At 66.5% G+C, this 91,143-nt stretch carries 79 protein-coding genes; 47 read left to right on the plus strand and 32 right to left on the minus strand.

Annotated features, from left to right (window positions below; genetic code table 11):
• Positions 1-3: 3 nt before the first annotated feature.
• The 3 genes from A9J21_RS22165 to A9J21_RS22175 form a co-directional block, all read right to left on the minus strand.
• Complete coding sequence (locus A9J21_RS22165) at positions 4-2,256, minus strand: xanthine dehydrogenase family protein molybdopterin-binding subunit (protein ID WP_066739322.1); 2,253 nt, start codon at positions 2,254-2,256, stop codon at positions 4-6.
• A gap of 9 nt (positions 2,257-2,265) precedes the next feature.
• Positions 2,266-2,733 (minus strand): (2Fe-2S)-binding protein, encoded by a 468-nt coding sequence (locus A9J21_RS22170; RefSeq protein ID WP_066739323.1) that lies wholly within the window; start codon positions 2,731-2,733, stop codon positions 2,266-2,268.
• Positions 2,734-2,899: 166 nt separating this feature from the next.
• Entirely contained in the window at positions 2,900-3,778 is an 879-nt protein-coding gene (locus A9J21_RS22175) for a c-type cytochrome (RefSeq protein WP_066739324.1), read from the minus strand.
• A 364-nt stretch (positions 3,779-4,142) separates the two neighbouring features.
• Here A9J21_RS22175 and A9J21_RS22180 point away from each other — a divergent pair, with 364 nt between their 5' ends.
• The 5 genes from A9J21_RS22180 to A9J21_RS22200 all read left to right on the plus strand — a co-directional run bounded on the left by A9J21_RS22180 (position 4,143) and on the right by A9J21_RS22200 (position 13,704).
• Positions 4,143-7,472, plus strand: a complete 3,330-nt coding sequence (locus tag A9J21_RS22180; protein ID WP_404851406.1) for a diguanylate cyclase — start codon at positions 4,143-4,145, stop codon at positions 7,470-7,472.
• A 304-nt stretch (positions 7,473-7,776) separates the two neighbouring features.
• Entirely contained in the window at positions 7,777-9,081 is a 1,305-nt protein-coding gene (locus A9J21_RS22185) for a dicarboxylate/amino acid:cation symporter (RefSeq protein WP_066739326.1), read from the plus strand.
• A 261-nt stretch (positions 9,082-9,342) separates the two neighbouring features.
• Complete coding sequence (locus A9J21_RS22190; RefSeq protein WP_066739327.1) at positions 9,343-11,235, plus strand: ATP-binding protein; 1,893 nt, start codon at positions 9,343-9,345, stop codon at positions 11,233-11,235.
• The gene (locus A9J21_RS22195; protein ID WP_066739328.1) at positions 11,225-12,601 is read left to right on the plus strand and encodes a sigma-54 dependent transcriptional regulator; all 1,377 of its coding nucleotides are present in this window, start codon (positions 11,225-11,227) and stop codon (positions 12,599-12,601) included. Before A9J21_RS22190 ends, A9J21_RS22195 begins: the two co-directional genes overlap by 11 nt.
• Before the next feature lie 503 nt (positions 12,602-13,104).
• Positions 13,105-13,704 carry a helix-turn-helix domain-containing protein gene (locus tag A9J21_RS22200; protein ID WP_066739394.1) on the plus strand — a complete coding sequence of 200 codons (600 nt, stop codon included), beginning with the start codon at positions 13,105-13,107 and terminating at the stop codon, positions 13,702-13,704.
• 71 nt (positions 13,705-13,775) lie between these two features.
• On the opposite strand, the gene A9J21_RS22205 is transcribed toward A9J21_RS22200, so the two are convergent.
• Both A9J21_RS22205 and A9J21_RS22210 read right to left on the minus strand, forming a co-directional pair.
• Positions 13,776-14,885, minus strand: coding sequence for an ornithine cyclodeaminase (locus tag A9J21_RS22205; protein ID WP_066739329.1), 1,110 nt, complete (start codon positions 14,883-14,885; stop codon positions 13,776-13,778).
• Positions 14,886-14,898: 13 nt separating this feature from the next.
• Complete coding sequence (locus tag A9J21_RS22210) at positions 14,899-15,813, minus strand: dimethylarginine dimethylaminohydrolase family protein (RefSeq protein WP_231907009.1); 915 nt, start codon at positions 15,811-15,813, stop codon at positions 14,899-14,901.
• 156 nt (positions 15,814-15,969) lie between these two features.
• Between A9J21_RS22210 and A9J21_RS22215 the strand changes: the two genes are divergently transcribed.
• The gene (locus A9J21_RS22215; protein WP_066739330.1) at positions 15,970-16,392 is read left to right on the plus strand and encodes an Lrp/AsnC family transcriptional regulator; all 423 of its coding nucleotides are present in this window, start codon (positions 15,970-15,972) and stop codon (positions 16,390-16,392) included.
• A 7-nt stretch (positions 16,393-16,399) separates the two neighbouring features.
• Here A9J21_RS22215 and A9J21_RS22220 read toward each other — a convergent pair whose 3' ends face one another.
• The gene (locus tag A9J21_RS22220; protein ID WP_066739331.1) at positions 16,400-18,220 is read right to left on the minus strand and encodes a chloride channel protein; all 1,821 of its coding nucleotides are present in this window, start codon (positions 18,218-18,220) and stop codon (positions 16,400-16,402) included.
• A 155-nt stretch (positions 18,221-18,375) separates the two neighbouring features.
• Between A9J21_RS22220 and A9J21_RS22225 the strand changes: the two genes are divergently transcribed.
• The 6 genes from A9J21_RS22225 (at position 18,376) to A9J21_RS22250 (ending at position 24,472) form a co-directional block, all read left to right on the plus strand.
• Positions 18,376-19,536, plus strand: a complete 1,161-nt coding sequence (locus tag A9J21_RS22225) for an HPP family protein (RefSeq protein ID WP_066739332.1) — start codon at positions 18,376-18,378, stop codon at positions 19,534-19,536.
• Positions 19,537-19,659: 123 nt separating this feature from the next.
• On the plus strand, positions 19,660-20,763 hold the full coding sequence (locus A9J21_RS22230; RefSeq protein WP_066739333.1) for an AI-2E family transporter: 1,104 nt from the start codon (positions 19,660-19,662) through the stop codon (positions 20,761-20,763).
• The gene (locus tag A9J21_RS22235; RefSeq protein ID WP_066739334.1) at positions 20,760-21,437 is read left to right on the plus strand and encodes a paraquat-inducible protein A; all 678 of its coding nucleotides are present in this window, start codon (positions 20,760-20,762) and stop codon (positions 21,435-21,437) included. Before A9J21_RS22230 ends, A9J21_RS22235 begins: the two co-directional genes overlap by 4 nt.
• On the plus strand, positions 21,434-22,204 hold the full coding sequence (locus tag A9J21_RS22240; protein WP_066739335.1) for a paraquat-inducible protein A: 771 nt from the start codon (positions 21,434-21,436) through the stop codon (positions 22,202-22,204). Before A9J21_RS22235 ends, A9J21_RS22240 begins: the two co-directional genes overlap by 4 nt.
• Positions 22,191-23,822 carry an intermembrane transport protein PqiB gene (locus tag A9J21_RS22245; protein ID WP_066739336.1) on the plus strand — a complete coding sequence of 544 codons (1,632 nt, stop codon included), beginning with the start codon at positions 22,191-22,193 and terminating at the stop codon, positions 23,820-23,822. The genes A9J21_RS22240 and A9J21_RS22245 overlap by 14 nt, the downstream gene beginning before the upstream one ends.
• Positions 23,819-24,472 (plus strand): membrane integrity-associated transporter subunit PqiC, encoded by a 654-nt coding sequence (locus A9J21_RS22250; protein ID WP_066739337.1) that lies wholly within the window; start codon positions 23,819-23,821, stop codon positions 24,470-24,472. Before A9J21_RS22245 ends, A9J21_RS22250 begins: the two co-directional genes overlap by 4 nt.
• Before the next feature lie 11 nt (positions 24,473-24,483).
• On the opposite strand, the gene A9J21_RS22255 is transcribed toward A9J21_RS22250, so the two are convergent.
• Complete coding sequence (locus A9J21_RS22255; RefSeq protein ID WP_066739338.1) at positions 24,484-25,035, minus strand: nucleoside 2-deoxyribosyltransferase; 552 nt, start codon at positions 25,033-25,035, stop codon at positions 24,484-24,486.
• A 475-nt stretch (positions 25,036-25,510) separates the two neighbouring features.
• Between A9J21_RS22255 and A9J21_RS22260 the strand changes: the two genes are divergently transcribed.
• The 4 genes from A9J21_RS22260 to A9J21_RS22275 all read left to right on the plus strand — a co-directional run bounded on the left by A9J21_RS22260 (position 25,511) and on the right by A9J21_RS22275 (position 30,629).
• Positions 25,511-26,089 (plus strand): fimbrial protein, encoded by a 579-nt coding sequence (locus tag A9J21_RS22260; protein WP_231907010.1) that lies wholly within the window; start codon positions 25,511-25,513, stop codon positions 26,087-26,089.
• Between the two features lie 93 nt (positions 26,090-26,182).
• Positions 26,183-26,953, plus strand: a complete 771-nt coding sequence (locus A9J21_RS22265) for a molecular chaperone (protein WP_066739340.1) — start codon at positions 26,183-26,185, stop codon at positions 26,951-26,953.
• A complete protein-coding gene (locus A9J21_RS22270; protein WP_066739341.1) occupies positions 26,950-29,517 on the plus strand; it encodes a fimbria/pilus outer membrane usher protein in 2,568 nt (855 codons plus the stop codon). Before A9J21_RS22265 ends, A9J21_RS22270 begins: the two co-directional genes overlap by 4 nt.
• Positions 29,514-30,629, plus strand: coding sequence for a fimbrial protein (locus A9J21_RS22275; protein ID WP_066739342.1), 1,116 nt, complete (start codon positions 29,514-29,516; stop codon positions 30,627-30,629). The genes A9J21_RS22270 and A9J21_RS22275 overlap by 4 nt, the downstream gene beginning before the upstream one ends.
• A 16-nt stretch (positions 30,630-30,645) precedes the next feature.
• Here the strand turns inward: A9J21_RS22275 and A9J21_RS22280 are convergent, their stop codons facing one another.
• Together A9J21_RS22280 and A9J21_RS22285 are read right to left on the minus strand one after the other, a co-directional pair.
• Entirely contained in the window at positions 30,646-31,476 is an 831-nt protein-coding gene (locus A9J21_RS22280; protein WP_066739343.1) for a tetratricopeptide repeat protein, read from the minus strand.
• Between the two features lie 10 nt (positions 31,477-31,486).
• On the minus strand, positions 31,487-33,562 hold the full coding sequence (locus A9J21_RS22285; protein ID WP_066739344.1) for a bifunctional 2',3'-cyclic-nucleotide 2'-phosphodiesterase/3'-nucleotidase: 2,076 nt from the start codon (positions 33,560-33,562) through the stop codon (positions 31,487-31,489).
• A 275-nt stretch (positions 33,563-33,837) separates the two neighbouring features.
• On the opposite strand from A9J21_RS22285, the gene modA reads away from it, so the two are divergent.
• The 3 genes from modA to A9J21_RS22300 all read left to right on the plus strand — a co-directional run bounded on the left by modA (position 33,838) and on the right by A9J21_RS22300 (position 36,120).
• Positions 33,838-34,608: a molybdate ABC transporter substrate-binding protein gene (gene modA / locus A9J21_RS22290; RefSeq protein WP_066739345.1), complete on the plus strand. Its 771-nt coding sequence runs from the start codon at positions 33,838-33,840 to the stop codon at positions 34,606-34,608.
• Positions 34,609-34,673: 65 nt separating this feature from the next.
• A complete protein-coding gene (modB, locus tag A9J21_RS22295) occupies positions 34,674-35,390 on the plus strand; it encodes a molybdate ABC transporter permease subunit (RefSeq protein ID WP_066739346.1) in 717 nt (238 codons plus the stop codon).
• A gap of 7 nt (positions 35,391-35,397) precedes the next feature.
• The gene (locus A9J21_RS22300) at positions 35,398-36,120 is read left to right on the plus strand and encodes a sulfate/molybdate ABC transporter ATP-binding protein (RefSeq protein ID WP_066739347.1); all 723 of its coding nucleotides are present in this window, start codon (positions 35,398-35,400) and stop codon (positions 36,118-36,120) included.
• A gap of 3 nt (positions 36,121-36,123) precedes the next feature.
• Here A9J21_RS22300 and A9J21_RS22305 read toward each other — a convergent pair whose 3' ends face one another.
• The 5 genes from A9J21_RS22305 to A9J21_RS22325 all read right to left on the minus strand — a co-directional run bounded on the left by A9J21_RS22305 (position 36,124) and on the right by A9J21_RS22325 (position 41,051).
• Positions 36,124-36,642, minus strand: a complete 519-nt coding sequence (locus tag A9J21_RS22305) for a class IV adenylate cyclase (RefSeq protein WP_066739348.1) — start codon at positions 36,640-36,642, stop codon at positions 36,124-36,126.
• Between the two features lie 3 nt (positions 36,643-36,645).
• On the minus strand, positions 36,646-37,449 hold the full coding sequence (locus tag A9J21_RS22310) for a TOBE domain-containing protein (RefSeq protein ID WP_066739349.1): 804 nt from the start codon (positions 37,447-37,449) through the stop codon (positions 36,646-36,648).
• Positions 37,450-37,529: 80 nt separating this feature from the next.
• Complete coding sequence (locus tag A9J21_RS22315; RefSeq protein ID WP_066739350.1) at positions 37,530-37,772, minus strand: RNA-binding protein; 243 nt, start codon at positions 37,770-37,772, stop codon at positions 37,530-37,532.
• Positions 37,773-37,863: 91 nt separating this feature from the next.
• Positions 37,864-38,643 carry an enoyl-ACP reductase FabI gene (gene fabI, locus A9J21_RS22320; protein WP_066739351.1) on the minus strand — a complete coding sequence of 260 codons (780 nt, stop codon included), beginning with the start codon at positions 38,641-38,643 and terminating at the stop codon, positions 37,864-37,866.
• A gap of 86 nt (positions 38,644-38,729) precedes the next feature.
• Positions 38,730-41,051: a DUF3141 domain-containing protein gene (locus tag A9J21_RS22325; protein WP_082926564.1), complete on the minus strand. Its 2,322-nt coding sequence runs from the start codon at positions 41,049-41,051 to the stop codon at positions 38,730-38,732.
• Between the two features lie 270 nt (positions 41,052-41,321).
• Between A9J21_RS22325 and A9J21_RS22330 the strand changes: the two genes are divergently transcribed.
• A complete protein-coding gene (locus tag A9J21_RS22330; RefSeq protein ID WP_066739352.1) occupies positions 41,322-42,269 on the plus strand; it encodes a bifunctional enoyl-CoA hydratase/phosphate acetyltransferase in 948 nt (315 codons plus the stop codon).
• A gap of 12 nt (positions 42,270-42,281) precedes the next feature.
• On the plus strand, positions 42,282-43,505 hold the full coding sequence (locus A9J21_RS22335) for an acetate/propionate family kinase (RefSeq protein WP_066739353.1): 1,224 nt from the start codon (positions 42,282-42,284) through the stop codon (positions 43,503-43,505).
• A gap of 4 nt (positions 43,506-43,509) precedes the next feature.
• Here A9J21_RS22335 and A9J21_RS22340 read toward each other — a convergent pair whose 3' ends face one another.
• Complete coding sequence (locus tag A9J21_RS22340) at positions 43,510-44,286, minus strand: tyrosine-protein phosphatase (RefSeq protein WP_197497552.1); 777 nt, start codon at positions 44,284-44,286, stop codon at positions 43,510-43,512.
• Between the two features lie 326 nt (positions 44,287-44,612).
• Between A9J21_RS22340 and A9J21_RS22345 the strand changes: the two genes are divergently transcribed.
• From A9J21_RS22345 to A9J21_RS22360, 4 genes are all read left to right on the plus strand, one after another.
• Positions 44,613-46,127, plus strand: a complete 1,515-nt coding sequence (locus A9J21_RS22345) for a DASS family sodium-coupled anion symporter (RefSeq protein WP_066739354.1) — start codon at positions 44,613-44,615, stop codon at positions 46,125-46,127.
• A 47-nt stretch (positions 46,128-46,174) separates the two neighbouring features.
• Positions 46,175-47,224 (plus strand): Ldh family oxidoreductase, encoded by a 1,050-nt coding sequence (locus A9J21_RS22350; protein ID WP_066739355.1) that lies wholly within the window; start codon positions 46,175-46,177, stop codon positions 47,222-47,224.
• Between the two features lie 85 nt (positions 47,225-47,309).
• On the plus strand, positions 47,310-48,005 hold the full coding sequence (locus A9J21_RS22355) for a transglycosylase domain-containing protein (RefSeq protein WP_066739397.1): 696 nt from the start codon (positions 47,310-47,312) through the stop codon (positions 48,003-48,005).
• Between the two features lie 87 nt (positions 48,006-48,092).
• The gene (locus tag A9J21_RS22360; protein ID WP_066739356.1) at positions 48,093-48,563 is read left to right on the plus strand and encodes an MgtC/SapB family protein; all 471 of its coding nucleotides are present in this window, start codon (positions 48,093-48,095) and stop codon (positions 48,561-48,563) included.
• A gap of 30 nt (positions 48,564-48,593) precedes the next feature.
• Here the strand turns inward: A9J21_RS22360 and A9J21_RS22365 are convergent, their stop codons facing one another.
• From A9J21_RS22365 to A9J21_RS22385, 5 genes are all read right to left on the minus strand, one after another.
• Positions 48,594-48,836, minus strand: a complete 243-nt coding sequence (locus tag A9J21_RS22365) for a formate dehydrogenase subunit delta (protein WP_066739357.1) — start codon at positions 48,834-48,836, stop codon at positions 48,594-48,596.
• Between the two features lie 9 nt (positions 48,837-48,845).
• Positions 48,846-49,694, minus strand: a complete 849-nt coding sequence (fdhD, locus tag A9J21_RS22370; protein WP_066739358.1) for a formate dehydrogenase accessory sulfurtransferase FdhD — start codon at positions 49,692-49,694, stop codon at positions 48,846-48,848.
• Between the two features lie 13 nt (positions 49,695-49,707).
• Positions 49,708-52,527, minus strand: a complete 2,820-nt coding sequence (gene fdhF, locus A9J21_RS22375) for a formate dehydrogenase subunit alpha (RefSeq protein ID WP_404851407.1) — start codon at positions 52,525-52,527, stop codon at positions 49,708-49,710.
• A gap of 125 nt (positions 52,528-52,652) precedes the next feature.
• Entirely contained in the window at positions 52,653-54,209 is a 1,557-nt protein-coding gene (locus tag A9J21_RS22380) for an NADH-quinone oxidoreductase subunit NuoF (protein ID WP_066739360.1), read from the minus strand.
• Complete coding sequence (locus A9J21_RS22385) at positions 54,206-54,724, minus strand: formate dehydrogenase subunit gamma (RefSeq protein WP_066739361.1); 519 nt, start codon at positions 54,722-54,724, stop codon at positions 54,206-54,208. Before A9J21_RS22385 ends, A9J21_RS22380 begins: the two co-directional genes overlap by 4 nt.
• Before the next feature lie 136 nt (positions 54,725-54,860).
• On the opposite strand from A9J21_RS22385, the gene A9J21_RS22390 reads away from it, so the two are divergent.
• Positions 54,861-55,952: a substrate-binding domain-containing protein gene (locus tag A9J21_RS22390; RefSeq protein ID WP_066739362.1), complete on the plus strand. Its 1,092-nt coding sequence runs from the start codon at positions 54,861-54,863 to the stop codon at positions 55,950-55,952.
• An 85-nt stretch (positions 55,953-56,037) separates the two neighbouring features.
• Here A9J21_RS22390 and A9J21_RS22395 read toward each other — a convergent pair whose 3' ends face one another.
• The 3 genes from A9J21_RS22395 to A9J21_RS22405 all read right to left on the minus strand — a co-directional run bounded on the left by A9J21_RS22395 (position 56,038) and on the right by A9J21_RS22405 (position 60,052).
• Complete coding sequence (locus A9J21_RS22395) at positions 56,038-57,753, minus strand: M30 family zinc metallopeptidase (RefSeq protein ID WP_066739363.1); 1,716 nt, start codon at positions 57,751-57,753, stop codon at positions 56,038-56,040.
• A 192-nt stretch (positions 57,754-57,945) separates the two neighbouring features.
• Complete coding sequence (gene ppk2, locus A9J21_RS22400; protein ID WP_066739364.1) at positions 57,946-58,896, minus strand: polyphosphate kinase 2; 951 nt, start codon at positions 58,894-58,896, stop codon at positions 57,946-57,948.
• Between the two features lie 100 nt (positions 58,897-58,996).
• Positions 58,997-60,052, minus strand: a complete 1,056-nt coding sequence (locus A9J21_RS22405) for a transporter (protein WP_066739365.1) — start codon at positions 60,050-60,052, stop codon at positions 58,997-58,999.
• Between the two features lie 262 nt (positions 60,053-60,314).
• Here A9J21_RS22405 and adh point away from each other — a divergent pair, with 262 nt between their 5' ends.
• Complete coding sequence (adh, locus tag A9J21_RS22415) at positions 60,315-61,835, plus strand: aldehyde dehydrogenase (RefSeq protein WP_066739367.1); 1,521 nt, start codon at positions 60,315-60,317, stop codon at positions 61,833-61,835.
• A 24-nt stretch (positions 61,836-61,859) separates the two neighbouring features.
• On the opposite strand, the gene A9J21_RS22420 is transcribed toward adh, so the two are convergent.
• Together A9J21_RS22420 and A9J21_RS22425 are read right to left on the minus strand one after the other, a co-directional pair.
• A complete protein-coding gene (locus tag A9J21_RS22420; RefSeq protein WP_082926566.1) occupies positions 61,860-63,749 on the minus strand; it encodes a sigma-54-dependent Fis family transcriptional regulator in 1,890 nt (629 codons plus the stop codon).
• Between the two features lie 71 nt (positions 63,750-63,820).
• Positions 63,821-65,338 (minus strand): sigma-54-dependent Fis family transcriptional regulator, encoded by a 1,518-nt coding sequence (locus A9J21_RS22425; protein ID WP_066739368.1) that lies wholly within the window; start codon positions 65,336-65,338, stop codon positions 63,821-63,823.
• Between the two features lie 273 nt (positions 65,339-65,611).
• On the opposite strand from A9J21_RS22425, the gene A9J21_RS22430 reads away from it, so the two are divergent.
• From A9J21_RS22430 to A9J21_RS22440, 3 genes are all read left to right on the plus strand, one after another.
• A complete protein-coding gene (locus tag A9J21_RS22430; RefSeq protein WP_066739369.1) occupies positions 65,612-67,003 on the plus strand; it encodes a GntP family permease in 1,392 nt (463 codons plus the stop codon).
• Positions 67,004-67,023: 20 nt separating this feature from the next.
• Positions 67,024-67,800, plus strand: coding sequence for a 3-hydroxybutyrate dehydrogenase (locus A9J21_RS22435; RefSeq protein WP_066739370.1), 777 nt, complete (start codon positions 67,024-67,026; stop codon positions 67,798-67,800).
• A gap of 191 nt (positions 67,801-67,991) precedes the next feature.
• Positions 67,992-69,560: a diguanylate cyclase gene (locus A9J21_RS22440; protein ID WP_066739399.1), complete on the plus strand. Its 1,569-nt coding sequence runs from the start codon at positions 67,992-67,994 to the stop codon at positions 69,558-69,560.
• Between the two features lie 177 nt (positions 69,561-69,737).
• Here A9J21_RS22440 and sodB read toward each other — a convergent pair whose 3' ends face one another.
• Complete coding sequence (sodB, locus tag A9J21_RS22445) at positions 69,738-70,316, minus strand: superoxide dismutase [Fe] (protein WP_066739371.1); 579 nt, start codon at positions 70,314-70,316, stop codon at positions 69,738-69,740.
• A 182-nt stretch (positions 70,317-70,498) separates the two neighbouring features.
• Positions 70,499-71,884 carry an exodeoxyribonuclease VII large subunit gene (xseA, locus tag A9J21_RS22450; protein WP_066739372.1) on the minus strand — a complete coding sequence of 462 codons (1,386 nt, stop codon included), beginning with the start codon at positions 71,882-71,884 and terminating at the stop codon, positions 70,499-70,501.
• Between the two features lie 490 nt (positions 71,885-72,374).
• Between xseA and A9J21_RS31705 the strand changes: the two genes are divergently transcribed.
• The 8 genes from A9J21_RS31705 (at position 72,375) to A9J21_RS22485 (ending at position 78,264) form a co-directional block, all read left to right on the plus strand.
• Positions 72,375-72,650 carry a hypothetical protein gene (locus A9J21_RS31705; RefSeq protein ID WP_156546096.1) on the plus strand — a complete coding sequence of 92 codons (276 nt, stop codon included), beginning with the start codon at positions 72,375-72,377 and terminating at the stop codon, positions 72,648-72,650.
• A 255-nt stretch (positions 72,651-72,905) separates the two neighbouring features.
• Positions 72,906-73,526 (plus strand): MotA/TolQ/ExbB proton channel family protein, encoded by a 621-nt coding sequence (locus A9J21_RS22455; protein WP_066739373.1) that lies wholly within the window; start codon positions 72,906-72,908, stop codon positions 73,524-73,526.
• A gap of 18 nt (positions 73,527-73,544) precedes the next feature.
• Positions 73,545-73,976: a biopolymer transporter ExbD gene (locus A9J21_RS22460; protein WP_066739374.1), complete on the plus strand. Its 432-nt coding sequence runs from the start codon at positions 73,545-73,547 to the stop codon at positions 73,974-73,976.
• A 128-nt stretch (positions 73,977-74,104) separates the two neighbouring features.
• Entirely contained in the window at positions 74,105-75,226 is a 1,122-nt protein-coding gene (gene lpxK, locus A9J21_RS22465; RefSeq protein ID WP_066739375.1) for a tetraacyldisaccharide 4'-kinase, read from the plus strand.
• Positions 75,207-75,407: a Trm112 family protein gene (locus A9J21_RS22470; protein ID WP_066739376.1), complete on the plus strand. Its 201-nt coding sequence runs from the start codon at positions 75,207-75,209 to the stop codon at positions 75,405-75,407. Before lpxK ends, A9J21_RS22470 begins: the two co-directional genes overlap by 20 nt.
• 44 nt (positions 75,408-75,451) lie before the next feature.
• Positions 75,452-76,261, plus strand: a complete 810-nt coding sequence (kdsB, locus tag A9J21_RS22475) for a 3-deoxy-manno-octulosonate cytidylyltransferase (protein WP_066739377.1) — start codon at positions 75,452-75,454, stop codon at positions 76,259-76,261.
• 398 nt (positions 76,262-76,659) lie between these two features.
• Positions 76,660-77,325 (plus strand): adenylate kinase, encoded by a 666-nt coding sequence (adk, locus tag A9J21_RS22480; protein ID WP_066739378.1) that lies wholly within the window; start codon positions 76,660-76,662, stop codon positions 77,323-77,325.
• A 180-nt stretch (positions 77,326-77,505) separates the two neighbouring features.
• Positions 77,506-78,264 carry a 3-hydroxyacyl-CoA dehydrogenase gene (locus tag A9J21_RS22485; protein ID WP_066739379.1) on the plus strand — a complete coding sequence of 253 codons (759 nt, stop codon included), beginning with the start codon at positions 77,506-77,508 and terminating at the stop codon, positions 78,262-78,264.
• A gap of 12 nt (positions 78,265-78,276) precedes the next feature.
• On the opposite strand, the gene A9J21_RS22490 is transcribed toward A9J21_RS22485, so the two are convergent.
• Positions 78,277-79,071, minus strand: coding sequence for a helix-turn-helix transcriptional regulator (locus A9J21_RS22490; protein ID WP_066739380.1), 795 nt, complete (start codon positions 79,069-79,071; stop codon positions 78,277-78,279).
• Between the two features lie 133 nt (positions 79,072-79,204).
• Between A9J21_RS22490 and A9J21_RS22495 the strand changes: the two genes are divergently transcribed.
• Complete coding sequence (locus tag A9J21_RS22495) at positions 79,205-79,975, plus strand: class I SAM-dependent methyltransferase (RefSeq protein WP_066739381.1); 771 nt, start codon at positions 79,205-79,207, stop codon at positions 79,973-79,975.
• 28 nt (positions 79,976-80,003) lie between these two features.
• Here A9J21_RS22495 and A9J21_RS22500 read toward each other — a convergent pair whose 3' ends face one another.
• Positions 80,004-80,909: a LysR family transcriptional regulator gene (locus tag A9J21_RS22500; RefSeq protein WP_066739382.1), complete on the minus strand. Its 906-nt coding sequence runs from the start codon at positions 80,907-80,909 to the stop codon at positions 80,004-80,006.
• Between the two features lie 94 nt (positions 80,910-81,003).
• Between A9J21_RS22500 and A9J21_RS22505 the strand changes: the two genes are divergently transcribed.
• Positions 81,004-82,029 (plus strand): bile acid:sodium symporter family protein, encoded by a 1,026-nt coding sequence (locus A9J21_RS22505; protein ID WP_066739383.1) that lies wholly within the window; start codon positions 81,004-81,006, stop codon positions 82,027-82,029.
• A gap of 71 nt (positions 82,030-82,100) precedes the next feature.
• Here the strand turns inward: A9J21_RS22505 and A9J21_RS22510 are convergent, their stop codons facing one another.
• Together A9J21_RS22510 and tsaE are read right to left on the minus strand one after the other, a co-directional pair.
• On the minus strand, positions 82,101-83,612 hold the full coding sequence (locus A9J21_RS22510; protein ID WP_066739384.1) for an N-acetylmuramoyl-L-alanine amidase: 1,512 nt from the start codon (positions 83,610-83,612) through the stop codon (positions 82,101-82,103).
• Positions 83,606-84,139, minus strand: a complete 534-nt coding sequence (gene tsaE, locus A9J21_RS22515; protein WP_066739385.1) for a tRNA (adenosine(37)-N6)-threonylcarbamoyltransferase complex ATPase subunit type 1 TsaE — start codon at positions 84,137-84,139, stop codon at positions 83,606-83,608. The genes A9J21_RS22510 and tsaE overlap by 7 nt, the downstream gene beginning before the upstream one ends.
• 16 nt (positions 84,140-84,155) lie before the next feature.
• Here tsaE and queG point away from each other — a divergent pair, with 16 nt between their 5' ends.
• Positions 84,156-85,349 carry a tRNA epoxyqueuosine(34) reductase QueG gene (gene queG / locus A9J21_RS22520; protein ID WP_066739386.1) on the plus strand — a complete coding sequence of 398 codons (1,194 nt, stop codon included), beginning with the start codon at positions 84,156-84,158 and terminating at the stop codon, positions 85,347-85,349.
• A gap of 24 nt (positions 85,350-85,373) precedes the next feature.
• Here queG and A9J21_RS22525 read toward each other — a convergent pair whose 3' ends face one another.
• Complete coding sequence (locus tag A9J21_RS22525; protein WP_066739387.1) at positions 85,374-86,267, minus strand: AEC family transporter; 894 nt, start codon at positions 86,265-86,267, stop codon at positions 85,374-85,376.
• Between the two features lie 154 nt (positions 86,268-86,421).
• On the opposite strand from A9J21_RS22525, the gene A9J21_RS22530 reads away from it, so the two are divergent.
• From A9J21_RS22530 to plsY, 6 genes are all read left to right on the plus strand, one after another.
• Entirely contained in the window at positions 86,422-87,039 is a 618-nt protein-coding gene (locus A9J21_RS22530; protein WP_066739388.1) for a chalcone isomerase family protein, read from the plus strand.
• Positions 87,040-87,144: 105 nt separating this feature from the next.
• Positions 87,145-88,134 (plus strand): tripartite tricarboxylate transporter substrate binding protein BugE, encoded by a 990-nt coding sequence (locus tag A9J21_RS22535; RefSeq protein WP_066739389.1) that lies wholly within the window; start codon positions 87,145-87,147, stop codon positions 88,132-88,134.
• 278 nt (positions 88,135-88,412) lie between these two features.
• Positions 88,413-88,892, plus strand: a complete 480-nt coding sequence (locus A9J21_RS22540; RefSeq protein WP_066739390.1) for a methylated-DNA--[protein]-cysteine S-methyltransferase — start codon at positions 88,413-88,415, stop codon at positions 88,890-88,892.
• Positions 88,889-89,797 carry a site-specific tyrosine recombinase XerD gene (xerD, locus tag A9J21_RS22545; protein WP_066739391.1) on the plus strand — a complete coding sequence of 303 codons (909 nt, stop codon included), beginning with the start codon at positions 88,889-88,891 and terminating at the stop codon, positions 89,795-89,797. Before A9J21_RS22540 ends, xerD begins: the two co-directional genes overlap by 4 nt.
• A 22-nt stretch (positions 89,798-89,819) precedes the next feature.
• Complete coding sequence (locus A9J21_RS22550) at positions 89,820-90,311, plus strand: aminoacyl-tRNA deacylase (RefSeq protein ID WP_066739392.1); 492 nt, start codon at positions 89,820-89,822, stop codon at positions 90,309-90,311.
• A 115-nt stretch (positions 90,312-90,426) separates the two neighbouring features.
• Positions 90,427-91,035, plus strand: coding sequence for a glycerol-3-phosphate 1-O-acyltransferase PlsY (gene plsY / locus A9J21_RS22555; RefSeq protein WP_066739393.1), 609 nt, complete (start codon positions 90,427-90,429; stop codon positions 91,033-91,035).
• Positions 91,036-91,143: the final 108 nt, after the last annotated feature.

Consider the following 91,143-nt stretch of genomic DNA (forward strand, 5'->3'; position numbering starts at 1 on the left):
GCCTCAGGCCATCACGAACGGCAATTGCCGCTGGCGCTTGCCCGTGAGGCGGAACAGCGCATTGGCCACGGCCGGCGCAATGCCGGGCGTGCCCGGTTCGCCCAGGCCGGTCGGGTTGTCGTTCGACGGCACGAAGAACACGTCCACCACCGGGGCGTCAGGCATGCGCGGCGGCGGATAGTCGGGGAAGTTGCTGTTCTTGACCATGCCGTTTTCCATCTCGATGGCAAAGCCCGGCTTGATCATCGACAGCCCGAACACGCAGCCGCCCTGGACCTGCGCCTCGGCGCTCAGCGGATTGACCACACGATTGGCATGCACGCCGGCCGTCACATGATGCACGCGCGGCTCGCCCTTCACCACCGACACGTCGACGATATAGGCCACCACCGAGCCGAACGACTCGTGCACGGCCACGCCCCAGGCATGGCCCTTCGGCAGCTTCTTCTTGCCGTAGCCCGACTTGTCCACGGCCAGCTGCAGCGCGGCGCGATGGCGTGCGTGCTTCTTTTCGTCCAGGCGCGCCAGGCGCCAGGCGACCGGGTCCTGCCTGGCGGCCGTGGCCATTTCGTCGGCCAGCGTTTCCTTGACGAACGCCGTATGCGTGTTGCCCACCGAGCGCCACCACAGCACCGGCACATCCACCTTCGGGTGATGCACGTGCACCTGCAGCGGCAGGTCGTAGTCGTTCTCGACGATGCCTTCGGTCATCGTGGCGTCCACGCCGTTCTTGACCATCATCGGCTCGAACGGCGTGCCGGTGATGATCGACTGGCCGACGATCGTGTGCTGCCAGCCCACGACCTTGCCCTGCGCGTCCACGCCGATACGGGCGCGGTGCACGTGCAGCGGACGGTAGTAGCCGCCCTTGATGTCGTCCTCGCGGCTCCACATCACCTTGACCGGCTCGGTATGGCCGTTTGCCACCCAGGCGCGCAGCACATTGGCCGATTCCACGAGGTAGTCCGATGTGGGCACGGCGCGGCGGCCGAAGCCACCGCCGGCCATCATCGTGTTCAGCGTGACCTTCTCGGGCGTCAGCTGCAGCGTGCGGGCGATGGCGCCCTGGTCGATGGTCTGGAACTGCGAGCCCACCCACACCTTGACGGCGGTCACCTTGTTGCCGGCCACCTCGGGTTGCAGCGTGCAGTTCAGCGGCTCCATCGGCGCGTGGGCCAGGTACGGCACGCGATACTCGGCGTCGATGACCCTGGCCGCGCCCGACAGCGCGGTGTCGATGTTGCCCCCTTCGAGCGGCTTCGCCACGATGCCCGGCTGCGTAGCCAGCTTGCTGAACTGGTCGAACAGCGCGGCCGTGCTGACCGTGGAGCCCGTGTCTTCCCACACGATCTCCAGTGCGTCGCGCGCGGTCTTGGCCGGCCAGTAGCCGTCGGCCACCACCGCCACGCCCGAACCGCCACGGTCGGTGTTCACCAGCATCACATCGGCCACGCCCTTGATCTTGCGCGCCTTGTCCGCGTTGAACGACTTGACCTTGCCGCCGAAGCGCGGCGGGTGGGCCACCACCGCCACCATCATGTCCTTGAGCCGGACATCCATGCCGAACACCGCGTCGCCGTGCAGCTTCGAAGCGGCGTCCAGGCGCGGCGTGGGCTTGCCGACGATGCGGAACTGGGCCGGGTCCTTGAGCTTGACCTGGGCCGGCACCTGCAGGCCCATGGCCGCCTGTGCCAGTTCGCCATAGGTGGCGCGGTTGTTGCCCGACGTGACCACGCCCATCGACGCGGTGCAGCTGGCCGGATCCACCTCCCACTTCTGCGCGGCAGCGCCAATCAGCATGGCCCGCGCCCGCGCGCCCAGCTCGCGGTACTGCTCGAACGAATGGTTCAGTGCCGTCGACCCGCCGGTCATCTGGATGCCGAACATCGGGTCCTTGTACGCGTCGCCGGCTGGCGCCAGGATGGCGCGCACGTTCTTCCAGTCGACGTCGAGCTCCTCGGCCAGCGCCATCGGCAGCGCCGTATGCACGCCCTGGCCGAATTCGAGCCGGTTCACGGCGATGGTCACCGTGTTGTCCGGCGCGATCGTCAGGAATGCCTGCGGCGGTGCCACCGCCTTGGCCGGCGCCTGCTGGGCCAGCGCGGCGTCCATGCCGACGATGCCCAGTGCAAACCCGCCGCCCGCCAGACCCGACAGCTTCAGGAAACTGCGCCGCGACAGCGTGCCTGCGGCCACCCCTTGCGCAGCGGGCGCACCGCTGCCGCCCGCCAGGGCTTCAATACCTCGAATACGCATGGCGGCCCCTTATGCCTTGACAGCGATGGCGCGCGAGGCGTCCTTGATCGCCGCGCGAATCCGTTGATAGGTGCCGCAGCGGCAGACGTTGCCGGCCATGGCCTGGTCGATATCGGCATCGGTGGGCCGCGGCTTGCTGCGCAGCAGGCCCACGGCGCTCATCACCTGGCCGTTCTGGCAGTAGCCGCACTGGGCCACGTCATGCTTGAGCCATGCCGCCAGCACGGCCTTGCCGACCGGGTCGTCGCCCATGCTTTCAATCGTGTTGATCTTGCTGCCGGCCGTGGCCGAGATCGGCATCACGCAGCTGCGCGTGGCCTGCCCGTTGATATGGACCGTACAGGCGCCACACGCGGCCATGCCACAACCGAACTTGGTGCCGGTCATGCCGAGGTTGTCGCGCAGGGCCCACAACAGTGGCGTGGACGGATCGGCGTCCACCTCCACGGTCTTGCCGTTGAGGGTGAGGGTGGTCATTTGGGGGATGCTCCTTGGGTGCTTGGCCCAGTCGGTTATTCGCGTGTCACGCCGGGCCAATGGCAAAGACAATCCCTGGCCACCCGGCGAACCCGTGGAGCATAGTAGAAATATGAAAAGCTTGCGCAGCCTTGCTCACATCATGCTGTGCGCACCATAACCGGGATTATTTCTGGCTGAGGAACAGATATAGCGCCTGCAGGTCGGTGTCGTTCATTTTCCCGAAGGCGGTGAACGGCATCACGCGGCTGACGTCGGTGCCGTCGGGCCGTTTGCCGGTACGCATCATGGTCACGAACTGGCTGGCCTCGGGGTAGGCCTTCATTGCCCCGCCCGGCTGCAGGTTGGCGGCGGACGGCCAGTCCGGTGGCGCCCCGGGGATATGGCCACCGCGCAGTTCGGCCCCGTGGCAACCCTTGCACGAATTGGCCACGTAGGCGCCGTACTGCACGTTCACGGCTGCCACCACCGGCGCGGCCGGTGGCAGGCTGTGATCGATCTTCTCGGCCGCGTCCTGGATCACGCCGGCGCCGTACATCCCCTGGATAAACCACGGCAGGTGCACCTCGCCGGGCCGGCCCGGGCCGGGCGGCAGGCTCCGGACATAGGCCACCAGCGCGCCAAAGTCGTCGTTCGACAGCCGGTTGTAGTCCTCGCTCGGCATCACCAGCAGCGGGCGGCCCGACGGTGCCACGCCGTGCCGGATGGCGCGGTCCCAGTCCTGGGCCTGGTATTTGTCGATATCGGGATTGGCGCGCGTCAGGTCGGGCGCAAACACCCGGAAGCCGTTGGATTCGTCGAACACCTGGCGGCCGGCGCCCCGGGCGCCGTGGCAGTCCGCGCAGCCGCGCGACTCATAGAGATACCTGCCATGGGCGATGGCCGTGGCGTCGGCCGGTATCGCCACGGGCTGGACGGCCACGTCGATCCTGCGCTGGAGCTTGCGGCCGCCCCACCAGTAGGTGCTGCCCACGGCCAGCACCACGAACACCACGAAGGCAACCAGCGCGGAGCTGGCGATGCGGAAGAATCGCTTGACGTCCATGGGTGTCCCCCGTGAGCGGCCATCGAGAAAGCGCAGATTGCGCCACCCGATTGAAACGGGCGCGCGCCTTGTGTTCCGTGCGGGATCGTACAGAAGCTACGCAGGCGCCGCCAGTCCGGGGGATGCGACCGGCGTCGGCCGCCATACCAGCTTTCAGCCTGCGACGCCAGCCCCAACAAAGCCATGCACTTGCCCCTATCCCGGCCGTCAGATTCCGCCAGGCGCGACTACAGTGCCACCTACGCTGGGCAGGGTGCGACCATTGCATCCCCGCCCGCATGGCTTTCGGCGCGCCAGGCGCGCCCCAGGAAACCCGAATCTGATGACGCCTGACAGGGCCGCGCCCCCTTCGAACTTCCCGCCCATGGCACGCCCTGGCAACTGGCGCCCGCTACTGCTGGCGGCAGCGGGCTACTTCGTCCTGGCCCTGGCCGGGCTGTGGCTGGCGCGCATTCCGGGCCACGCGGCGGCCGTGTGGCTGGCCAACGCCTTTGGCCTGGGCATGCTGCTGCACCGCCCCACCCGCGAGGCGCCGGCGCTGCTGGCAACCATGCTGGTCTCCAATATCGTTGCCGACGTGCTTGGCGCCGGTCATCCGGTGGGGGCCGCCCTGCTGCTTTCGGCGGCCAACCTGGTGGAACTGGCCGGGTCGGCCATGCTGCTGCAGGTGATGGTCGGCCGCCAGGCGCTGGCCCGCACCGGTCAACTGGCCACCTTCGCGCTGACCCTGGGCATTGCCTCGACGGTGGGGCCGGCCCTGAGCGGCCTGCTGGGCGCCCTGGTCATCTCGGCGCGCTATGACACGCCATTCCCAAAGGTCTGGTGGAACTGGTGGAATGCCGGCGCCATCGGCATGGTGATCCTGCTGCCGCTGATGGTGTCGCTGTCGCGCGAACGGGTGCGCGCCACCTGCCAGCGCCCCATGCTGCTGCGGCTGGCCGGGCTGTTTGCGCTGTGCGTGGCGATTGGCGCAGGCGCCATCCGCGCCGGCCACGATCCGTTCGTGGTGATGTCGCTGCCGCTGGTCATCGTCGCGCTGGCCAGCAATCCGTTTGCCACCGCGCTGCTGACGCTGCTGTCGGCGGTGGCCGCCGAGTGCATCGGCCTGGCATCGGGCACCGAATTCCTGGCCTCGCGCACGATACCGCTGTCCGGGGCACTGGTCATGGTGTTCCCGGTCTGCACCGCGTTCATGACCGAGCAGAATCGCAAGGGCCGGCTGGAACTGCGCAGCAGCGAACGGCGCTTCCGCCAGGCGCTGGAGCATTCGGCCATCGGCATGGCGCTGGTAGGCATCGACGGGCGCTGGCTGATGGTCAACCGCGCCATGATCGAACTGCTGGGCTACAGCGCCGACGAACTGCGCGACCTGCCGTTCCAGCTGATGACCCACCCCGATGACCTCGCCGCCGACCTGCGGCTGGTAGAACGGCTGCTTGCCGGCGAGATCGACTCGTATCGCCTGGAAAAGCGCTACCGCCACAAGAACGGCCACTACCTGTGGACGCTGCTGGCGGTGTCGCTGGTGCGCGACGACAACACCGGGCAGCCCGACCATTTCATCGCGCAGGTGGAAGATATCCACACGCGCAAGCTGGCGCAGGAACAGCTGGAACAGCTCACGCGCCGCACCCAGCTGGCCGTTGAAGCGGGCGGCGTGGGCATCTGGGAGTGGGACTTCACGCAGGCGTCGATCACGTGGGACACCCGCATGCACGCGCTGCACGGCACCCCGCCGGAGCTTGGCCCGCCCACGCTGGCCCAGTGGATCGCGATGGTCCACCCCGAGGACGTGAGCCGCGTCAGCACCGAAATGCGCCAGGCCATCCGGGGCGTGCGCCGCTTCGACACCGAATACCGCGTGGTGCGGCCCACCGGCGAGATCCGCCACGTGCGCGCCATGGCAACCATCTCGCGCCACGAGGACGACACCACGCGGGCGCTGGTGGGCACCAACTGGGACATCACCGAGCAGCGCAACCTGAACCGGGCGCTGTTCGAGGAAAAGGAGCGCCTGCACATCACGCTGCGCTCGATTGGCGACGCGGTGATCTGCACCGATCGCGTCATGCGCGTGACCTTCATGAATCCGATTGCCGAGCAGCTCACCGGCTGGAGCATGGACGCCGCCATGGGCCAGCCGCTGGAACAGGTGTTCCGCATCGTCGACGAGGACACCGACCTGGTCATCCCAAGCCCCGTCGAGCAATGCCTGGAAACGCTGCGCCCAGCCTACCTGCAGGAAGGCGCCGTGCTGCAGAGCCTGACCGGCGAGCGCCATGACGTGCAGGATTCTGCCGCGCCCGTGCTGGCCAACGACGGCAGCGTGCTGGGCGCGGTGCTGGTGTTCCAGGACATCACCACGTCGCGCGCGCTGCAGCGCGAACTGGCCCATTCGGCCACGCACGACGCGCTGACCGGCCTGCCCAACCGGGCCTGGTTCGAAAAACGGCTGCGCGAGGCCTGCGAGAACGCCCGCCTGCACGGCCATCGGGCCGCGCTCTGCTTTATCGACCTGGACCGCTTCAAGATCGTCAACGACACGGCCGGCCACGGCGCCGGCGACGTGCTGCTGCGCGAACTGGGCTACGTGATCCGCCACCAGGTGCGGCCCGACGACCTGCTGGCACGCCTGGGCGGCGACGAATTCGCACTGCTGCTCAAGGACTGCAGCATCGAACACGCCGAGCAGGTCTGCATGAAGGTGATCGACGCCGTGCGCGAGCGGCGCTTTCCGTGGAATGGCCGCGTCTACGACGTGGGCGCCAGCATCGGCATCGCCGCCATCGACAACGACGTGCCGCCGGTCAGCGAACTGATGAGCCGCGCCGACGTGGCCTGCTACGCGGCCAAGGCGGCCGGGCGCAACCGCGTGTCGGTCTATCGCCGCGACGAAAGCGACGCGCGGCGCCATCATCGCGAACTGGAGGTGGCCGCCGGCATCCATTCGGCGCTGGAAGCCAACCGCTTCCGGCTGTACGCGCAGGAAATCCGCTCGCTGCGTCCGGCCGAGGACGATTCGCGCCACGTGGAAATCCTGGTGCGCATGGTGGACGAACAGGGCACGCTGATCATGCCGGGCGCGTTTATCCCGGCCGCCGAACGCTACGACCTGATGGGCCATATCGACCGCTGGGTGATCCGCAACGTGCTGCAGCAGTACGGCGAACGGCTGGCAGGCGTGCCAGGGCTGTCGGTGTCGATCAACCTGTCGGCCAACTCGCTGGGCGAGCCGTTCCTGCTGCCGTTCCTGCACGCCGCGCTGGAAGACTCGGCCCTGCCGGCCGACCGCATCCGGCTGGAAATCACCGAGACCGCGCTGATCAACAACATGACCGCCGCCAGCCGCGTGGTGGCCGACATGCGCAGCGCCGGCTGCACCGTGGCGCTCGACGACTTCGGCGCCGGCCTGTCGTCGTTCGCCTACCTGAAGCAGTTCCCGGTGGACTATCTCAAGATCGACGGCAGCTTTATCCGCAACCTGGCGCGCAACGCCGTGGATCGCGAGATCGTCAGCTCGATCAACGACATCGGCCACCGGCTGGGCGTGCGTACCGTGGCCGAATGGGTCGAGGACGAGGGCACGCTCCATACGCTGCGTGCAATCGGGGTGGACTATGCGCAGGGCTACGCCATTGGCAAGCCGATGCCGCTGGAGGCCTTTCTCGACACCTGCGAGGGCCTGCCGGCCTGATCCGGCTTCAGCCGGCGCGGGACTTCCCGCAGTGCAGCATGCGCCGGAGCCCACTTTTCCCGCCCGGGCCGTTCGGAAATCCGGACGGCGTTTGGCGCGTCACGTCCGGATTTCCGAACCGTGCGTCTGCGCCACGCCAAAAATCCCTTTGTATTCATCGTTTTACATCTGTATCCAGGTGCAACTGCGCTGGCACGGGTCGTGCAATCTAGCCGCCGCCGTATGACATCCGGCCCCGGCCGCGCAGCCCGCCCCCAAGGCAGCTTCGCGCACCCGGTCCGGCACAAAGGAGGATGTACCCACGATGACAAAACGACTGCCAACCCTGATTTTCATTGCGATGCTGCTCGGCGTGATCGTCGGCAGTGCCGCGCATAACATGGCGCCTGACGCCGCCACGGCCAAGTCGATCGCCGATCACCTGTCGATCCTGACCGACGTGTTCCTGCGGATGATCAAGATGATCATCGGCCCGCTGGTGTTCGCCACGCTGGTATCGGGCATTGCCAGCATGGGCGACGGCAAGACCGTCGGCCGCATCGGCCTGAAGGCCATGGCCTGGTTCATGGCCGCGTCGATCACGTCGCTGCTGCTGGGCCTGCTGATGGCCAACGTGCTGGCTCCGGGCCACGGCATGAACCTGCCGCTGCCGGCCGCCGACGCCGCATCGAACCTGAAGACCGGCTCGCTGAACCTGCGCGACTTCGTGGCCCACATGTTCCCGAAGAGCTTTGTCGAGGCCATGGCGACCAACGAGGTGCTGCAGATCGTGGTGTTCTCGCTGTTCTTCGGCTTCGCGCTGGGCACGCTCAAGGACGGCGTGGGCAAGCCCGTGCTGGCCGCCATCGACGGCCTGGGCCACATCATGCTGAAGGTCACCAACTATGTGATGGCGTTTGCGCCGCTGGGCGTGTTCGGCGCCGTGGCGGCCGTGATCACCTCGCAGGGCCTGGGCGTGCTGGTGGTGTACGCCAAGCTGCTGGGCAGCGTGTACCTGTCGCTGGCGCTGCTGTGGATCGCATTGATCGCCGGGGGCTACTACTTCCTGGGCCGCGACATCTTCAAGCTGATCCGCCAGCTGCGCGCGCCGCTGATGATCGGCTTTGCCACGGCCAGCAGCGAATCGGCCTATCCGAAGGTCATCGACCAGCTGAACCGTTTTGGCGTGAAGAGCCGCATCACCAACTTCGTGCTGCCGCTGGGCTATTCGTTCAACCTGGACGGCTCGATCATGTACACGTCCTTCGCCGCGCTGTTCGTGGCGCAGGTGTACGGCATCCAGCTGTCGCTGTCGCAGCAGATCACGATGCTGCTGGTGCTGCTGGTGACCAGCAAGGGCATCGCCGGCGTGCCGCGCGCATCGCTGGTGGTGGTGGCCGCCGTGTTGCCGATGTTCGGGCTGCCCGAGGCCGGCATCCTGCTGGTGCTGGGCATCGACCATGTCCTGGACATGGGCCGCACCGTTACCAATGTGCTTGGCAACGCCATTGCCACAACCGTTGTCGCCAAAAGCGAGAACGCGATTGGCGCGCCGGAATTGTCTGACGAGGCAGATACCTCGACTGACGACACCGGCCTGACACCCGTTCAGGCTCTGGCCAGCAAGTAAGCTGGCTCAGGCGTGCCAGGGCCCGGCTGCCGATCAGGCTGCCGGGCCTTTTTGCGTTTACGGCCTCGCGCGGGAATCCTGGGCGGCAGTCCGCACCCTGACCCGAACGGGTGAGGTCCGGGGCGGCAGTTCGGGCTGCCGTACCGCCGGCTGTGGTAAAACGTCGCCTTGCCGAAACGTGCCGCGCAACCCCCGAGTGGCCTTCCGGCCACATCAACTGCCCGATACGCCACACGGCAGCGTCCGCATTCCAGAATCCGCATGATCGTGTCCCCCTCCGACGGCGGCCAGGCATCGTTCTCGCCCTGGCGCCGGTTTGTCCCCTTTGTCGCCCTGCTCGCGCTGGCCGTGCTGGTCACCGGAGCAGGCTGGCTGGGCTATCGCTATACCTACGACGCCGCCCTGACCCGCCAGGCCGAGCGCGGCCAGGTGCAGATGCGGCTGTACGCCCAGGCACTGGAAAGCGAACTGGCCCGCTACGACTACGTGCCGAGCCTGCTTTCGCTGGACGCGCGCATCGACGCCCTGCTGCGCCAGCCCGCCTCGCCCGAGCGCGTGGCGCAGGCCAATGCCTACCTGGCGGCCCTGAACGGCCGCGCGGGCACGCGCGTCATCTACCTGCTGGACGCTCGCGGCAAGGTGCTGGCCACCAGCAACTACCAGCGGCCGGACAGCTTCCTGGGCGAAGACCTGAGCTTCCGCCCGTACTTCCGGGCCGCCATCGAAGGCCAGCTGGGACGCTTCTACGGCGTGGGCACCACGCGCAGCGAATCGGGCTACTACCTGTCGGCCCCGCTGGGCGACCGCGACCGCCCGGTTGGCGTGGCCGTGGTCAAGATCGGCCTGGAACCGCTGGAAAACCGCTGGCAGGGCAACGACAGCCAGATGCTGCTGGCCGACGAGAACGGGGTGGTGATCCTGGCATCGGACCCCTCGTGGAAGCTTGCCGCACTGCGACCGCTGTCGGACGACCAGCGCGCCCGGCTGGACCACAGCCTGCAATACAACCGCGCCCCGCTGCCCCAGCTCGCGCTGAGCACCGTGCGGCCGCTGGCCAATGGGCCGTCGCAGGGCGGCGACGCGCTGGTGCGGCTGCGCCAGGGCCCGCCGATGCTGGCCCAGCACCTGGCCCTGCCAGGCACCGACTGGGACCTCACGCTGCTGACCAATACGTCGCAGGCGCGCGTGGCCGCGCTCAACAGCGCCGCGCTGGCCGGCGTGCTGGCCGCCTTCGTGCTGCTGCTGGGCGCCGCGTGGAATGTGCGGCGGCGCATCGTGGGCGAACGGCTGGCCGCGCGCGCCGCGCTGGAGGCCGCCAACAGCGAGCTGGAACGCAAGGTGGCCGAGCGCACCGCCGACCTGTCCAGCACCAACCAGCAGCTGCAGGCCGAGGTCAGCGAGCGGATCCGGACGGAAAACTATCTGCGCCAGGCGCAGGACGGGCTGATGCAGGCCGGCAAGCTGGCCGCCGTGGGACAGATGTCCGCCGGCATCGCCCACGAACTGAACCAGCCGCTGGCGGCCCTGCGCACACTGTCCGGCAATACGGGCAAGTTCATCGCCCACGGCGACTACGACACCGCGCAAGGCAACCTGGACCGCATGATCGGCCTGGTGGAACGCATGGGCCGGATCACCGGCGCGCTGAAGTCGTTCGCGCGCAATCCGGCCGCCGGCCAGCGCCATAGCGCCCGGCTGGCCGATGCGGTGGACAACGCGCTGTTCCTGCTGGAAACGCGCGTGGCGGACGTGGCCCCGCGCATCGACCGCGACATCGACGCGCACCTGGCCGTGCGCTGCGATCCGAACCGGCTGGAACAGGTGCTGGTCAACCTGATCGGCAATGCGCTGGACGCGCTGAAGGGCCAGCCCAGACCGCACCTGTCGCTGCACGCATACGAGTCGGGCGGCATGGTCCACCTGACCGTGCGCGACAACGGCACGGGGCTGTCCGAAACCGCGTTTGCGCGACTGTTCGAGCCGTTCTTCACGACCAAGCCCGCCGGCGAAGGGCTGGGGCTGGGCCTGACGCTGTCGGCCGGCATCCTGAGCGAGAACGGCGGGAACCTGACCGCGATCAATCATCCCGACGGCGGCGCCTGCTTCACGGTGGCGCTGCCGCGAGCTACCGAGGAACTGCGCCATGTCGGCTGAACCGATCGAAGTCATCGAAGCCGCCGGCAGGCCCGCCGCGCTGACGGTGATGGTCGTCGAGGACGATGCCGATGTGCGGCTGGGCTGCGAACAGGCGTTGAAGCTCGAAGGCATCGCCACGCGCGCCGTGGGCAGCGCGGAAGCGGCGCTGCGCGAGGTGGAGGCTGGCTTTGCCGGCATCGTCGTCAGCGACATCCATCTGCCCGGCGCCGATGGCATGGCCCTGCTGCGCCAACTCGGCACGCGCGACCCGGCATTGCCCGTGATCATGATCACCGGCCATGGCGATGTCTCGCTGGCGGTACAGGCAATGAAACAAGGGGCCTACGACTTTCTTGAAAAGCCGTTCTCGCCGGAACGGCTCGTGGCTACCTGCCGGCGTGCGCTGGACAAGCGCAGGCTGGCCCTGGAAGTGGCCGACCTGCGGGCGCGCCTGGCGGGCCGCGAGGGCCTGGCCGCACGGCTGATCGGTCATTCGCCGGCCATCGAGCGGCTGCGCCAGATGATCGCCGGCATCGGCGACACGGCGGCCAACGTGCTGATCCACGGCGAAACCGGCACCGGCAAGGAACTGGTGGCGCGCTGCCTGCACGAAGCCAGCGGCCGTCGTGCAAAGCATTTCGTGCCGATCAACTGTGGCGGCCTGCCCGAACAACTGTTCGAATCGGAAATCTTCGGACACGAGGCCGGCGCGTTCACGGGTGCGGCCAAGCGCCGTATCGGCAAGATCGAGCATGCGGAAGGCGGCACGCTGTTCCTCGACGAAATCGAGAGCATGCCGATGCCGATGCAGATCAAGCTGCTGCGCGTGCTGCAGGAGCGTGTGGTGGAACGGCTTGGGTCCAACCAGCCGGTGCCCGTCAACACGCGGGTGGTGGCGGCCACCAAGGCCGACCTGCGCGCGCTGGCCGACGCCAGCCAGTTCCGTGCCGATCTCTACTATCGCCTGAACGTGGTCACGCTCGAATTGCCGCCGCTGCGCGAACGGCGCGAGGACGTGCCGTTGCTGTTCGAACACTTTCTGGCACAGGCCGCGTTGCGCTTCGAGCGCGAGGCCGTGCCGCCCACGCCCGCCGAACTGGCGGCGCTGGTGGCCTACCCGTGGCCCGGCAATGTGCGCGAGCTGCGCAACCTGGCCGAGCGCCATGCCCTTGGGCTGGGCTGCGATCCCGCGCAGGGCGGCGCCGCACCCGAGGCAATGCCACTGCCACAGGCCGTGGAGCAGTTCGAGCGAGCGCTGATTGCCGATGCATTGCGACGCCACGCGGGCAACCTCACGCGTGCCGGCGAAGCCCTGGGCGTGGCAAAGACCACGCTGTTCGACAAGGTCCGCAAGTACGGCCTGTCGACCGGCACCGCAAACTAAACGCAACGCCCAAGGCGCAAATGTGTCAAATGTATATAACCTGGGAACCTGCTTGCCGCGTACGGTGTCTGTGAACCTGTACGCGACGCCTGCGGCATAAATGTTAAGCGTCATACTGTTTGTCCATCGCTGTCTACCGAATTGCAACGATGTTCGTTAAACAACAAAAGTGTGACGCCAATCATTGCTTTCCCTGTAGCAACGAATCATCTTGAAGCCATACTATTGGCATCCGGCAAGCGGGCAACGCCACAAGCGTCGCTGCGGCTCGCGGAAAGGCGAACAACAGATCGCCCTTGCAGCAAACGTGCACGGCCTCCTGAAGCCGTTGCTACGTCAACAGGAAACAGCAACAGAGCAACAAAGACCGGCCGGGAGCAGGTCGAAAACATCAGGGTCAGTAAAAACAGCAGCCCGGTCATTTGACCGACGTGGCGTGTCCGAGGACGCCCGTGCAGTTCGCCAGTCGTGCTGTGCTGCTGATCGACACTACGGGTGATTGGATGAAACTGGATCCAGAACTGGCTGAAAAGCCGTACTACAGCACGCGAACCGCTGCAAAACTTCTCAACGTATCGCTGGGCACCGTCCAGAAAATGGTGGAACGTGGTGAACTTGGCGCCTGGAAAACCAATGGCGGCCACAGGCGTATCCACAAGGAAACCGTGCATCGGCTGCTGGCAAACCGCGCCATCCCGGAAGCTGGCGTCGAGCACAATCTCGATCTCGTGGTGTTCCACCCTAACCATACCGAAGCGCAACGCATCAGCGCCCAGCTGGGTAAATGGTCGCTGCCGCTGAAGACCCAGGTGCTGGAGGACGTGGTGGACACGGTGATTACTTCCGTCGATTCGCGCCCTCGCGTGGTGCTCTACTACGTGGAGGAACTCAACGACGCGGAATCGGCCACGATCGAGAAACTGCAGAATTTCTTCTCGCGGCAACGCGTGATCTTTGCGGTCATCACCAATCGCCAGGCCTACGACGGCGTGGCTGACGCCCTGCAGCAATGGGGCATCATGGTGTTCCTCAAGACACCCTCGCTTGAGGAAATCAAGGGCTTCCTGCGTGCCCAACTGATGATGGGACGCGCAGGCGCTTAAGATTTCGTTAAGGTTCGATGTGCAACGGCCCGGACACACAGTGCCCGGGCCGTTTTTTATCGTGGCAGCCTTCAGACGGATTCGGCGGCCTCGCGCGCCTGCCCGGCCATGACCCTGGCGTCGGACGCCATCATCCAGCCATAGAGATCGCGCGGGTCCGGGGGCATGGCAACGAGCGCCACGAAGCGGCCGGCGTCGCGCGCACCGGCAGCCGCATGCAACCAGCGCAGCGCCGAATAATCCTCCAGTGCAAAGCCGACCGAATCGAAGACGGTCACCTCGTCGGCGCGGGTGCGGCCAGGTGCCGCGCCGGACAGCACTTGCCACAACTCGCTGACGGGCGCCTCCGGCCATTGCTGGATCTCGCCTTCGATGCGCGACTGGGGCGCATACTCCACCACGATCCGCGCGTTGCGCAGGATGTCGACGTGCAACTCGGTCTTGCCGGGACAGTCGCCACCCACGGCATTCAAATGCATGCCCGGTTGCACCATGTCAGGCGTAAGAATGGTCGCGCGCGTCTTGTCGGCGGTGACCGTGGTCACGATTTCGGCGCCAGCCAGCGCATCGCGCACCGATCGCACCGGCACGATCTCCAGACCTGGTACTTTCTCCAGATTGCGCGCCAGGCGCTCCGTGGCCGATGGATCGATATCGAAGGCCCGTACGGTGCCGATCCCCGCCAACGCATGGAACGCCAGCGACTGGAATTCGGCCTGCGCGCCGTTGCCGATCAGCGCCATCGTGCGGGCCCCGGGACGTGCCATGGCCTGCGCAGCCAGCGCGGAAGTGGCCGCGGTGCGCAGCGCCGTGGCGAGCGTCAGATCGGCCAGCAGCAGCGGAAAGCCGGTCTGCACATCGGCCAGCATGCCGCACGCCATGACAGTGGGCAGCGCGAACTTCGCGTTGCCCGGATGCCCGTTGACGTACTTGTAGGCGAATCGCTTGCCGTCGCTGACTGGCATCAGTTCGATCACACCCACCGTCGAATGGCTCGCCAACCTCGCAGATTTCTCAAATTCTTGCCAGCGCAGGAAGTCGTCGCGCACGCACCCTGCCACCTGCACGATGGCCTGCTGCACGCCCACGTTGCGCACCAGCGCGGCGGCATCGCCCGCATCGAGAAAGCGCGTCAGCAGGCTCCCCTGCTGTTTCGTTTCCAGTTTCGCGTTCGTTTTCATGGCGCATCTCCGGTCATGCCGCAGCGGCACGCCGCATGGGCGCGCTGGCGCGGTCGAGCCGCAGCGTCATGCAATATGCCCCGCCGCCCGACAGCATGTACGGTGTCAGGTCCACCTCGTGCAGCCGATACCCGCGGCGGCCCAGTTCATGGCGTAAATGCGATGTGGTGCGCGTCATCACCACGTGATCGTCAAGGTTGACGGCATTCACGCTGAAGTGGCGCAGATCGTCCTCGGTGGCCTCGATGCGCTGGGCTACCGGCACGCGCGCGCGCAGCGTCCGCAGCGCGTTGTCGGTAAAGGCCGGAGGGTAGTACAGCACTTCGCCGCCCGAGAGCGGACAGAAGCACACGTCGAGGTGATAGCTCTGCTCGGTGGCCAGTTCCAGCGCCACCACTTCCTGGTCGAACTCGCGGGCCATGGCATCGGCAGCCTCTCGCGACGAGCGCGGCCCGAAGCCCGCCCAGAAATGGCCGCGCCGCGCGTCCCAGATGCAGTCGCCCGCGCCTTCCTGAAAACAGCCGTCGGGCAGCCGCGCCACGCTGTCGATCAGGCCCCGCGCACGCAGATCGTCGAAGATGGCCGCGAACGGTTGTTCCTCGCCGCGCCGTTGCGGGTAGCGAAAGCGCGCCAGCACCGCCTTGCCATCGAGCACCACGGCCGCGTTGGCCGGAAACACCATGTCGGGCTGGCCCGCCACGCCCTGCACCACTTCAACTGCAAAGCCGGAACGGCCCAGCGCATCGTGCAGCGCATCGAACGACGCCAGCGCGCGGCGATGCATGCCGCCCGGGTCGCGGGCCCACGCGGCGGGGTCCATCCACGGATTGATGCTGTACGACACGTCGTAGAACGTGGGCGCAACCAGCAGGATGGTCGGGCGGATGGGTGGACGGATAGTCGGGTGATTGGTCGGGCGATCGGTCACGGGGCTCTCCTCTGTTTTCGGATGGCGGTGTCGTGAGTGCATTCTCCTGCCCGCCAGCGCCAACGAATAGTTAGCAAACTGGACAAATTGCTATGGTCGCCTGACAATTTGTCGGCATTGGCTGGCAATTTGCCAAGTTCTGCCGGAGAAAACGCGATGGATGCGACCGATCGACAGCTGCTGGGCCTGCTGCGCGACAATGCGCGCACGCCGGTGACGGCACTTGCAAAGGCGCTGCGCGTCTCGCGCGCCACGGTGCAGAACCGGATCGAGAAACTGGAGAAGGAAGGCCAGATCGTCGGCTATACGGTGTGGCTCAAGCCGGAGGCCGAACCGCACCGCATCCGCGCCTGGATGACGGTGGCCGTGGAAGGCAACAAGGCGCGCCAGGTGCTGCAGGCGCTGCGTGGCGATCCCAACGTGCAGACGCTGCATACGACCAACGGCCGCTGGGACATCATTGCCGAACTGCGCGCCGATACGCTGGAGCAGTTCGATCGCACGCTCGACCGGATCCGGCTGGTCGATGGCATTTCGGCCACCGAGACCAGCATCCTGCTGTCGAGCTACAAGCTGTAGGAGCGGATCAGGAGCCCTGACGCACCGGAGCCTGTGCGGTGCCGCGCAGGCGTTCACGGTGCGTTTCCTCGTGCAACGCGTGCTCGCTGGGCGCCAGCAGGTCTCGTAGCGATACGATGCCGACCAGCCGCATGGTGGCCAGGCTGTCGACGACCGGCATGCGTGCCACGCTCAGTGCCGCCATCTGTCCCGCCGCGGCGCGGCCCGTCTGCGATGGCAGCAGCACGGTGGGCGTTCCCTTTTCGATGTCCCTGACGCCGCCGGTGCCCTGCCCGGCCGCAATCAGGTCGCCGCAGCGCAGGCCGGCATCGTCGCCGGCATGGGCGGCCGTGATGGCCGCGCGATGGAGCATGCCCAGCACCCGCCCTTCGGCCACCACCGGATAGGCGCGATGCGCGGCATGGCTGCCAAAGTGGCGCTCCAGGGCCACGGCCACCGGCACGCCGGCGTCGATCGTCACCACGTCGCGCGTCATCAGGTCTTCCACGTGCGAGCGCTCCAGCGGGTCGACCCCGTATTCCCGGTAGATGTGCAGGCCGCGGCGCGCAATCTTCTCGGTCATGATGCCGCGCTTCATCGTCAGCACCGAGAAGCCGTAGGCCACTGCCGTGGTCAGCAGCAGCGGCAGCAGGGCCTCGCTGTCATGCGTCAGGCCAAACGCGAACACGATGGCGGTCAGCGGTGCGCCCAGCACGCTGCCCAGCACGCCGGCCATGCAGACCAGCGCCCACAGCCCCGGCGAGCCGCCCGGCAGGAACGGGCCCAGCACCACGCCCAGGCCGGCGCCGAGCATCAGCAGCGGCGCCAGCACCCCGCCCGACGTGCCCGAGCCCAGCGCGGCGATCCAGATCACGGCCTTGACCGCCAGCAGCGCCACCGCCACCTCGATGGCAAGCCGGTTGTTGAGCAGGTCGCCAATGACGTCGTAACCCACCCCCAGCGCGCGCGGTTCGAAGTAACCGCCGATGCCCACCACCAGGCCGCCAATGGCCGGCCACCACATCCAGTGCAGGCGCAGCTTGCTGAAGGCATCCTCGGTGCGATACAGCGCCAGCGTCAGGACCGCGCCCAGCACGCCGCACAGCAGCCCCGCCAGCACGCACGAGCCCAGGGCCACGGTGCCGGCCGCCGCCGTCTGCAGCGGGAACAGCGGGCCCGACTCGAACACGAAGGGCCGCAGGAAGCCGGCCACGGCGCACGCCAGCGCCACCGGCAGCAGGCTGCGCGGACGCAGCTCGAACAGCAGCAGTTCGATCGCCAGCAGCACCGCTGCCACGGGCGTGCCGAAGATCGCCGTCATGCCTGCGCAGGCACCGGCCACCAGCAGCGTCTTGCGTTCGGCGGCGGTCAGGTGCAGGTATTGGGCCAGCAGCGACGCAATCGAGCCGCCCGTCATGATGATCGGCCCCTCGGCGCCGAACGGGCCACCGCTGCCGATCACGATGCCCGACGACAGCGGCTTGAGCACCGCCACCTTCGGCGACATCTTGCTCTTGCCGAACAGCACGGCCTCGATGGCCTCGGGAATGCCATGGCCGCGAATCTTGTCGCTGCCGTAGCGCGCCATCAGGCCCACGATCAGCCCGCCCAGCGCCGGTATGGCGATAACCCAGGGCCCCAGCGCATGGTGCGCCGGAGAGCGCTCGGCGAACGACAGGGTCTGGAAAAAGAAAAGATTGGTGAAAAAGTGGATCAGGTTGACCAGTACAAATGCTGCGCCGGTACTGATGCCGCCGATGACCAGCGCGATGCCTGCCAGCATGGGCAGGCGGCCGTTGACGGCGTAGTCGCGCTTGTCGGAATGGTGCAATGCGGAATGTTTTGACATGGACGAAAGCCGGGGGCGGCTGGGATGATACGGAGTACAGCCTGCGCAATATATCATGCTGTGATACATTGCCGGGCTCGGGCCAATGCGCCACGACGCCTGCCCGGCCAATGCGCCGTGCCGCCCCCAACCCTCAAAAGCCGCCCCCGCTTTCGATGCCTGCTGCATTCGACCCGACCTCATCCGTCGCCGAGGCCCGTGCCTGGCTGCGCACATTTGTCCCCATGCCCATCGCCGCCAGCTGGCGCGAGCGGCTAAAGAGTTGCCTGGGAGCCCTGATCGGCCTGGCGCTGACCGAATGGATCTGCCGTCAGTTCCTGCTGGGATTCAACCCGTGGTTTATCGCGCCGATGGGCGCTTCGGCCGTATTGCTGTTCGGCGTGCCGTCCAGTCCACTTGCGCAGCCATGGTCGATCATCGGCGGCAACCTGGTGGCCGCCACCGTGGGCGTGGCCTGCGCGAAGTGGATCCCAGACCCCGGCCTGGCCGCCGGCGTGGCGGTGGCCGGCGCCATTGCGCTGATGTTCCAGTTGCGCTGCATACACCCGCCCAGCGGCGCGGTGGCCGTGACCGCCGTGTTTGGCGGGCCGGCCGTGCAAGCGATGGGCTTCGGCTTCGTGGTGATCCCGGTGGCCATCAATTCGATGCTGCTGCTGCTGACCGCGCTGGCCTTCAACAACGTCGCCCGGCGCCGCTACCCGCACCGCCCGCCCGAGCCGGCCGCGCAGCATCACACGAAGGACTTGCCGCCCAGCAAGCGCGTGGGCTTTACCCGGGCCGACCTCGATGCGGTGCTGACGGCACGCGGCGAGTTCCTGGACATCGAGGAAGACGATCTCGAGGCCATCCTGGTGGCCGCCGAACTGCGCGCGCATTCGCGCCGGTTTGGCGAAGTGCTCTGCGGCGACATCATGTCGCGCGACGTGGTGTCGGTGCGTCCGGGCCAGCTGGCCGCCGATGCCTCGGCGTTGATGACGCGCCATCACATCAAGGCCCTGCCCGTGGTGGATCGTCAGCGCCGCCTGCTTGGCATCCTGACGCAAAGTGATTTCTTCCGCGCATATCGCGTGAACTCCCGCCGTGTCAATGGTGCGGTGCGCGACCTGATGACCCGTGCCGTGGTCACCGCACGCGCCGAGCATCCCATCGTCAGCCTGGCCCAGGCGTTCTCGGACGGCGGCCTGCACCACGTGCCGGTGCTGGACGAACGCAACCGCGTGGTAGGCATGGTCACGCAGTCCGACCTCGTCGCCGCACTGCTGCGCCAGAGCGACCAGGCCATGGATGCGGCAGAAGCCGCCAGGCCGGCCGGCTGATCCACATCGCCGGGCGCCCTGCCCGGCGATCGTTGACTTGGCAAGGGATTACCCGGAGCCCTCATCGAATTCCGCTATGCTTACGGCGTTCTCGCAACATGGACGCCGGATGGGCGTGCAACGATGAGCTCCGGACAACTGATTGAAAAGCTTGCCGCTGTCTTTGCGCTGATCGCCCTGATCGGCGGTTCGCTGCTGGTACTGGCCCCGTTTGCCACCGCGCTGGTCTGGGGGGCGATCCTGGCCTACAGCTCGTGGTACCCCTATACCGTGCTCACGCGCTGGCTGGGCAACCGCCGCGGGCTGGCCGCGCTGATCTGCGTGCTGATCGCCACGATCATCGTGCTGGGCCCGTTTGTCTACGCCGGTGCCAGCTTCTCGGCCCATATCGACGAACTGACCGGCCTGGTCAACCGCTATGCCGAACGCGGCCTCCCGCAACTGCCCGAATGGCTCAGCAGCCTGCCCTATGTGGGTCCGCAGCTGCAGTCGAGCTACGACCAGCTCATCCACGCCGACTCCGAAATGGTGGCCAACCTGCGCAAGCTGATCGCACCGATTGGCCACGCGGTGCTGGGCGCAGGGTTGTCCATCGGCGGCGGCCTGGGCCAGCTGGCGCTGTCGATCATCCTGGCATTCTTCTTCTACACCGGCGGCGAACTGGCCGTGGACTGGCTGCGCGGCGGCATGCGCCGGGTGGCCGGCGAGCGCGCAGACCACCTGATGGCGCTGGCCGGCGGCACCATCAAGGGCGTGGTCTACGGCGTGCTGGGTACCGCGTTCGTGCAGGCCGTGCTGGCCGCCATCGGTTTCTGGATCGCGGGCGTGCCCGGCGCGGCCATCCTGGGCCTGATCACGTTCTTCCTGTCGGTGGTGCCCATGGGCCCGCCGCTGGTGTGGATTCCGGCCGCGCTGTGGCTCTATCACGGCGGCGAAACGGGCTGGGCCATCTTCATGGTGGTGTGGGGCGCCGTCGTCGTGGGCATGGCCGACAACGTCATCAAGCCGCTGCTGATCAGCAAGGGCACGGGCCTGCCACTGATCTGGATCATGATGGGCGTGCTCGGCGGCGCGCTGGCCTTTGGCTTCCTGGGCGTCTTTCTGGGCCCGACGGTGCTCGCCGTGGCCTACGCGCTGCTGCGCGACTGGACCATCGGCTCGCAGGAACGGCCCGGCGTGACCGACGTGACCCCGGCGCCGCCCTCGCAACTGACTCCGGACGCATGACCGGCCATTCGCACGCTTCGCCACAAGACCCGGCGCAGGACCTGCACCGGCTTGTGGCCTGCGAGTATTGCGACGCGCTCTACGAGCGCACCGCGCTGGCGCCGGGCGAACGCGCCACGTGCCTGCGCTGCGGCGGCGTGCTGTATCGCGAGAGCAGCGGTGCCTACCGGCGCCTGCTGCCGCTGGTGGTCACGGCGCTGATCCTGTTCCTGGTATCGAACACGTACCCGATCGTCGAGATGGACCTGAAGGGCGTGCGCACCGAGACCACGCTCTGGGGCGCCGTGCAGGCGCTGCACAGCGACCACATGACGCTGGTGGCGCTGCTGGTGTTCGGCACCACGATCCTGTTCCCGCTCTCCGAGATGCTGATGATGTGCTACCTGCTGGTGCCGATGGCGCGCCATCGCATGCCGGCAGGCTTCGACCGCATCGTGCGCGGCATCCGGCAGACGCGGCCGTGGGGCATGATCGAGGTCTTCATGATCGGCGTGCTGGTGACCGTGGTGAAGCTGTCGACCATGGCCCAGGTGATTCCCGGCGTGGCGCTGTGGTCGTTCGGCGCGCTGGTGGTGGTGCTGGCCGCGATGCTGTCGTTCGATCCGCGCGATCTGTGGCACTACCTGGAACCGTCCGGTGCCGACGAGGCCCCGCCCCGGGAGGACGCCCGATGACCGCGCCACGTCCGTCACGCACCGCGCAGGCGCGCGAGCAGCTGGCGCGTTCGCGCCGCATGGCCGCCGACGTGGTGGCCGAACTGACCGACGACGACGAACGCACGCCGCTGGCACAGGTGCCCACGGCAACATCGCGCGGCCTGCTGTCGTGCCACGCCTGCGACCTGGTCAGCCCGATCACGCTCGACGGCGAGCCCTGCCCGCGCTGCGGCGCCACGCTCCATCGGCGCAAGCCGGCCAGCCTGGCCCGTACCTGGGCCTTCCTGCTGTCTGCATTCATCCTGTACATCCCGGCCAACCTGCTGCCGGTGATGGTGACCGAATCGATCCTGGGCACGCAGCGCGACACCATCATGTCCGGCGTGATCTACCTGTGGCTGTCCGGCTCGCACATGCTGGCCGGCGTGGTGCTGATCGCCAGCATCATCGTGCCGCTGCTGAAGATGCTGATCCTGACGCTGCTGTTGTCGTCGGTATATTTCAAGTCGACGTGGCGCATCCGGCAGCAGACCCGGCTCTACGCCCTGGTCGAAGTCATCGGCCGGTGGTCGATGCTCGATATCTTCGTGGTGGCGCTGCTGGCCGCGCTGGTTCGTGCCGGCGCGCTCGCCACCATCATTCCCGGGGGCGGAGCGCTGGCCTTTGCCTCCGTCGTCGTCCTGACCATGCTGGCGTCGCTGTCCTTCGACCCGCGCCTGCTGTGGGATTCGTTCGACACGGACGCCCCCTCGAAATTGCCGGAATCCGACAATGCCCGATCCTGATACCCCCACCCCATCGCCCGGCGTACCCCAGCCCGCGCGCAAACGCCGCGCCCGCTGGCTGCCATCCCTGGTCTGGCTGATCCCGATCGTGGCCGCCGTGGTGGGCATCTCGCTGCTGGTCAACACACTGACTTCGCGCGGCCCCGACATCACGGTCACGTTCCGCACGGCCGAGGGCCTCACGCCGGGCAAGACCGCCGTGCGCTACAAGGACGTGGACATCGGGCTGGTCAAGTCGGTACGGCTGGCGTCCGACAGGTCGCATGTACTGGCTTCGATCGAGCTGACCAAGGACGCCGAGAACTTCGCCGTCAAGGACACCCGCTTCTGGGTGGTGCGGCCGCGTTTTGCCACCAGCGGCGTGTCGGGGCTGGAGACGCTGTTGTCGGGCGCCTATATCGGCGTGGATGCCGGCAAGTCCACCGAGGGCAGGCGCAGCTTCACCGGCCTGGAAGTGCCGCCGGTGGTCACCGCCGATGCCTCGGGCCGGCAGTTCGTGCTGCGTGCGCAGGATCTGGGGTCGCTGGACATCGGCTCGCCGGTCTACTACCGGCGCGTGCCGGTCGGCCAGGTGGTGGCCTACCAGCTGGAGCCGAATGGGCGCGACATCACGCTGCGCGTGTTCGTCAACAAGCCCTACGACAAGCTCGTGACCGCCGATACGCGCTTCTGGCACGCCAGCGGCGTGGACCTGAAGCTCGATGCCGGCGGCCTGAAACTGTCCACGCAGTCGCTGGTCACGGTGCTGCTGGGCGGCGTGGCGTTCCAGGCGCCCGAGAACACCAGCGCCCACGAGGCCGCGGCCGAGAACACCCAGTACCTGCTGGCCTCGGACCAGGCCGAGGCGATGAAGGAGCCCGAGGAACTGGCGCCCACGCTGGCCGTGCTGAACTTCGACCAGTCCGTGCGCGGGTTGTCGCCGGGCGCGCCGGTGGACTTCCGCGGCGTGATCGTGGGCCAGGTGCGCTCCATCGGCATCGAATACCAGCGCGACAAGAAGGCGTTCCGCATGCCGGTGGTGGTGGAGCTCTATCCGTCGCGCATGGGCTTCCGCGAACGCGACGTGGCCGACGAGGCCCGCAAGCGCACCATCGTGCAGGCACTGGTCAAGCGTGGCATGCGCGCGCAGCTGCGTACCGGCAACCTGCTGACGGGCCAGCTCTACGTGGCGCTCGACTTCTTCCCGAAGGCGCCGCCGGCCAGGGACATCGACCTGGACGCCCCGATGCCGGAGTTCCCGACCACGCCGGGCACGTTCGACGAACTGCAGGCCAAGCTGGGCGACATCGTCAACAAGATCGACAAGGTGCCGTTCGAGCAGATCGGACAGGATGCGCGCACGGTCATCGTGTCGATGAACAAGATGCTGGAGACGGCCGACAAGCTCGTGGCCCAGCTCAATGGCGACGTGGCGCCGCAAGTGGTGGCCGCGCTGCAGGATGCACGCCGGACGCTGACGGCCGCCAATGGCACGCTGGCGTCGGATGCGCCGTTGCAGCAGGACACGCGGCGCATGATGCAGGAGCTGACGCGCACGGCGGTGTCGCTGCGCGCGCTGACCGATTATCTGGAACGCCACCCCGAGGCGCTGCTGCGCGGCAAGACGGAGGACAAATGATGAAACGTTCGCTGACACTTTGCGCAACGCTGGTGGGCCTGGCGTGGCTGGGCGGGTGCGCCTCGCCCGAGCCGCGCTACTACACGCTGGCGACCGGCGCCACGGCAACGGCCAGCAACGCCGCGCCGGGTATCGCCCCCTCCACGCAGCCGCTCTGGATCGAGGTCTCGCCGGTGCGGGTCCCCGAGCGCCTGAATCGCGCCCAACTGGTGGTGATCGATGGCAAGACCGGCAGTGTGAAGCTGCTCGACCAGTCGCGCTGGTCGTCGCCGTTGCCCGACGAGCTGCGCGATGCGCTGTCGCAGCAACTGCAGGGCAACCTTGGCGCCGTGGACACCTACCAGCAAGGAATCTCGGACGTAACGCCGGTGTATCGCATCACCACCGAAGTGGTACGGCTGGATGCCGATCCGGGCCAGCGCGCGGGCGCTTCGATCGCGTGGACGGTGCGCCGCCTGCCCGATGGCCGCGTGCTGAGCGGCCGCACCGAGGCCGACCTGCCCGCACCGGGCCAGGTTGACGGCGTGGTCGGCGCCTATCGCCAGATCGTGGCCGCCACGGCATCGGATATCGCGGCCGGCGTGCAATCGCTGCGCGTGCAGGGCGGTGCGGCCGCTTCTTCCGCCTCCCCCACGTCACCCGCCCGCTAAGCGGCGGACCTTCAGTCCTCGGGGCCGCCGTCGGCCTGTGCCTGCGCCCGGCGTGCGGCACGGCGCCGGTCGGCCTCGGCCATCTCTGCCAGGCACGCCTCGGCATCGCCCTTCACCAGCCGCACGCTGCAGGCCAGCATCAGGTTCATTGGCAGGCCGAAGTTCTCGACCACATAGTCGTTGGCATCGCGCGCATCGCCATCGTCGTCGGTGGTGACGCGCACGCGGTCAAGCAGCGTTCCGGCATCGGCCGCGTAGCCCCACACCGGTTTCTGCAGCGCCACGGCGAAGCCGACCTCGAATGCCGTGCCGCTGTCGGGCTCGCCGGGGCCGCGAAAATCGTCGAGATTGGCCATCACCAGATCGGCGCGCCGGATCAGTGCGATATTGGCTTCATAGATCCACTGTGCCGTGTCCGGCCCCGACAACCCCGTCGGCGCAGCCTTGTCGAGCGGATAGCAGCCCTCGAAGCCATGCCGGGCGCAAAGCGCCTTCAGATGCTCGCCCCAGGCGAGCGCATCCTTGCGAAATACGTCGAAACCGGCGAGGTAGATGGTCTTCATGGCATGTCCTGGGTGGGGGCACGGCGCAAGAATACCTCAGGCGCCCCATCGCATCGCTCCGGCCGCCGCCGGAACACAAGGCGGAAGACATAAGGGCTGCATTTTATTCGATAGGAAGTATCCGAAATTAATTCGAATTTCTTTCATCGTTATTTCTGCATTATCCAGCAATCCACGCATATACGCTGCACGTTCCGCGCAAAAATAACATGGGAATATTCCCAAACGACGCCAATCTATCTCGAATATTTCGTAAATCAACGATTTAATAAAAAAATTCCAGTAAATAGTATCTGCCTCTGTCAGGAACGGCGATGCGCGCCATCGCGTGTCCGCATGCAGGGTCAGACACGCCCGCTGTTGCCCCTCATCGTCGCGTTTGCATGCGCGCATCGTCCGGTGCGCCCTGATTCAGGCCGGATGACCTGATCTACCCTGACAAACATCAACCCAGAACCATGACATGAGGCTAACAGTGAAACACTTTCGAACCACAATCCTTGCCGCATCCCTGGCAGTTGCTGCAGCAAGCCAGACGGCATTCGCGGCCGATGGCACCATCACGTTCACGGGCCGGCTAACCACGCAGACCTGCACCATCTCCGGCAACGGCGGCAACAACAACTTCACGGTGGCGCTACCGACAATCTCCACGTCGGCGCTGGCAACGGCGGGCAACGTCGCCGGCCGCACGCCGTTCACCTTCCGGCTCACCGGCTGTGCACCCAACACCGGCAACGTCTCGATCTACTTCGAGCCGGGCGGCACCATCGATACGGCGACCGGTCGCCTGAGGAACACGGTAACCGCCGTGACCGGCTCCGGTAACAGACCCGCCGTCGTACCCGCCGGGAACGTGCAGATCGGCGTGCTGAACGCCAATATGACCGACGTCGCACTGGGCTCGGCGTTCGCGTCGCAGAACTCACAGCAGGTCGCCCTTGCCGCCGGCAGCGCCACGCTGCAGTACTACGCCCAGTACGTTGCCACAGGCGGTGCGGCCACCGCCGGCACATTCTCCACGACGGCAACGTACTCGGTCGTCTACCCGTAAGTCCGGACGCATCCGGCCTGTCCGCCGGCATGTCCCCATGCCGGTGCTTCCTTCCCATCCGGTCCCGAACCGTCGTCCACGCCAACCGTCCATATGTTCAAGATTCCTCGCAGCCGCGCAGCCGTGGCTGCCCTACTCCTGGCAATGGTCGCGCCCGGTACCCTTGCCTCGGTCGTGCTGACCGGCACCCGGGTGATCTATCCGGAATCGGAACGGGAAGTTACCCTCAAGCTGACCAACGAAGGCGAGTCACCGACGCTGGTGCAAGCCTGGATCGACGACGGAAATCCCGATGCCGCGCCAGAAGAGGCGAAGGCGCCGTTCACGCTGACCCCGCCGTTGTTCAGGCTGGACCCGGCCAAGGGCCAGACCCTGCGCATCATTCATCTGCCCTCGCCGCTGCCCGGTGACCGCGAATCGCTGTTCTGGCTCAACGTCCTGGAAGTGCCACCGATCGCATCCGGCGACGCCGACCGGCCAAACTCACTTCAATTTGCGTTCCGCACGCGCATCAAGCTGTTCTTCCGCCCCACCGGGCTGGCTGGCGACGCGGATAGCGCCCCCCTGAAGGTCACCTGGCGCCTGGGGCGCACGAGCAATGGCCAGCAGGTACTCACCGCATCGAACCCGACGCCGTACCACATCACCTACATCAAGGTCGACGCCACCGTCCGGGGAAACGTCTACGGCAATGACGCTGGCGCAATGGTCGGCCCCGGCGCGACGGTCGACTTCCCGATTGCCGATACCCCGGTCGATGCCGGGGAGCCCGACCGGGTGCACTACCGCACTCTCAATGACTTTGGCGCCGGCGCCGACGGCGTCCACGAATCCAGGCCAGCGGGGACGGCGCAAGACCGATGAAGATGCGGAACCGGAAACCACGCGCATCGCGCGTCCTGACGGCACATTGGGTGCTGGCCACGACATTGCCGGCCGCCGCGTTTGCGGAAGAAGCCGGCAAGGCCGCGACTGTGGCAACAGTCGAATTCAACGCGCTGTTCCTGCAGCGTCCGGATGGCACCAGTGTCGACGTCAGCCGTTTCGCAACGGGCAATCCCATCACACCGGGCAACTATCCGGTAGACATCTATCTGAACGGCGCCTGGATCGGGCGCGACACGATACGCTTCCAGTCGCAGAACGATATCGTGGCGCCGTGCCTAGATCCGACGCTGATCGCCAGGCTGAACCTTGACGAACGGGCATTGCCGCCCGCCAGCCGCAGCGCGATAGCACGGGCGGTCAGCGGAGAATGCACCCATCCTTCCACCATTTCGGAAGATATCGGCTGGTCATTGGACCTGAACGACCTGCGGGTGGATTTCAGCGTGGCGCAGGCATTGCTGCGCCGTACGCCGCGCGGGAGCGTCAGCCCCGAACTGCTGGATGATGGGGTCCCTTCGGCGACGATTTCCTACAACCTCAATACGTTTCACTCGACCGGCGCTGGCGCGGGCACCTCCACTTTCCTGGGTCTCGACACCGGCCTGAACGCCGGGCCCTGGCATTTCAGGCAGCGGTCGTCGATGAGCTGGCAATCGGTCGGCACAACACAGTACGACTACCAGAACATCGCCACCTATGTGCAGCGCGACATTTCCTCGTGGCGCAGCCAGCTCACCTTCGGCGACGCCTATACGGACGGCGCCGTCTTCGACAGCTACGCCGTGCGTGGCGTGAACCTGGCCAGCGACGATCGCATGCGGCCGGATTCCTCGCGCGGCTACGCACCGCTGGTGCGCGGTGTCGCGCGGTCGAACGCGCGCGTGACGGTCACGCAGGACGGCAACAAACTCTATGAAACGACGGTAGCCCCCGGCCCGTTCGAGATCAACGATCTCTATGCCACAGGCTACGGCGGCAACCTGCTGGTGACCGTGACGGAGGCCGACGGCAGTCAAAGCAGCTTTACCGTGCCCTACGCGTCCGTGGTGCAACTGCTCCGGCCTGGCACCACCCGCTATTCGGCCACGGCGGGCGAGTACCGCAACGGCGCAAAGCTGGCCTCGAACCGGGAAAAGGTTGTTCAGGGGACGGTGCAGCACGGCTTGAGCAACCTGGTCACGGGCTATGCCGGCCTGGTGGTCTCCGAAGGCTATCAGGCGGCGCTGGTTGGCGCGGCATTCAACCTGCCCATCGGCGCCTTTGCTCTGGATGCCACCCATGCGCGCGCCTCGATACCGGACGTTGACAATAGCAGCGGCCAGAGCGTGCGCCTCAGCTACAGCAAGTTCCTGCCTTCCACCACGACCAACATGACCATCGCGGCCTACCGCTACGCCACGCGCGGGTACTGGTCGATGCGAGACGCGTTCGCGGCACGTTCCAGCAGCGGCAACGCCGCTGCGGTCGACCGGCAGCGCAGCCAGTTGCAGCTGACCGTGAATCAGAGTCTGGGCGAGCGCTGGGGCAACGTCTACCTGACCGGCACGTCGGCCGAGTACTGGAACCGTAGCGGGACGGCGCTGATGTTCCAGCTCGGCTACAGCAACACGATGCGGGTGCTGGGCCTGCCGATGACCTACAACATTGCGGCGTCGCGCCAGCGCGAGGCGCATACCGGGCGCTTCAGCACGCAGGTGTCCGCATATCTGGCGGTGCCGCTGGGCAAGGGCACGCAAGCGCCATTGCTGTCGCTTGGCGCGACGCGCGACAACAACGACAACTTCTCGGAACAACTGCGGCTGGCTGGTACCGCGCTGCAAGACAACGCCGTCACGTACGGGTTGAACGTCGACCGTACGCCGCACGCCACAACGGGCGGCGGCAACGCCCAGTACCGCACGCCATTCACCACGGTATCGGCTTCCGCGAGCGGAGGCGGCGGCTACACCCAGTATTCGGCGGGACTGCAGGGCGCGCTCGTGGCCCACCCGGGCGGACTCACGCTAGCGAACTTCCTGGGCGACACCATCGGCATCGTGGAGGCCAAGGGCGCCACCGGGGCGCACGTCGTCAACGCGCCGGGGGTGAGAATCGACCCGTTCGGTTACGCCATCATTCCCTACCTGCAGCCGTACCACATGAATACGGTCGAGCTGGACCCCAAGGGGCTACCGCTGGACGTGTCGCTGAACACGACAAGTACCCAGGTGGCGCCGCGCGCAAATGCGGCTGTCAAGATCAAGTTTGCCGCCATCACGGGCCGCTCTGCCATCGTCTCCGCCGCCAGGCCCGGTGACCGGGCGCTGCCATTTGGCGCCACGGTCTCGGACGACAGGAACGGCGAGATCGGCATCGTCGGCCAGAGCGGCATCATCTTCGCCCGGGGCATCGAGGAAGCCGGGCGCCTGACGGTGACGTGGGGCAAGCGCGACGACCAGCGCTGCGTCATCGACTATCGCTTGCCGCAACGGTCAGGCGATGAAACGTCCTATCCGCAAATCCGATCGGTGTGCCAGCCTGACGAAAAGGAGAGGTCATGAACCAGCTGTCGTCCGCCACCTGCGCATCCCCTGCGCCCATCGAGCGATGCAAGCGAGGGATCATCGCCACATTGCTTTCAACCGGCATCTCGTATGGAAAGCCTGGCGCAAGAACGCTGCTGGTCTGGCTCGTGTCCAGCCTGCTGCTCTGGATTTCGCCGGGCGCCCGGGCCCAGCAGTTTTGCTCCATCCAGAGCCAGCCGTCGGTACTTTCGTTCGGCCAGATCGATACAGCGCGCGACGCTCCCATTGGCACGGTGATCAGCAATTCACGGACGGTTAGCGTCACGGTCAGGTGTCCGCCCAGCAATGGGCGCGGATTTCGCGCCGTGGTCTACCCCACCCGGACTGTGTCGAGGGCTGTACGAGGCGTTTGGCAGACCAACATTCCAGGCATTGGCATACGCGCGAGGAATTCCGCAGATGGCATTACCTTGTCGCAGGTTTCCCCTGGCACTCCACCCGACGACATCAGCCGGGGCATTGGACCCACCATCCGACCCGCCAGGTACACCAATTCCCGGACGTATACGATCACGCACCAACTCGTCAAGACAGGGCCAATAGACGTGAGCGGTCAAATCAATATCGGCACCCTGTACACACTGCGCATTTACAACCTGACGCGCCGCGTCACAAGCGAGGCGCGAGGCTCCGTAAGCATCGGCCGTAACACTGTCGTGACATCGCGATCCTGCAGGGTGACCACCCCCGGCGTCACCGTGGCGTTGACGGATGCGTTGGCCTCCGCGTTGCAGAACAATGGGGCAAGTACCGGCAGTTCAGGTTTTGCCATCGGGCTGCAGTGCGACACGAACACCAATGTGTTTATCACGCTGACCGACGCCACGACCCCTGGCAACCGTTCAGACCTGCTGACGCTCGCAAACGGCTCCACGGCACGGAACGTCCGGCTCCGGGTTCGCAAACAGGATGGCACGGCCGTCAACTTCGGGCCGGACTCGGCTGCCGTGGGAAATGCCAACCAATGGCGGCTGGGCCAGGTCAGCGGAGCCACGCTCATTCCGATGAGCGTCGAGTATGTCTCCAGCGGCAGGGCCACCGCTGGCACTGTGCGCGCGGTGGCAACGTTCACGATGAGCTACCAGTAGCGATGTGGCGCGCCAGTCAAGGATTGATCGCCGGATGCTTGAGCGCGTGGGCAGCCTCGGCCAAATGCTGGCGGTAGTTGCGTTCGTCCTGCGCGAGCCCCAGTTCGCCGTTGCGATAAGCCATCGCCAGCGTCTGGATCGACGCCGGATGCTCGCGCTCGGCCGCCGCTTCGTACCACGCCACCGCGCGGGCATCGTCCTGCGCCAACCCCTCGCCTTCGCGATAGGCATTGCCCAGCATGAACATGGACTGCGCCACGCCGCCGTCGGCCGCCACCTTGAACCAGCGCGCCGCGCTGGCCGGGTCAGGCGTACGGCCATGGCCGCCGCGATACAGCAGGCCCAGATAGTAGGCCGCGCCGATGTCGCCACCGTTCGCAGCGGCGTCAAGCTGCCGCCAGGCCAGCGGCAGGTCTGCCCGGCCCGACGCCAGCGTGCCCAGCATCGCCGCCTTGCCGAGCAGGAACTGTGCGCGCACATGGCCGCTGTCTGCCGCCATGCTCAGCCAGCGTTCGCCTTCGGCACGCGTGGCCGCATCGGCGCGCGACATCAACGTTTCGCCAAGCGCGGCCCGTGCGGCGGTTTCGCCGGCGCTGGCGGCTTGCTGCAGTTGATCCAGCGCCGCGGCATCGCCGGCCGATGTCGCCAGCAACTGCCACTGCGACAGCTCGGCGTGGCGCGTCTCGGACTGGTGCCGCCACACCGCAGCGCCTGCCACGCCGGCCGCCGCCACGGTCACGGCCAGCGTTGCCGCCACGAATAGCGGGTGAATGCGCGGCAGGCGTCGTGACGCGGTGCGCGCAGGAGCAATAGTGGCGGTAGCGGTGGAAGTAGCAGTGGCTTGCATCGTTTTCGGATTACTGGTTCAGGTCGATCTTGTACTTCGACAGGTTCTTGCCCGAGCCGTCGTCGGCCGCAACCAGCGACACGCCGGCCACGCCGCCCGCCGCTGCCTGCGCGAGCACGCCCACGCCCGAGCTGAACACCACGTCGCCGGCGGTCACCACCTTCGTGAAGTGCCAGCTGCGAGCGCTGCCGTTGGCAACACGGGTCACGTTGGTGATGTCCTTCACGTACTGGATCAGCACGTCGCGGTTGGCGTCGGGCGACGCATAGACCGTCTTCGTGCCATCCAGGCCCGGGAAGTTGCCACCGCCGCTGGCGCGATAGTTGTTGGTCGCCACGATGAAGTCCATGGCCGCGGTCACCGGCAAGCCCTTGTAGGTCAGGTTCTTGATGCGGCTGCCCACGGCCTGCGTGACGTCGATCTCGTACTGCATGTCCGTGTCGGTGAACATGTCGAAGTTGTAGCCCGGAAACGTGCTGATCAGCTGCTGCTCGGCGGTCACCGCCGGGTCGATGCGGTTGAAGCGCTTGGCCGCCGTTTCTAGCCACGCCTTCAGTTCGTCGCCATTGACCTTCACCGCGTAGACCGTGTTCGGGTACAGGTACAAGTCGGCGGCGTTGTTGATGGCGAGGCTGCCCATCGCCACGTCGGTGTAGTCATTGCCACCACCGAAGCCGCTCTTGAACGGCGCCGACACCGACAGCACCGGCAGCGAGGCCAGCGCCGGCAGGTTGGCCGTGATGTAGTCCTTCACATACTTGGCCTGCGCCTGGTTCACGATCTCGATCGCGCCCGGATCGCCCACATCGGCAAAGTAGCTCGTCATGCGGTAGTTCGTGCTGCCGATCGGCGTCTTCACGTACTGGATGGTGGCCTGGTGCTCGGTGTCGATGGCGGGCGCCACGCTGGCGTCGGCGGCCACGTATGTCTTGTCGGCGTTCTGGGTCGAGCGGGCCTCCACCTTGGTGTTGGCGCGGTCGACGCTCCACTTCTTGCCGTCGTAGTTCAGCGCCAGGTTGACCACGCCCAGGTGCTTGCCCCAGTAGTTCGCCATCACGGTCGGCACGCCGTTGACCGTGCCCTTGACCTTGTCGACGCCCGGCAGGTTGAACTGGCCCACGGTGCTGGTGGCGTCGGGGAAGATCTGGTGCGAGTGGCCGATCAGCATCGCATCCACGCCATCCACCGTCGACAGGTGGTAGCTGCCGTTCTCCATCGTCGGCGAATACGTGGAGTTGTCCAGGCCGCCGTGCGAGATCACGACAATCAGGTCGGCGCCCTTGGCACGCATTTCGGGAATGTACTTTTTCGCGGTTTCGACCACGCCTTCGGTGTAGACCTTGCCGTCAAGCCAGCGCTTGTCCCAGCTCAGGATGGCCGGCGGCGCAAAGCCGATGATGCCGACCTTGATCGGCGCCGAGACGGTCTTGCCGTCGGGGCCGGTGGCCGTGATCGTCTTGTTCAGGATGGCATACGGCTGGAACAGCGGCTGGCGCGTCTTCACGCTGTAGACGTTAGCCAGCACCTGCGGAAACTTCGGACCGGCGCAGGTCTGCTGCGCGGACGGATCGGGCAGGCCATCGACATTGAAGCGGTTGCCCGTGACCTGGCTCAGATACTGCAGGCCGTAGTTGAATTCGTGGTTGCCGATGCCGCCGCCGTCGAAGCCGGCCGCGTTCATCACCTTGTACATCGCCAGCGTCTCGCTGCAGCCGATCGGCTTGACCAGCGCCTGGTAGTCGGACAGCGCGGTGCCCTGGGTGGTGTCGCCGTTGTCCAGCAGCATGCTGTTCGGGAATTCGGCGCGGGCCGCCTTGATCAGCGTGGCGACGCGCTCGAAACCGATCGACTTGTCCTCGGCGAGCTTGAAATAGTCATAGCTCAGCACATTGGTGTGCAGGTCGGTGGTTTCCAGCAGCGCCAGCGTGGACTTGGTGCCCGCCGGGATCGACACGTTGCCGTTGTTGCTGTTGTCGCCGTTGCTGCCGCTGCCCGCGTTGCTGTTGCTGTCGTCGGAGCCACAGGCGGCCAGCGCGGCGACGGCCATGGCCGCCAGCAAGGCGGCCCGGATGCGATGAAGTTGCATGGTCTCGGATTTCCCTGTTGTTTTCTGTATTAGGTGCAGCCCGGGGATTGTCGGAAGCCGGGATGGCAGGGAAGTGGCGAAATCGCGTCATTACTGTGACAATCTGCGCACATATGACAAAAGCGTCATATTTTTGACCGATCGGGGCCGGCAGGACTATTCCGATTGGCTGAAGACCCTTATCCGATTGCGCAATTGACGCTTCGTTATATAGACGCTTATATTGCGGATGCAAACCATCGAGCACTCGATCACTCTTTCCTGACGCATCTGCCATGAGCCTCTATCCCTTTGCGCGCCGTGCCGCTGCCGGCGCCGCCCTGGTTGCCCTGACCCTGGCCGCGCCGTCGGCATTTGCCGCCGACCTGGTGGTGTCCGCCGCCGCCAGCCTGACCAACGCGTTCAAGCAGCTGGGCGAGCAGTTCGAGCGCGCCCACCCCGATACCAAGGTGGTGCTGAACTTTGGCGCGTCGGATGTGCTGATGCAGCAGATCGTCAAGGGTGCCCCGGCCGACGTGTTCGCATCGGCCGACCAGAGCGCCATGGACAAGGCCGAGAGCGAGAAGGTGGTACAGGCCGCCACGCGCAAGGATTTCGCGGCCAACGCGATCGTGCTGATCGTGCCGCATGACAGCAAGCTGAATATCGCCGCACCCAAGGACCTGACGCGCACCGATATCAAGCGCATCGCCTACTGCAATCCGTCGTCGGTACCGGTGGGCCGCTACACCAAGGGCGCCCTGGAATCGCAAGGCCTGTGGGGCGCGGTCGAGGCCAAGGGCGTGCCGGCCCAGAACGTGCGCCAGGCGCTGGACTACGTGGCACGTGGCGAAGTCGATGCCGGCTTCGTATTTGCCACCGATGCCGCCGTGATGCCCGAGAAGGTCAAGGTCGCCACGCGCGTGCCGGCCACCACGCCGGTAACCTACCCCATCGCCGTCACCACGCAGAGCAAGCAGGCACCCCGGGCCAACGCGTTCGTGCAGTACGTGCTGTCGCCTGAAGGCCAGGCCACGCTGGCCAAGTACGGCTTCCAGAAGCCTTGACGCCGGGATCGCCCGGCCTGCTCTGGTAGCCTTGCACCTCCGAAACACTGTCTGAAGTTATCGTCATGGATGCTGTCTGGGTTCCGCTGCTGCTGTCGCTCAAGGTGGCGGGATGGGCCACGTTGCTCAATGCCGTGCTGGGCGTGGCGGCCGCTTATGCCATTGCGCGCTGGCGCTCGCGGGCGCGCGATGTGGTCGATGCCATCCTGACGCTGCCGCTGGTGCTGCCCCCGACCGTGCTGGGCTACTACCTGCTGGTGCTGGTGGGACGCCGTGGGGTGTTTGGCGCCTGGCTCGAGAACCTTGGGATCGAACTGGTTTTCACCTGGCAAGGTGCGGTGCTGGCCTCGACCGTGGTGGCCTTTCCGCTGGTGCTGAAGTCGGCGCGCGCCGCGTTCGAAGGCGTCGATCACCAGCTCGAGAATGCGGCCCGTGTGCTGGGCATCTCCGAATCGGCCATCTTCTTCCGCGTGACGCTGCCCATGGCGCTGCCTGGCATCGTGGCCGGCGTGCTGCTGGCGTTTGCCCGCGCACTGGGCGAATTCGGCGCCACGCTGATGGTGGCCGGCAACCTGCCCGGCCGCACGCAGACACTGTCAGTCGCCATCTACGAGGCCGTGCAGGCTGGCAACGACGACACCGCCAACCTGCTGGTGCTGGTGACCTCCGTGACCTGCATCGTGCTGCTCGTGGTGGCGGCCCGACTGGTGCCACCGGCGCAGCGCGGCACCGGCAACGTGTTCGAGCGCCGCAAGTTCCGGCGCGACACCATCACCGGATGACATTGCCATGAGCATGCAGATCACCGTCCGCAAGCGCATGGCATCGCAAGATCGTCATTTCGCGCTCGATATCTCGTTCGAATCCGATAGCCGGCGCATTGCGCTGTTCGGCCCGTCCGGCGCAGGCAAGAGCCTGACGCTGCGGGCCATTGCCGGCCTGATGGCGCCCGACAGCGGGCGCATCGTGCTGAACGGCCGCACGCTGTTCGACAGCGATACCGGCGTCGATGTGCGGCCACAGGAACGCCGCGTGGCCTACCTGTTCCAGGACTACGCGCTGTTTCCGCACCTGACCGTATCCCAGAACATCGCGTTCGGACTCAGGCAGGGCTGGCGCAACCCGGCGCGCCGCGCGCTGCCACCCGAGGCCGCGCGCTGGGTCGACGCGTTCGGCCTGCGCGAGATCGTCAACCAGTATCCGTCGCAGATTTCAGGCGGACAGAAGCAGCGCGTGGCGCTGGCCCGCGCGCTGGTGGCCCGGCCCGATATCCTGCTGCTGGACGAGCCGTTCTCGGCACTGGACCCCGCCTTGCGGGTGCGCATGCGCGAGGAACTGCGGGCGCTGCAGGAAAGCCTGGATGTGCCGATGCTGATGATTTCGCACGATCCCGAGGACGTCGAGGTGCTGGGCGACCACGTGCTGGAAATCCGCGATGGCCGCATCCACGCCAGCGGCCGCGCCCACCGGCATCCGCCGGTCTACGCGCCCGTCAGCGCTCACGCCGTCTAGCGTTCAGGCGGCCTGCTGGCGAAGCAGGTCCAGATAGGCGCCCTCGATCAACGCTTCAGGCGCCACGCCCAGCCGCGCCATCAGCGCGTGGGCCTCCGCCACGCCGGCATCGGCTGCCTCGCCGTCGTGCAGTACCACTTCCAGTTCCAGGAAATCGCCCAGACCTTCCACGCGGTCCAGATGCACGCGGGTGCGCCCCACCAGGAACAGCGTGCGCATCTTGCGCACCCGGCCGCTGATGCCATGCGCGGCGGTCAGCGCCTCGCGCAGCGTGTCGGGCGATGCCGTGGGCGACAGGATGTAGAAGCTCTCCTTCGGCCCCATCTGGTCCGGCCGCGCGTAGAAGATCAGCTGGCCCGACGTTGCATCGAAGGCGCGCAGCTTGAGGCGCCCGTTCGGGCACGGGAAAAACGTGTCGTCCTGCTCGATCCGTTCGGGGCCTTTGGTGGCGATGGCCGCGGCGCGGGGCACCAGTGCGTCGACGCTGTCGATACGCGCCTTGATTTCCACATTGCGTGCCATGGCTCAGATCATCGTGCCCAGGATGACGCTGGACGCCTTGAAGATGGCCAGCGCGCGCACGCCTTCCTTCAGGTCCAGGTCGGCCAGCGCGCCGTTGTTGATAATGGCCGCCACAGTGCCGCCGCCATCGAGTTCCAATACCACCTCGGCATTGACCGCTCCGGGCACCAGGCGGACCACCGTACCAGGCAACTGGTTGCGTGCGGAGAGACGCACGGCGGGGTCCGGCAGCCCGATCAGCACGGACGACGCCTTGACCAGTGCGAATGCCTCGGCACCCGGGGCCAGGCCCAGCGTCTCCACGCTCTCGTGCGTGATGGTGGACACGATGCGCAGGCCGCCCGGCAGCGCCAGCGTGACTTCGTCATTGACGGCGCCGGCCCGCACGGCCTCCACGCGGCCGAACAGTTTGTTGCGCGCACTGGTCTGGATCATCATGCGTTGGATCAGGTGAATATCCTCGGGATTGGCATCGGACATCGCGCCGGCCCGTTCCAGGTGGGCGATGAAGCGCGCATGCTCGGCTTCCATGGCGCGGTAGGTGGCGATCAGCCGCCCCGCCCGTTCCGTAAGCCGTGTACCGCCGCCGCCCTTTCCGCCGGCAGCGCGTACCACCAGTGGCTCGCCGGCGCTGTTGTTCATGGCGTCGATGGCATCCCATGCGCCCTTGTAGCTGATGCCCACGGCGCGCGCGGCGGCCGTGATCGAGCCGTGTTCGCCGATGGCGGCCAGCAGCGCGATGCGGTCGCGGCCGCCCCAATCCTGCTTGCCGGCGCGAAACCAGATCGCGCCCTGGAGTTCGAGCATGCGCTGACTCGTATGTAATGAAGGGAATGCGTATGGTACCGCCAGACGCACCCGGTGCGTGACTGGCGGTGGGCCTGGCGTCAGCTCTGGTGGGCGGGGATGTACCAGCGCATGACGCTGCCGGCAAAGTACTGCTTGTCGAACTGCCGCAGCAGGCGCCAGCAGGTGAATGGGTCGACTGCCAGGTCGACCCACGCCCAGGGGTGGTTGGCGTCGCCATCGCGCACGATCTCGACGGAGTTCACCTTGGCGTAGTCCTTGAGTTTTTCGCGCAGCATTTCCTCGGTTACATCACGATGCAGCCCGCGGATCAACACCTGCATGACAGCCTCTCCCCAGTTGGAAAGTGGTGATGCATGTATTCTAGGCCGCGCTTTGCCACGTGGCGGCCGGGCGATGCGGCTATCGCACGTTTCAAGCCATGATGTGTACGCCACCGTCCACGTACACGGTATTGCCCGATACGCGACGTGCATAGGGCGTGGCCAGGTACGCGGTGGTGAAACCGACATCCATGATGTCGACCAGTTCGCCCAGCGGCGCACGGCCGGCCGCCTCGGCCAGCAGGACATCGAAATCCTTGAGCCCGGACGCCGCACGCGTCTTGAGCGGCCCTGGCGAGATCGCATGCACGCGGATGCCCCGGGGTCCAAGCTCGTAGGCCAGGTAGCGGCAGGTGGCCTCCAGCGCGGCCTTGACGGGCCCCATCAGATCGTAGTTCGGCACCACGCGGTTGGCGCCGTCATAGCTCATCGCGAACATCGTGCCGCCCTGTCCCATCAGCGGCACGGCCCGGCGCGCCATGCGGATGAACGAATGGCACGATACGTCCATGGCCCGCGCAAAACCGGTGGCCGACGATTGCAGCAGCCCGCCTTGCAGATCCGCCTTCGGCGCAAAGGCCACCGAATGCACGACCGAGTCGAGCCGCCCCCAGACCTCGCCAATGCGCGCGAACAGCGCGTCCATCTGCGCGTCGTCTTCCACATTCAGCGGCATCAGGATCGGCGACGCGATCTGCTCGGCCAGCGGCGCCACATGCGGGTAGGCCTTGTCGTTCAGATAGGTCAGCGCCACCTCGGCGCCCATCTCGTGAAATGCGCGTGCGCAGCCCCAGGCAATGGAGTCCTCGTTGGCGACGCCAACGACGAGCACGCGATTGCCGGACAGCGGGGGACTAGGAACCTGGAGCATGAGCAAACCTCCCGTTGTTTGCCATTCTGCTGGCCTGCCCTCCGTCCGCGGTGCGCGGCACAGGCGGGAAGGCCAGCGACATACCGCTACGCCTGCGCTTCCTGCGTGGCCTTGCCGTTGCCGTGGTCGGTGCCTAACACCTCGGCCACTTCCCGGTAGCGGGCCAGCCATTCCGCATCGAGCGGGCCGCCAACCGTCAGCACGCGATGCGCCAGCACCATGATGCGGCGGCGCTCCTTCATCTCGGGCACCAGTGCCGGCAACGCCTGGATGGCGCCTTCCGGGTCCAGGCTGACGATATAGCTCTGCCGCCGCACCGCTTCCTTGAAGTCCGCCAGCGTGATGCGCTGTTCCGGCGGGTTCTCCCGCGCCAGCTTGCGCAGCAGGTTGAACGGGCGCTCCTCGATGGCCGAGCGCCCCTGCGTCACATAGGACAGCACGCGCAGGAAGGCATCGAGCGCCGTGCCGGTACCGATGTCGCGCTCGGCCTCGCGCCGGCGCAATTCGGCCACCTCCTTGCGCAGGGCCGTAATGGCGGGCGACTCCGGCGCCTTCGGCGTGGCGGTCATACCCAGCATGGCGGGCAGCCATGGCGTGGCGTAGATCGACTCGAACATGCGCTCCTGCCAGGCGTCGCGCGCATCGCGGTACTGGTCCAGCGAACGCACGATCTGGTCGGACACGGCCTTCTGCATCGCCAGGAACGGATTGTCGGCGGACACCGGCTGGCGCGCGTCGCGCACGGCCGGCGCCATCGCGGCCACCCACTGCATCCACGGATTGCCGTCGGCGAACAGCGAGCGTTCCAGCCGCGACGGGTGGATCGCACGAATACCCTCGGCCGTTGCCTCGTTCGACATGGCCCGGACCACCGGCGAGGCGTACGTATCGTAGAGGTGCTGGTTGATTTCGGCCACGCGGCGCACGACCTCGAACGGCTGCTCGTCCTCTCGACCGTCGTCCAGCGCGAGGATGTCGTCGATGGTCCGGCGCTCGAAGCGCACCAGGTAGCGGCCCTCGATCAGTTCGCTGTGCGGGGAATCCGGCGCAACGTCCTCGATCTTCGCTTCGTACAGCCCCGGGGGCAGCACGTCGATAAGGTCGAGCGCGCAGAACAGTTCCGAGTGCTCCTTGTTGGCGACGCTGCCCGAGACGAAAATGCCCAGGTGCCCGATGGACGGATGCAGGCAATAGACGATGGTCTGCTGGTTGGCGACCAGTTCGTCCACGTTCGCATAGAGATCGGGAATCCAGTTCAGCGCCTGCTGCGGCGGCGTGATGTTGTCCCCCCAGGAGGCAAACACGATCACCGGTGAGCGCACGTTGCGCAGGTCGATCACGGTCTGGCCGTCGCTGCTGCGCACTTCGCCGGCCGTCAGGTGGTTGCCGACGAACAGGTTCTGCACGATCCAGTCGATCTCGCCGCGGTTCATCAGGAAGTGCCCGCCCCACCAGCGCTCGAACTCCAGGAAGCGCGGCCCTTCCGTATCGACCCTGGCGTAGACGTTGTACAGCTTTTCCCAGAGCGTGTTCGACGGGTTCAGCTTCTCGAAATTCTGCACCAGCCAGGCGCCGTCGAAGCGGCCATTGCCCAGGTCAGCCGCCAGCGACGACAGCCACGTGCCCCCAAGCAGCCCGCCCGAATAGCGCATCGGATTCTTGCCGCGCACGCCCGACCAGTACGCCACGGGCGCACCGGCCAGCAGGATCGGCCCGGTCGCTTCCGGCGACGCGGCCGCCAGGATCAGCAGCGCCCATCCCGCCTGGCAATTGCCGACGACGAAGGGCTTGCCCGGCGCATCGGGATGGCGCTCCGCCACCGCCTGCAGGAACTTGCCCTCTGTCCGCGCCACATCCTCGATCGTCTGGCCCGGACACGGGTCGCGGAAGAACGTGATGAAGTAGCACGGATGCCCGGTGCGGATCGCATTGCCGATCTCGCTGTCGGCCTTGAAGCCGCCGATGCCCGGGCCGTGCCCTGCCCGCGGGTCCATCACCACGAACGGACGCTTGGTCATGTCGGTGGGATGCGCATCAGGCGGCACGATGCGCAACAGCGCGTAGTTGACCGGCCGGGGCAGGTCGCGCCCGTCCATCAGCACTTCGTAGTCGAACACCAGCACGGGCGGCATGCCGCCGCGCTCGTGCTCCTCGGTCTCGTTGCCACGGCGGCGCAGGACATCCAGGAACAGGATGGAGCGCTGCCAGGCGTCGAGCCCGTATTCCCAGGCGGCCTGCGCCACCGGGTTCATCGGCACCGGCGGCAACATCGCAAAGGGGAAGGGAGAACTGGCTGAAGTGGGGGGCGTGGCCGGAGCAGTGGTGTCGGCCGGCTGGCCCGGCGTGGCGGCCTGGGCGGCGGCGTCCTGCCCGGACGTTTGCCCCGGAACAGGTTGGCGTGCATTCATTTCCGTTTCTCCTTCGGGATTGGCGGAGTCAGAGGCGTGCAGCGTGGCGCAAACATCGCTTGCTGCGATGCAACAGCAAAAATCTACCAGCCTCGGCGCGGCGTGACAACCGTTACCAAAGTCCAATGCGAAAGTCGGCCTTGCACATGACAACAGCAAGTCATCGATACGACGCTCGCGTTCGCCTATACTGGCTCGAAACTGTTTGCGCAACGCAGCATCCGCATGCCTTGCCGGATGCTGTTCCGATGGATTTCCAGGTACCTGCCCATGCCGACACCATCGTCCGACGACAAGTACGCCCGGCTGCTTGCCCGCTGCGAGGGCCTTCCTCCCATCCCGACCGCCGTGGCTCATCCCTGCGACCACTCGTCGCTCGATGGCGCGCTGGAAGCCGCCCGGCTCGGGCTGATCGTGCCGATCCTGTGCGGCCCCGCCGCACGTATCCACGCCGTGGCCGAGGAACATGGCCTCGCCCTGGGCGACACCGCGATCATCGACGCCGCGCACAGCCATGCGTCGGCGGAATGTGCGGTCGAGGCCGTGCGCACCGGCCGCGCCGAACTGCTGATGAAAGGCAGTCTGCACAGCGACGAACTGCTGCACGCGGTGGCGCGCAGCGCCAGCGGGCTGCGCACCGAGCGACGCCTGTCGCACGTGTTCGCGATGGACGTGCCCAGCTATCACAAGCCGCTGTTCATCACCGATGCGGCGGTCAACATCTTTCCCACGCTGAACGAGAAGGCGGACATCGTACGCAATGCCATCGACCTCGTGCGCGTGCTCGGGGTCGATCGGCCCAAGGTGGCAATCCTGTCGGCGGTGGAGACCGTAACCGACAAGATCCCGTCGACGATCGACGCCGCCGCGCTCTGCATGATGAGCCTGCGTGGGCAGATCGAAGGCGGCCTGCTCGACGGCCCGCTGGCGTTCGACAACGCGATCAGCAAGGCCGCGGCCGACACCAAGGGCATCAAGTCGGACGTGGCGGGCGATCCCGACATCCTGCTCGTGCCGGACCTGGAGGCCGGCAACATGCTGGCGAAGCAGCTGACGTTCCTGGCCGGCGCGGAAGCCGCGGGCATCGTGCTGGGTGCGCGCGTGCCGGTCATCCTGACCAGCCGCGCCGACAGCGTACGTGCCCGCATCGGCAGCTGCGCCATCGCGGTGCTGCTGGCGCATGCGCGGCGCACCTCGCAAACCACCGTACCGGCCTGAGGAGTCCCCGGCGTGAGCACACCCCATCCCGTCATTCTCGTTGTCAACGCCGGTTCGTCGAGCGTCAAGGTATCGATCTACGTGGTGCCCGACGCGGCGCACGAGAACGTCGACATCCAGCCGTCGCTGGCCGCGCATGGTCAGATCGAAGGCATCGGCGTGGCGCCGCGCCTGGTGGCCAGCATGGCCGATGGCCGCGAGGTTACCGACCAGAAATTTCCCGTCGAGCAGGTGGCGGACCACGACGCCGCGTTCAGGCTGATCCGCCTGACGCTGAGCGTGGCGCTGCGCGATACGCCGCCTGTCGCCATCGGCCATCGCGTGGTACATGGCGGCAGCGACTTTGCCGATGCGGTACGCATCGACGATGAGGTGATTGCCAAGCTGGAAACGCTGGTGCCGCTGGCGCCGCTGCACCAGCCGCACAACCTGACCGCGATCCGTGCGATCCGCGCCGCCGCGCCCGAACTGCTGCAGGTGGCCTGCTTCGATACGGCGTTCCATGTGGGCCGCGACGAACTGGCGCAGCTGATGGCCCTGCCCTACGAGTACTACGAGCGGGGCGTGCGCCGCTATGGCTTTCACGGCCTGTCGTACGCGTATATCGCGCGCCGCCTCAGGCAGGTGGCTCCCGACCTGGCCGAAGGTCGTGTCATCGTGGCACACCTGGGCAACGGCGCCAGCCTGTGCGCGATGCACGGCGGCAAGAGCGTGGATTCGACCATGGGCCTGACCGCGCTCGACGGCATGCCGATGGGCACGCGCTGCGGGTCGATCGATCCTGGCGCGGTGCTGTACCTGGCCGCACAGGGCATGAGCGCCGACGCGATCCAGTCGATGCTGTATGGGCAATCGGGGCTGAAGGGTATCTCGGGCATCAGCAGCGACATGCGTGCGCTGCTGGCAAGCGACAGCCCGCGCGCAAAGCTGGCCGTCGATTTCTACGCGTATCGCGCCGCCCAGGAAATCGGCAAGCTGGCGGTTACGCTTGGCGGCCTGGACGCCCTGGTCTTCACGGCCGGCATCGGCGCCAATTCGCCCGATATTCGCGCCCGCATCTGCGCGCACCTGACCGACCTGTTCGGCGTCTCGCTGGACCCCACCGCCAACGGCGACAACTGCCAGCGTGTGAGCCGCGATGCGAGCCGTATCCCGGTACTGGTGCTGCCCACTGACGAGGAAGGCATGATCGCGCTGTCGACGGCGCGTATCCTGCGCGACTGCGGCGGACTATGACGCCCTACGACGCGAGGTAGTGTTCCCGCAGCAATGCGGTGTCCACGCCGAGGTCGTCGGCCAGGAACCGTTCGAGGCTGCCGTACGTCGCGGTGATCGCGTCCAGCGATGCCCCGAGGTATTCGGGGCGCACCTCCAGCAGCGGCAGCATCGCATCGGCCGTCACACCGATCTGCCCCACGCCGGCCAGCATCCTTTCATTGAAACGCTGGTTCCAGTGGTTCGATTCGAGGTAGTTGGCCACGATCTCGTCCTGCGACACCCCGAGCGCGCTCAGCAGCAGCAGCGACGCAAATCCGGTGCGGTCCTTGCCCGCCGTGCAGTGGTAGTAGAGCGTCTTGCCCGCTTCGGCATGCCGCATGAACGTACCGAACGCGTCGCGATAGCGCACCGGAAAATCCCGATACACGTCGAGCATGAAGCCGTGCATCTGCGCGGCATTGCTGGCACGCAGGCGCGGCAGCAGCACGTCCATCGACATCGTGCCGTCGAGCACTGGCACTGCCAGCCATTCGAACCGCTCGCCGAAGGCTTCCTCGGCGGGCGACTTCTCGCCTGACGACCGGAAGTCGACCACGATGTCCAGCTGCAATGCGTGCAGCTTGTCGAGATCCGCGGCACAACCGAGTGCGGGATTGGCACTGCGATACAACTTGTTCTGCCGGATGTGACGTCCCGCATGACCAGCCAGCCCGCCCAGGTCGCGGGCGTTGGCAATGGTCTCCAGGTCCAGGCAAGGCCGCATGGCGGCGACCGCGCAATTTTCAGTTTGGGTCTGCATGGCTTGTTGGCGCATCACACGATACGCATTCGAAATAGTTCAGCATCGGCACCAATTATTTCAGATCGGCGGCAGCGACGACACCATGGTTACCACGATATTCGTTCAGCCGTTGTCACGCCTGCAACAAGGCATTTCAGTCGACACCGGTTGACACGGCAGAGCGTTGATCCAAGGCAAATTGGCAAGGGTCGTCGCCTTGGCACCGAGTGACGCCATTCACATAATGACCCTATGTCGAACGCGACGAACCACGCGTCGCGACGCAAGGCGACACGACAAGACACGACGCGTTTGACAGGCCGATCCGTTCCAAGGACTTCGCAATGCCTGAACCGCAAATCTCTCCTGCCGGCGCCGGCGCCACTGCCGCTGCGCCTGCTGCCCCCAAGCTACGCATTCACTGGGGTCTCTACGCCGCCGTCACCGTCCTTGTCGCGGTGCTGATGGTGCCGATGCCACCCGACCTGCCCGTCGCCGGCCAGCGCATGCTCGCCATCCTGGCTTTCGCCGTGGTGGTGTGGATTACCGAAGCCGTCACCTACGAGACCAGTGCCATCATGATCACGTCGCTGATGGCCGGGCTGATCGGCTTTGCGCCAACCATCAACGATCCGAACACCATCTACGGCACGTCGCGTGCGCTGGGCATGGCGCTGGCCGGATTCTCGAATACCGCGCTGGCCCTGGTGGCCGCCGCGCTGTTCATCTCGGCGGCCATGACCGTCACCGGGCTGGACCGGCGTATCGCACTGGTCACGCTGTCGGCCATCGGGACCAGCACGCGCCGCATCCTGATCGGCACCATCGCGGTCACCATCATCCTGAGCCTGGTGGTACCCAGCGCCACCGCGCGCAGCGCCTGCACGGTGCCGATCATGATGGGCGTGATTGCCGCGTTCGGTGTCGACAAGAAATCGAATATCGCAGCCGGCATCATGATCATGGTGGCCCTGGCTACCAGCGTGTGGAACGTGGGCATCCAGACCGCCGCCGCGCAGAACCTGCTGACCGCCGGCTTCATGGACAAGCTGCTGGGCGAGCGCGTCACGTGGCTGCAATGGCTGATTGCCGGCGCGCCCTGGGCCATCATCATGTCGGTGGTGCTGTACTTCCTGGTGCGCTGGCTGCTGCCGCCCGAAACCGATGCCATCGCCGGCGGCAAGGAAGCCGTGCAGCGCGAACTGGCCGCGCTTGGGCCGATGACGGGCCCCCAGAAGCGGCTGGCCGCGGTAGCCATCGGCCTGTTGCTGTTCTGGGCCACCGAAGGCAAGCTGCACGTCTTCGACACCGCCACCATCACCTTCGTGGGCCTGGTGATCCTGATGATGCCGCGCATTGGCGTGATGGACTGGAAGACGATGCAGCAGCGCACGCCGTGGGGCACGCTGATCGTGTTCGGTGTGGGCATCAGCCTGGGCACGGCGTTGCTGACCACGCAGGCCGGCCAATGGCTGGGCAAGTTCGTGGTCACGCATTCGGGCCTGGCCGACCATGGCACGCTGATGGTCTTCGCGGTACTGGCGGCCTTCCTTATCCTGATCCACCTGGGCTTTGCCAGTGCCACGGCATTGACCGCGGCCCTGCTGCCGATCCTGATCTCCGTCCTGCAGACGCTGCCCGGCGACATCAACAAGTTGGGCATGACGATGCTGCTGGGCTTCACGGTCAGCTTTGGCTTCATCCTGCCGATCAACGCCCCGCAGAACATGGTCTGCCTGGGCACCGACACGTTCAACGGCAGGCAGTTCGCCCGTGTCGGTATCCCGGTCACGATCATCGGCTACCTGCTAATGCTGCTGTTCGCCTCGACGTACTGGCGCTGGCTGGGCTGGGTGTGAGGCCAGCCGGGACACAAGCTCGCCAACGAATCTCAAGTCGCCCTGTCATGAAACTGACTACCGAGTCCGCGCGCACCTTCGCGCGCAACATCCTGATCGCACAGCAAGTACCTGCCGATATTGCTGACGACGTGGCCGAGCACCTGGTCGAAGCCGACCGCTGCGGCTACGTAAGCCACGGCATCTCGATCCTGCCGAACTACCGCCGCGCCATCCAAGGCCAGAGCGTCAATGCTGCGGGCCGCGCCGAATGTGTGATGGACCGCGATACGCTGATGGTCTTCGACGGCCACGGCGGCTTTGGTCAGCACGTGGGCAAGACCGTCATGCAGCGCGCTATCGACCGCGTGCGCCAGCACGGGCATTGCATCGTCACGCTGCGCCGGTCGCACCATCTGGGCCGCATGGGCCACTATGGCGAGATGGTGGCGGCGGCCGGCCTGGTGCTGCTCAGCTTCACCAACGTGATCAATCGCCCGCCCGTGGTGGCGCCGTTCGGTGGACGCGTGCCGCGCCTGACCACCAACCCGCTGTGCTTTGCCGGCCCGATGCCGAACGGCCGGCCGCCGCTGGTGGTCGACATCGCCACCAGTGCCATCGCGATCAACAAGGCGCGCGTGCTGGCCGAGAAAGGCGAACCGGCGCCCGAGCACAGCATCATCGATGCCGACGGCAATCCCACCACCGATGCCTCGGTGATGTTCGGCGACCGGCCCGGGTCGCTGCTGCCGTTCGGCCAGCACAAGGGTTATGCGCTGGGCGTGGTGGCCGAACTGCTGGCCGGCGTGCTCTCGGGCGGTGGCACGATCCAGCCCGACAATCCGCGCGGCGGGGTGGCGACCAACAACCTGTTCGCGGTGCTGCTCAACCCCGAGTTCGACCTCGGCCTGAACTGGGAGCGCGACGAGGTGGAGGCGTTTGTCCGGTACCTGCACGACACGCCGCCGGCGCCGGGCCATGACCAGGTGCAGTACCCGGGCGAGTACGAGGCGGCCTGCCGGGCAGCCGCCGGCACGACGCTCGATATCAACCCCAACATCTGGCGCAACCTGGAGGCGCTGGCCCGGGACCTGAAGGTAGACGTGCCGGCCGGCTAGGCCCGGTGGCTGCCGGACACCGTGATTGCCAAGGGCGGAGGGGAGAAAAATCGACATGGCGCGCGGCAATGGCACAATACGCGCCATGCAACGTCTCTGGTCCATCTTCGTCAAGTTCGTGCTGCTCGCCGTGGTCGGCGGCACGTTGCTGATTGCCTTCGCCGTGTTGATGGCCAACCGGCAGTTGCCGTCGCTCGACGCGCTGATGGCCTTCCGGCAGACGCCGGGCTACGTCAGCCTGGGAGATTTTCCCCACACGCTGCCCGAGGCCGTGGTCGCCATCGAGGACGACCGCTTCTATCTGCACGATGGCGTCGACTACGTGGGCGTGATGCGCGCCGGCGTTGCCAACCTGTCGGACGAACTGTCGCAGGGCGCGTCCACCATCACCATGCAGGTGGCCCGCAACTTCTTCCTGTCGCGCAAGAAGACCTACACGCGCAAGCTCTACGAGATCCTGCTGGCCTACCGCATCGAGAATGCGCTGAGCAAGGACGAGATCCTGGAGCTTTACCTGAACAAGATCTACCTGGGCCAGGGCGCCTATGGCTTCTCGGAAGCCGCCGACACCTACTTTGGCAAGCCCGTGGATCGGCTGTCGCTGGCCGAGTGCGCGATGCTGGCCGGGCTGCCCAAGGCGCCTTCGGCCAACAACCCGGTGGTCAACCCGCGCCGGGCGCGGCAGCGGCAGACCTATATCCTGCTGCGGATGATGGAGTTGGGCCGCATCACGCGTGCCCAGTACGACGCCGCGCTGCTGGAGCCGCTGCGGCTGCGCTGACTGCCTTGTCAGCGGGCGCCCGACGGCGCCACCCTGCCCCCGCATGCTAGCCTGCCCCCAGCCAAACACGCCTGGGTGGAGACAGCCATGGAAGGACTCTGGGGCGATATCTACGGCACGTTACGCGCGGAATTTGCCGACGTGCCCGACATCAAGGAACTGACACGCATCCTGCTGCGCCTGACGCTGGCCGTGCTGCTGGGCGGGCTGATCGGCTACGAGCGCGAAGCGGCTGGCAAGCCAGCCGGCCTGCGCACGCACATGCTGGTCGCCATGGGGTCGGCGCTGTTCGTACTGGTGCCGCTGCAGGCCGGCGTGCCGCTGCCGGACATGAGCCGGGTGCTGCAGGGGCTGATGTCCGGCATTGGCTTCCTGGGCGCCGGCGCCATCATCAAGCTGAACAGCGAGGAGGATGTGCGCGGACTGACCACGGCAGCCAGCATCTGGACCGTGGCGGCCATCGGCGTCGCGTGCGGGCTGGGGCGTGAAGCAACGGCAGTGATCGCCACCCTGTTCGGGCTGACGATCCTGCAGGTGCTCTACCGGCTGAAGAAGTAGAAGAAGACGCGCAGGCGGCGAGCACGGGGCTCAGGCCGCCTCCCGCAGCACCACTTCGAGCATTTCGGGGTGATGCGCCACCGCTTCCAGGACGATCGGGTGGACCCCCTCGCCGCCGGCCTCGACATGCGCCAGGAACGCCCGCTTCATGCGCGGCTCCCAGAACTTCTTGATATGCGAGGCGATATCGGCCAGCGCCTCGCCACGATCTGGCATGGCCTCGAAAAAGCCGCCGATCTGGTTTGCCATCTTGATCAGGTTCTCGATATGCATGCCGGACCCTTATCCAATATGTAGTCGTTGAGGATGGCTGTAGACCACCATGGTGCCGCCCCGCACAAAGCCGGCCAGCGTGATGCCCGCCGTGTCAGCCAGGCGCACGGCCATGGCCGTCGGCCCGGACACCGCCGCCAGCACGCCGGCGCCGATGGCCGCAGTCTTCTGCACCATCTCGTAGCTCGCGCGGCTGGTCACGATGACCGCGCCACGCGCAATGTCTTCCTGGCCGCCACGGGCCAGCGCCCCGGCCAGCTTGTCCAGCGCGTTGTGGCGTCCCACGTCCTCGCGCACCAGCGCGATTTCGCCATCGGCCCGCATCCACGCCGCGGCGTGCGTGGCGCCAGTATCGCGTAGCAGGGCCTGGCGCTTGTGCAGCACCGCGAACGCATGCTCGAACACGCGCGGATCGAACGCCGCCTGGCTGCGCACCGGCTCCGGCATGCGCATGACCTCGTCCAGCGACTCGGTACCGCAAAGGCCGCAACCGGTACGCCCGGCCATGGCCCGCCGCCGGCCCTTGAGTTCAACGAAGGCGCCGGTGGCAATCTCCACCTTGACGGTGATGCCCTGGGCACTCGCCTCCACGTCGACGCCATAGATATCGCTGGCGGCATCGACAATGCCTTCGCTAAGACTGAATCCGAGCGCAAAGTCTTCCAGATCGGCCGGTGTAGCCAGCATCACCGCGTGGGAGATGCCGTTGAACTCCAGCGCTACCGGCACTTCCTCGGCCAGATGGTCGACTTCGGCCGTCAGCACGCCGTGGCGCCAGCGGCTGACCGGGAACGTGCGCTGCGCCGGTACCTCGTCGGTACCGGCTGCGCTGTCCGGGGATGGCACGTCGCGTTTCATCGCCGGTCCCGGGTCAGCCCGCCTGCGCGGTCTCGCTGGCGGCACGCAGGTGCCCAAGCTGCTCTTCGTTGAACGCCTGGTAGTTGCGCTGCCAGGTGGAAGGCTGCGCCACCGGCATGACCTGCACCGCCGTCACCTTGTACTCGGGGCAGTTCGTCGCCCAGTCCGAGTTGTCGGTGGTAATCACGTTGGCACCCGACTCCGGGAAGTGGAAGGTCGTGTAGACCACGCCCGGCTGCATGCGCTGGCTGACGACCGCGCGCAGCACGGTCTCACCCGCACGGCTCTGCACGCCCACCCAGTCGCCGTCCTTGATGCCGCGATCCTCGGCATCGTGCGGATGAATCTCAAGCCGATCCTCGTCGTGCCAGTGCACGTTGGCCGTGCGCCGCGTCTGCGCGCCCACGTTGTACTGCGACAGGATGCGGCCCGTGGTCAGCAGCAGCGGATACTTCTGCGTCACCTTCTCGTCGGTCGGCACGTACTTGGTGATGATGAACTTGCCCTTGCCGCGTACGAAGCCATCGACGTGCATGGTCGGGGTGCCCTGCGGCGCCTCGGCGTTGCAGGGCCATTGCACGCTGCCCAGTTCGTCGAGCTTCTCGTAGCTGACGCCCGAGAACGTCGGCGTCAGGCGTGCGATCTCGTCCATGATCTCGGACGGATGCTTGTACTCCATCGGATAGCCCAGCGCCTTCGACAGCAGCAGCGTCACTTCCCAGTCCGAATAGCCCGCCTGCGCCGGCATCACCTTGCGTACGCGCGAGATACGGCGCTCGGCGTTGGTGAACGTGCCGTCCTTCTCCAGGAACGACGAACCCGGCAGGAACACATGCGCGTACTTGGCGGTCTCGTTCAGGAAGATGTCCTGCACAACGATGCACTCCATCGACGACAGCGCCTCGGCCACGTGCTGCGTGTTCGGGTCCGACTGGACGATGTCCTCGCCCTGGCAGTACAGGCCCTTGAACGAGCCCGTCAGAGCGGCGTCAAACATGTTCGGGATGCGCAGGCCCGGCTCGGGATTGATGCCCACGCCCCATGCGGCCTCGAAGGCGCTGCGCACGGTGGAGTCCGACACGTGGCGATAGCCCGGCAGCTCGTGCGGGAACGATCCCATGTCGCACGAACCCTGCACGTTGTTCTGCCCACGCAGCGGGTTCACGCCCACGCCTTCGCGGCCGACGTTGCCGGTGGCCATGGCCAGGTTGGCGATGCCCATCACGGTCGTGGAGCCCTGCGCGTGTTCCGTCACGCCCAGGCCGTAGTAGATGGCCGCATTGCCGCCGGTGGCGTACAGCCGCGCGGCGCCGCGCAGCGTTTCGGCCGGCACGCCGGTGGCGGCCTGGAGCGTCTCCGGCGAGTTCTCGGGCAGCGCCACGAAGTCGCGCCATTGCTGGAACGCACGGTCTTCGCAACGCTCGGCGATGAACTCGTCGGCGAGCAGGCCTTCGGTGACGATCACGTGGGCCATCGACGTGACCAGGGCCACGTTGGTGCCAGGGCGCAGTTGCAGGTGATAGTCGGCACGGATATGCGGCGAGTCCACCAGGTCGATCTGGCGCGGATCCACGACGATCAGCTTGGCGCCGGCGCGCAGGCGGCGCTTCATGCGCGAGCCGAACACCGGATGGCCGTCGGTGGGGTTGGCACCGATCACCATGATCACATCGGACTTGGCCACCGAGCGGAACGTCTGCGTGCCCGCCGATTCGCCCAGCGTGGTCTTCAGGCCATAACCGGTCGGCGAATGGCAAACCCGCGCGCAGGTATCGACGTTGTTGTTGCCAAATGCCGCACGCACCAGCTTCTGCACCAGGTAGCCTTCCTCGTTGGTGCAGCGCGACGACACGATGCCGCCGATCGAATCCGTGCCATGCTCGGCCTGGATGCGCTTGAACTGCGACGCGGCGTAGCCGATGGCCTCTTCCCACGACACCTCGCGCCACGGATCGGTGATCTTCGCGCGGATCATCGGCTTCAGGATACGGTCCTTGTGCGTGGCGTAGCCCCAGGCGAAGCGGCCCTTCACGCAGGCGTGGCCCTCGTTGGCGGCGCCGTCCTTGTGGGGGACCATGCGCACCACCTCGTTGCCCTTCATTTCCGCCTTGAACGAGCAGCCCACGCCGCAGTACGCGCACGTGGTCACCACATTGTGCGACGGCTGGCCCAGCTGGATCACCGACGTCTCGGTCAGCGTGGCGGTCGGGCAGGCCTGTACGCAGGCGCCGCACGACACGCAGTCCGACTCCATGAACGACTGGCTGGTGCCGGGCGACACGCGCGATTCGAAGCCGCGGCCGCTGATCGTCAGCGCGAACGTCCCCTGGGTTTCCTCGCAGGCGCGCACGCAGCGGTTGCAGACGATGCACTTGGACGGATCGTACGTGAAGTACGGATTCGATTCGTCCTTCTTCATGTGCGTGTGCGTGGCGATCGGGGCGGCACCGCCGGCGCCGTCCGCGTAGCGCACTTCGCGCAGGCCCACCACGCCGGCCATGTCCTGCAGCTCGCAGTTGCCGTTGGTCGGGCAGGTCAGGCAGTCAAGCGGGTGATCGGAGATGTAGAGCTCCATCACGCCGCGGCGCAGTTCGCCGAGCTTGCCGCTCTGCGTGCGCACCTTCATGCCCGGCTCCACGGGGGTCGTACAGGATGCCGGATAGCCGCGCCGGCCTTCGATCTCCACCATGCACAGGCGGCAGGAGCCGAACGGCTCCAGCGAATCCGTGGCGCAGAGCTTGGGCACGCCAATGCCGGCTTCGGCAGAGGCGCGCATGACAGAGGTGCCAGCCGGCACGGTCACCGATACCCCATCAATTTCCAGCGTGACCATCGTGTCCGAATCAATGGCCGGGGTACCGTAGTCGAAATCGTCGTGAGCGTTCAAGGGACGTCTCCTGCACTGCTTGTGAGGATGCGCGCCCCTGAGAGGCGCGTCATTATGAAAGTTGGCTGCGTTCAGGCAGCCTTGGCCGGCGTGGCCGACAACCCGAAGTCCTCGGGGAATTCGTTGAGCGCGGACAGCACCGGGTACGGCGTCATGCCGCCCATCGCACACAGCGAACCCGCGAGCATCGTGTCGCAGAGGTCGCGCACCAGCGCCACATGCTTCACGGGCTGGTCGCCGGCGATGATGCGGTCGATGACCTCCACGCCGCGCGTCGAGCCGATCCGGCATGGCGTGCACTTGCCGCACGACTCGATGGCGCAGAACTCCATCGCGTAGCGGGCCATCTTTGCCATGTCCACCGTCTCGTCGAACACGACGATACCGCCGTGGCCCACCACCGCGCCAAACGCGGCATAAGCCTCGTAGTCAAGCGGCGTATCGAAGCGCGACTCGGGCAGGTAGGCGCCGAGCGGCCCACCCACCTGCACTGCGCGGATGGTGCGGCCGCTGCGCGTGCCACCGCCGAAATCGAACATCAGCTCGCGCAGCGTCACGCCGAACGCCTTTTCCACCAGGCCGCCCTGCTTGATATTGCCCGCCAGCTGGAACGGCAGCGTGCCGCGCGAGCGGCCCATGCCGAAGTCCTGGTAGAACTTGGCGCCCCGCGCCAGGATCACCGGCACCGTTGCCAGCGAGATCACGTTGTTGATGACGGTAGGCTGGCCGAACAGGCCCTTCAGCGCCGGCAGCGGCGGCTTGGCGCGCACCACGCCGCGCTTGCCCTCCAGGCTTTCCAGCAGCGCGGTTTCCTCGCCGCACACGTAGGCGCCCGCGCCCTTGCGCACTTCCAGCGTGAAGCGCTTGCCGCTGCCCCGGATGTTGTCGCCCAGCCAGCCTGCCTGCGTGGCGATGGCGATGGCGGCCTCGGTGGCGGCAATCGCATGCGGGTATTCGGAGCGCGTGTAGATGTAGCCGGACTCCGCGCCCACGGCCAGCCCGGCAATCGTCATGCCCTCGATCAGCATGAACGGGTCGTCTTCCATGACCATGCGGTCCGAGAACGTGCCCGAGTCGCCTTCGTCGGCGTTGCAGACGATGTACTTGACCGGCGATTGCGCGGCCAGCACCGTCTTCCACTTGATACCGGTGGGAAACGCCGCGCCGCCCCGGCCACGCAGGCCGGAGTCGAGCACTTCCTGCACGATCTGCTCCGGCGCCATCGCCAGTGCACGCGTCAGCCCGGCAAAGCCTTCGTGGGCGATGTAGTCCTCGAGCGACAGCGGATCGGTGATGCCCACGCGGGCAAACGTCAGGCGCTCCTGCTGCTTCAGGAACGGGATCTCGTCGGTCAGGCCGTGCGCCAGCGCATGCTCGCGGCCCGTCAGGAAGCCGGCGTCGAACAACGCGGCGACGTCGTCTTCGGTCACCGGGCCATAGGCCACGCGGCCCGCATCGGTCTGAACCTCGACCAGCGGCTCCAGCCAGAACATGCCGCGCGAGCCGTTGCGCACGATGCGCACATCGGCGCCGCGCCGTGCGGCTTCGGCGGCGATGGCCTGCGCCACCTCGTCGGCACCGAGCGCCAGCGCGGTGGAATCGCGCGGAACGAAGATGGTGGTGGTCATGCGCGGGCCTCCTCGTCTTCACGCACGGCATCGACGAGCTTGTCGAAGCGCCGGGCATCGACGCGTCCGTGGACGCGGTCGCCAATCATCATCGATGGGCCGGTGGCACACTGCCCCAGGCAATAGACCGGCTCCAGCGTGTACTGGCCATCGGCCGTGGTCTCGTGGAAATCGCAGCCGAGCTTGCGGCATGCGTGTTCGGCCAGCGCGTCGGCACCCACCGACTGGCAGGCTTCGGCCCGGCACACCTGCACGACATGGCGCCCGGCCGGCTGCTGCCGGAAATGGTGGTAAAACGTGATCACGCCATGCACTTCTGCACGCGACAGGTTCAGGGCCTTGGCGATGACCGGCACGGCATCGGCCGGGATATAGCCCTGGGTGTCCTGGATCTCGTGCAGGATCGGCAGCAACGCGCCAGGCATGTCACGTCTGGCCGCGACGATGCGCGCGATGTCGGCTGAATCCGCCCGGCCATTGCCGGTTGGCGCCGTGGGGATGGCGGTGTCTGGCATGCTGTCTCCATTCTGTTCTGTCGGTCCCGAAATCGGCTTTTTTATTCATATTCGGGAACATCACAACGGGCTTTTCGGCCTCTTTGTGCGACTATAGGACCGTGTTTTGCACCGATCAATATGCTATTTTCCGCATATGCTACGCATTTCGATCCTTCCGCACCTTCAGATCCGCGACGACACCACCCCGGGACCCGCGCCAGCACTGGATGTATCGCGCCTGGTGGCCCTTCTGGGGCTGATCGAATCCACCGGAAACATCGCCCAGTCGGCCGAGGCCATGGCGTTGTCATATCGCTACGCCTGGGGCATCCTGCGCGACGCCGAGACACTTTTCGGGGGCGCGCTGATCGCCAAGACGCGTGGCCGGGGATCCACACTGACGCCGCTGGCGCAACAGCTGGTGTGGGCCAGCAAGCGCATTGCCGCGCGCCTGTCGCCCACGCTCGACAGCCTGGCTTCCGAACTGGAGATCGAACTCAAGAAGCTGATGGCGGCCAGCGATCCGGCCGTTCGCATCCACGCCAGTCACGGCTTTGCCGTGGCGGCGCTGCGCGACTTCCTGGACGAGCAGAAGGTGCGCCACGACCTCAAGTACTGCGGCAGCCTGGAGGCCGCCGCGGCGCTGTCCGAAGGCGCCTGTGACGTGGCGGGCTTCCACGTGCCCATCGGCGAGTTCGAGGAAGAGACGCTGCGCGGCTTCTCGCGGTGGCTGCACCCCGAAAAGCATTGCCTGATCCACCTGGCAACGCGCCAGCAGGGGCTGTTCGTCCGGCCAGGCAACCCGCTGAACATCCGCTCGCTGGAAGACCTGACACGCACCGATGTGCGCTTCGTGAATCGCCAGCTGGGCTCCGGCACGCGCCTGCTGCTGGACCTGATGCTGGCGCGGCGAGGCATCGACAGCAACCTCATCGAAGGCTTCAGCAACGGCGAATTCACGCACGCGGCAGTGGCCGCCTATATCGGCAGCGGCATGGCAGACGTGGGTTTCGGCGTCGAAACGGCTGCCCGGCGCTTCAACCTGGAATTCGTGCCCGTGCTCAAGGAACGCTACTTCTTCGCGCTGGAATCGGAAGCCCTGCACAGCCCCGCCCTGCAAGGCGCGGTATCCGCGATGAAGAGCGGCAGCTTCCGCGAACGCGTCAACGCGCTGCCCGGTTACGACGGCGAACTGACCGGCACGGTACAGACATTCGCCGAGGCGTTCCCGGGGGTGGTTTTGTAGGCGGTCGCGTTTCGAGGCAGGCAGACGCCAGCAAAAAAGGGCCCCGCATGCGGGGCCCTTATGCATGGAGCGGTTCAGCCCCAGATCAATACACCACCACCGACAGCGCCACGCCGGGCGGTACGCGCACCTTGTCGCTGTACACGCCGTCGCTGGCGCCGCGCGGTGCGATGTAGCTGCCGTAGGCCTGCAGCATCGACGGCACGGTGGCCGGCAGCTTGCGCAGCGTGGTGTACGTGGCGCCGGACGGGTCGATGGCCGGCAGCGTGTAAGTGCCATCGGTCCACTGCGGGTAGCCGAAGCCGTGCGGCGTGCGGGCCAAAGGCATGTTGCTGTTCGTGGTGGCACGCCAGTTCACCAGGGCCTGGTCGAAGGTCAGGCCCGCGCCGGCGTCCTGGATCGCGGCGCTGAGCACGGCCTTGGAACCCACCATCTGGCGGCTCAGCAGGTCGCGCAAGAAGCCGACACCGAGCTGGCGGTTCAGGAAGCCGCCGAAGCTGCCGGACACCGCGTAGCTCTCGCACGACACGCCGAAGCCCGTGAACGCGGTCAGGTTGCAGTTGTAGTCGCTGTAGCGGTAGTAGTCCGGCAGGCGGACATCGCGGATCGGGTTGTAGTTCGAGACGATGGCGCCGCTCAGGAAGTCTTCCATCTGCATCGCGGTCATTTCCTCGAGCCACGTGTCGTAGGCGTACTCGGCCCCCATGCGCACCTGGCGGCGATAGAAGTTCTGCATGTGCGTGCCTTCGTGCGCCATCGTGGTCTTTACCGAGCGCAGGCCGTCAGGGCCGCCCAGCGACAGGGTTTCGCTGTCCAGGTACAGCGAAATCGATTCGTTGCTGTTCGCTTCCTTGGACTTCAGGAAGTTGTGCAGGCCCCAGAAGTAGCCCACGGTGCCGTAGGGCTTGCCGTCGCGATTGAAGTTGAGGACGACGATATCCACCGGCACGCCGGCCGGCAGCATCGATGTGCCGAACGAATTGGCGCCCCAGACCGCGCCGCCCACGTTGAGCAGCCGATCGTAGATCATGCCACTGCCGGCAAAGGCCGTGATCAGCTCGGTAACTGTCGCATCCAGCACATTCGAGGCTTCGGCGGTCTCCACCCAGACGTTGACGACGGTACCGTCGCTGGCGGTCATCTGCTTGCGCAGCGTGGCCGAACGCTGGGTGCCGTCCGTGTGATACCAGTTGCGGGTGGCGGTTTCGGCCAGGCCCGCGGTGCCGATCGACACGGCCAGCGGCGCCGGCACGCCCAGCGTGCTGAGCATCGGGTCGGCCGATGTGCGCGTGGCATCGACCCAGCCCTTGCGGTTGTATTCGCCGATGGCGCGCTGCGTGGTTTCGTCGGTGGAAGCCTGGCTCAGCGCCTGCGGCGCAATCATTTCCGCCGCAATCTGCGACGACAGCCCGCTCGGCATCGCCACTGCGGCGTCGCCCTGATTGGACAGTTGCAGCCAGATCGATTTGCCGGCCACGCCCGAGATGGCGTACTGCACGTCGACCGCCGCGGCGTTGGGGTTCTGGTAGCCCCAGATTCCGGCATCGGTGCCCGCGTAACTGTTGCCGGTGGCGGCGCCACAGGCGCTGCACGACTGCGACAGGCCATCGACCTGAATGGGCTGTGGGGCGGTGGACGTCGTGGCGGCCTGCGCCGATGCGGCGCTGTCGCCGCCATCACCGCCCCCGCCGCCGCACGCGGCCAGGGACAAGGCGGCCAAGGGCGCGGCCAGGGCCGCAAGACCGGTCAGACCGGTGGGAAAACGATGCCGCGTGCCGGCACGCGAGGTCATGCGACGCATGGGTGACTCCGAAGATAAGCGGTCTCCGGGGTCGGGCGCGCAACGCGCCCGATCGGAGTGGTCACCCAATAACGACACGGAAAGCACCAGATTTAGCGCCGTTACATCGCTTTTCGGCGATGGTTTGCGCCAACGGCTGTTTCAATCTGTGGTGATACGCACGCAAGCCAGCCGCGCGCGCCAGCGCCTTCCTTAATAGATTTCCGGAATGACCATGTTGTCCGGCACGGGCTGGCGGACATAGTCGGCATGCCGTTCGCGCTCAGGCAGCACGATGGACGTCTGCTGCGGCTCGACATACGGCATCTGTTGGAGCAGATGGTGGATGCAGTTCAGCCGGGCGCGCTTCTTGTCCACGGCCTGCACCACCCACCAGGGCGCCTCGGTGATATGCGTGCGCTCCAGCATGATCTCCTTGGCGCGCGTGTAGTCTTCCCAGCGGCGGCGCGACTCCAGGTCCATCGGGCTCAGCTTCCACTGCTTGAGCGGGTCGTGGATACGGCTCAGGAAGCGCATGTGCTGCTCTTCGTCGGTGATCGAAAACCAGTACTTGATCACCTGGATGCCCGAGCGCACCAGCATCCGCTCGAACTCCGGCACGGAACGGAAGAACTCCTCGTACTGCTCGTCGGTGCAGAACCCCATCACATGTTCCACGCCGGCGCGGTTGTACCAGCTGCGGTCGAACAGCACCATTTCGCCGGCGGCAGGCAGATGCGACACATAGCGCTGGAAATACCACTGGGTGCGCTCGCGGTCGTTCGGCGCGGGCAGCGCGGCCACGCGGCAGACGCGCGGATTCAGCCGTTGCGTGATGCGCTTGATGACACCGCCCTTGCCGGCCGCGTCGCGCCCCTCGAACAGGATCACCACCTTGTGGCCCGTGGCCACCACCCAGCTCTGGAGCTTCACCAGTTCGCCCTGCAGGCGGAACAGTTCGCGGAAATACAGATGACGCTCGGCGCGCTCGGCTTCGTCGCCATTCAGGTTGCTGTTGTCGCCGGGGCCGCCCGCTTCGCCGGCCAGCACCCGCTGCACCAGCAGCGGATCGCGGTCTTCCAGCTCCAGTTCGAGCTCTTCGTCGTAGTAGTCCGCCACCTCGCGGTGAATGCGCCGGATCAGGGCTTCGTCGTTGTAGTCCATGGCTTTCCTCCATTGCGCGCGCCGACCGGCGTGCGCCTTGGTGCACTATCGTACGCCCGCCTTATGACAATTCCATGAATTGTCATAGAGGCATCATGCATCACATCATGCCGTTTTCCTGCTTGCGGAATGCCCAGCGCCCGGCCAGCACCGTGAAGGTGGCTACCAGCACCACCAGCACCCAGAAACCGTGCGGATGCTCGGCCAGCGGTATCCCGCCCACGTTCATGCCGAAGAAGCCGGCCACGATGTTGATCGGCAGCGCCAGCACCGTGACCAGCGTCAGGGTGAACAGCGTGCGGTTGGTCTGTTCGTTGAGCTTGGCGGCAATCTCTTCCTGCAGCAGCTTGATGCGTTCCACCAGCGCGGCCAGGTCGTTGAGCACCAGCGAGAATTCTTCAGTCGATTCGCGCAATTCCTGCAAATCGGTTTCCAGCAGCCATGCGGGCGGCCGGTTCAGCAGCCGGAACAGCGCGCCTGGCTCGGGGGCCAGCAGACGCTGCAGGCGCACCAGGCCCCGCCGCATGGCGCCCAGGTCGGCCCGGTTCGACTGCAATCGCTGCGACAGCAGCTGATCCTCGATCTGGTCCACGCTGACGCCGGTTTCGCGCACGATCTGTACCAGCACGTCGGCCTGGTCCTGCAGCAGGTGAACCACCAGGTTCAACGGCGACCGGAACATCTCGCCGCGCCGCACCGCGGCCCGCAGGCGATCCACCGACCGCAGCGGACGGGCACGCGCAGTCACCACCAGCCGATGGTCGGCATGCGCCCATAGCGTGGAAATATCGGTCGAGGCGACGCCGAAGTTGTAGATCACGTCGTTGACCACGGCCAGCAGCGCGGCGTCCTGGCGTTCGATGCGTGTCGAATGGGAACCCTGCCGCAGCGCCTCGAAAAAATCGTCGGGCAAGCCCAGCTGACCGCGCATCCAGCGCTCGCAGGCACTGTGCGACAGATTGAAGTGCAGCCAGACAAACGGGCGCTCGGTCTGCTCCACCGCGTCGTCAGGGCCCGCCGCCGGATGCTCGCGAAGCCAGCTGGCGGCGGCGCTGGAGTCGATCTCGCGCCCCGGGCGCCCGGGTTCGAACAGGAAACCGCTGACCAGACCGACCGGGTCGGAACCATAGCCGGCCTCGACAATGCCCGATTGCATGCAAACTCCATTCACGTTGCCTCGCGTGACGTTATCACGCCGCCATGAAGATCGGTGTGGCGCGGCCGCACCGGTTGTACCAGCCCGCAACACCTGTCCCATTCTGGAACACCCCGCCGCATCCGGCACTGGCCGGCATGGCCCGCCATCCCGCATGGCTGCGTCGCGCCGGGCCCCGGCACGGCCCTTGCAGTCCGTCCCCGCGTGCCGATGGCACGACCAACGAATCCAACAAGCATCCGATCGACAAGTGGAGCGAGACATGAACATGGCCGAAATTGCCCAGCTGGGCGTGCCCTACCCGTTCAAGGAGCAGTACGACAACTACATCGGCGGCGCCTGGGTGCCGCCGGCCGACGGCCAGTACTTCGAGGCCGTCACGCCGCTCACCGGCAAGCCGTTCACGCGCGTGCCGCGTTCGAACGAAAAGGACGTGGAAGCGGCACTCGACGCCGCCCACCGCGCCCGCGCGGCGTGGGGACGCACGTCAACCGCCGAGCGCGCGAACCTGCTGAACCGTATCGCCGACCGCATCGAGGCCAACCTTACGCTGCTGGCCGTGGCCGAGACCATCGACAACGGCAAGCCCGTGCGCGAGACCTCTGCCGCCGACCTGCCACTGGCCGTCGATCACTTCCGCTACTTCGCGGGCTGCATCCGCGCCCAGGAAGGAACCATCTCGGAGATCGACCACGACACCATTGCCTATCACTTCCACGAACCGCTCGGCGTGGTGGGTCAGATCATTCCGTGGAACTTCCCGCTGCTGATGGCCGTTTGGAAGCTGGCCCCGGCGCTGGCGGCCGGCAACTGCGTGGTGCTCAAGCCGGCCGAGCAGACCCCGGCTTCGATCCTGGTGCTGATGGAACTGCTGCACGACCTGCTGCCTCCGGGCGTGATCAACGTCGTCAACGGCTTTGGCGTGGAAGCGGGCAAGCCGCTGGCGTCGAGCCCGCGCATCGCCAAGGTGGCCTTCACTGGCGAAACCACCACGGGCCGGCTGATCATGCAGTACGCGTCGCAAAACCTGATCCCGGTGACGCTGGAACTGGGCGGCAAGTCGCCGAACATCTTCTTCGAGGATGTGATGGCTGCCGACGACGCCTATTTCGACAAGGCGCTCGAAGGCTTTGCGATGTTTGCGCTGAACCAGGGCGAGGTCTGCACCTGCCCGTCGCGCGTGCTGATCCAGGAATCGATCTACAAGGCGTTCATGGAGCGCGCGGTCAAGCGTGTGGAGGCGATCCGCCAGGGGCACCCGCTGGACAAGTCGACGATGATTGGCGCGCAGGCGTCCGAAGAGCAGTTGCAGAAGATCCTGGCGTATATCGACATCGGCAGGCAGGAAGGCGCGCGCGTGCTGACCGGCGGCGAGCGCAACGCGCTGGGCGGCGACCTGGCGGGCGGCTTCTACGTCAAGCCGACGATCTTCGAGGGCCATAACAAGATGCGCATCTTCCAGGAGGAAATCTTCGGCCCGGTGGTCTCGGTCACCACCTTCAAGGACGAGGAAGAGGCGCTGGCGATTGCCAACGATACGCTCTACGGGCTGGGTGCCGGGGTGTGGACGCGCGACGGCGCGCGCACGTTCCGCATGGGCCGGGGCATCGAGGCGGGCCGTGTGTGGATCAACTGCTATCACGCCTATCCGGCCCATGCCGCGTTCGGCGGCTACAAGCAGTCGGGCGTGGGCCGCGAGAACCATCGCATGATGCTGGACCACTACCAGCAGACCAAGAACCTGCTGGTCAGCTACAACCCGAATCCGCTCGGATTCTTCTGAGGCAGCGGCCCCGGCAGCGGCGCGCTAGGACTGGCGCTGCCGCCGGTAGATGGTATTGCGCGACACGCCAAGCTCGCGCGCCGCGGCACTGACGTTGCCGCGGTGGCGCGCCAGCGCTTCGCGAATGCGTGCGGCTTCCCAGTCGCGCATGCCGCCCGTGGCAGCGTCGGCATCGCCCTGGGCCGGGCTGGCGGACGGCGTCGGCCCGGCAAATTCCTCCGGCAGGTGCTCGACATCGATCCGTGCCTCGCCTTCGGCCATCAACGCGGCAGTACGCAACACGCTGGCCAGCTCGCGCAGGTTGCCGGGCCATGCGTGCCGGCGCAGTATCGCCATGGCCTGCGCCGAGATCGCCTGCGGCCCGTGTTCGCATTCGTCTTCCAGAATGCGCGACACCAGCGCGTCGAAATCGCTGCGCCCCGCCAGCGATGGCAAGGTCACGGCCAGTCCGTGGATGCGGTAGTAGAGATCCTCGCGGAATGTGCCATCGGCCATCTGCGCGCGCAGGTCGCGATGCGTGGCGCAGACAATGCGGATATCGACCGGCGTGCTGTGCGTGCCCCCTAGCGCGGTCACCGCGCGTTCCTGCAGCACGCGCACCAGCCTGACCTGCTGCGCCAGCGGCATATCGCCAATTTCGTCGAGGAACAGCGTGCCACCGTGGGCCTGCGCAATCTTGCCGGCATGGCCGCGTCGCCGGGCGCCCGTGAACGCGCCCTCTTCATAGCCGAACAGTTCGGCTTCGATCAGGGTCTCCGGAATGGCCGCGCAGTTGACGGCCACGAACGGACCACTGGCCCGTGGCGAGTCGGCATGCACGGCGCGCGCCAGCCATTCCTTGCCGGCGCCGGTACGCCCCAGGATCAGCAACGGGATATCGCGCCCACGCAGGCGCGCCACGCGCTGCAGCACGGCGGCCATGCGGGCATCGCCGGTGTCCAGGCGGGCCAGCGCGGCCGACGGCTGCACCGCCGGCTGCGGCACATTCACCGGGGCCGCCACTTCCGCGCGATGCGACAACCGCGCGTAGATCCGCACGCCACTGGGCAGCGCCAGGTCGCGCAGCAGCGTATCGGCGGTGCCGGACGGCGGCATCGGCAGTGCGAACAGTTCCGTGAAGGTGGCGCCGGACAGCACGTCGGCACTCATGCCAAGCTGGAACCAGCCGCTGCGATTGGCCGCCAGGAACGTGCCATCGGCGCCAAACGCGGCCATGCCTTCGAACAGCGTGCCAACCAGTTCGGGGCGCCCGTGGAAACGCACCACGAGCGCGTCGGGAAACTGGGCCGCGAACAGCTGGTTCTCGATGGTCTGCGCGGACATGCGCACCAGCGCCATCGTGTGCGGATGAAAGCCGCGCGGATCGCCGCTGACATCGAGCGCGCCCAGCCAGTCGCCCATCGGGCTGGCAATCGGCGTGCAGGAACAGGTGAGCTGGCGGTTGGCGCGCAGGAAGTGCTCGTCGCCATGGATGATCGCGGAGCGCCCCTCCGCCAGGGCGGTGCCGATGGCATTGGTGCCCTTGCTGGCCTCGGACCACGACACGCCGGGCGCCAGCGCCACGTCGCGCGCCCGCGCGGCAAAGCCGCTGCCGTCGCCATCGCCCACGCTGTGCAGGATCACCCCGGCACTGTCGCTGAGCAGCACCAGGCTGTCGGTGCCCGCCACCTGCCGGTACAGGCCCTCCATCACGGGCAGTGCCAGGCGGTACAACGCACGATTGCCGTCGACGCGTTCGCCCAGCGCGCGGCGGCTCAGCGGGTGATAGTCGGGAATTTGCGCAGCATCGAGCCCGAATCCGGCGGAGCGTCCGTGCGCGCGGCGCAGCAATTCGCTGCGGTCGGCCACGTCATCGTGTCCGGCGGCAAGCACATCGGCCTGAAGGGCATCCTGGAATGTCAGGGCATTGCGCATCGACGGGTCTCCTGGCTGGCGCTCTCGCCACCATCAGCACCCGGGGCGGAGCATCTCTGCCGGGGACCTTATCACAGCCCGCCGCGCGTGGCCGCCAACTTCTTGTAGAACGCGGCCCGGCTGATACCGATACGCGCGGCAGCCTCTGCGACGCGTCCGCCACACGCATCCAGCGCCTGCCCCAGGAACGCGGCCTCGAACTGGGCCATGGCAGCCGCATAGGATTGCGCAGGCGCCTCCGGCACCGGCACCGGCATGGGCGCGGCGGCCGCGGGCCGGGTCTCGGCGGCGGGAGCAGATGGCTCGCCCGGTGACGTCACCGGTTCGACCACCGGCACCGGGCTGGCGCGACGCGCGCCGAGCAGTGGCGCCAGCGTGGCCGCATCCACCGAATCCTCGTCGCACAGCATGACCACGCGTTCCAGCACATTGCGCAGTTCGCGCACATTGCCGGGCCAGTCATAGTCGCTCAGCAGTTGCAGCGCATCGTCACGCAGGCCCATGGGGTGGCGTTCGGCCTTGATGCTCAGTTCCTCGACGATGGCGTAGACCAGCGGCAGCAGATCGGCCCGGCGTGCGCGCAGCGGCGGCAGGTTGATCGACAGCACATTGAGCCGGTAATAGAGATCGGCGCGGAAGCGGCCTTCGGCCACCAGCGCGGGCAGGTCGGCGGAGGTGGCCGCAATGATCCGCACATCGCTTCGCACGATGCGGTTCGACCCCAGCGGTTCGAATTCGCGATCCTGCAGCGCACGCAGCAGCTTGCTTTGCAGCGCCAGCGGCATATCGCCGATTTCGTCCAGGAACAGCGTGCCGCCATCGGCCAGCTCGAACTTGCCGACCCGCCCCTTGCGATCCACGCCCGTATAGGCACCCGGCGCGGCACCGAAGAACTCCACTTCCAGCAGCGTATCGGGGATGGCCGCCACGTTGACGGTGACCAGCGGCCGCTCGGCACGTGCCGACCCCGCGTGGATGCCGTGCGCAAGCAGTTCCTTGCCAGTGCCGGTCTCGCCCAGCAGCAGCACCGGCGACTCCACCAGCGCGGCACGCCGGGCCTGGCGCTTGACCTCCTGGGCCGCCGGGCTGGCGCCGACGAAGCTGGCAAACGTGTACTTGGCCCGGCGCGCGTGGTCGAGCGAACGGCGCGCCGCCGCCAGTTCGGCCTGGGCGCGCGAGTAATGGGCAAAGATCGGCGTCAGCGCCTTGAGTTCATCGAACAGTGCGAACCCGACGCCGCCGATGGTGCGGCCGTTGTCGTCCTTGATCGGCAGGCGCGTGACGATCATCGGCTCCCGGTCGGTTTCCAGCAGGTCCAGCAGGATCGGCTTGCCTGTGGTGACCACCTCGCGCATCAGGCTGTTCGGGATCACCTGCTCGCAATCGAGCCCGATCGCGTCCTGCGGGTTGGTGAACCCGAAGCGCGCCGCATAGCGCTTGTTGATCCACACCACGCGGGCGTGCTCGTCCACCACGAAGGTGCCTTCGCTGAAGTTTTCAAAGGTGCGGAACAGCGACTCCATGCCGCGACGCGCCACATAGTCGTAGTCGAACAGCAGGGCGCCACCTGGGTCGGCGATCTTGTGCATGGCTGCGGGTCCGGGGACGTTGTCTCGTTTTGTAGACGCGAAGTGTCTCATAACGAAGACTCGAACGCCGCACACATCGCTTGTCTTGTCTCAATGAGGAGACAATGCCCCGCAGGCTACACTATTTGCGCCTTATTCTTAACTTTTGAATGTGGCACGGAGCCTGCTCATGAAGCGGTCCCTTGTCATCTGCACGAGGGACCATCGCATTACACGGCACCGGGGCAACCTGCCACGGCTCGACCGCATTCAAGAACAAGCAATGGAGACCCCATGTCTTTTGTCATAGTGCTCGCCGCACTGGCCTTCCTCATGTTCGCCGCCTATCGCGGCTACAGCGTGATCCTGTTCGCGCCGCTGGCCGCGCTGGGCGCGGTGCTGCTGACCGACCCGTCGGCGGTGGCACCGGTGTTTTCCGGCATCTTCATGGAGAAGATGGTCGGCTTTGTAAAGCTTTACTTCCCGGTGTTCATGCTGGGCGCCGTGTTCGGCAAGGTCATCGAATTGTCGGGCTTCTCCGAATCGATCGTGGCCGCGGCCATCCGCTACATCGGCCGCTCGCGCGCCAATGCCGTGATCGTGGCGGTCTGCGCGCTGCTGACGTACGGCGGCGTGTCGCTGTTCGTGGTGGTGTTCGCGGTCTACCCGTTTGCCGCCGAACTCTACCGCCAGAGCAATATCCCCAAGCGCCTGATGCCGGGCGCCATCGCACTGGGCGCGTTCTCGTTCACGATGGACTCGCTGCCGGGCACGCCGCAGATCCAGAACATCATCCCGACCACGTTCTTCAAGACCACGTCGTGGGCGGCTCCGGCGCTGGGCGTGGCGGGCTCGCTGTTCATCATCATCGTGGGCCTGTCGTATCTGGAATGGCGCCGCCGCGCGGCCCAGGCGCGTGGCGAGGGTTATGGCACGAACCTGCTGAACGAACCGCAGCGCGTGGAAGGCGGCAAGCTGCCGCCGCCACTGCTGGCAATCCTGCCGCTGGTGGTGGTGGGCGTGTCCAACTTCTGGCTGACGCGCATGATTCCGCTCTGGTACGGCCAGGCCAACAGCGTGTCGCTGCCGGGCCTGCCCAAGCCTGTGGAAACCAAGATTGCCAGCGTGACGGCCATCTGGGCCGTGGAAGGCGCGCTGCTGCTGGGCATCGTCATCGTGCTGGTCACCGCGTTCGGCGCCGTGAAGTCGCGCTTTGCCGAAGGCACCAAGAGCGCCGTGTCGGGCGCGCTGCTGGCGTCGATGAACACCGCTTCGGAATACGGCTTTGGCGGCGTGATCGCGGCGCTGCCGGGCTTCCTGGTGGTCAGCGATGCGCTGCGCAGCATTCCGAATCCGCTGGTCAACGCCGCCGTGTCCGTCAGCACGCTGGCCGGCATTACCGGCTCCGCATCGGGCGGCATGAGCATCGCGCTGGCCGCCATGTCCGACGTGTTCATCCAGGGCGCGCAGGCCGCGCGGATTCCGCTGGAAGTGCTGCACCGGGTGGTCTCGATGGCCAGTGGCGGCATGGACACGCTGCCGCACAACGGCGCCGTGATCACCTTGCTGGCCGTCACCGGCCTGACGCACCGCGAGTCGTATCGCGACATCTTCGCCATCACGATCATCAAGACGCTGGCCGTGTTCTTCGTGATCTTCGTGTTCTACACCACCGGTCTGGTCTGACCGCACCCAAGGGACGCATCATGGTCAATCTGCATGGCAAGACCGCGCTGGTCACCGGATCCACGAGCGGCATCGGGCTGGGTATCGCCCAGGCGCTGGCTCAGGCCGGCGCCAACATCGTGCTCAACGGCTTTGGCGATGTCGAGGCCGCCCTGGCAAGCATTCGCACCCTGGGTGCCGAGGTGATCCACCACGCCGCCGACATGCGGCGCCCCGACGAGATCGAAGCCATGTTCGCGCTGGTGGCGGAGCGCTTCGGCGGCGTCGATGTGCTGGTCAACAATGCCGGCATCCAGCATGTCTCCCCCGTGGAAGATTTCCCGGTGCAGAAATGGGACGACATCCTGGCAATCAACCTGACGTCGGCCTTCCATACGTCGCGCCTGGCGCTGCCAGGCATGCGCGCCGCCAACTGGGGCCGTATCGTCAATATTGCCTCGGTGCACGGGCTGGTCGGCTCGGCCGGCAAGTCGGCCTACGTGGCCGCCAAGCACGGGCTGGTGGGGCTGACCAAGGTGACCGCGCTGGAAACGGCCGCCACCGGCATCACCTGCAACGCGATCTGCCCAGGATTCGTGCTGACACCGCTGGTGGCCGCCCAGATCGACGCCATCGCCCAGCGCGAAGCCATCACCCCCGACGCCGCGCAGGCCCGCCTGCTGTCCGACAAGCAGCCTTCGGGGCAGTTTGTCACGCCCGAACAGCTGGGCAACCTGGTGCTGATGCTGTGCTCGCCGTTCGGCGACCAGGTGCGCGGCGCGGCCTGGGCGATGGATGGGGGCTGGACCGCACAGTAGCCCGCAGTAGCCTCGGGGTGGCGCTGCCGCTCCCCTGCTCACCAGCTCGATGGCCCCGGCAACCACCGGGGCCATTTTTTTCGCATATTCGGCGGCCAGCTTGTATGCTTTTGGCGTCAGTCTCACTGTCGGCCCCAGCCCGCGCAGGCTGCGGCAAACGCTTTCCGGCCCGAATGCAACCCCGCACGTTCATGGCACGCCAAAAGATAGACCTGCGAACCCTGGTTTTGGGCCTGACCCTGACGGCATGCGCGGTCACGCTGGCAAATTCTCTCCATGCCGCGTACCGGATCGAGCGAGAGACGCTGATGGAAAGATCCCTGGAGGCCAACCGGGCCTACAGCGCCCGCGTTGCATCGTCGATCGACGGGTTCCTGCGCGGAGCACAGCTCCGGCTCAAGCTTGCCGGCGAACGGCTGGCCGATCGCTTCGACGATCCCAAGGCCCGCCGCGACACGCTCGAGCGTCTGGCGTCGCTGAGCGCGGATTTCGACGCCGTCGCCATCGTCAATGCCGATGGCCGCATCGCCGACGTCCTGCCCGAGGCACTGCAACTCGAAGGCCGCACGGTGGAGGCACCGGAACAGATTAGCGCCGTACGGGAGCACAAGCCGATCGTCAGCAATGCGTATCGGTCGATGGCCGGCAACCTCGTGATCTTTATCTCGATGCCGATCTTCGACCACCACGGCACCTACCTGGGATTGATCGGCGGGTCGATTCACCTGCAGAAGGATGGCAGGCTCCATGAACTGATGAGCAACCATTTCTTCGTCTCCGATTCCGAAGTCTACGTGGTCGATGGCCGGCACCAGTTACTGTTCCATCCGCTGAAGGCGCGGATCGGCACCGTCACCGCGACCAATCCGGCCATGGATCATGCGCTGGTCGCCAGGGACGGCAGCATCGCGATGGTGGACGCCGATGGCCGCGCCATGCTGGCGGGCTTCGCGAACATCCCCACGGCGCACTGGGCCATCGTGAGCCAGCAGCCAGTGGCCTCCGTACTGGCTCCGCTCGACGCGCTGATGAAGCGGATTGTTGTCGCGATCGCGCCGGTCGCCGTGATCGGCTTCGTGCTGCTGTGGGTCCTGGCGCGATACATCGCCAGGCCACTGCGGCAACTGGCCGACAGCACCACGTCCACCGGCCTGATCGAAAGCACCGGTTCCGTGGCGCAGGTCAATGCCTGGTACTTCGAGGCCAGCCACCTGAAGCAGGCGCTGCTGCACGGCATCGACCTTGCCAGGACCCAGGTGAGCGGGCTTGAAATCGCCTCGCAGACCGACCCCCTCACCGGCCTGCTCAACCGGCGCGCGCTGGACGCCAGCATGGCCGCCATGGAGGCCGACGGCCGCCAGGTGGCCGTGATCGCGCTCGACATCGACCACTTCAAGCGGGTCAACGACACCTACGGCCACGATGTTGGCGACGTGGTGCTGCAACGGGTGGCGGAGATGATGCGCCACGCATCGCGCAGCACCGACCTGGCGTTCCGCGTCGGCGGCGAGGAATTCCTGATGCTGCTGCCCGGACTGGATAGCCACGCCGCAGGCGGCACCGCAGAGCGCCTGCGGCGTCTGGTCGAACAGACGGCCATCGCGCCGGTGGGACACATCACGATATCGCTCGGCGTCACCACCTGGCCGCACGATGCCGCCTCACTGGCTGAAGCGCTGAAGGAAGCCGACACGCTCATGTACCAGGCCAAGCAGACTGGCCGGAACCGTTCGGTCGTCGTGGGGCAGGCGACGGCCTAGCGCTGCGTCCCTGGTGGGGCAACCAACGGATAGGCCCACGCCTCCAAGGCTGGCGCGCGTGGTCAGGACCGTCCGTGGCACTGACAGCCGGCGGCCTGCGAAAAGAACCCGCAAAAAGAAAAAGCCCCGGAGTTTCCGGGGCCTTTCACTGGGGCCTTATGCGGCGAACGTATTCGCTCAGGCGAAGTTCTTCGAAGCGAAGTCCCAGTTCACGACGTTCCAGAATGCCTCGACATACTTCGGACGGGCATTGCGGTAGTCGATGTAGTAGGCGTGTTCCCACACGTCGCAGGTCAGCAGCGGCTTGGCGTCGGTGGTCAGCGGCGTGGCGGCGTTCGAGGTGGACACCAGGTCCAGCGAGCCGTCGGTCTTCTTGACCAGCCAGGCCCAGCCCGAACCGAAGGTGCCAACGGCCGTCTTCGTGAATTCTTCCTTGAACTTGTCGAACGAACCGAACTTGGCGTTGATCGCGTCAGCCAGGGCACCGGTCGGCTGGCCGCCACCGTTCGGCTTCATCGATTCCCAGTAAAACGTGTGGTTCCAAACCTGGGCAGCGTTGTTGAAGATGCCGCCCGACGACTTCTTGACGATTTCTTCCAGCGAAGCGTTCTCGAACTCGGTGCCCTTGATCAGGTTGTTCAGGTTCGTGACGTAGGTCTGGTGATGCTTGTCATGATGGAACTCCAGGGTCTCCTTGGAGATGTGCGGAGCCAGGGCGTCATGCGCGTACGGGAGAGGAGGGAGCGTGTGTTCCATTGTTCTGTCTCTACGGTTTTGGTGGGGAGAATGGCCGATTGTAGGTGACTTGCCAGACCCGCGCAAACGGCTCTGGAAAGCCCCCTGACCTCATGTTAGTTTCCCCTGCGGCCGCTCAGGGGACCATTTCCATCGACTGAGAATCAGTCGCAACCAGGCCGGCGCCAGCGCCCTGGAATGTCTTAGAAAGTAGCCAGTTTCGACTGGACGCCGGCAATTTCCAGGTCCGCCGTGCCGTCCGCCAGATGCGCCTCGACAATGCTGCCGGCGCGCAAGTCACTGGGCGACCGCAGGGCCCGTCCGCGATTGTCGAGCAGCACGGCGTAACCGCGTTCCAGCGTGCGCTGCGGGGCCAGCAGTTCCAGTGCCCCCGCCGCGCGGGCCAGCCGTTGTGTTTCACGTTCGTGACGTCGGTCGAGCGCGGCATCCATGCGCGCCGCCATGCGGGCCAGCGTCGCCTGCGCCGCGCCGGTATCGGGCTGGCAGGCACGCCAGCGCATGGTCAGCACGTCATGCCGATGACGCTGGGCGGACACGGTATCCCGCAGTGCCGCACGCAAGTGTCGGGCCAGATTGTCGACCTGCGCGCGCCGTTCCTGCAGTTGCGCCTGCGGACTGCGCAACTGCCGCGCCAGCCACTGCAGATGCTGCCCGCGCCGTTCGAGCTGGCGATCCATGCATTGCGCCAGCGATTCGCGCGCCCGGCGGGCGGCCTGCAGCAGATGCGCCCGATCGGGACTGACCAGTTCGGCCGCCCCGGTTGGCGTGGGGGCTCGTACATCCGCCACGAAATCGGCAATCGTGAAATCGGTTTCATGGCCCACACCGGACACCACCGGCACGCGGCTGCGCGCAATGGCCTGGGCCACCACTTCTTCGTTGAACGACCAAAGGTCTTCGATGCTGCCGCCGCCACGGCACAGGATGAGTACATCGCATTCTTCACGCGCACTGGCCGTATCGAGCATCGACGCGATCTTCTCCGCAGCGCCTGCGCCTTGCACGGGTACCGGGTAAACAACCACGTTGACGTGTGGCGCACGCCGTTGCAGCGTGGTCAGCACGTCGCGCATCGCCGCAGCCTGCAGCGACGTGATCACGCCAATCGTCCGGGGATGCGACGGGATGGGACGCTTGCGTGCGGGATCGAACAGGCCCGCCTGTGCAAGTTTTTCCTTGAGGCGCAGGAACGCTTCGTAGAGATTGCCCAGGCCCGCGCGCCGCATGGCTTCCACGCCAAGTTGCAGCTCGCCGCGCGCTTCGTACATCGACACCACGGCACGCACTTCCACCGCCTCGCCTTCGCGCGGCGTGAAATCCACGTGCTGGTTGCGTCCGCGAAACATCACGCAGCGGATCTGCGCGCGTGCATCCTTGAGCGAGAAATACCAGTGGCCGCTGGCCGCGCGTGTGAAATTCGAAATTTCGCCCCTGACCCAGGCCAGCGGAAAGCTACGCTCCAGGACGCCGGCAATGGCGTGGTTGAGTTCGCTGACCGGAATCACGTCGCGCGTGCGCGAAGGCGGCTGGGACGGCGCAAAACGCGAAAGGTTCTCGTTCTCTGGCATGGTGCACGACCGCGCGGGCGGCGTGAGATGGACATGTCCACAGCATAACCGCTATGTCAAGAGGCATTGCGCAGCGCACTCGCATTCGCCCGCGATCCGCATGAGTCGGTACAAGCTATTGATTCATTTGATTTTTCTGACAGGACCAAAAAACAGGCAATGTAAGAGAAAACCTTACGCGTCAACGACTTACCAAAACGCCCCGGGGCTTGTTCACAAAGTTATCCACAGAAGCTTTGGATAATGGATTTGTCAAGGGTCTGGGCTGTGGACAACGTATACCTTGCGCACCGATCCCCGCTGTGGCAACGCGCGCGCCCTGCCGAAGTCGACCGCGCCGCACGACAGGCTTGCGCACCCCGATTGCCCATTTATTAGGCAGATACGTATACGTCCATACGGATCAAGGGGTTAGGCGTCTTCTCCCGGTCTTATCCACAACCCGTCCACAATCCTGTCCTGCGTCGATGTGGAAAGTCCACGACCTGGTTTGGCCGCCAAATGGCTCCTGCGGCGCCACCCCATTGCCCATTTTTTTAGCAATGCGACACTTTGTCTTTTGAATCAAGGATTTAGCGAAAGTCTTCGACAACTTTCCACAGCCGATCCACAACACTGTCCCGCCAGAATGTGGAAAGCCCTGCCCGCAACAGCCGAAACGGCTCCGCTGACGCCTGGCGCACTGGCCAAACCCTTCGATCCGGCGGGCTTTCCCCGTCTTGCACAAAAAACAGGCAATCAAGGGGCAGCCGTTGAAAATCAATGACTTATGGCGTTTTTCCGAAGGCTTTCCACAACTGGTCCACAATCCTGTCCCGCCTCAGTGTGGAAAGCCGCAGACAGCGCCAACGTGCGTGGCTTGCCGCGCTGGCCGGGGGCGGGTTAGAGTGGCGCCTGCAATTTTTCGAGCATCGCCGGTGCGCACGCGGAACGCAGCGCGCGCATCAAAGGCTGCCGCGCAGTTGTCATTCAGGCTGTTCCATTTCGGGTCTGTCGCTTTCGTAGAAATTCGGGGGTCCACGTGTTTTCCATCATTCAAGCGGCCGGCTGGCCGATCTGGCCGCTGCTGCTCGCCTCGGTCATCGCGCTCGCGCTGATCGTCGAACGTTTCGTTTCCCTCAAGCGCAGCAAGATCCTGCCGCCGAAGCTGTACGAGGAGGCGCTCTCCGCCGCCCAGCAGCGCAAGGCCACGCCTGAGGTCGTCAACAATCTCGAGAAGAATTCGCCGCTCGGCCGCGTGCTGGCCGCCGGCCTGCGCCACGTGGTGCTGCAGCCGCAGACGTCGCGCGACTCCGCCAAGGACGTGGTGGAAGAAGCCGGCCGCGCCGTGGCGCACGACCTGGAGCGCTATCTGAACGCACTTGGCACGATTGCCTCGGTGGCACCGCTGATGGGCCTGCTGGGCACCGTGATCGGCATGATCGAGATCTTCGGGAACCAGGGCGGCACGGGCGCCAACCCCGAGCAGCTGGCGCACGGCATCTCGGTGGCGCTGTACAACACGGCCTTCGGCCTGATCGTGGCGATTCCGGCGCTGATCTTCTGGCGCTACTTCCGCCGCCTGGTGGACGACTACGTGGCCGAGCTCGAATTCCGCGCCACCGCGTTCCTGGACGCCATCCTGCCGCAGCGCAGGGCCTGACGCGGCCGGGAGCACGCCATGCGTTTCCGTTCCCGCCAGCGGCGCGAGGAGCCGGAGATCAACCTGATCCCGCTCATCGACGTGCTGCTCGTGATCCTGATCTTCCTGATGATCACGACCACGTACTCGCGCTTTACCGAACTGCAGATCCAGCTGCCCACCGCCGATGCCGATCGCGCGCAGCAACATCCGACCGAAATCGTCGTATCGGTGTCGGCACGCGGGGTCTATTCCGTCAACAAGCAGGTGCTGGAGCAGAAGGATGTGACCAGCCTGGCCGACCAGCTGCGCAGCGCCGCCGGACCGGCCGGCAGCGGCCCGCAGCCCGTGGTGATCGTCAATGCCGACGCCCAGGCCACGCACCAGGCTGTGATCAACGTGATGGAAGCGGCCCGCGTGGCCGGCCTGTCGCGCCTGACCTTCGCCACGCAAAGCGCGCAGCAGCGCTGACGCCCGCACCGGGCGCGCAGGGCCGGATGGGCGGCAAACTTGCCGCATGCGCTGCGCAATGCCCATAATGTCTGCATCGGGCCGATGCCACCTCCGGGTGGCATTGCCCTTTTCCATCCATCCCGCTCATGCCCGCTCCCCGACACGCCCTTGCCGACTTCGTCACCGCCCAGTGGCAGCGCCGCGGCTGGTTCGCCTGGCTCATGTGGCCGCTGTCGCTGCTGTTCGGCCTGATCGCGCGCATCCGTCGCCACGGCTACCGCCAGGGCTGGTTCAAGTCGACGCGCCTGCCCATGCCGGTGATCGTGGTCGGCAATGTCACCGTGGGCGGCACCGGCAAGACGCCGGCCGTGATCGCGCTGGCCCAGGCGCTGTGCGAGGCCGGACTGCGTCCCGGCGTGGTATCGCGCGGCTACGGCGTGACACTGAAGCATCCGCGCCGGGTCAAGCCGACCTCGAAAGCGGCGGACGTTGGCGACGAGCCGCTGCTGATTGCGCGCGCCACCGACGTGCCGGTTTGGGTGTTCCCCGATCGCGCGCTGTGCGCGCAGACGATGCTGGTGTCGCATCCGGGCGTCAATGTGCTGCTGCTGGACGACGGCCTGCAGCATTACCGGCTGCAGCGCGATTTCGAGATCGTCATGTTCGATACCCGCATGGGCGGCAACGGCATGCTGCTGCCGGCCGGGCCGCTGCGCGAGCCGCTGAGCCGGCCGCGCGATGCCACGCTGATCAACGATCCGAACTTCAAGGCCACGCCCGACAAGCCCAATGTCTACGGCATGCGCCTGGAACTCGACGACGCCTGGCAGCTCAACGACCCGGCCATGGCACGCCCGGTGGCGCAGTTCGCCGGCAAGCGCGTGCTGGCCGCCGCCGGTATCGGCAACCCGGAACGATTCTTTGCCAGCCTGCGCCGCGCCGGCCTGGCGCCCACGGCAACGATGCCGCTGCCGGACCATTACGACTTCGCCGACGACCCGTTCGCCGGCAATGACGATGCGCTCAACGCGGACGTGATCCTGATCACCGAGAAGGATGCCGTAAAATGCGAGCGCTTTGACGACCCGAGGATCTGGGTCGTCCCCACCACGCCCGTGATCGACGCGGGCCTGATCGACAAAATCCGCCGCGTCGTACTGGCGCGCAACCCGGCCGTCGCCACACCCGTCACCACGGGGCAATCCTCCGCCACGGGCGCGGCGACCGGGCTCGACAAGGAACACCAGGATGGACAACCGGCTGCTTGAAATCCTCGTCTGCCCGCTGTGCAAGGGCAAGCTGGAATACGATCGCGCCGCCCAGGAACTGATCTGCCACACCGACAAGCTGGCGTACCCGATTCGCGACGGCATCCCGGTCATGCTGGCCGATGAAGCGCGCCAGTCGGTGCCCGGCCGCGTGGTGCCCGTCGAACCGTCCGACAACTGATCGGACGCCCGCGCCGCCAGCATCGGCGCAGTCAGGCAATCATCATGAGCATTCCCGCATTTACCGTCGTCATTCCGGCGCGCCTGGCCTCGACCCGGCTGCCGAACAAGCCGCTGGCCGATATCGGCGGCCACCCGATGATCGTGCGCGTGGCCGAACGCGCGCATGCATCGTCCGCGCAGCGCACCGTGGTAGCCACCGACGCGCCGGAAGTGGCAGCTGCCTGCGCCGCGCGCGGCGTGGAGGCCGTGATCACGCGCGCCGACCACCCTTCGGGCACCGACCGCCTGTCGGAAGTGGCCGCCCAGCTTGGCCTGGCTGACGACGCCATCGTGGTCAACGTGCAGGGCGACGAGCCGCTGATCGATCCGAACCTGATCGACGAAGTGGCGCTGCACCTGGCCGCGCATCCCGATTGCGCCATCGCCACGGCCGCTCATCCGCTGGACGACCCCGCCGAGGTCTTCAACCCCAATGTGGTGAAGGTGGTGTGCGACAACGCGGGCCGCGCGCTGTATTTCTCGCGGGCACCGATTCCCTGGGCGCGCGACGCATGGGCCGCCGTTCCGACGCAGCCGGCAGCTGCCGCACAGGTGCCGATGCCGGCCATGCCCGTGCTGCGCCATATCGGCATCTACGCCTATCGCGCCGGTTTCCTGCGGCGATTCCCGACGCTGGCGATTTCGCCGGTCGAACAGGTCGAGGCGCTGGAACAACTGCGCGCCATGTGGCATGGCGAGCGCATCGGGGTGATGGTGACGGCCGCGGCGCCGGCACCGGGCGTGGATACGCCGGCCGACCTGGAGCGTGTGCGCGCACTCTGGGCGCAGGGCATGGCACAGGACGGCCCCTGAAAATCACACGGCGGATGCCGTAGACCCCAGTTTCCCGCTGGAGTTCATACTGCTGCAACCTGGACGAAGGCCGAACCGGCATTGCCCATGGCATAATGCCTGCCGATACAGAGCCCGCATGCGTGCGCAGCACGACTGCAAAGGCTCGGTGGGGAGATAGAGATCGAGCCGCCCGGATGCGCGCCGCTGGCCCGTCGCCGCGAACTGCAGGACCTTCGCACGACAGTCAGACGCCGCCGCGCTTCGGGCGCCGCGCATGAGCGGACGCCGGCATATGCCTTGGCCTTCACGTGCAGACGTCGAGGCATGGCCGGACGTAAGTCCCGCGTCAAGTTGCAGCGGTACCCTCCTTCCATAGATCCCGCCAGACCGAATTCAAATACCTTGAGGACCCGTAAATGCGTTTGATCCTGTTGGGCGCGCCTGGCGCCGGCAAAGGCACGCAAGCCAAGTTCATCTGCGAGAAGTTCGGCATTCCGCAAATCTCCACCGGCGACATGCTGCGCGCCGCGGTGAAGGCCGGTACGCCGCTGGGCATCGAAGCCAAGAAAGTGATGGACGCGGGCGGACTGGTGTCGGATGACATCATTATCGGCCTGGTGAAGGACCGCCTTAAGCAGCCGGACTGCGAAAAGGGCTATCTGTTCGACGGTTTCCCGCGCACGATTCCGCAGGCCGAGGCCATGAAGGAAGCCGGCGTGGCCATCGACTACGTGCTGGAGATCGACGTACCGTTCGACGCCATCATCGAGCGCATGAGCGGTCGCCGCGTCCACGTGGCGTCGGGTCGTACGTACCACGTGCGCTACAACCCGCCGAAGGTGGAAAACACCGACGACGAAACCGGCGAAGCGCTGATCCAGCGCGACGACGACAAGGAAGACACGGTGCGCAAGCGCCTGGACGTGTACTCGCAGCAGACGCGTCCGCTGGTGGACTACTACTCCGACTGGGCCAGCAAGGGCGACACGTCGGCCAAGGTGGCACCGCCGCAGTATCGCAAGATCTCGGGCGTGGGCGACGTGGACAAGATCACGGCCAGCGTCTTTGAAGCGCTGAAGTAATCGGCGCTGCCCAGCAGTACACCGGAAACGGCCCAGGCTCCCCTGGGCCGTTTTTGTTTCTGGGGCTGACCCGGGCTTACGCGGGGCGATGATTTACGTTAACGTAAACGGCAGATCAATCGCGGCAGATCAATCGCGGCAACCAGATCCGCGGCACGCAAAAACAAAGGAGACAGACCGATGGACATCCAGGGCAACGTATTCATCGTCACCGGCGGCGCGTCGGGGTTGGGCGCGGGCACCGCGCGCATGCTGGCGCAGGCGGGCGGCAAGGTCGTGATCGCCGATCTCAACGAGGCGGCCGGCACCGCGCTGGCCCAGGAACTGGGCGGCCAGTACGTGAAGTGCGACGTCACGTCCGAGGCCGATGGTCAGGCCGTGGTCGATGCCGCCCGCAAGCTCGGCCGGCTGTCAGGCCTGGTCAACTGCGCCGGCATTGCCGTGGCGGCCAAGACCGTGGGGAAGAATGGCCCGCATCCGCTCGACGCCTTCGAGAAGACCATCCGTGTGAACCTGATCGGCACGTTCAACATGATCCGGCTGGCTGCGGCGGCCATGGTGGAAAACACGCCCGATGCCGAAGGCGAGCGCGGGGTGATCATCAATACGGCGTCGGTGGCCGCCTTCGACGGCCAGATCGGCCAGGCCGCCTATGCGGCGTCCAAGGGCGGCGTGGTCGGCATGACACTGGCGATCGCCCGCGACCTGGCGCGCGACGGCGTGCGCTGCATGACCATCGCACCGGGCCTGTTCGAAACGCCGATGCTGCTGGGCATGCCGCCCGAAGTGCAGGACGCGCTGGGCAAGATGGTGCCGTTCCCGCCGCGCCTGGGCCGCCCGACCGAATTCGCGAAGCTGGCGCAGGCCATTATCGGCAACACGATGATGAACGGCGAAGTGATCCGCCTCGATGGCGCGATCCGCATGCAGCCGAAATAACCTGCCGCTGGCCTAGACCGCCGGCAGCAGCATCGCCAGCATCAGGCCTGGCACGGCCGGCGGCACCAGCGTCAGTTGTTCCAGATAGACCAGGCCGTGCGCCGGATGATGAAAGCCGCGCCGGCCGCCCTGCCGTTCCTCCACGTCCTGCGACCGCCAGGCATTGGCAAATGCCGGGCTGTCTGCCATCAACTGCTCGACCAGCGCGCGTGTGGCCGGATCTTCCGCATGGCGCAGGCTGTGTACGCGAAACTCCGCCACCAGCCGCGCCGCCCGGTGCGGCCAGTCTTCCACCAGCGCCTGCAGGCCGGGCGACAGGAACATGGCCCGCAGCAGGTTGCGCTCGGTGGTGGCGTCGTCGAGCCATCCGACGAACAGATCGGCCGCCGCCGCATTCCAGGCCAGCGCCGTCCACTGGCGATCCAGCAGGTAAGCTGGCGCCGCAATCGCCTGCACGCTGGCAAGCAAGGCCTGTGGCACGTCCGGCTCCGCATCCGCCCGGGGCTCCGGCTTGCCGGCCAGCGCGAACAGATAGGCCCGTTCGGCACGCGACAGGCGCAGGGCCTGCGCCAGGCTCGCCAGCGCGCGCACCGACATCGCCACGGGGCGCCCCTGCTCCAGCCACGTTACCCAGGTTGCACTGAGCCCCGCCAGCTGGGCCACTTCCTCGCGCCGCAGCCCGGGCGTGCGACGCCGCCGGCCCGGCGGCAGGCCGACATCGGCAGGGCTGAGCCGCTCGCGATGATTACGCAGGAACGCCCCCAGTTCGGATTCGCGTGATGCAGGTGGAAGTGGCTCGACGGACATGACTGGTGGCGCTTATACCAGGATAAAAGAGTGACTTGTACCGGGAAAACACGGCGTCTACAGTACGTGAACCCCCGGGCCCGGGCAATCCCCCTTCTCTTTTCATCCATCTAAAAAGAACGAGGCACCCCTCATGCAACAGCAGGAACTCGTCGCCGCCCAGTTCGGCGCCACCGCCAACGCATATCTCACCAGCGCCGTCCACGCCCAGGGCGCTGACCTGGAACAACTCAAGCAGGCACTGGCGCATCTGAAGCCGGTGGCGCACAGCCGCGTGCTGGACCTGGGCTGCGGCGCCGGCCATGCCAGCTTTGCCGCCGCAACGGCTGCCAACGAAGTGGTGGCTTACGACCTGTCGGCCGAAATGCTCGATGTCGTGGCCGGTGCGGCCAGGGACCGCGGCCTGTCCAATATCTCCACCCGGCAGGGCGCGGCCGAACGCCTGCCCTTTGACGATGCCAGCTTCTGCGCCGTCGTTTCCCGCATGAGCGCCCATCACTGGCGCGACGTACCGGCCGCCCTGCGCGAAATCCGCCGCGTGCTGAAGCCCAACGGCAAAGTGGTGCTGATCGATATCGTGGGCGCTGAAGACCCGCTCTGCGACACATGGTTGCAGTCGGTGGAACTGCTGCGCGATCCGTCGCATATCCGCGACTACACGCCGGTGGCCTGGGCGCGATTGTTCGGGCAGGCGGGATTCGAGGTGGAGGTGTCGCCGGTCTGGCGGATCGAGATCGAATTCCAGAGCTGGGTGACGCGCATGCGCACGCCGGAGGTGGCGCAGGCGGCAATCCGTCATCTGTGGGACAAGGCACCCGCCGAAGTACGCGACCGCTACCGCGTGCAGGCCGACGGCAGCTTTGCGCTGGAAGCCGCAATGGTGACGGCGGTGCCGGCGGGCTGATGCCCGGCAGCCTGACGGCCGTGGTGACTTAGTCAGTCACCACTTCGGCCGGGATCGGCATGGTCTGGACCATTTCCCAGACCGCAGCAGCGGCCGGCGACAGCGACCGGTCTTCTCGCCGCACCATGACGATGCTGCGTTCTTCGCGCGGCGTCAGCGGTTTCGACACCAGCGGCGACGCCGCCGGCAACGGCAGCGAGAACGAAGGCAGCACCGAGGCGCCGATCCCCGCTTCCACCATCCCGAACACGCTGGCCGAGTGGCCCAGCTCCTGCACCACCTGCGGCGCCACGCCGTGACGCGCCAGGATGCGGTCGATCAGGGGCCGGCTGCCCGACGCAAAGTCCAGCAGCACCAGACGCTCGCCATGCAGGGCGCTCCAGGGCACCGACTCCGCCCCGGCCAACGGGTGATCCCTTCGACACACAAAACAAAACGGATCGGTCGCCAGCGGCGCTATGGTCAGTCCTTCCCGCGCCAGCGGATCAATCAGCACGCCGAAATCCACGGCGCCGGCGCGAATCTGCTCCAGCCCGTCGGCCTGGACGTTGTCGCGCACAAACAACCGGATCTCGGGGTACTGGCTGGCGCACGCCGCCACGTACATCGGCATCAGCCGTGCCGAGATGGTCGGGGCACTGGCTATCACTACCCTTCCACGATAGCGCTCGCCTAGCTGCCGGGTTTCTTCGAGCGTGTCATCGAGCTGGCCCAAAAGTCGCTCCAGTGCCGGGACCAGCGCGGTGCCGGCATCGGTCAGCACCACTTCACGCGTGGTGCGGTCCAGGAGACGCACGCCAAGCGCCTCTTCCAGCTCGGCCACACCTCGACTGACGGCGGGCTGGGTAAGGCCAACGGCATCCGCCGCCCGGCTGAAACTGCCGTGCGCCGCCACCGCAAGAAAGACCCGCAACTGCCGCAGTGTGTAATTCATGCAACTAAAAAATGAATAAATGAAATAAATGAATTTGCATTCTAAGCAAGACAAGCGTCCAATACCAAGCGGAAACCCTTACGCACTATCCCCAATGTCTACCCTTCTCGCCCCCTTCAAGAAGATTTACGACCTGATCGACGGGTTCGTTCTCATCATGCTGTGCGCCATCGGCATCGCGCTGGTCGCGCCGGAAATTGGCGCCGGCGATGGTCCGCTGCATCTCGGCATCGTGACCAGCCTTGGTGTCGCGCTCGTGTTTTTCCTGCACGGCGCCGCATTGTCGCGCGACAAGCTCGTGGCCGGGGCCAAGCACTGGCGCCTGCACGTCTTCGTGCAGTCGTTCACCTACGTCGTGTTTCCGATCGTGGGTGTACTGCTGATGCTGTCGCTGCGCAACACGCTGCCGGCCGAACTGCTGCTGGGCGTGTTCTACCTGTGCGCGCTGCCGTCCACGGTATCGTCGTCGGTCGCCATGACGTCGATGGCGCGCGGCAACGTGCCGGGCGCCATCTTCAACGCCACCATTTCGGGCCTGATCGGCATGGCGCTGACCCCGTTGCTGATGGGCCTGGTGATCAGCGCCAGCGGCGCCTCGATGCCGCTGGGCCGCGCGCTGACGGGCGTGGCGCTGCAACTGCTGCTGCCGTTTGCGCTGGGCCAGGCATTCCGCCCGCTGATCGGCAACTGGCTTGCCAAGAAGAAGCAGATCACCAACAAGATCGACCGTGGCGTGATCGTGCTGATCGTATATTCGTCGTTCTGCGATGCCACCGCCGCCGGCTTGTGGCACCAGTATTCGTGGCAGACCATCGGCGCGGTGATGGGCATTGCCGCCGTGATGCTGTTCGTGATCCTGGGCACCACCACGTTCACGGCGCGTCGCCTGGGCTTCTCGGTCGAGGACGAAATCACCGCCGTTTTCTGCGGCTCGAAGAAGAGCCTTGCCAACGGCATCCCGATGGCAAAGATCCTGTTCGCCGGCCATCCGGCACTGGGCCTGCTGGTGCTGCCGCTGATGGTCTACCACCAGTTGCAACTGATTGTGTGCTCGGTGATCGCCGCCCGCTACGCCAGCCGCGACGACATCAAGGAAGCGCGCAACGCGGTGCGCGCCTGATCGTCATTCGTCCAGCTCGAAAAAAAACGGCGCCTTCACCTTCGGCGCCGTTTTTTTATGCGTGCAATGTCTTATACCGACGGGTTCTTCGACAGCGGCGGATTCTTGGCGAAATAAGCCTTGATACCGCGCAGGATGGCGTTTGCCAGCTGCTCCTGGTGCGCGTCGTCGTTGAGCTTGCGTTCCTCTTCCGGATTGGAAATAAACGCGGTCTCGATCAGGATCGACGGGATATCGGGCGCCTTCAGCACCGCAAACCCGGCCTGCTCGACGCTGCCCTTGTGCAGCCGGTTGATGCCGCCGATTTCCTGCAGCACCGACTTGCCCACCTGCATGCTGTCGTTGATCTGCGCCGTGGTGGACAGGTCCAGCAGCACGCGCGACACCTGGGCGTCCTTGTTGCCCATGTTGGTGCCGCCGATCAGGTCGGCGTTGTTTTCCTTGTTGGCCAGCCAGCGGGCGGCCGAACTCGACGCGCCACGCTCGGACAGCGCAAACACCGACGCCCCGCGCGCTTCCGGCGAAACGAAGGCATCGGCGTGGATCGACACGAACAGGTCGGCCTGCACGCGCCGCGCCTTCTGCACGCGCACGTTCAGGGGCACGAAGAAGTCCGAATCGCGCGTCATCATGGCGCGCATATTGGGCTCCGAATCGATCTTCTTGCGCAGGCGCGTGGCGATCTGCAGCACCACGTCCTTCTCGCGCGATCCCGCCGCGCCAATGGCGCCGGGATCTTCGCCGCCATGGCCCGGGTCCAGCGCCACGGTCAGCAGCCGGCGCATCTTGAACTGGCTCGGCGGCGGAACGTTGGTCTGCGCGATCGGGGGCGGCACGGGCGGTGCGGCCGGCCTGTCGGCCGCCGACGGGGTCGACGGCTTCGGCTTCACGGCGGCGATGGCAGGCGGCGGCGCGGTGGTGGCGGGCGGCAGCTGGCCGCGGTCCTCGAACTTGCGCACGATGGCGCCGATGGCATCTTCCTCGGCCCCGGCGGGCGCGCCGGCCACCGGGGCATCGCTGCCGGCAGGTGGCGGGGTCGCGGCAAAGCGGCGTTGCTTGTCCTCGGTGTCGCGCACGAGCTTCCAGAGCGGATCGGGCGGATTGACCGGATACAGGTCGAACACGAGCCGGTTCTTGTATTCGGCAATCGGCAGCAGCGTGAACACCTGCGGAGACACGTCCTCCTTCAGGTCGAACACCATCCGCACCACGCGCGGCCGGTTCTGGCCCACGCGCACCGACTGGATATACGGGTCATTCGGGGTGATCTTCGCCACCAGCTCGCGCAGCGTGGGCGACAGGTCCAGGCCGTCGATGTCCACGACCAGGCGGTCGGGGTTGCGGATCATCTGGTGGACGGCCACGAGCTTCTCGTCGGATTCGATCGTGACGCGGGTGTAGTCCTCGGCGGGCCAGACGCGCACGGCCACGATGCCGGCGCCGAACGCAATCTGCGGGCCGGCCAGCGACAGCACTACCGTCCCGGCACCAGCCTTCAGGGCCTGCGCCATCCATTTGCGGCGGGCCTGAAGCAGTCCGTCGGGTCCATCGGGTCGGTCGGTGGCAAGTCGCTTGATCAGCATGCGTTCAGCAGGATAAGTCCAGTGGGAGTATAGGCGCGCAACGTCGCCATGCGGCGATCCGCGCCATCTTCATCCCCATTAACGGCAATTTGTGGCACGCGGTTGTCCGATTGGAGCAACACGTGCAGATCGGGTTCCCTAAGCAGGCGCCCGGCCTTCTCCGGCCACTCCACCAGATTGAACGCGGGCTCGGCGAAACAGTCGCGAAAACCGGCGTCGATCCATTCTTCGGGATCGGCAAAACGGTAGAGGTCGAAGTGGTAGACGGTCAGCGGCGAGCCATCGGCGCGCTGCACGTCGTAGGGCTCGCACAGCGTGTAGGTAGGGCTGCGGACCTTGCCGGCATGGCCCAGCGCGCGCAGCACGGCGCGCGACAGCGTGGTCTTGCCCGCGCCAAGGTCTCCGGACAGCTGGACATGCACCGTGCGCGGCGGCATGTTGCGCACCGCGCCGGCCAGCGCCGCGCCAAACCGTTCGGTGGCGATTTCGTCGGGCAGCGGCAGGATGCGTTCTTCGAGCAAGGGCATTGCGTACAATTCAGGGATGATCGACCGTGCAGTGCCCGCCCCTACCCCCGCGCAAACCGCGCATCCCGCAGAAGATTCCGCTCCGGCGCGCCCAGATTCCGCCTCCGTCACCCCGGACGTGGACCTGGCATCGCTGGCGGCATCCCTGCGCGGCTGGGGCCGCGCGCTCGGATTCGATGAAATCCGCATTGCCGATGTCGATCTGCGGCACGCCGAAGCGGGCCTGCTGGCGTGGTTGCAGGCGGGCTACCACGGCGACATGGATTATATGGCCAACCACGGCGCAAAGCGCGCCCGGCCGCATGAACTGGTGCCCGGCACGGTGCGCGCCATCGTTGCCCGCATGCCATACCTGCCCGCGCAGGGCCCCGACGACTGGCGCCGCCACGAACTGGCGCGGCTCGACGACCCGGCTACCGCCGTGATTTCGCTCTATGCGCGCGGCCGCGATTATCACAAGGTGCTGCGCAACCGGCTGCAGCAGCTGGCGGCGCGCATCGAGACGGAAATCGGAAAATTCGGCTATCGCGTGTTCACCGACTCGGCCCCGGTCATGGAAGTGGCGCTGGCAAGCCAGGGCGGCCTGGGCTGGCGCGGCAAGCACACGCTGCTGCTGGACCGTGCCGGCGGGTCGATGTTCTTTCTCGGAGAAATACTGGTCGATATCCCGCTGCCGGCCGATCCGGCGGAGGCGCCCCATTGCGGCAACTGCCGCCGCTGCATCGACATCTGCCCCACCGGCGCCATCCTGGAGCCATACCGGCTGGACGCGCGCCGTTGTATTTCCTACCTGACGATCGAGCACAAGGGCGCGATTCCCGAGGCATTGCGTGCGCCGATGGGCAACCGCGTCTATGGCTGCGACGACTGCCAGCTGGCCTGCCCGTGGAACAAGTTCGCGCACCGCGCCACGCTGCCCGATTTCGACGTGCGCAACGGCTTTGACGCCCCCGACATGGCCGAACTTTTCGGCTGGACCGAAGCGGAATTCAACCAGCGGCTCGAAGGCAGCCCGATCCGCCGCATTGGTCACGAGCGCTGGCTGCGCAACCTGGCGGTGGGGCTGGGGAACAGCCTGCGCGTGGCGTCGGCCGGCGATCCGCCCCTGGCCCAGCGCATCCGGGCGGCCTTGCTGGCCCGGCGCGATACCGCCACGCCGCTCGTGCGCGAGCACATCGACTGGGCGCTGGCCCAGGACACCGCTGGCTGAACGGCCCCGAACCGGGCCGATCGGCTAGCTGACCAGCGACAGCCAGACCGGCGTGGTCACCACGGCCGCCACCGTCATGGCCGAAATGGTGGCCGCCACCATCGGCCCGTTGCCACCCATGCGCACGGCCAGGATGTACGCGCTGGACGCCGTGGGCAGCGACGCATAGATGACCACGATCTGGTACTGCAGCGTGGTCAGCGGCAGATACTTCCCGACCAGCCACGCAAAGCACGGCATCGCCAGCAGCTTCACGCCGCTCCACCAGGCCATCGGGCCCGCCGCACCGGTGGCCCCGCTCATCTGCAGGCCGGCGCCCACGGTCATCAGGCCCAGCGCGGTCGATGCCGAGCCCAGGCGGCCCAGCGTCATGCCGATCACCTCGGGTGGATGCAGGCCCAGCAGGTTCGTTGCCAGGCCGATGGCCGTAGCCAGGATCAGCGGATTGCGTGCCAGTTCGCGCAGCAGCTTCGATTCGCCATGCCGCGCCAGGGCCCACACCGCCGCCACGTTGCATAGCGGCACGGTCACGCCGACGACCAGCGCCATCATCGCCAGCCCCTCGCCGCCGCCAAGCCGCGCCGCCAGGGCCAGCCCGATATAGGAATTGAAGCGGAAAGCGGTCTGGAAGCCCGAGGCGAAGTCGATCGGGTCGGGCCGCAGCACGTAGCGCACCAGATAGCCGGTGGCCATGCCGAAAGCCATCGTGGCAAGCGCCAGGCCGAGCATGGCCGAGGTCGACGAGAAGTCGAATTTCGCGCTGTTGGTGGATTGCAACAGCAGCGCCGGAAACAGGACGAAGTAGACCAGGCGTTCCACGCCGGCCCAGAAGGCGCGGTCGAACGAGGTGAATCGAACCAGCAGCCAGCCGATAAGGATCAGGCTGAAATCCGGCACCAGCAGCAGGGCGGCAGACATGTCTCGAATGCTTTGTAGTTATCGTGGCGCCCGACGGCAGGCTTCGTGAAAAGTGAAGCCTAGGGCAGATCCGGATGGGTATTTTTTCAGAATTCCGACAACATGGCACGCTGAATTTCGTCTTGCCCGCGGCTTTGCCGCCGCCTGTCGCACCATGAAGTCCACGCAGTCTTCGTCCCGCCGAGTCACGCTTGCCCGCCGCCTTGCCGTTTCGCTGTGCGCGACGCTGGCGCTCGGCCTGCTGTTGCCGTCGGTATCCGCGATGGAGATTGGCGGCGTGCGCTTCGACGACATGGCGCGCCTGGGCGGCCGGCAGTTGCCGCTCAACGGCACCGGACTACGGCAGGTATTCGTGATCAAGGGCTACGCGGCGGGGCTGTACCTGCCCGAGCGGGCCCGCAATGCCACCGTGGTGCTGGGCTCGCCGGGCCCGAAGCGGCTGCAGATCCGCCCGCTGCGCGAGGTGGAATCGGCGCAGTTCGTGAAGACCCTCAACGACGGGCTGCGCGAGAACCATTCCGAATTGCAGATGCAGTTGCTGTCCGACCGCGTGACGCAGCTGGAACGCACGATGACCCAGCTGGGCACGGCCCAGCGCGGCGACATCATCAATTTCGACTTCACGCCCGAAGGCGGAACCGCCGTGACGCTGAACGGCATTCCACGCGGCCAGACCATTCCGGGCGAGGATTTCTACCAGGCAGTGCTGCGCATCTTCCTGGGCGAACACCCGGTGGACCGCAACCTGAAGCGCGGCCTGCTGGGCGGCTGATTCCGAAGCACGCCGGCGCACTGCTGCAACCGCAGCGGCGCGCCGGTGTTTCATGACCTCCCCGGGCGCGATTCGCCCGGCTTCAACGACGGGAGACTCTCCTCAATGCAAGCTCACAAGAAAGCACTGATCCTGGCTTCGACGGTCTTCATGGCCGCCGCCTCCGTGGCATCCGTAGCACAAGCACAGAGCAACTATCCGGCCAAGCCGATCCGCCTGATCATTCCGTTCGCGCCGGGCGGCACGACCGACATCGTGGGCCGTGGCGTGGCCGACCAGATGAGCCGTATCCTGGGTCAGCCGGTAGTGGTGGAAAACCGCGCCGGTGGCGGCGGCTCGATCGGCGCCGACGCCATCGCCAAGTCGGCCCCGGACGGCTACACCATCGGCATCTCCACGGTGTCGACGATGGCCGTGAACCCGGCCTGCAACCCGAAGCTGTCGTACGACCCGATCAAGGACTTCAAGCCCATCGCCAACGTGGCGAACGTGGCGAACGTGATCGCGGTGAACCCGAACTTCCCGGCCAAGGACTACAAGGAATTCCTGGCCGTGCTGAAGGCCAACCCGGGCAAGTATTCGTACGCGTCGTCGGGCACCTGCGGCTTCGGCCACATGCTGGGCGAGCAGTTCAAGGTGTCGACCAAGACGTTCATGGTCCACATTCCGTACCGTGGCGCAGGCCCGGCACTGAACGACGTGCTGGCCGGCCAGGTGCCGATCATGGTGGACAACCTGCCGTCGTCGATGCCCTACATCAAGGCCGGCAAGCTGCGCCCCATCGTGGTGGCCTGGAACAAGCGCGTGGATGGCCTGGCAAACGTGCCGACCTTCGGCGAAATGGGCCTGAAGGAGCCGAACGATCCGGCCTGGTACGGCCTGGTGGCCCCGGCCGGCACGCCTGACGACATCATCGCCAAGCTGAACGGCGCGGTGGTCAAGGCGCTGCAGGACAAGGGCTTCGTGGATCGCCTGCAAGCCGCCGGCGCCGAGCCGTCGGGCAACACGCCGGCCCAGCACGCCGCCGAGATCAAGAAGGAATTCGACAAGATGAAGAACCTGGTGAAGGTTCAGAACATCAAGCTGGAGCAGTAAGCCAGCCGAGCTGTGCAAAGGTGTTCTCCCCTCTCGGCCTGTGCGGGAGAGGGGTCGGGAGAGAGGGCCGGCGCCCGGACTCCCAGACCCTCGTGACAAGGACCACCCTCACCGGTGGTCCTTTTTTGTTTTACCCTGCCAGCTAGCGTGGCCGGAAATTGACCCGCCGGCGCCCGCCCCCAGCCTCGTCTTCCGCCGGGCCGGAGGCGGGAGAAAACCACGGTGAGTCCGGCAAATCGGCATAAAATCCAGGCTTGCTACCTGAACTGTCACCTTCCATGCAACGTCCCTTCGATGCCGTCCTGCCCGCGCCATTCGGCAAGGTCGGCGTGCGCGTGGATGGCGCGCAGATCCACGAGATCGTCTACCTGCCCGATTCGTTTGCCGACATTGCGCCGTCCGATGCGCTGACACGGCGCGTGGCCGAGCAGCTCGCGGCCTACTACGACAACCCGGACATGGTCTTCGACCTGCCGCTGGCGGCGCGCGGCACCGATTTCCAGCGCAAGGTCTGGAATGCGATCTGCGCGGTGCCGCGCGGCGGGCTGACCACATACGGCACCATCGCCAGATCGCTGCAGAGCATGCCGCGCGCCGTGGGCCAGGCCTGTGGACAGAACTGGTTTCCGATCGTGATCCCGTGCCATCGCGTGGTGGCCGCCAACGGCCTTGGCGGCTTCGCCCATCACGGTGAAGAAGGCTTTCACCTGGGCGTCAAGCGCTGGCTGCTGCGCCATGAGGGGGCGATGCTCCTATGAGCGCGGCGCTGACCGACGACCTGGCGCTGGTCGACCGCTTCTGCGATGCGCTGTGGCTCGAAGACGGGCTGTCGAAGAACACCATCGATGCCTATCGGCGCGACCTCGCGCTGCTCGCGCGCTGGCTGCACGAGACCGACACCAGCGCACTGCTGGCCGTCGACGACACGGCGCTGTCCGGCTACTTCGCGGCACGCCACATGGATACCCGCGCATCGTCGGCCAACCGGCGCCTGACGGTCTTCCGCCGCTTCTACCAGTGGGCGCTGCGCGAGCACATGATCGAGGCCGATCCCTGCCTGTTGCTGCGCCCGGCCAAGCAGCCGCCGCGCTTTCCGAAGACGCTGTCCGAAGGCCAGGTCGAGGCGCTGCTGGAAGCCCCGGACGAGGGAACGCCGCTGGGCCTGCGCGATCGCACCATGCTCGAACTGATGTACGCAAGCGGGCTGCGCGTGTCCGAGCTGACGAACATGAAGACCATCGAAATCGGGCTCAACGAGGGCGTGGCGCGCGTGGTCGGGGGCAAGGGCAACAAGGAACGGCTGGTGCCGTTTGGCGCCCAGGCCGGCGACTGGCTGCGCCGCTACCTGGCCGAAAGCCGCCCCGCGCTGCTGGCCGGCCGCGCCTGCGACGAACTGTTCGTCACCCAGCGCGGCGAAGGCATGACGCGCCAGACGTTCTGGCACCTGATCAAGAAGCATGCGCGCGAGGCTGGCGTCCACGCCCCGCTGTCGCCGCATACGCTGCGGCACGCATTTGCCACGCACCTGCTGAACCACGGCGCCGACCTGCGCGTGGTGCAACTGCTGCTGGGCCATGCCGACATTTCCACCACGCAGATCTACACGCACGTGGCGCGCGAGCGCCTGCGCGAGCTGCACCTGCATCACCATCCGCGCGGTTGAGCCGGCGCGGACCATCCTTTCCATGAGCAAGCAGAAACACATCTCCGAGACACCGGCCACGCAGATGCTGCGCAAGCAGGGCGTGGCATTCGGCGAGCATGCCTATGACTATGTCGACCACGGCGGCACCGGCGAATCGTCGCGCCAGCTTGGCGTGCCCGAGCACAACGTGGTGAAGACGCTGGTGATGGAAGACGAGGCCGCCAGGCCGCTGATCGTGCTGATGCACGGCGACTGCTCGGTATCGACCAAGAACCTGGCGCGGCAGATTGGCTGCAAGAGCGTGCAGCCGTGCAAGCCCGAGGTGGCCCAGCGCCACAGCGGCTACATGGTGGGCGGCACGTCGCCTTTCGGCACCAGGAAGCGCATGCCGGTCTATGTGGAAGGCACCGTGCTGGCGCTGGACACCATCTATATCAACGGCGGGCGGCGCGGCTACCTGGTCAGCATCGCCCCGGGCGTGCTGACCGACCTGCTGGACGCCAAGGCGGTGACTTGCGCGCTGCCCGACTGATGGCGACCGGGCCGGCCGCCAGATTGCGGGAAGCCGGGGAAACCACGGAGTCCGCTGACGCCGCGCCGCGCTACAATCGCGCCAGCCTGAAATTCCTTGTCTTTATTCCCACACAATGGTCAACCTGATATTTGCCGTCATCGCCTACCTGATCGGATCGGTGTCGTTCGCCGTCGTGGTCAGCAAGGTCATGGGCCTGCCCGATCCGCACAGCTACGGCTCCGGCAACCCCGGCGCCACCAACGTGCTGCGCACCGGCAACAAGAAGGCCGCCATCATGACGCTGATCGGCGATGGCCTGAAGGGCTATGTGGCGGTCATGCTGGTCAAGCACCTGGGCCCGGGCTACGGCGTGGACGATACCGGCATCGCGCTGGCCGCGCTGGCCGTGTTCCTGGGCCACCTGTACCCGGTATTCCACCGCTTTGCGGGCGGAAAGGGCGTGGCAACCGCGGCCGGCATCCTGTTCGCCATCCACCCGCTGCTGGGCGCCGGCACGCTGGCCAGCTGGCTCATCATCGCGTTCTTCTTCCGCTATTCGTCGCTGGCCGCGCTGGTGGCCGCGATCTTTGCGCCGTTCTTCTACGTGCTGATGTTCGGCGTGGATATCATCGCCGGCGCCGTGCTGGTCATCAGCGTACTGCTGATCGCGCGTCACCGTGCCAATATCGCCAAGCTGCTGGCCGGCAAGGAAAGCCGGATCGGGGAAAAGAAGAAGGTTTGAGGTTGAGCCACCGAGGGTGGTCTCCCCTCTCCCACTGGTGGGAGAGGGGCGGGGGAGAGGGCAAGCGGCTCAAGATGCGACGGTCGCATTTTGTATTGCCGCCCGCCC

The organism is Cupriavidus sp. D384 (assembly GCF_001652915.1).
Taxonomy (GTDB): domain Bacteria; phylum Pseudomonadota; class Gammaproteobacteria; order Burkholderiales; family Burkholderiaceae; genus Cupriavidus.

What these genes read in the sequence shown, in the direction of transcription:
- A9J21_RS22540 (WP_066739390.1), top strand. Translation starts at nt 88,413, where the DNA reads ATGCAACGTCCCTTCGATGCCGTCCTGCCCGCGCCATTCGGCAAGGTC.
- A9J21_RS22420 (WP_082926566.1), bottom strand. Translation starts at nt 63,749, where the DNA reads ATGCGCAATGCCCTGACATTCCAGGATGCCCTTCAGGCCGATGTGCTT.
- A9J21_RS22510 (WP_066739384.1), bottom strand. Translation starts at nt 83,612, where the DNA reads ATGCTGATCAAGCGACTTGCCACCGACCGACCCGATGGACCCGACGGA.
- A9J21_RS22285 (WP_066739344.1), bottom strand. Translation starts at nt 33,562, where the DNA reads ATGCAACTTCATCGCATCCGGGCCGCCTTGCTGGCGGCCATGGCCGTC.
- A9J21_RS22200 (WP_066739394.1), top strand. Translation starts at nt 13,105, where the DNA reads ATGAAACTGGATCCAGAACTGGCTGAAAAGCCGTACTACAGCACGCGA.
- A9J21_RS22170 (WP_066739323.1), bottom strand. Translation starts at nt 2,733, where the DNA reads ATGACCACCCTCACCCTCAACGGCAAGACCGTGGAGGTGGACGCCGAT.
- A9J21_RS22440 (WP_066739399.1), top strand. Translation starts at nt 67,992, where the DNA reads ATGGCACGCCAAAAGATAGACCTGCGAACCCTGGTTTTGGGCCTGACC.
- lpxK (WP_066739375.1), top strand. Translation starts at nt 74,105, where the DNA reads ATGCCCGCTCCCCGACACGCCCTTGCCGACTTCGTCACCGCCCAGTGG.
- A9J21_RS22325 (WP_082926564.1), bottom strand. Translation starts at nt 41,051, where the DNA reads ATGAATGCACGCCAACCTGTTCCGGGGCAAACGTCCGGGCAGGACGCC.
- A9J21_RS22360 (WP_066739356.1), top strand. Translation starts at nt 48,093, where the DNA reads ATGGAAGGACTCTGGGGCGATATCTACGGCACGTTACGCGCGGAATTT.
- A9J21_RS22255 (WP_066739338.1), bottom strand. Translation starts at nt 25,035, where the DNA reads ATGAAGACCATCTACCTCGCCGGTTTCGACGTATTTCGCAAGGATGCG.
- A9J21_RS22500 (WP_066739382.1), bottom strand. Translation starts at nt 80,909, where the DNA reads ATGAATTACACACTGCGGCAGTTGCGGGTCTTTCTTGCGGTGGCGGCG.
- fdhF (WP_404851407.1), bottom strand. Translation starts at nt 52,527, where the DNA reads ATGGTCACGCTGGAAATTGATGGGGTATCGGTGACCGTGCCGGCTGGC.
- A9J21_RS22505 (WP_066739383.1), top strand. Translation starts at nt 81,004, where the DNA reads ATGTCTACCCTTCTCGCCCCCTTCAAGAAGATTTACGACCTGATCGAC.
- A9J21_RS22275 (WP_066739342.1), top strand. Translation starts at nt 29,514, where the DNA reads ATGAACCAGCTGTCGTCCGCCACCTGCGCATCCCCTGCGCCCATCGAG.
- A9J21_RS22270 (WP_066739341.1), top strand. Translation starts at nt 26,950, where the DNA reads ATGAAGATGCGGAACCGGAAACCACGCGCATCGCGCGTCCTGACGGCA.
- A9J21_RS22235 (WP_066739334.1), top strand. Translation starts at nt 20,760, where the DNA reads ATGACCGGCCATTCGCACGCTTCGCCACAAGACCCGGCGCAGGACCTG.
- A9J21_RS22495 (WP_066739381.1), top strand. Translation starts at nt 79,205, where the DNA reads ATGCAACAGCAGGAACTCGTCGCCGCCCAGTTCGGCGCCACCGCCAAC.
- A9J21_RS22390 (WP_066739362.1), top strand. Translation starts at nt 54,861, where the DNA reads ATGCTACGCATTTCGATCCTTCCGCACCTTCAGATCCGCGACGACACC.
- ppk2 (WP_066739364.1), bottom strand. Translation starts at nt 58,896, where the DNA reads ATGGACTACAACGACGAAGCCCTGATCCGGCGCATTCACCGCGAGGTG.
- A9J21_RS22230 (WP_066739333.1), top strand. Translation starts at nt 19,660, where the DNA reads ATGAGCTCCGGACAACTGATTGAAAAGCTTGCCGCTGTCTTTGCGCTG.
- A9J21_RS22470 (WP_066739376.1), top strand. Translation starts at nt 75,207, where the DNA reads ATGGACAACCGGCTGCTTGAAATCCTCGTCTGCCCGCTGTGCAAGGGC.
- sodB (WP_066739371.1), bottom strand. Translation starts at nt 70,316, where the DNA reads ATGGAACACACGCTCCCTCCTCTCCCGTACGCGCATGACGCCCTGGCT.
- A9J21_RS22205 (WP_066739329.1), bottom strand. Translation starts at nt 14,885, where the DNA reads ATGAAAACGAACGCGAAACTGGAAACGAAACAGCAGGGGAGCCTGCTG.
- A9J21_RS22385 (WP_066739361.1), bottom strand. Translation starts at nt 54,724, where the DNA reads ATGCCAGACACCGCCATCCCCACGGCGCCAACCGGCAATGGCCGGGCG.
- A9J21_RS22535 (WP_066739389.1), top strand. Translation starts at nt 87,145, where the DNA reads ATGCAAGCTCACAAGAAAGCACTGATCCTGGCTTCGACGGTCTTCATG.
- A9J21_RS22165 (WP_066739322.1), bottom strand. Translation starts at nt 2,256, where the DNA reads ATGCGTATTCGAGGTATTGAAGCCCTGGCGGGCGGCAGCGGTGCGCCC.
- A9J21_RS22310 (WP_066739349.1), bottom strand. Translation starts at nt 37,449, where the DNA reads ATGCTCGAACTCCAGGGCGCGATCTGGTTTCGCGCCGGCAAGCAGGAT.
- A9J21_RS22305 (WP_066739348.1), bottom strand. Translation starts at nt 36,642, where the DNA reads ATGGCACGCAATGTGGAAATCAAGGCGCGTATCGACAGCGTCGACGCA.
- A9J21_RS22195 (WP_066739328.1), top strand. Translation starts at nt 11,225, where the DNA reads ATGTCGGCTGAACCGATCGAAGTCATCGAAGCCGCCGGCAGGCCCGCC.
- A9J21_RS22530 (WP_066739388.1), top strand. Translation starts at nt 86,422, where the DNA reads ATGAAGTCCACGCAGTCTTCGTCCCGCCGAGTCACGCTTGCCCGCCGC.
- A9J21_RS22395 (WP_066739363.1), bottom strand. Translation starts at nt 57,753, where the DNA reads ATGCGTCGCATGACCTCGCGTGCCGGCACGCGGCATCGTTTTCCCACC.
- A9J21_RS22460 (WP_066739374.1), top strand. Translation starts at nt 73,545, where the DNA reads ATGCGTTTCCGTTCCCGCCAGCGGCGCGAGGAGCCGGAGATCAACCTG.
- modB (WP_066739346.1), top strand. Translation starts at nt 34,674, where the DNA reads ATGGATGCTGTCTGGGTTCCGCTGCTGCTGTCGCTCAAGGTGGCGGGA.
- plsY (WP_066739393.1), top strand. Translation starts at nt 90,427, where the DNA reads ATGGTCAACCTGATATTTGCCGTCATCGCCTACCTGATCGGATCGGTG.
- A9J21_RS22355 (WP_066739397.1), top strand. Translation starts at nt 47,310, where the DNA reads ATGCAACGTCTCTGGTCCATCTTCGTCAAGTTCGTGCTGCTCGCCGTG.
- A9J21_RS22485 (WP_066739379.1), top strand. Translation starts at nt 77,506, where the DNA reads ATGGACATCCAGGGCAACGTATTCATCGTCACCGGCGGCGCGTCGGGG.
- adk (WP_066739378.1), top strand. Translation starts at nt 76,660, where the DNA reads ATGCGTTTGATCCTGTTGGGCGCGCCTGGCGCCGGCAAAGGCACGCAA.
- A9J21_RS22525 (WP_066739387.1), bottom strand. Translation starts at nt 86,267, where the DNA reads ATGTCTGCCGCCCTGCTGCTGGTGCCGGATTTCAGCCTGATCCTTATC.
- adh (WP_066739367.1), top strand. Translation starts at nt 60,315, where the DNA reads ATGAACATGGCCGAAATTGCCCAGCTGGGCGTGCCCTACCCGTTCAAG.
- A9J21_RS22435 (WP_066739370.1), top strand. Translation starts at nt 67,024, where the DNA reads ATGGTCAATCTGCATGGCAAGACCGCGCTGGTCACCGGATCCACGAGC.
- A9J21_RS22350 (WP_066739355.1), top strand. Translation starts at nt 46,175, where the DNA reads ATGAAACTGACTACCGAGTCCGCGCGCACCTTCGCGCGCAACATCCTG.
- A9J21_RS22365 (WP_066739357.1), bottom strand. Translation starts at nt 48,836, where the DNA reads ATGCATATCGAGAACCTGATCAAGATGGCAAACCAGATCGGCGGCTTT.
- A9J21_RS22215 (WP_066739330.1), top strand. Translation starts at nt 15,970, where the DNA reads ATGGATGCGACCGATCGACAGCTGCTGGGCCTGCTGCGCGACAATGCG.
- A9J21_RS22225 (WP_066739332.1), top strand. Translation starts at nt 18,376, where the DNA reads ATGCCTGCTGCATTCGACCCGACCTCATCCGTCGCCGAGGCCCGTGCC.
- A9J21_RS22345 (WP_066739354.1), top strand. Translation starts at nt 44,613, where the DNA reads ATGCCTGAACCGCAAATCTCTCCTGCCGGCGCCGGCGCCACTGCCGCT.
- A9J21_RS22240 (WP_066739335.1), top strand. Translation starts at nt 21,434, where the DNA reads ATGACCGCGCCACGTCCGTCACGCACCGCGCAGGCGCGCGAGCAGCTG.
- A9J21_RS22340 (WP_197497552.1), bottom strand. Translation starts at nt 44,286, where the DNA reads ATGCAGACCCAAACTGAAAATTGCGCGGTCGCCGCCATGCGGCCTTGC.
- A9J21_RS22190 (WP_066739327.1), top strand. Translation starts at nt 9,343, where the DNA reads ATGATCGTGTCCCCCTCCGACGGCGGCCAGGCATCGTTCTCGCCCTGG.
- A9J21_RS22300 (WP_066739347.1), top strand. Translation starts at nt 35,398, where the DNA reads ATGAGCATGCAGATCACCGTCCGCAAGCGCATGGCATCGCAAGATCGT.
- kdsB (WP_066739377.1), top strand. Translation starts at nt 75,452, where the DNA reads ATGAGCATTCCCGCATTTACCGTCGTCATTCCGGCGCGCCTGGCCTCG.
- A9J21_RS22280 (WP_066739343.1), bottom strand. Translation starts at nt 31,476, where the DNA reads ATGCAAGCCACTGCTACTTCCACCGCTACCGCCACTATTGCTCCTGCG.
- queG (WP_066739386.1), top strand. Translation starts at nt 84,156, where the DNA reads ATGATCGACCGTGCAGTGCCCGCCCCTACCCCCGCGCAAACCGCGCAT.
- fdhD (WP_066739358.1), bottom strand. Translation starts at nt 49,694, where the DNA reads ATGAAACGCGACGTGCCATCCCCGGACAGCGCAGCCGGTACCGACGAG.
- A9J21_RS22425 (WP_066739368.1), bottom strand. Translation starts at nt 65,338, where the DNA reads ATGCACAAGATCGCCGACCCAGGTGGCGCCCTGCTGTTCGACTACGAC.
- modA (WP_066739345.1), top strand. Translation starts at nt 33,838, where the DNA reads ATGAGCCTCTATCCCTTTGCGCGCCGTGCCGCTGCCGGCGCCGCCCTG.
- A9J21_RS22315 (WP_066739350.1), bottom strand. Translation starts at nt 37,772, where the DNA reads ATGCAGGTGTTGATCCGCGGGCTGCATCGTGATGTAACCGAGGAAATG.
- A9J21_RS22250 (WP_066739337.1), top strand. Translation starts at nt 23,819, where the DNA reads ATGATGAAACGTTCGCTGACACTTTGCGCAACGCTGGTGGGCCTGGCG.
- A9J21_RS22245 (WP_066739336.1), top strand. Translation starts at nt 22,191, where the DNA reads ATGCCCGATCCTGATACCCCCACCCCATCGCCCGGCGTACCCCAGCCC.
- A9J21_RS22330 (WP_066739352.1), top strand. Translation starts at nt 41,322, where the DNA reads ATGCCGACACCATCGTCCGACGACAAGTACGCCCGGCTGCTTGCCCGC.
- A9J21_RS22405 (WP_066739365.1), bottom strand. Translation starts at nt 60,052, where the DNA reads ATGCAATCGGGCATTGTCGAGGCCGGCTATGGTTCCGACCCGGTCGGT.
- A9J21_RS22380 (WP_066739360.1), bottom strand. Translation starts at nt 54,209, where the DNA reads ATGACCACCACCATCTTCGTTCCGCGCGATTCCACCGCGCTGGCGCTC.
- A9J21_RS22265 (WP_066739340.1), top strand. Translation starts at nt 26,183, where the DNA reads ATGTTCAAGATTCCTCGCAGCCGCGCAGCCGTGGCTGCCCTACTCCTG.
- A9J21_RS22220 (WP_066739331.1), bottom strand. Translation starts at nt 18,220, where the DNA reads ATGTCAAAACATTCCGCATTGCACCATTCCGACAAGCGCGACTACGCC.
- xseA (WP_066739372.1), bottom strand. Translation starts at nt 71,884, where the DNA reads ATGCCAGAGAACGAGAACCTTTCGCGTTTTGCGCCGTCCCAGCCGCCT.
- A9J21_RS22490 (WP_066739380.1), bottom strand. Translation starts at nt 79,071, where the DNA reads ATGTCCGTCGAGCCACTTCCACCTGCATCACGCGAATCCGAACTGGGG.
- A9J21_RS22550 (WP_066739392.1), top strand. Translation starts at nt 89,820, where the DNA reads ATGAGCAAGCAGAAACACATCTCCGAGACACCGGCCACGCAGATGCTG.
- fabI (WP_066739351.1), bottom strand. Translation starts at nt 38,643, where the DNA reads ATGCTCCAGGTTCCTAGTCCCCCGCTGTCCGGCAATCGCGTGCTCGTC.
- xerD (WP_066739391.1), top strand. Translation starts at nt 88,889, where the DNA reads ATGAGCGCGGCGCTGACCGACGACCTGGCGCTGGTCGACCGCTTCTGC.
- A9J21_RS22185 (WP_066739326.1), top strand. Translation starts at nt 7,777, where the DNA reads ATGACAAAACGACTGCCAACCCTGATTTTCATTGCGATGCTGCTCGGC.
- A9J21_RS22430 (WP_066739369.1), top strand. Translation starts at nt 65,612, where the DNA reads ATGTCTTTTGTCATAGTGCTCGCCGCACTGGCCTTCCTCATGTTCGCC.
- A9J21_RS22180 (WP_404851406.1), top strand. Translation starts at nt 4,143, where the DNA reads ATGGCACGCCCTGGCAACTGGCGCCCGCTACTGCTGGCGGCAGCGGGC.
- tsaE (WP_066739385.1), bottom strand. Translation starts at nt 84,139, where the DNA reads ATGCCCTTGCTCGAAGAACGCATCCTGCCGCTGCCCGACGAAATCGCC.
- A9J21_RS22175 (WP_066739324.1), bottom strand. Translation starts at nt 3,778, where the DNA reads ATGGACGTCAAGCGATTCTTCCGCATCGCCAGCTCCGCGCTGGTTGCC.